The following is a 115,343-nucleotide window of genomic DNA, read 5'->3' as shown; positions in this document are numbered from 1 at the left end:
ATCAACACAGCCGGTAACGAGAGCTTCGTGTCCGTAGGGCCGGACGGCACAGTGTACATTGCCTCTGATGGCTTGCCCGGCCTGGGCAACCTCGACCTGTTCCGCATTGAGAACGGTAAGCCAGTGAACCTGGGCCGGCCGGTAAACTCTCCGGGCGATGATTTCGGGATGTACTTCGTGAATGAGCAGTTCGGGTTTTTCTCGTCGAACCGTGAGGGCGGCAAAGGCGGTGACGACCTGTATAGCTTTGTAAGGACCGACCGAAAACTGGTGAAGTTCTTTGTAGATGGTACTTTATACCAGCTGCGCGAAGGAGCCCGTCAGCGCACGCCGGTGCCCAACAATACCGTGGCCCTGCGGGATGAGGCTGGCAAACAGGTAGCTATGGCCAGTACCGATGCCGATGGCAAGTTCTCCTTCCCCCTCGACTCAGCCTCTACTTACTCCTTGATTGCGGAGAAGCCGGGCTTCTTTACGGCTCGCATGCGCATCAGCACAAAAGGTAAAATGCCGCCACAGAGCGAACTGAAAGACCCGGTAAACGAGGTGCGCCTAACGGCAAACCTGGTGCTGAACGAGATCGTGAAAGAGAAGGCGATTGTGCTGGAGAACATTTTCTACGACTTTGACAAAGCCGATATTCGTCCGGATGCAGCCGTGGAGCTGGACAAACTGGTGCAGATACTGCAGGACAACCCTGGCATCTCCATTGAGCTCAGCTCCCACACCGATGCCCGCGGCTCGGATGTCTATAACGAGGACCTGTCGCAGCGCCGTGCCGAGTCTGCCGTGGAGTACATCATCTCCAAAGGCATCGATCGCTCGCGCATCACGGCCAAAGGTTACGGCGAGAGTCGGCCGGTGGTGAAAAATGCCAAAACTGAGGCAGAGCACCAGCGCAACCGCCGCACCGAATTTAAAGTGGTACGTATACAGGAGTAATCAGTGTAGCGCTACAAGGGCAAGGGCCGCATAAGTTTATACTTGTGCGGCCCTTGGTTTGTCTGGATCAGGGTTTGCAGGAGTGTGGATGTGCGGGATGTTTACCCAATCGCCCCTAAGTACAGGGGAGGGAGTTTTGCTGACGATTAACCCACCCCTGGCCCATCCGAGGAGGGGAATTTACTCCAGCCCTCACCAACCACCCCTAACCCCTCCTTGGCTAAGGAGGGGAATTGTACTTGCTGCTTTCTCTGTCATCTCGAGTACTCTTGAGGCGAGAGCCGAAAAGAGCCAGCGTAGCTGTGAGAGTTGTATCGGGAACTCTGAAGAGATCTCTCCCGAAGGTCGAGATGACAAAACGGTAGCTATCGAACCTGATCCCAATCTTTCCGTTGAGCGCCTTGTGAGATTCCGGTGCCCTGTAAGGGCATTGCGACGTCAGGAGCAAAGGAAGGGAACACAGCGCGATGCGGGAAGATGAGGCCTCCCGGCCTCGGAGGGCACCAAAGTAGGAGATGCAACTTTAGGTTCGTAAAACTGAGGATGAACGGCAGCTAGAGAAGATAGCTTGGCTCCAGTTGCAGGAAGCGGCGGCAAGGCACCCCCAAAACCTTCGGGGCGCCAGGGAGCTATAGAAAAGGAGACAGCTCTTGCATAACCTTTGCAACCCGCTAGTTTAAAGTATAATAAATGGCCGCTGCTGTCGCGAATGCCGTTCTGTTTGTTAAATTTGTAGGCAAATCATCCTGAAACTATGGAAAACAGATATTTGCGTCGCGGCGTATCCGCCTCTAAGGAGGATGTGCACAACGCCATCAAAAACATCGACAAAGGACTATTCCCGAAAGCTTTCTGCAAGATCATCCCCGATATTCTGACGGGAGACGAAGACTACTGCGCCATTATGCACGCCGACGGGGCCGGCACCAAATCCTCGTTGGCGTACATGTACTGGAAAGAGACCGGCGACCTGAGCGTGTGGAAAGGCATTGCCCAGGATGCCGTGGTGATGAACACCGACGACCTGCTATGCGTGGGCGCTACCGATAGAATCCTGCTTTCCTCTACCATTGGCCGCAACAAGAACCTGATCCCGGGCGAGGTGATTGCCGCTATCATCAACGGCACCGAGGAGGTGCTGCAGATGCTGCGCGACAACGGCGTGGGCATTTACAGCACCGGCGGCGAGACAGCCGACGTGGGCGACCTGGTGCGCACCATCATCGTGGACAGCACCGTAACCGCCCGCATGCGCCGCGACGAGGTGATTTCGAACCACACCATACAGCCCGGCGACGTGATCGTAGGTTTTGCCTCTTACGGGCAAGCCACTTACGAGACAGAGTATAACGGCGGCATGGGCAGCAACGGCCTCACCTCGGCCCGCCACGACGTGTTCCATAAATACCTGGCTGCCTCTTACCCCGAGAGCTACGATCCAGAATTGCCGATAGACCTGGTGTACTCCGGTAACCTGCGCCTGACAGATGTAGACCCTGAGACAGGTGTGGAGATAGGCAAACTGGTGCTCTCGCCAACGCGTACCTATGCGCCCATCGTGATGGCGATTCTGAAGCAGCACCGCCCGCACATCCACGGCATGGTGCACTGCAGCGGAGGCGCCCAGACCAAAGTGCTGCACTTTACCGAGAAAGTGCATATTATTAAAGACAACCTGCTGCCGGTGCCGCCGCTGTTCCGCATTATACAGGAGCAGAGCCACACCGACTGGAAAGAGATGTACAAAGTCTTTAACATGGGCCACCGCCTGGAAATTTACCTGCCGGAGGAGCATGCGCAGAGCCTGATCGACATCTCGAAGAGCTTTGGTGTGGAGGCTCAGATCATTGGCCGCGTAGAAGAGAGCAAAACTAATGAGCTCACCATCCGCAGCCCGTACGGTGAGTTCTACTACGAAGGCTAAAGCAAACTTCATTTATACTTCTGAAGCGCCACAGGTACAGCACCTGTGGCGCTTCTGTTTTTTGGGGCTGATGTTGCCAAGAGGCTGAGGCAATTGCCTTGTACTTATACTTCAATATAGATATATTTATAGAGCTAAGTATTTGCGTTCCTATAAACATACCTCAAATGAAAACACTCTTTTTATCACTTATGCTGCTTACCTCGTTTGCGGCTAAGGCCCAGCTAGTGGTCTATAAAGACACCGCAAGAGCCAAACAGCTTTACATAGGCGCTAATGCTCTTGTTATAGGATATGACTTAAAATACAGCCAGCAGCCAAAGGGTGGAAATATTCAGCCTTACGCCTCTATGTATATGGGCTATAAGCTTAATAAAAGGGTAAGGTTGCAAACTGGAATATGGTATGGTACCGACAATCAGGATTGGAGTTATACTTATGTAGAGTCTGAAGACAATCTTATCCATTATAATGAAACATCTAAAACGCGAGGCGTGGGGGTGCCGATTACAATGGAGTATATGTTATTCTACCCTCTAAAGCGGCTACAGTTCTATGGTACAGGGATGTTTACGCCGATGTATAGCACTACGCAAGCAGCAAAGACAGAACAAGAAGGTGGGATAGAAACGGTAATCTATAACGAGAAAACCTCTGGTTTGAATGCCTACTTAACAGGTGGTTTTGGGCTTGGCTACAACATAAATAGTCGTCTGGACGCTTACTTCAACTACTACATGATCAGCCGGAGCTTTAGGCGGAAGTTAGCTCCAAGAGACGAGTATCCATACCCTGGCTCTTTAGCCATCGGCCTCAACTACAACCTTAACCTGAAGCGGGAGAAGTAAAACTGCGATTAATAACCAAACTGGCACAATAATTGGCTAAGAGCAAGTATAAGCAAAAACCTATACTTGCCATGAGAAAGCTTCTACTACCGTTCCTGTTTGTGCTGCTGGCGCTGCCGGTTTGGGCACAAAGCTCCATCCTTACTTTCACTGCCGAGCGCGGCGAGCTATTTCAGGTTGAAATAGACGGACGTTTGGCGAACCGGGCAGCTACCAACTATGTGCGCCTGAACCACGTGCGTCCGGGCGAGCATTATGTGGAGTTGCGCGTGCGCAGCCGGCACGGCATGTACAAAATGGGGCAGAGGGTGTTTGTGCCGCACGGGGTAGAGGCAAACTATGGCGTGCGCACGTTGGGCAGGAGCGGCAAAGCCTATCTTAAACTCCTGAGCGAGATCCCGTTGGCACCTGTTGTAGTGCCTAGACCGCCGCTGCCCCCTTACCCGGACCACCACCGCCACGACGACCACTGCGGCCACGACCGTTATGACGATCGATACGATGACCGCTATCGCGACGATTACTACGGCAACTGCCGCAACCTGCTTTCGGGGCGTGAGTTGGACCGCGCCATAGAGGCTATTCGCCGCCGAGACTTCGAGAGTTCCAAACTAAGCATAGCCCGCGAGGCGCTGCGTGGCAACAGTATCATGGCCGACGATCTGAAGCGCCTGCTGCGGCAGTTCGACCACGAAAGCACCCGCGTAGAGTTCGCCAAATACGCCTACGACAACCTCTGCGACCGCGAGCACTTCTACTACATCTTCGACCTGTTCCGGTTCGATAGCAGCGTGCGAGAGCTGGAGGAATACGCCAGGCGGAGAAGATAAAGTGAGTTTAGAAACGAGAAAGGAAAAAGTTTAAGGTTTAGTGTGATATAAAGTGAGCGCAGCACGGAGGATACCTGTGCTGCGCTTTTTTTATCTGATAGTAGAGAGCTCGGTAGTGCAGGATCCAATGGCCCCTGCGCCTCCTGGGTTAAGGAGGGGAGTTTACCCCTCCCCAGCCCTCCCCTAAGAACAGGGGAGGGAGTTTTTGAGAACGATTGTCATCCCCCTGCCCCCTTTGAAGGGGACTTGGTTCAAGTTGCATAGCTTTGGCTAAAGCAGGAGAAGACACCCCGAAAGCCTTCGGGGCGCCATGGAAAGTATAAAGTATAGCACAAGTATAAACACAAGCGGCAGGCCAAAACTGCTCCTGAACTTACAGCTTGTGCCACAGAGGCAGCAGATAAGTATAGCTGAAAACGTCGCCTCCAGCCACAAAAAAAGGCGGGTGCCGCCGAAGCAACACCCGCCTTATCTGTTTTGTACTTTGCGGCTTACTATCGCAGCCTGTCCACCGACCTTACCAGGTCCTCGTCGCGTTTGATGAAGCGGTTGGCCAGGGAATTGAGCACCAGCGCCAGTAATGGCATGTAAAAGCCAGCCTCGTACGTGCCTTTGCCCTCCACCTGGATCAGGTCGTTGCCCACAAAATAGGCATAGTAGAGCATCGCGCCCAGCGTTGCCATAATCAGCAACGTGTTCAGCAGGCCGAGCTTCATCTGGTTTAGGCGGCTCTTGTACTGGAAAATCTCATACACGGCAAGTACGGCGGCGGCAATGGCCAGCATGCCAATGGCAATGGTGCCCTGCTGTGCAATGGTGCCAACCTTGCCCGGCTCGCCTGCCTCTGTCAGGAAATAAGATTTGAGGTTCCAGGCCGACAGCACCAGCGTTTCGCCAGTGGCAGGGTCTGTTTTAGACCAAAGCGGCAGAAACAGCATGGAGATCAGGGCAATGGCCATAAGCGCCAGAAACACAGTTTGGATTCGTTGTATCATAAGATGGTATAATTATCTGCTTAAGAACCGCAAAATTAGCCAAACCCCTGTAAAAACTAAAATTAAGATTGTGGCGAAGGGATATTTATGAGAAAGGCGGCATGCCAGCCAAGAACGCTCGTGCGGAAAAGTATGATTAGACCTGCCTTTGCCCTGTAAAGCAGGTGCGGTTGCACCTTTTGTCCTGTGTCTTTTGTTCCAAAATCATACCTTTGCCTTATGCGGTATTTTTTAGAGATAGCTTACGACGGAACCCGGTTTCATGGGTGGCAGGTGCAGCCAAACGCGCTGTCGGTGCAGGAGGTGTTGGAGGATAGCCTGAGCAAGGTGCTGCGCGAGCCGATTAGTACCACCGGCAGCGGCCGCACCGATACCGGGGTGCATGCCAGCCAGCAATTCGTGCACTTTAACGCTCAGCAGGAGCTGGACCCGCAGCACGTCGTTTATCGCCTCAACCGCATCCTCCCGGAGGATATCGCCGCCGTGAACTTATACCCCGTGCAGGCCGAGGCGCACGCCCGCTACGATGCCTTTGCCCGCACCTACCATTACCATATCACGCTCCGCAAAAACCCGTTTAAACGCTACCACGCCTGGTACCACAGCCGCCCTTTGGATATGGGTAAAATGAACGAGGCCGCCGCCATACTAATAAAGTATGAGGATTTTACTACCTTCAGCAAAGTAAAAGGCGATACCAAACATTACCGTTGCAACATGTATGAGGCCGTGTGGCAACAGGAGGGGGAGGAGCTGCAATTCACCATCCGGGCCAACCGCTTTCTGAGAGGCATGGTGCGCCTGGTGGTGGGCACACTGGTAGACGTGGGCCGCGGAAAGCTGACAGTGGCGGAGTTTGAGCAGATTATCGCCAGCCAGGACAGGAGCCGGTCCAGCGGCGCAGCACCGTCGGAAGGGCTGTATTTGGCTAAAGTAGAGTATCCACCTGAACTATTTATACCTTAAAACTAATCAACCTTAACCCAAAACTAACCTGATTATGCAACTGGAAGAGGACCATCTGGGGCCGCACTTAAACGGAAAGCACGTGCGGCCGGAGAGTTTAATGATGAGCTACGGGTACAACCCCGAGTGGTCGGAAATGGCCGTGAAAGCTCCGATTTACCAAACATCCACCTTTGTTTTTAAGAGTGCCGAAGAGGGCAAAGCATTTTTTGAGCTGGCCTACGGCCTGCGCGAGAAGAACGCCGAGGAGCAGCTGGGCCTGATCTATAGCCGCCTCAACAACCCCGACCTGGAGATACTGGAGAACCGCCTCCGCTTCTGGGACGCCGCCGAGGAAGCCGCGGTGTTTGCCAGCGGGATGGCGGCTATCAGCACCACACTGCTGGCCCTGCTAAAACCCGGCGACGTGATCCTGCACAGCGAGCCCATCTACGGCGGCTCCGACTACTACATCAAGAACATCCTGCCCAAGTTCGGCATCCAAAGTATAGGCTTTAACGCCTGCGCCACCCCGGAGCAGATCGCCCAGCAGCTGGAGGAATCCGGTGTGGCCGATAAGCTAGCGATGGTGTATGTGGAAACGCCTGCCAACCCCACAAACCACCTGGTGGACATTGAGGAGTGCGTGGCCTTGGCGAGAAAGCACTCCACCGCAGATAAAAAAGTAGTGGTAGCCGTGGACAATACCTTCCTGGGGCCGGTGTTCTCGCACCCGCTCAAGCACGGCGCTGACTTGGTTTTATACTCTGCCACCAAGTATATCGGCGGCCACTCCGACCTGATTGCCGGGGCCTGTGCCGGTTCTTCTGAGCTGATGAAGCAGGTGAAGGGCATGCGCACGTTTGCCGGCTCCATGGCCAGTCCCTGGACCGGCTGGATGCTGATGCGCAGCCTGGAAACGCTGAAAATACGCATGGAGGCGCAGGCTCGCGGTGCAGAAACCGTGGCTAACTACCTGAAGCAGCACCCGAAAGTGGAAAAGATTTACTACCTCGGCGACCTGCAGGACAATCCGCGGCAGCAGGCTATTTACCAGAAGCAATGCACCGCCGCCGGCTCCATGATCTCCTTCGACCTGAAAGGTGGCGAGAAAGAGGCTTTTAAATTCCTGAACAGCCTGCGGCTGATAAAACTGGCGGTAAGCCTGGGCGGCACCGAGTCGCTGGCAGAGCATCCCGCCTCTATGACCCACTCCGACATTTCCCCAGCCGACCGTGCCAAGATGGGCATAGGAGAGGGGATGGTGCGTATCTCAGTGGGCGTGGAGCACCCGGATGATATTATTTCCGATATTGAGCAGGCGCTGGCAAAAGTAGCGGTTGCTGTAGAGGCCTAAGCCTAAAGCATAGATTTTAAAGTATAGGAAAGGCTGGGGCTGTTGTGGCTTCGGCCTTTTCTGGTTTAAGCCTGATCAAACCACCCCTGCCCCTCCTTAGCTAAGGAGGGGAATTCTGCGGCTATAAAAGTATAGAGGCACAAGCGGACGCTACCGCCAGAGAGGCAATCAACAATCACCAACTAACAATCAACATCCCCTAAACCTGAAAATCCTGATCCAAAACCATTAACTTTACAATCGGTTAAACAGTAGCGCTCGTACAGAGGAGACAGTGCAGCAATGATAACCATACTTTAGCAGAAGCATACTTTTGGAAGATACACCTAAACAAAGCGGTAAAGTATTCGACTCAGACGTGATCAAGCGGCTTTATACGTTTGTGAAGCCCTACGTCAGGATCTTCTACTTTATCGTGTTCCTAACCTTTGCCTCGGCCGTGCTGGCCGCCGTGCGCCCCTTCCTCATTCAGTACACCGTAGACCACGAGATCCTGAACAACGATTGGGAGGGCCTGAACCGCATGTTCTTGATTTTGGGCGTGCTGCTGGTGGTGCATGCCATTGTGCAGTACCTGCACACTTATTTTGCCGGTTGGCTGGGCCAGCACGTGGTCCGCGACATCCGGATTGTACTCTACCGCCACATCCTGAACCTGCGCCTCAAGTTCTTCGACCGCACCCCGATTGGAACCCTCGTAACCCGCAACGTGTCGGACGTGGAGACGCTGTCGGATGTGTTCAGCGAGGGCTTGGCCGCCATGATCGGCGATATCCTGCAGCTGGTCTTCATCCTCGGCTTCATGTTCTACATCGATTGGGAGCTGGCGCTGGTGAGTTTGTCCACGTTCCCGCTCATGCTCATCAGTACCTATATTTTCAAGGAGAAGATAAAGAACACCTTTCAGGAGGTGCGTACAGCGGTGGCGCGGCTCAACTCCTTTGTGCAGGAGCATATCACAGGCATGAGCATCGTGCAGATCTTCACGAACGAGAAGCGCGAGATGGAGAAGTTTAAGGAGATCAACAAGGAGCATACCCGCGCCAACGTTCGCTCGGTCTTATACTATAGCATTTACTTTCCGGTGGCCGAGATCATCGGCGCGGCGGGCCTGGGCCTGCTGGTATGGTACGGCGCTTACGGGGTGATAGAAAATGACATTACGCTGGGTACGCTGATGGCGTTTATATTGTACATCCAGATGTTCTTCCGCCCGATCCGCATGATCGCCGACCGCTTTAACACGCTGCAGCTGGGCGTGGTTAGCACCGAGCGGCTCATGCGCCTGCTCGACAGCAAGGAGATGATCCCGGACAACGGCAGCTATGCCCCGGAAAAGATTAAAGGCAACGTGACGTTTGAGCATGTATGGTTTGCCTACAAAGACGAAGACTGGGTGCTGCGCGACCTTTCGTTTGAGGTAAAGGCAGGCGAAACAGTGGCTTTTGTGGGGGCCACAGGTGCCGGCAAGACCTCTGTCATCAACTTGCTCAACCGCTTCTACGAGATCAACAAAGGGCATATTGTGGTGGATGGCCACGACCTGCAGGAGTATGACCTGAGCGTGCTGCGCCACCACATCGGCGTGGTGCTGCAGGATGTGTTCCTTTTCTCCGGAAGTATAGCCGACAACATCAGTTTGGGCAACAAAAGTATAACCGAGGAGCAGATGTGGCACGCCGCCGACCTGGTGGGGGCACGCAAGTTTATTGAGCGATTGCCGGGCGGGCTGCACTACCAGGTGATGGAGCGCGGCGCTACCTTATCCGTAGGCCAGCGCCAGCTCATCTCTTTTGTTAGAGCCATGGTTTACAACCCGGAAATCATCATCCTGGACGAGGCCACCTCCAGCGTAGACTCCGAAACCGAGGAGCTGATCCAGTACGCCATTGACCAGCTGATGCACGGCCGCACTTCCATTGTCATCGCGCACCGCCTCAGCACCATCCAAAAAGCAGATAAAATTATTGTGCTGGACCGCGGCGAGCTGAAGGAGATGGGCAACCACGAAGAGCTGCTGGAGAAAAACGGCTATTACGCGCAGCTGTACCAGATGCAGTACAAGAACATGATCGACCAATAATGAACAAGAAGATTTTTTACGTGCTGGCAGGTGTTGCCACCATCCTGCTGGTGTTTTATACTTACCTGGGCGGTTTTACAGCGCCGGACGTCACCCTTACCTCTTCTGAAACCATGTATGTAGCCGGCCAGCCCTTTGAGGGCGCTGTGGAGGACAAGGCCATGGGCGAGGCCTTTCAGCGGGTGTCGCAGGTACTGCAGGAGAAAGAGCTGCAGGGCTACCCGGGCAACATCTACTACAACGACCCCGACAAGAGCGGCGACAGCATCCGCGCCTTCATCGGCATCATCATCCCGGACTCTACTGCCAAGCTGCCGGAGGGCTATGTGTTGCGCACTGTGCCGGGTGGCCGTCAGGTAGTCCGGGCCGAGGCCACGGCAAGTATAGCCCTGCTGCCCAAAAAGCTATACGCCGCCGTGTTCGACTATGCCAAGGAGGAGAAGCTGAAGCTGGAGGAGTTTTACGTGGAGTGGTTCCCGGAGGATGACAAAGGCGTGCTGGAGGTGCCGGTAAAGGAGTAGCCCTATACTTGCAAGTATAGATTTATACTTTAACTTTGGGAGGAGCGGGTTTATACTTCATCAACCCCTTATCACCACAGCATTTATACTTTGGGCAAGAAAGCAGAGGCTAAAAAGGAGCTGATCTTAGAGGCAGCCAAAAGCGTGTTTGGCAGGTTGGGCTACAGCAAGGCCACCCTCGACGACATCGCTGCGGCCATCGGCATGAAAAAGCCCTCGCTGTACTACTACTACAAAAGCAAGGAGCTGCTCTACATCGAGGCGTTCTCGCAGGAGTGGAAGGCGCGCCTCTCACACATCAAGCAGCTGGCCGAGCACGAGCCCAACCCGCACAAGCGCCTGCTGTTATACATCCAGTCCTCGCTGCGCTACTACCAGGAAATCGTGTCGGAGCATACCATCTCCATCAAAGTGCTCATCGAGACGCGGGCCATGTTCCAGGAGCTGTTCCGGGAGTCGCGGGGGAAGGAGGCCAACTATTACGCCACGGTGATAAAGGAAGGGGTCGCCAAAGGTATATTCATGTCCTGCGATGCTGAGCGCGTGGGCTATTCTATGATGACGGTGAAGGACCTGATCCAGTTCGAGGAGTTCCAGCGCGCCGATTTCCACCGGCTGCCTTCCATTGATTTCGCGAAAATTGAGCGGGATGTGCTCTATACGGTCAACCTTATCCTTAACGGGATTACCGTACGGGGCGAAGAGGTATGAGGAGTTTGCGCATTTTAACATACGCATTGTCTTTAGTCGTCCCCTTCACAGGGTGCAGGTCATACTATCCTAACGCTGCGCATCCCGGCGCTTACAGCACCAACACCGGCCTTGAGTACGGCTCAAATGGCAACTATACTCCGTACGATAATTACAAAGGCTTTCAGGATAGTAAGCTCATCAGGCGCGGAAGTATAAAGCAGGTTGATACGTTGCAGCTATCAAAGCAGGAAAAGAAAGCGCAAACTACAGCTCAGTGGGCTGCTATGGGACAAATTTTAGGCGATACAGCTCTTGCAGGCATTACCGGGAGCCCACCGGGTGCCGTCTACATTCATTCGCTGCAGCTTTACGCCGATGAGGTAGAGGTGACAAACCTGCACTGGCAGGAGTTCCTTTTTTATATCCAGCGGGATTCATCTGTTTTATACTATCATCGCCAACTGCCCGACACAACTGTAATCAGGCTTAGGCAAGCAGACTACTATTATGCTAAAGATGCAGTGGGGGACAAAATAGATGAGATTGCACCCGTCACGTCTTATCAATACCATCCGGAGTACTTGTTTTACCCTGTGGTGGGGGTGAGTTACGAGCAGGCGGTGGAGTACTGCAAGTGGCGCTCAGCTGTGGTGACAGCCTTTTACAACAGTAACCCCAAAAATGAGCAAAAGCTGAAATTTACCTTTAGGTTGCCAACAGAGCAGGAGTGGGAAACCATTGCAGCCGCCGGGCTAGATAAGTATAAGTTTCCATACGGAGGCGCAACCGGAGCGACGGCAAAGTATAAAGTTAACCCTAAAGCCGCAGCATACATAGCCAGGAAGATCAGCTCGCCTAAACCTGTAGCGCAAGTTAGACAGGACCTGGAGCAGACGGAGGTACATGATTTATACTTTAACCTGAAGCGGCCACTGCCATACTTTTTGCAATTTAGCACACCGGCCTACGTCTACAGTGGCTTCACGCAGGGTTACGGCCTGTTCCATATGATAGGGAATGTGGCCGAAATGGTGGCTGAGAAGGGAGTAGCCAAAGGGGGCAGTTGGGAAGATGGACTGGAAAGCTCCAGAATCACAGATCGCCAGCTTTATACTTTGCCATCAGAGAAAGTCGGCTTCAGGTGCGTTTGCGATATAGAGCGGCTGGAGGAGTAAGTATAAAACTCAAGTATAAAGTATAAAAAAGAAGCGGCACTTACTGTGCCGCCCGCAATTGGTCTAGTTTAGCCTTTAGGGCATCTACATCCGGTTTATGGCCCTTGGCGATCTCCGCCGCTTCCAGCTCAATCAGCATGTCCTTCATCTGCTTCAGGTAGGCAGTTTTATCTTTCTTCAGGCAGTCTTTCTTGTTGGGCTCATGGCAATGCCCGTTCTCATCCATGGGTTTAAACATACTGCCCTCGCCGTAAATCAGCCATTGCGGGTTCAGGTCTGCAAAGTTCTTTACAATAGCCACCAGCTCATCCATCACAATGTTGCGGCCATGAATAATGTTGCTAAGGGTTTCTTCGTCGCTGCCGGTCATGGATTTCAGATCGTCCATTTCCAGTTCTTTCAGGTTTGTATAAAATCTGAACCTTTTGCCGATTTGCTGTAAGTCGATAGCCATATACAGGATGTTTAGAGGGTTTTAAGGTGATAGTAAAACTGCTATACGTATGCATAACAGTTTCAGGGCTAAAAAAATCCCACTACCTGCTTTTGATGTCCCAAGGAAGTATGAGAAATGGCTAAAGGCGTCTAAAAATCAGTAAACTTTACACGTCTTCCTGCTGCAGCTGGCGCTCATATAGTTGCTTGTAGAGCCCCTCCTGGTTTATCAGCTCCTCGTGCGTGCCGTGTTGCACAATCTCCCCGTCGTCCAGCACCAGTATGCGGTCGGCCAATTTTACCGATGACACCCGGTGCGAGATGATGATGCTCGTGCGGTTCTGCATGATGCGGCGCAGGCTGTTGAGGATGGCGTTCTCGGTCTTCGTGTCCACAGCCGAAAGCGAGTCGTCGAGGATGAGGATGCTGGGTTCCCGCACCAGCGCCCGCGCAATGGACACCCGCTGCTTCTGGCCGCCGGATAAGGTAATGCCGCGCTCACCCAGCTTGGTGTTAAACCCTTCCGGGAAACGCGCGATGTTCTCATACACGTCGGCATCCTTGGCGGCCTGCACCATCTGCTCCTCGGTTATACTTGGCAGGCCAAACCCGATGTTGTTGCGGATAGAGTCGGAGAACAGGAACACATCCTGCGGCACATAGCCGATCTGGCTGCGCAGGCTGTCGAGGTTGTAGTCGCGCACGTCCATGCCGTCGATGAGGATACGCCCGCCCGTCACGTCATACATGCGCGGCAGCAGGTTGGCGATGGTGCTCTTGCCCGAGCCGGTGTTGCCGATCACGGCCAGCGTTTCGCCGTGCCTGATGTCGAACGACACGTCCTTCAGGGCATGGATGCCGGTGTCGGGGTACACGAAGTCCACGTGCTCAAAGCAGATGTCGCCCTTGAGCTCTTTGCTGATGTTTTCACGGGGAACAATGTTGTTTTTGGTGTGTAGAAACTCGTTGATGCGCTCCTGCGAGGCGGCGGCGCGCTGCACCAAGCTGGCCGTCCAGCCCAGCGAGGTCACCGGCCAGGTCAGCATGTTCACGTAGATGATAAATTCGGCGATGTTACCGGTGGTGATGCTGCCGTTGATCACCTCCTGGCCGCCGATGTACACGGTGATGATCGTGCTCAGGCCCACCAGAAACAGCACGAGCGGAAAAAACAGCGAGTTCACGAAGTTCAGCTCCAGCGACTTGTCCTTATAAGTGTTGCTGGCCGTGGTGAAGTTGTTATGCGAGTCGTCCTCCCGCACAAAGGATTTGATGACCCGGATGCCTGAGAACGCCTCCTGCACAAAGGTGGTGATGCCCGAGAGGCTGCGCTGTATCTCATCGGACTTGCGCTGGATGATGTTGTTGACGTAGTAAATGCTGATGGCCAGTATCGGCAGCGGGATCAATGTATACAGCGTCAGCTTCACGTTTACCGACAGCATGTAGGGGATCACCATCAGGAAAAGGATGACGAGGTTGATGCCATACATGATGGCCGGGCCAACGTACATGCGCACGCGGCTCACGTCCTCCGAGATGCGCGCCATCAAATCGCCGGTGTTGTTGCGGCGGTAGAAGCTGAGCGGCAGGCTCTGGTAGTGCTCGTAAATCTCGTTCTTCAGGTCGTTCTCGATCAGGCGGCTCATCACGATGATGGTCTGGCGCACGAAAAACAGGAACACGCCCCGCAGCAGCGCCATCAGAAGTATGATCACGCCATACACCAGGATGCTTCTGGAGAAGATATCGTACACCACCTCCTGCTGTGCCATGCCCCCGAAAAGGCCATGCAGGTTAATGCCCTCCTTTATCAGGTTGAAGGCATGCCGCACCACCTGCGCCGGCAAAATCTGAAAGAAGTTGGATATGATGGTGAACAGCAGCCCCAGGAGCAGCCGGTACTTATACTTTAGGAGGTATTTATTTAGATAACGTAACGATTTCACAGTCAGAACTTGATGCCTTTGCGCTTTTACGTAGAGTTAGCGAGAGCAAATTGAAATAACCAAAAAAAGATTTAATTTTGCAGCGCGAAAAGGGTGGGTGATCTCTCACCTCCCTGTTTCACAAAGATAGAACAACCCCTAATCAAAACTATCAATGGTGGAATTAAAAGAAGTTGAAGTGAAAAAAGACAAATCAGTCTTTGATCAGATATCAGAACACAATCACGAGAAAGTTGTTTTCTGCCACGACAAAGAAACTGGTTTGAAAGCCATCATCGGCATTCATAACACCGTACTGGGGCCGGCGCTGGGCGGTACCCGTATGTGGTCTTACGCTTCTGAGGCAGAAGCTCTTGATGACGTTCTCCGTCTTTCAAGGGGTATGACCTACAAGGCGGCCATCTCCGGTCTGAACCTGGGTGGCGGTAAAGCCGTGATCATCGGCGATGCTAAAAAAGACAAGAGCGAGGCGTTTATGCGCAGATACGGCCGTTTTGTGAAGAACCTGAACGGTGCTTATATTACCGCTGAAGACGTAGGCACTACTACCAAAGACATGGAGTACATCCGCATGGAGACCGAGCACGTGGCCGGCCTGCCGGAGTCTATGGGCGGTAGCGGAGACCCGTCTCCGGTTACGGCTTACGGTACGTACATGGGCATGAAGGCCGCTGCCAAAAAAGCGTTCGGCTCCGACTCGCTGGAGGGCAAGAAGATATCCGTGCAGGGGGTTGGCCACGTGGGCGGCTACCTGGTGGAGCTGTTGGCTAAAGAGAACGCCCAGATTTTCATCACCGATATTTACGAAGACCGCCTGCGCGAGGTATCCGAGAAGTATGGCGCCAAAGTAGTGGGCATGGATGAGATCTACGACCTGGACGTGGACATCTACTCTCCGTGCGCGCTGGGCGGCACTGTAAACGATGATACCCTGAACCGCCTGAAGTGCCAGGTGATCGCCGGCTCTGCCAACAACCAGCTGCGCGACGAGAAACTGCACGGCCCGGCCCTGATCGAGAAAGGCATCGTGTACGCCCCGGACTTCCTCATCAACGCCGGCGGCCTGATCAACGTGTACTCTGAGCTGATCGGCTACAACCGCGAGAGCGCCTATGCCCAGACGGAGCGCATCTACGGCTATACCCTGGATATCTTTGAGCTCGCCGAGAAAGAGGGCATCCACAACCAGGCTGCCGCCATGAAAATGGCCAAGAAACGCATCGAAAGCATCGGCAAGGTACGCTCTACCTACTAAGCTACAGCAGATGACCTGATTCTGTAAAAGACAAAAGTGCTGCATTAACTTGTGGCACTTTTGTTTTTACCGGTTACCTTTGCGGAACTATAGCCTGCTACTTCCGCTTTTACACAGTAGGCAAACAGATTACCCGGGCTACGGCCCACCTTATACATTACCAAACAACACGCTCTTTAAAATAAAAATATGCTCAACCGCAGAACACTACGAATCAAGGCAATGCAGGCCATCTACGCGTATCAGCAAGCCGTCGGTTCAGACTATCTGCTGGCCCTGGACCAGATAAGCGAAGATTTCGCGCCCAACCTTAACTCAATGGAGGTGCAGGACAAAAAACTGCTGGAAGGCAAAAAACAAATGGCCACCCTGATGTTTAAGGAGTGGCACGAGAAGCAGGAGTACGATGCAGAGGGCGCCGACAAGGAAGCCATTGATGCGGTTAACAGAGCGATTGCCTTTTACAACAACGCCACCAAGAAAGACTTTAAGTACTACGGCAACCAGATGCTGAGCGCCGTGGAGCGCATCTACGACCATTACCTGGGCACGCTGCAGATTCTGGAGGTGATTGTGAGCCTGATAGAGGAAGAGGAGGAGAAGAAAGCCAACCGCTACACCGCCGCCGAAGGCCCCGATACCACCGGTTTCCTGCGCAACAAGGTGGTGCAGCGCCTGCTGCAGAGCCCGTCTTACCAGGAGAGCATCATCCGCCGCAACATCAGCTGGGGCTCCGACATCAGCGAGATTCGCGCCGTTTACAAGAACATCCTGAAGAAGGACGACGTGTTTCTGGACTATGTGAAGCAGCCCGAGCATACCCTGGAAGAGGACGTAGAGGTGGTGAAACATATTTTCAAAAACATTATCTTTAAAGAAAAAAACTTACAATCTTTGTTTGAGGAGCAGGACTTGAACTGGGTGGAGAACAAGTCCATCGTGAGAAGCCTGGTGAACAAAACCGTGAAGATTTTCGGTGAGGAAGCCGAGGAAGACAAGCAGCTCCTGGACCTGTCGGCCAACTGGGAAGACGATAAGGCCTTCTTTGAGGATTTATACTTCCAGACGGTAGAGCAGGACGAGAAATATGAGGCCATGATAGCAGCCAGCGTGAAGAACTGGGACGTGGAGCGCGTGGCCCTGCTCGATAAAATTATCCTGAAGATGGCCCTCTGTGAGATGCACATCTTCCGCAGCATCCCGGTTAAGGTAACCATCAACGAGTACATCGAGATCTCGAAGCTGTACAGCACCCCTAAGAGCAAGCAGTTTATCAACGGTGTGCTGGATAAGATGGCACAGGAGCTTAGCGCCAAAGGCGATATCCGTAAATCGGGCCGCGGCTTGATAGACAACAAATAAGCTTGCAAAAACCAGCAACGGCCTTTGCAGCGTTTTCTCCGTAGAAGAGGAAAAGTTTGTACCCGAGATTATAAAGCATAAAAAGAGACTATGAGTAAAAAGACAAGTGCGCTACTGGCTTTCGTTTCCGGCGCCGCTGTAGGAGCTGCGGCCGGCCTGCTTTTCGCCCCGGAGAAAGGCCGCGAAACAAGAAACTGGCTGAGCTATAGACTGGAAAAATACCGCGACACCCTTTCGGACCTGCTGGAGCAGCTGATCGCCAAAGGCGAGAACATGCCCACCACAGCCAAGTCGGAGGGGCAGCGCGTGATACAGGACGCGAAAGAGAAAGCCGAGAAGCTGCTTGGCGACGTAGACTCGCTCATCAACGAAATTAATAGCAGGAAAGAACTGTAAACTTTACCATGAGACAAGTAACCCTTATCCCCGGCGACGGGATTGGACCTGAGATAACCGAAGCTGTAAAAGCCATCTTTAGCGCAGCAAACGTTCCCGTAACCTGGGAAGAAGAGAACGCAGGCCAGACTACCTTTGATGCCATCGGCGAGCTGATACCAGAAACGCTGATCGCTTCTCTTAAGAAAAACAAAGTGGCCCTGAAAGGCCCTATTACCACGCCGGTTGGCAAAGGCTTTAAAAGTATAAATGTGCAGCTGCGCCAGATGTTCGACCTCTACTCTAACGTGAGGCCGGCCAAGACGACCAAAGGCGTAGAAACCCGCTTCGACAACGTAAACTCAGTGCTGTTCCGCGAGAACACCGAAGGCCTGTATTCTGGCCTGGAGATGTTCGACGAGCGCCTGCAGATCTCCGACTCTGTGGCCCGCCTGACGCGCGTAGGCTGCCGCAAAATCGTGAGAGCCGCGTTTGCCTATGCCGACAAGCATGGCTGCAAGAAGGTAACCGCTGTGCACAAGGCGAATATCCTGAAAAGCGCCGGCGCCCTGTTCCTGGATGAGTTCAGAGCCGCTGCGAAAGACTACCCGCACATCCAGGCTGACGACAAGATCATCGACAACATGTGCATGCAGCTGGTGGCCAAGCCAGAGCAGTTTGACGTGATCGTGACGACAAACCTGTTTGGCGATATTCTGTCTGACCTGTGCGCAGGCCTGGTAGGCGGACTGGGCGTGGTGGCCGGCGCCAACATCGGCGACGAGATGGCCATCTTTGAGGCCGTGCACGGCTCAGCCCCGGACATTGCCGGCAAAGGCATTGCCAACCCAACTGCCCTGCTGCGCTCTGCCATCATGATGCTGCACCACCTGGACCTGAAGGACGAGGCAAACCGCATAGAGTCTGCGCTGGAAGCCACTTTGGCGAACAAAGAGGAGTGCACCGGCGACCTGGGCGGCAAGGCAGGCACCATGGAGTTTGCTCAAAACATCATCGCGAAACTTTAACCATAGTAGCCCTAAAGTATTATGAAAAAGAACCTGTTTTTGGTAGCGGGCCTGGCAGTAGCCATGTTCGCTACAAGCTGTGACAACAACAGCACCACCGGCAACGAAGCCGTGGCAGAGAACACCGCAACTGAGGCAACGGCCCAGCCAATCGAGAACCCGAATGTGGCGCCTGCCGCCACAGAAGACCAGGCTGCCCCTTCTGAGAACGCGCCTGTCATGTCGTTCGAGGAAACAGAGTATGACTTTGGCTCTATTAAGCAGGGTGAGTCAATAGAGCATACTTTTATGTTCACCAACACCGGCAAAACGCCGCTGATCATCGAAAGCGCCTCGGCCACCTGCGGCTGTACGGTACCTGACTGGCCTAAAGAGCCTATTGCACCAGGCGAGACTGGCAAAGTAGCCGTTAAGTTTAACAGCACCGGCAAAATGGGCCAGCAGCAGCCAACCGTTACCATCCGTGCCAACACCCAGCCTAACATTGTGCGCGTGGCCCTGAAAGGCAATGTGGAAAGCAGCAGCATTCCGGCAGCTGGCGCCAGTGGCCCGGTTCGCCGCAACTAGTTTTTGCTTAGCTAATAAGAGAATACACCAAAGATGAACAATATACTTCTTCAGACGCCGGACGGCGGCATGCTGCCTCAGCTGCTCATGTTCGGAGCCATTATACTTGTGTTTTACTTCTTCATGATCCGCCCACAGCAGAAAAAAGTGCGCGACCAGAAGAAGTTCCGCGAGGAGCTGACCAAGGGCATGACCATCATTACGATTGGCGGCATGCACGGCAAGCTGATTGCAATAGACGACGATACCATTACGTTAGAAGTGGACAAAGGCGTACGCCTGACATTCGATAAAACAGCCGTGTCCATGGAAGCTACCATGCGCGTGCAAAAACCAGCCTAACATTGGCTTTAGAGGGAGTAAAAAATATAGCCTTATGGTTTATGAGGCCATTTCAGCCACGAACAAAGCACTACTGGCGAATAGTACTGCTTTGTTTTGTGGCGGCCTCTACCTTTTGGCTCCTTAACGCCCTGAACAAAAGCTACAGTACGCAAACCTCTTATCCTATCCGGTTTGTGTATAACGATAGGCAGCTGGTGCCCATAAAGCCGCTGCCACAGGAGGTGGATATCAACGTGACCGGCAAAGGCTGGAAGCTGCTGCGCAAGAGCCTGCGGCTGGATGTGCAGCCCGCCGAAATCTATATCCGCGACCTGCCCCGCAACAACTACCTGCTTGGCTCTGCCCTGCGCCCTTCGCTGGTCAATGCCCTCGATGGCCTCCAACTTAACTTTGTGGTTACGGACACCATCTACTTCGACTTCGACCCCAAGGTGCAGAAGCGCATGGCGCTACGCCTGGACCCAAGCCAGAGGCTGACTGATAACCTGCATACCATTGTGGGACCCGTGCGCATTAACCCCGACAGCATTACTTTTACCGGCCCCGCCTCACTCATAGACAGCCTGCCGAACCCTTTCCTGCTGCGCTTGCCTGAGCAAAGCCTGGTGGAGCCCACAGAGGTGTCTGTGCCGGTAAACTATGACTATCAGTCATTGGTGGAGGCTGATGTAGAGGAGGCGCAGGTGAGCGTAAACGTAAAGGGCCTGGTGCCGGAGGAGCGGCAGCTGCTGCCTGAGTTGGTAAACGTGCCGGAGGGGGCAAAGCTCAGCCTGCGCCCGTCCATTGTGGTGGTGCGTTACCAGGTGCTGCAAGATTCTGTGCCAGCGCTAAACCGCACCGCTTTCAAGGCCGTGCTGGACTACAGCAGGTTTAACCCCATCGACTCTACCCTGGTGCCGGAGCTCGTGCAGCAGCCACGCGGCATACGCAATGTGCAGGTGTGGCCTAACCGCATAAAAGTTTCCAGGCGCAAGTAATGCTGAAGATCGGAATAACCGGGGGCATAGGCACGGGCAAAACCATCGTGAGCCGAATGTTTGCCTTGCTAGGCGTGCCGGTGTATGATGCCGATACCCGTGCCAAATGGGTGATGCACCACGACCGGGAACTGCGGCAGGAGCTGCAGGAGGCTTTCGGCGGTGCCACCTTTACCGCTGCCGGGGAGTTGGATAGAGCCTACCTGGCCAGCGTGGTGTTTAACAACCCGCCGCAACTGGAGCGGCTGAACGCCCTGGTGCACCCGCACGTGGGCAAAGACTTTGAAGCCTGGGCTGCCTTGCATGCCCACAAGCCGTACGTGCTAAAAGAGGCTGCGCTCATGTATGAGTCGGACTCGTGGCGGCAACTGGACCAGGTCATTGTGGTTTCCGCACCGCTGCACCTTCGCATGAAGCGCCTGCTAAAGCGCGACACCCACCGCACAGAGGCCGACATCAAGGCCATCATTGCCCGGCAAATGAGCGAGGAAGAGAAGCTGCGCCGCGCCCAGCACATCATCTACAACGACGACGAGCACCTCATCATCCCGCAGGTGCTGGCGTTGCACGAGCTGTTTTCTAGGGCGCAGGCCTAGCAAGTATAAACCGATAATTTCCTGAAGAAGCTTACAACTGCCGGAGCGGCAGGGGGAGAGATATACTATGCCCGGGGCAAAGCCGTTGGTAAGGTATAGGCTATGCTGCGCGTTGGCCTGCGGGGGCAGAAATAGAAAAGTATAGATATAAAAAAAGGACAACTTTGCAGTTGTCCTTTTGTGGGGCGTACTGGATTCGAACCAGTGACCCCCTGCTTGTAAGGCAGGTGCTCTGAACCAGCTGAGCTAACACCCCTTTTTTCTTTTTTAAAGACCTTTTGTCCCCGTTTGATGATGCAAATATGGAGGTTATTTTTGAGACTGCAAAACATTTGCGAAAAATTTCTGAAATATTTTTTCAACGGCAATGTGCTATTGTTCGCGTGTTATTACTGCACTACCTTTAGGTTTTGTAAGGTGCTAAAAATCTGAACTTTCGATAGGTGGAAATTGGAGCGGTAAAAAAAGTGCTATTTTATGGCGTCGCTATTTTTGTGGCAGCCCTTGCTTTGGCGTTGGCGCTGGTATACACCTATCAGGATAAAATAATCGGGCTTTTTGTGGCCGAGGCCAACAAGCACATCAAAACAAAGGTGGATGTGCGGCAGATTTCGCTCTCGCTCTTCGACAAGTTTCCGCAGGTAGCTGTTTCGCTGGACGAGGTGAACGTGCACGAGGGGCTGCCGGAGAGCGAGGAGTCGCTGGCGCGGGCCGAGAAGCTATACTTTACCTTTAGCCTTTGGGATGTGCTGCGCGGCGAGTATAGCGTGAAAGAGTTTTACATGGAACAGGGCGAAGTATACGTGAAGGTGCTGCCCGACGGGCAGGTGAACTACCAGATCATCGCCACCGACACTACTTCCTCCAGCAGCGACTTTTCCTTTGATCTGGAAAGTATAAACCTGCGCGAAGTGGCCGTGCATTACATCGACCAGCAGCTCAAGCAGACCTACGAGGTGGAGGCGCACCAGCTGGCTGCCGCCCTGGCCATTTCCCCCGAAACCATAGACATCGAGGCGGACGGGCAGGCTACGATCCATACTATAAAAGTAGGCACGGGCGAGTATTTTAAAGGAAAGAAGGTGAACCTTGCCTCGGCGCTAAGTATAAACCGGCAGGCGCAGACCATTGCGTTGCGGCCCTCAGTGGTGCAGGTAGGGGAGGCGGCCTACGAGGTGGGCGGAGCGATCGCTTATAGTGGCGTGACGGAGCTGGACCTGCAGGTGGAAGGCAAGAACACCAACGTGCAGTCGCTGCTCTCGCTGCTGCCCCAAAGTATGACCGAGGAGTTTAGCCAGTACCGCAGCGAGGGCGAAGTATACTTTAACGGCACCGTGAAGGGACAGGCCTCTGGCAAGCACATGCCAAGTATAAATATAAACTTCGGCGCGCGCGATGCTTCCTTTTTCCACCCCGATGTGCAGCAGCGTGTGGAAAAGATCTACCTGACAGGCAGTTTTACGAACGGCGAGCAACATAAGGCAGCCACATCGGTGCTGGAGCTGAGGGAGCTGAAGGGCATGCTGAACGGCAGGCCGTTTAAAGGCAACCTGAAGTATAGCAACTTCGACAACCCCTACATCGCGTTTGATGTGCAGGGCATGCTGGATGTGGGCTATGTGCTGGGGCTGGCCAAAATAGAGCAGGTGCGCAGCGGGAGCGGGCTAGCAGACGTGCGCATCGCCTTCTCCGGCAACCTGAACGAGTTTAAGGCCCGCCCAGGCAACAGCACGCTCAACACCACCGGCGACATCACGCTGCACAACGTGTCGCTGACACTGCAGGAGATGCCGCTGCCAATGCGCAGCCTGAACGGCAACTTTATGTTTAAGCGCAACGACGTGGCTGTGTCTGATTTTAAAGGCCAATTGGGCGAGTCTGACTTTACCATCAACGGGATGTTTAAGAACGTGATGGCCTGGCTTATACTGGACAAGCAGCGCCTGCTGGTGGAGGCCGATTTCAAGAGCCAGTACCTGAATTTCGATCAGCTGCTGAGCGAGGAGCAGAACACACCGGAGGCGGCCCGCACCGGCGAGGAGTATAAATTCCTTATCTCGCCAGACATCGCCTTCGACCTGAGCGCCTCCATCGACCGGATGCGGTTCCGGAGGTTCAGGGGAAAGAACATTGAGGGGCAGGTAAAGCTGCGCAACCAGGTGGTGTCGTCGCCGAACATTTCTTTTCAGGCCATAGGCGGAGACTTTGCCGTGCGCGGAAACCTGGATGCCCGCACCCGCGACCACATTAAGGTGAGCACCGCCGCAAAGCTCAACAACATGAGCGTAGACAGTCTCTTCTATGTATTCGAGAATTTCCACCAGAACTTTATAGAGGAGCGCCACCTGCGCGGCCTCCTCACGGCCAACATCATCTCAGATGTATACTTCGATAGCCAGCTCAGCCCTAAAACCGACCTGCTGCAGGCAGAGATACAGGCTACCGTGCGCAACGGGCAGCTCATCAACTTCCCGCCTATGCAGAAGATGTCGGCGTTTGTGAAGCGCTCTGAGCTGGCTAATATGCGCTTTGCCGAACTGCACAACTCCTTTTGGATACAGCAGGGCACGATCTACATTCCGGAGATGGACATCCGCTCCAACCTGTCGGCCGCGCCGGTGGTGTCGGTGTCTGGCACCCATACCTTCGACCAAAAGATGGACTATAAGATAAAGCTGCCGCTCTTTAGCAACCGCAAGCCCGATAAGGACGCCCGCTTCGGTACAGTGGCCGAAGACCCTGACGCAGGCAATAGCAACCTGTTCCTGACGCTGAAAGGCAGCGAGAGCGACTTTAAGATAGCTTATGACAATGTGCGGGTGCGGGAGAAGATAAAGACAGACCTGAAGCAGGAAGGGCAGGAGCTACGCGACCTGCTGCGCGGCAAGAAGCCCAAGCAGCAGGAGAAGGAAGTAGAGCTGCAGGAGGGCGAGTATTTTGACTTCGACTAAGCAGGAATAATAGCGTTTAATAGCTCAAGTGCGCGTTGCCGGGAAAAAGTTACATCGCTTTACTTGTAAATAGGGGCAGTTTACCCGAAAATAAAGGCCATACATCGGAAATGTTATACTTTGTGTGTAACAGAGGGGGAAGCATCCCGTTAAAGAGAGCAAATCAGCAACAAACAGGTTGCTAGGAGAAGAGGAAGGATAGGCACCGCCGCACAGGCAAGTGCCAAGGAAACACGAAATTCATAAGGAAATAAGATATAAGGGTGAAAAAAAAGCCGGAGCTTCTCCGGCTTTTTTATTTGTGGCTACTCCAGGTCAGAGCTGCCAAAGTATGGTTTCTGTGCAGGGGGCACTGGCTTGGCTTCAGGCTTTTGCAGGTACACCGTCTGGGTCGGGAAGGCAAACTCGGCGCCGTGGCTCTCCACAATCTCCACAATCTTATAGTTGATCTCTTCTTTGATGTCGATGAACTCGTTCCAGTCCATCGTGTCTACGTAATACTGCACCATCACATCCTTGGAGTGAGGCCCCAGGTTCAGGAAGCGCACGCGCCCGTCCTGGTTGGTGCGCGGGTGCTGGTCCAGGTAGGCCTGTATGTCGCGGGTGATGGCCCTGAGTTGGGCGGAAGAGGTATCGTAGGTAAGCGTCACGTCGAACTTGGCGCGGCGGAAGGTGCGCAGCGTCAGGTTGTCCAGCGGCTTGTCGATCATGAGCTTGTTAGGCACTGTTACAAAGCTTTTCTCCAGCGTGCGGATGCGCGTGCTCCGGAACCCCACTTTCTCTACAACGCCTATCAGGTCGCCCACCTGCACCAGGTCTCCGGCCATAAAAGGCTTATCCAGAAAAATGGTGAAAGAGGCTAACAGGTTCTCCAGGCTCTCTTTGGCGGCAAAGGCAACAGCCAAACCGCCTACGCCAAGGCCGGCCACCAAACCTGTCACGTTCACGCCAAACACTGAGCCCAGCATCACCAGGAAAGAGAAGATCACGACTATCACCTTCGTGAAGTCCTTGAAGAAAGGCACCAGCTGATCGTCTAGCTTAGAAGCGGTTTTTTGGGTGCGGTAGGTAAACACCAGCCCCACAAAGTCTATAAAGCGCAGCAGCACCCACGTTAGCGCCACGATGATGAACACCTGGTACGTGCGGAACAGGAACGTCTTCAGGAACGGGTCGCCCTCCTGCAGGTCGTCGGGCTTTACCGGATAATCCAGCACCTGGAAAGCCAGGTATAAAAACACCAGAAACAGCAGCACCTCCAGTGGCTGAATAAGCAGGCGCCGAAACTCTGCCAGGTCCGCCTCCTGCCAAAATCTATTACCCAGCTTGTACACCAGCCCCGAGATCAATCTAGAGAAAAGTGTTTTGAAGATGTAGCCAAAAAGCAGGATGGCCGCCGTGAGCAGGTATTCGCCCACGGTGTTACCCAAAAATTCCTGGCGGAGCCAACCGCTCTGTATAAAAGCCTCCCAGTTCATCGGTACTAATTTTAAAGCAGCTGGCTTAGGGCTATCTCGAAGCTTGTCTTGGCAATCTCGGTTTTCTGCACCCGCTTCTCATGCGATTTCTCCAAGGCAGTACGGATAATGTCGGAAGTGTCGCTGAAGATGGCCTCGTCCGTTATCTCCACATCGCTTTCCATTAGGTAGGCAAACACGCGCGCCATGCCGCAGTTGGCGATAAAGTCAGGGATGACGGATAGGTTGCGGTCGGCAAACTCACCGGTTGGTCCAAAGAAGATCTCCGGGTCCTGGAACGGCACGTTGGCGCCGCAGGAGATCACCTCCATGCCGCTCTGCACCATGCGCTCCACCTGCTCGCGCGTTACCAGCCTGGAGGCGGCGGCAGGTATAAAAATCTCAGCCGGAAGGTCCCAGATGCGGCTGTTCGCGTCCTCAAACGAAAGTATGCCTGCCGTGTTAGGGCTGAGCGCGTTGCCTTGGCGGTTCAGGAACAGGTCCGTGATCTCCTCAAAAGTATAGCCTTTGTCGTTGATAAGGCCGCCGGCCCTGTCGATGATACCTACTATTTTAACGCCTTTAGAGGCAAGGTAAAAAGCCGCCGCGGCCCCTACGTTGCCCCAGCCCTGTATAATAGCGCGCTTGCCCTCAAAGGCTCCGCCCCAGATGCTGTAGTAGTGGCGCACGGCCTCGGCCACGCCATAGCCCGTGATCATGTCGGCAATCGTGTACTTGCGGGCGGTGGAAGGGGAGAAGTGCGGGTCCTCAATCACCTTTACCACGCCCTGGCGCAGCTGCCCTATCTTGTTTATCTTCTGCGGCTCGGTGGCGTTAAAGTGCCCGTTTACCACGCCCTCCTGCGGGTGCCACAGGCCATAGTCCTCCGTAATCGGGATTACCTCGTGTATCTCATCCACGTTCAGGTCGCCGCCGGTGCCGTAGTAGCTTTTCAGGAGCGGGATAACAGCCTTGTACCAGCGCTCCAGCACGCCGCGCTTGCGCGGGTCGGCCGGGTCGAAGTTGATGCCGGACTTGGCGCCGCCAATGGCCGGGCCGGATACCGTGAATTTCACTTCCATGGTCTTGGCCAGAGACTCCACTTCACGCTTATCCAGGCCTTTGCGCATACGTGTGCCCCCGCCTGCCGCACCGCCGCGCAGCGAGTTGATCACTACCCAGCCTTCAGCCTCTGTATCAGGGTCTTTCCACTCAAATACTATCTCAGGTCTCTTGTTCTCGAATTTCTCAAGTAAGTCTTTCATTCCAGTTTATAGGTTGTGTTTTGGGTTGAGCAAAGGTACAAAACTTAAAACAGGTAAATGGCGCCGCCAATGTTGTCGCGGCTGGCCCCCGTAACGCTACTGAGGCAATTGTGTTCGCCGCGCCAGCGCAGCACCCCCAGAAAGGCAAAGATCAGCGCCTCCTTAAACGACACTACCTCCGGGGCCGGCACCTCCACGTTATACTTTGACCCCAGCTGTTGCTGTATCTGCTCCACCAGGTAGCCGTTAAACGCGCCGCCGCCGGTGAGCAGTACATGGTGCTGCCCCTCGTGCAGCTGTGGCAGTGCCTGGCGCAGCTGTTGGGCTATGTGGTGGCAAACCGTGTGCAGCTTGTCGGCCACGGAGGCTGCGCTCTCCTCTATGCTCTTCAGGCTGTGCTCCAGTATCCACTCCTTGCCCAGCGACTTGGGCGCCGGGTCCAGGAAGTATGCCGGTCTGTTCAGGGCCTCCAGCAGCTGTGGCGCCAGCATACCGGAGCGGGCCAGCTCGCCGTTGTTATCATAGGGCTTGCCCACGCTGTTGGCCAGCGTGTTCAGCAGCATATTGCAGGCGCTTGTGTCGAAAGCCAGCCGCTTGCCGTTATGGGAGTAAGAAACATTGGCTATGCCTCCCAGGTTTATGCAGTAGTCATACTTGCCGAACAGCAGCGCATCGCCGATGGGCACCAGCGGAGCGCCCTGCCCGCCCAAGGCTATGTCGAGGGTGCGGAAGTCCGAGACAACCGGCAGCTGTGCGTGGGCGGCCAGGTAGGCGCCGTGGCCCAGCTGCAGCGAGATGTGTTTGCCGGGCTGGTGGAAAATGGTGTGGCCGTGGGAGGCAACAAAATCAGGGCGGATTCCGTGTTGTTGTACAAACTCATGAACCTGTTGGCCCATGAACCTGCCGAAGGCATGGTCCAGCTCCACCAGTTCCAGACCGCTGGCAGTCTCGGCATCCCGGAGGGAGTCAATTAGTTCATTAGTATATGTTAATGTAGTAGTATTCAGTATCTCATATATCCAATTATGAGATTTGTACGTAAATCTACAGTGTGCTATATCCAAGCCGTCGAGCGACGTCCCGGACATTAGCCCGATTACATGATAAGAAGTGTCCATTGGCCAAAAATACTAAAAGCACGGCAATGATATTCAGCCAAATAGTGCAGGCTTCGTATATATCTTATTATGAATAGGATTGAATAAATGAATTGTAGAAACTGTTAGGTATATTTTTAATTATGAAAAGTTTGTTGTCAAGAGTTGAATCGAAGAAGATAGATAAGGCGGCAGCCATGCTGAAGGTACTGGCACACCCCAAAAGACTGGCGATCGTGGATTTGCTTGGGAAGGAGGATAAATTAACTGTTACAGAGATTTATAAGCAGTTAGACCTGCCCCAGGCCATTGCATCGCAACACCTGATTACGCTGAAAGACAAGGGCGTGCTCTCGTCTTTTAAAGTGGGAACAAAGATTTATTATTCGCTGGCTATCCCGAAACTGATTGATGTAATCGACTGCCTGGAAGAGTGCTGTATTGATATATAAGCACGAGCCTGCACCCAAGTGCAGTATCAGGTTGCCAGTGGAAGAAACGGCTGAGGCCCCCGTTTGTCTCTAAAAGCAGAGATTTGCGGAGGCCTCAGCCGTTTTTTCACTAAATAAATTGTACTGTTTACTCAGATTTTTGGCCAGCCTCTTCCGGCTGATTCTCCAGGTTAAACAGGTCGTTGAGTAGGTCGATGAGTGTTTCAGCCTCACCGCGCTTGCAGGCAGCCTTTAGTTGCAGCACCGGCAGCTTTATAATTTTTTGCATCATTGATTTGGTGATGCTGTCTACCAACTTCGTTTCTTTCGGTCCCAGCTTCTTCATATAGCGGGCCATTTCCTCCTGGCGTATCGTCTCCAATGCGTTCTTCAGGCGGTGGATCGTCGGTGACACCATCATCTCCTTCGACCAGTCGTTGAACTGCTCTATAGACTCGGCAATAATCTCCTTTACCTTCGGTACTGAATTGATGCGGCGCTGCAAGGCCTCGGAAGCTTTGTTCTGGATGGTGTCGATGTTATACACCAGCACGCCCGGTATACTTTCCACTTCCGGCTCCACGCTGCGCGGCACCGATAAATCGATAAAGAACTTGAACGTGAGCACATCCAGCCGCTTCACCATCTCCTTGGTAAAGAAAGGCGTTTCGCGGGCTACGGAAGAAATAATCACATCGGCCTCCTTCATCCCCTGCACGATCCTCTCAAACGGCAGCACCTCCATCTGGCACTCCTCGGCCAGTGCTTTGGCTTTTGCCTGCGTGCGGTTAGAGATCTTTACGTTCTTAAAGCCTTGATCTTTCAGGTTGCGGCACACATCGGCCCCAATCTCGCCGAGGCCAACAACAAGTATACTTGGGTCTGTGATGTCGGCGGTAAGCTCCTCGATCAGCTCGATGGCGGCATACGAGGTAGAGGCGGCGCCATCTCTAAAAGAAGTCTCCTGCACCACGCGCTTGTTGGTGAAGAAGATGGTGTGCATCAGGCGGTGCAGGAACGGGCCGGCAGTCTCGTTGTCGGCGCTCCACTGGTAAGCCGTCTTCACCTGGTTCGAGATCTGCATATCGCCCACCACCTGCGACTCCAGCCCCATCGACACATCGAACAGGTGCTGCACGGCATCGTCGTGCTCTGTCAGGATAGTGAAGAAATCGAAATACTGAGAAATGTTCTCGATGCCCTTGGTGATACCCAAAAGCTTTACGATCTCAGCGCTGTGGTCTGTATCGGAATTATAGTATACTTCGGTGCGGTTGCAGGTAGATAGAACAAGAATATCAGAAGCCTGAATAAAGTTCTTGAGCGTTTGCAGGAAAAGCCTGCAGGAAGGTTCATCTAAGGCAATCAGCTCCCTGATATCCAGCGGCGCTTTCTTATACGACAGGCTGATTGCTTTAAAGTTCTGAAGCATAATAACGTGGGTTCTACTAAGGCGCAAAGTTAAAGCTCTAATTTTTAAAATGAAACTTACTTGCCCTCTATGTTTAATTTATACTAATTTCAAATAAATTACGTGTTTACTGCATGATTCCCATCTACTCCCAAAAGAACAGAATAAAGCTTGTTGTTGTTATCATTGCCCTCATCATCGGCGCCGCCACCATTACCTATACCAATATACTTGTAAGCAAGCTGTCGGAGCGGGAGCAGGAGCTGGTGCAGCTCTACGCCAAGGGCCTCCGCTACATGATCAACGCCCCCAGCGACGACAATATCGTGTTCATCGAGGAGGAGATCCTGTCATCCAACACTACTGTTCCTGTTATACTTACGGATGAGAAGGAAAACATACTTGATTCAAAGAACATCAATATCCCGGAAAACATTTCGGATAAGCCGGATAAAATAAACGAATACCTGCAGGGCGAGATAGAGAAGATGAAAGAGCAGCACGAGCCCATTGTGGTGCCGTGGGCGGAGGGCTCGGTGAACTATGTTTTTTACAAGGACTCTGAGCTGCTCTCGCAGCTGCGCTACTACCCGTACGTGCAGCTGATCGTGATCTCGTGCTTTGCGCTGGTGGCCTACTTCGCCTTCAGCTACTCGCGCCGCGCCGAGCAGAACCGGGTATGGGTGGGACTGGCCAAGGAAACGGCGCACCAGCTCGGCACGCCGCTCTCCTCACTAATGGCCTGGTATGAGTACATCAAGGCTAACCCCAAGTTCGAGAACGAGCCGATTTTGGAGGAGCTTGGCAAGGACGTGCGGCGGCTGGAGATCATCACGGAGCGTTTCTCTAACATTGGTTCGGTACCTACGCTGCGCGACGAGAACATCCTGCAGATCACGCAAAACGCCATCAATTACCTGCAGAACCGTATCTCGCGTAAAGTGGCCTTCAGCGTGGAGTCCACGTTCTCGCCGGACATTACGGCCAAGGTGAATGTCTCGCTCTACGACTGGGTGATCGAGAACATCTGTAAAAACGCCGTGGATGCCATGGAGGGCCGTGGAAGTATAGATATACAGCTGGTGCTGCTGGGCAAGAGCAGCATCGCCGTGGATATTACCGATACCGGCAAGGGCATCCCGAAAAGCAAGGTCGACTCGGTTTTCCTGCCGGGCTTCACTACCAAGAAACGCGGTTGGGGCCTCGGTCTGGCGCTGGCCAAGCGCATCATCGACAACTACCACGACGGCCGCCTCTACGTGAAATGGTCGGAGGTAGGCAAAGGCACCACTTTCCGGATCGTGCTGAATCGTTGATCAGAGTTAGAAAGTTAAAGAGGTTGGAGTCATGCCTAATCCAAGGTGCAGACAGAAATCATACTTAATCAGAAAAATCCCCTTAATCACTGGTCTGTGGAGGTTGTAAAGTATAGCGCAAAGTATAAACAGGCTTGGGATGCGTTTGTGCGGGCGTCGAAGAACGGCACCTTTCTGCTGCTGCGCGATTACATGGAGTATCATGCCGACAGGTTTACGGACCACTCGCTGCTGTTTTACCACAAAGGCAAGCTGGTGGCGTTGCTGCCTGTAAACGAGGTGGGGCTGGAGGTGCAGAGCCATGGTGGCCTGAGCTATGGCGGCTTCATTACAGACAAGCGCATGAAGGCGACGCTGATGCTGGAGGCGGTGCAGGCCATGAAATTATACTTCCGGGAGTTGGGCTTTAGAAGTATACTTTACAAAGCTATTCCGCACATCTATCACCAACTGCCTGCCGAGGAAGACCTGTACGCGCTGTTCCGAAACGGCGCCATGCTTTACCGCCGCGATGCCAGTGCTGTGGTGGAGATGGGAGGGGCTGTAAAGTATAGCAAAGACAGGAGATGGCGTTTATCGCAGGGGAAAAGAGCCACTTTGCAAGCTGGGCAATCAGAAAAGTATGCTGATTTTTTTGAGCTGGAAAAAGAGCTGCTCCAGGAAAAGTATGGCGCGGTGCCAACGCACACGGCGGAAGAGATGCAACTGCTGGCCTCGCGCTTTCCGGAAAATATCAAGCTTTACACTGCCACGGATGCTGGTGAATTGCTGGCCGGGGTGCTGGTTTACGAAACCCCTACCGTGGCACACGCACAGTACATCGCCACTTCTGCGCGCGGGCGCCACTTGCACGCGCTGGATGTGCTGCTAGACTGGCTGCTGACGGAAGTATACCCACATAAAAAGTACTTTAGCTTTGGCATCTCCACAGAAGAGCAAGGGCATTACCTGAACGAGGGGCTTATCCGGAACAAGGAGAGCTACGGTGCCCGCACCATTGTGCATGACTTTTACGAGCTTACGTTTTAGGCAAGTATAACCTACTCCATCTCCAACTGCCGCCCCTCTGTGGCGGCTTTATTATCCAGGTGCGTGCCAATGGCAATGCCAATGCCCATACCGATCGGGATACCGATGCCGAACAAGCCCATATTGTCCAGGAGAGAAGCGTAAGCGGCCCCAAAAGGCAGGCCAAGCCCAATGCCAATCGGCATCCACTGCTTCAGGTAATGCTTCTGCGGTACCAGTTTCAGCTCCTTCTCCACCAGCTTTAGTATAGCACCGGTTGTCTGCTCCACAGTGGTTGCAAAGTTCCCTGCCGCTCCGTCAGGCTCGTTTAGCCCCTCAACCAGCCGGGTAATTCTTTTAGCTGTCTCCTCGGGGATGTCTTTCGTGTTAAGGGCGTCGATCAGCTGCTGCAGCCGGTGCAAGGCGCTGGCGGCTTTCGGGGGCTGCAGCGAGCCGCTCTGTATCTCTGGAGTAGGGATCATTTTATTAATCTAAAACAGACGCTGTTGCAGGTACTGGCGCCTCCTCGTTCTTCTTGCCTAATACCCTGATGACGCCCCAAAGTATGGCGGCACCGATGCCGTATACCAGTGCCCAATGCACGCCCAGGGCCGACAGGTTGGTGCACACCAGGTTGCATACCAGCGCCACGGTTAGGGCGTACGGCAGCTGCGTCTTCACGTGGTCTATGTGGTTGCAACCGGAGGCCAGGGAGCTCAGGATGGTGGTGTCGGAGATAGGGGAGCAGTGGTCGCCGAAAACCGCGCCGGCCAGCACCACCGATATCACATTGTACATGATCGGCATAGTTTCTTCTACGCTGAAGCCCTGTTGCTGGCAAACATACCAGGCGGCCGGCATCATGAGGGGGTACAGGATGGCCATGGTGCCCCAGCTAGAACCGGTAGAGAACGCAATGGCTGCAGCCAGGAAGAAAGTGATCTCTGGCAGAAAGTAGGGCGACACGTTGCCAGACAGCAGCGAGGTAAGGTACTCTGCGGTGTACAGCTCCTGCGTAACAGCCGCCAGCGACCAGGCCAGCACAAGTATAAGTATGGCCGGCAGCATGGTTTTAAAGCCCACTACCAAAGATTCCATCGTTTCGCTGAGGCGCATGATGCCCTGGCTAATGGTGAGGGCTATGGCAACAATAACGCCGCCCAGAGAGGCCCAGATAAGCGCTGTGTAAGAGTTGGAGTCACCGATGGTGATGGAGAGCTTGCGAAGGAAGCCAATGCTGGCGTCAGCCCATACGTCGGGGCTGTAGCCGGTATAAAGCAGGCCCACGAGTGTGCCGCCAATAACGGTAAGCACGGGCAGCAGCGCGTTAACGGCGCGGGTGCGGGTGGCATCTATCGGCTCGAACTCTGCCATTTCCTGCTCTTGTTTCTGCTGCCCGGCGCGGTCCAGGCTGGCTGCGGTCACGGCACCGGTTTCGCGGGCCCTCACCTCGGCGTGGTGCATCGCGGCATAATCCCGGTTCATCAGAATCAGCATCAGCATAAAAATTAGCGTCAGCACTGGGTAATACGCATACTCCAGCGAGTGGAAGAAGAGGGAATACGCCCCCTCCTGAATGCCGAGCTTAACGGCGGCATCTTTTATGTAGCCCAATTCTGCGCCTATCCAGGTCGTTACAAAGGCAATGGCGGCAACGGGCGCGGCAGTGCTGTCCACCAGGTAAGCCAGTTTTTCGCGCGATACCCGGTGCCCGTCTGTAACAGGGCGCATGGTGTTGCCCACGATCAGGGTGTTGGCATAGTCATCGAAAAAGATGGCCACGCCCAGCACCCACGTTACCAGCTGAGAGCTTTTGGCTGATTTAGCATAGCGCGAGAGTAGGTTTACCACCCCGGCCATGCCTCCGTTTTTGGAGATGATGGCCACCATGCCCCCGATCAGCATCGAGAAAATAATAACGGAAACGTGGTCGCTGTCGGTGAGGGCCTCCATCAGAAAGGTATCGCCGACGGCGAGCAGGCCCGTGAACAGCGACTTTGCCGAAAGCCCGTAGATGACGAAGCCGCCTACCCAGATGCCGGCGAAAAGCGCCAGCAGCACCTCCCGGAAAATAAGCGCCAGCACGATGGCGATCAGCGGCGGAAGGATGGATAGCCACATCGGGAACTCCTCCACCCCGCGCTGCTCTTCCGGGTTCAGTTGGTAGAGGCGGGCAAGGGTATGGGTGCCGAGGTTAGCGCTCACCTGCACCAGCTCGGCCCTTTCGGCCAGCGAGAAAACGGTCTCGCCCTCGGTAAAGGAGGCATCTTGGAGCTCGCCGTTTATGCGTAGGGGCATGGTGCCGCTATACTTTATCAGGTTGCCGGCTTCGGTTACAGTGCGCAGGGTAAAGGCAGTGTCGTTAATGGCCTGTAGCTGCAGTTCTTCTATCTCGTTTTTGGAAACCAGGTCTTGCGCCATGGCTTGTGCAGAAAACAGGAGGAGCAGCAGTAGGCTCAGGAGGGGCTTGTAAAGCTTCATTCAGATTGTTCGCGGGTTTTTGAAACTCCCTAAGATAGAAAAGAATCAGGAAACATAGAAATGTTTGTATGCTGCAGCGCCAGCCAAAAGCCGAAAACAGGCGTGGCAGGCGTAGGGCTTTGCGCTTGCTGCAGGGTTACCTGGCCCGGTTTACGATAAACACGCCCAACAGGATAACCACCATGCCTACGTAATGCCACAGGTGTATGGTTTCACCGTCGAGTACGCCCCACATCAGCGCCACAACGGGTATGAGGTAGGTGGTGGAGCTGGCAAAGAGGGTGGTGGAAATGTGGATGAGCTTGTTGAAAAGCACCAAGGCAATAGCGGTGCTGAACACGGCCAGTATGGCGATGTACATCAGCGCCTCCCAGGCCCCCGGCTCATGCTGCAATTTGAAGAAAAAGTCGGTGGTGAGCAGGTAGGCCAGCGCAATTGGCCCCACCGTAAGCAGCGCCAGGCTGGAGATGGCAATGGCCTTCATGCTGTGCAGGCGGTGCTTGATGATGTTGGCGCTGATGCCGTAGAAAATGGTGGCCAGCACAATGTACAGGCCATAGTACATGTTGTTGAGTTCGGCGTTGCCGTTGCCGGTGAAGATAAGTATGACTGTGCCCGCAATACCGATCACGATGCCGAGCATGCGCATCCAGGTAATGGACTGGCTGAAAAGTAAGGCGCCCATAACAAGCGTAAACAGTGCCGTAAGCGAGTTAAGCACACCCGCCAGTCCGCTGGCCAGGCGCGTTTCGGCAATGGCAAACAGGAAAGCGGGGAAGAAGTTGCCCAGCAGGCCGCTGCCCATCAGGAATTTCCAGCGGCTGGGCTCTACCTTGCGCAGGTTCCGGATGGCAAACGGCAGCAGCGCGGCGCTGGCAATCACCATCCGCAGCGCCCCCAGCTCATCCGAAGAATAAACTACCAGCCCCTTTTTGATAAGTATGAACGAGGTGCCCCAGATCAGGGCAAGTATAACCACCAGCACCCAGGCCAACGCCGGGGTAGCGGTTTCTTGTGCAGCGGGGGTAGTAGTGGTTTTGATGAGTTAGGGGATTTAGGAGTTGAAGAGTTTGAAAGTTTCTGCAAAAATAAAGAGTTGGAACGTCAGATTTGTTTATCTAATGCTCCAACTCCTGAAATTATTTTGTCGCTGCCGCAAGTATAAAAACGCAAAGTATTGCGTCTCTACAACCCCGTCTTTTCTACCTTTCTACTTCTTTACCTTTCTACCTCCTCATAGCTCATCGTCTGAGCGATCTCATCCAGCGTGTCGTAGATTTCCTGGATGTCTTCGGACTGCACCAGTTTCATGCGCAGCGGCTTGAAGTGCGGCAGGCCGCGGAAGTAGTTGGTGTAGTGGCGGCGCATCTCGAAAATACCCAGCTTATCGCCCTTCCACTCCAGCGAGTGGGTAAAGTGCTGGCGGCATACTTCCACGCGCTCCTCCAAGGTTGGCCCCGGCAACACCTCACCGGTTTTCATATAATGTTTGATCTCGTTGAAGATCCACGGGTAGCCGATGCTGGCGCGGCCGATCATGATGCCGTCCACGCCATACTTGTTGCGGTACTCCAGCGCCTTCTGCGGCGAGTCGATATCGCCGTTGCCGAAGATCGGGATGTGCATGCGCGGGTTGTTCTTCACCTCCGCGATCAGGCTCCAGTCGGCCTCGCCTTTATACATCTGCACGCGCGTGCGGCCATGTATGCTCAGAGCTTTTATGCCGATGTCCTGCAGGCGCTCGGCCGTCTCCACGATATACTTGGTGTCTTCGTCCCAACCGAGGCGGGTTTTCACGGTAACCGGCAGGTCGGTGGCCTTCACAATCTCCTCGGTCATCTTTACCATCTTCGGGATATCGCGCAGCAGGGCCGCGCCCGCTCCCTTGCAGGCCACGTTCTTCACCGGGCAGCCATAGTTGATGTCGATCAGGTCCGGGCCGGCCTGGGCCGACACGATGGCCGCCTCGCGCATCGACTCAATATCAGAGCCGAAGATCTGGATGCCGATAGGGCGCTCGTAATCGAAAATGTCGAGTTTTTGCACACTTTTGGCGGCGTCACGTATCAAACCCTCAGAGGAGATAAATTCTGTGTACATCAGGTCGGCACCGTTGGCCTTGCATACTTTGCGGAACGGCGGATCACTCACGTCCTCCATCGGTGCCAGCAGCAACGGAAACTCCCCTAACGCTATGTTAGCAATCTTTACCAAAGCAAAATTTAATTATTCGCGTAAATTTACGCCAATTAAACCTAATTCTCCCTATGAAAGGTTTCATCTCGAAAGATCTGCACCCAAGTTGGGTATTGCTACTGCTGATAGTGTACATGGCGGGCGGCTATTTTGTGGCCATGTTTGTGGTAGGCCTGCTGGCTAATTGGATCTTTGGCGTAGGGCTGATAGAGCTGGCGAATGTGGCCGCCAACCCCGCCGCCCACCCGCAAGGGCCTGGCGTGATGCTGCTGCTGCAGGGCGTGCTGCAGTTCTTCGCTTTTATTGTGGCCCCGGCCATTCTGCTGCGCTCGCTCAACTATAGGCTGGATGAGTACCTGAACTGGAAAGTGCCGTCTCCGTGGCTGCTGGTGCTGCTCAGCGGCCTGCTGGTCGTGGCGATCATGCCGGCCAACTCCGTTATCATCAGCTGGAACGCCAACATGAACTTCCCCGACTTTATGAACGGCTTTGAGCAATGGGCGCGGGCGCAGGAGGAGCAGCTGGCCGAGCTCACAAAGCTTATCACGCAGTTTGGCACGGTGCCGGAGCTGCTGGTGGGGCTGGTGGTGTTTGCGCTGATCCCGGCGGTAGGCGAGGAACTGGTGTTCCGGGGCATTGCGCAGCGGCAGATCTTCCGCTGGTTCGGCAACATACACGTAGCCATCTGGGTGACGGGTATCATCTTTGCCGCCATCCACGTGCAGTTCTTCGGGTTTTTGCCAAGGGCCATACTTGGAGCGCTGTTCGGATATTTATACTTTTGGTCTGGCCGCCTGATCGTGCCCATCGTGGCGCACTTCGTGAACAACGGCTTTACGGTGTTTATGCTGTACCTGCAGCAAACAGGCTCCATCAACGCCGACATTGAGAGCACTGAGGCCATGCCGTGGTACAGTATTTTGCTGTCGGTGGTGATAAGCGCAGCCATTTTATACTTTTTGCACCAGGCCTTTGCTCGCCAACCACTGCGGCAGCAACTTGTGGCCGATGAAGTAGAAGAGCAACTGTAAACAGACCCTTAAACCCTAACACCCGTCGCCCTATCCGGCGCAAGCCCACTGCATGAGTAACAAACTATCAACGCTGAGTAATTTAAACCAACGGATTATTGTAGGGGTGCTGGGCGCCGCCGTGTTTATTGGCGGCATCTGGTTTAGCGAGTGGACATACTTTCTGCTGTTCCTGGGGCTCACGCTGCTGGGGATCTCCGAGTTTTATACCCTGGTAGGCGTGCAGGGCATGCGCCCTAACCGGCCGCTGGGGCTTATCCTTGGCGCGGTGTTTTATACTTCTATGTTTTTGGTGCAGAAAAGGATGGCGGCCAGTGAGCTGCTGTACCTGTCGCTGCCGCTGCCGTTTGTGGTGATCATAGCGGAGATGTACCGCAAAAAGCCCCAGCCTTTCACCAACATCGCCTTTACCATCTTGGGCGCCCTGTACATTGCCGGGCCTTTTGGCATGCTGCACCTGCTGGGCTACTTTGGCGAGGAGTATAGCTGGCAACCCATACTTGGGCTGATGCTGCTGATCTGGGCTTCCGACACAGGGGCGTACATTTTCGGGAAGAACTTTGGCAAGCACAAGCTGTTCGAGCGTATCTCGCCGGGCAAGACCTGGGAGGGCTGGGCAGGCGGCGCGCTGCTAACCATACTTGTCGGCTACGGCCTGTCTTACCTGTTCCCGGACCTGGAGGCCTACCAATGGATAGGCATTGCGGTGATCGTGGGCGTGGTAGGGGTGCTGGGCGATTTGTCGGAGTCGCTGCTGAAGCGCAGCCTGGGCGTAAAAGACTCGGGTACACTGCTTCCGGGGCACGGCGGCCTGCTCGACCGTTTCGACAGCCTTTTAATGGTTATTCCGTTTGTGGTTGCCTTTCTTCAGATCTTCTAAAAAAATTGTAGCCTGCCCGTAGGAGGTTGTAACTATAATTCTCAACTTTGCCGCGAAATATATCACTGATTGATTACTCACCAATAAATTTAAGAGTAGATGATGTTATACAAAGAGCCAGCTCCGATCAAGGATAAGGAAAACCCTTTCGAGTCGATGATGTCGCGTTTCAATATTGCGGCGGAGGTGCTGGGGTTGGATGAGGAAGTATACAACGTGCTGAAGTCTCCAACGCGTCAGGTAATCGTGAACGTGCCCGTGACCATGGACGACGGTAAGGTGCGTGTGTTCGAGGGATACCGCGTAATTCACTCCACTATCCTGGGCCCGTCTAAGGGTGGTGTACGCTACGCTCCGGATGTGTTTCTGGACGAGGTGAAGGCCCTGGCCGCCTGGATGACCTGGAAGTGCGCCGTGGTGGATATACCGTACGGTGGTGCCAAGGGCGGCATCATCTGCGACCCATATTCTATGTCGGCCGGTGAGATAGAACGCTTGACGAGGGCCTATACTTCCTCACTGGTGGATATCTTCGGCCCGGACCGCGACATTCCGGCACCGGACATGGGCACCGGACCGCGCGAGATGGCCTGGCTGATGGACGAATACTCTAAGACAAAAGGCTCTACAGAGCATGCCGTGGTAACAGGCAAGCCGCTGGTGCTGGGCGGCTCGCTGGGCCGCGTAGAGGCAACAGGCCGTGGCGTAATGGTATCGGCGATGGCTGCGATGGAAAAACTGGGCATGGACCCGTCTAAGTCTACAGCCGCGGTGCAGGGCTTTGGCAACGTGGGTGCCTGGGCAGCCAAGCTAATGGCAGAGCGCGGCGTGAAGATACTGGGCGTAAGCGACGTGAGCGGCGCTTACTGGAACGACAACGGCATCGACATTGAAGAGGCCATTGAGTATAAAAACGCGCACAACGGCCGCCTGGAAGGCTTCAAAGGCGCTGAGCTGATGGACGACCCAAGCGAGCTGCTAACCTCTAAAGTGGATGTGCTGGTGCCAGCTGCCGTAGAGGACGTGATCACGATCCACAACGTGGATAAGATCCAGGCCCGCCTGATTGTGGAAGGTGCCAACGGCCCGACTTCTTACAAAGCCGATAATATCATCAACGAAAAAGGCATCATGGTGGTGCCGGACATCCTGGCCAACTCGGGAGGCGTAACGGTGTCATACTTTGAGTGGGTGCAAAACCGCATGGGCTTTAAATGGACGCTGGAGCGCGTAAACGAGCGTGCCGAGCGCATCATGAACGAAGCCTTCGAGCGTGTGTATGCCGCTTCGCAGAAGTATAACGTGCCGATGCGTATTGCCGCCTACATCGTGGCCATCGACAAAGTAGCCATGACGTATAAGTACCGCGGTGGCTTCTAAGAGATAAGTTTTTTAGAAGAATAACCGAAAGTTTACATATTTTTGAAGCAGGTTTAGCCCATCCACGTAACTGGATGGGCTTTTATGAGTTTAAAGTACCTGCGGCAAACACAAAACAGAATGAAGATTCACAAGGAAGGACGGAAGATATTATTTTTTACATTGCTAGCGCTTGTAGTGCTGAACCTGTTGCTCTACAACTTTAATGCAGAGAATAGTACCTTTAACAAAATTTTCTCAGCTGTATCAGCCGTTCTTTTTTTGTTGATCCTGCAGTTTTTCCGGAGCCCTTACCGCACGCTGCTGCTGCACGATGACCTGGTGATTGCCCCGGCCGACGGCAAGGTGGTGGTGATTGAGGAAGTGGAGGAGCCGGAGTACTTCAAGGACAAGCGCAAGCAGATCTCCATCTTCATGTCGCCGATAAACGTGCACATCACGCGCAACCCCGTGTCCGGCATTGTAAAGTATTTCAAGTATCACCCGGGCAATTATTTTGTGGCCTGGCACCCTAAGTCGAGCACGCAGAACGAGCGCACGACCGTGGTGGTGGAGTCTACGGCTGGCCCGGAGGTGCTTTTCCGCCAGATTGCCGGCGCCATGGCGCGCCGCATTGTGTGGTATGTAAACGAAGGCGATGAAGTGAGCCAGGGCGAGGAGTTTGGCTTTATCAAATTCGGCTCGCGCGTTGATATTTTTGTGCCACTGGATACAGAAATAAAGGTCGAGCTTGGGCAGAAGACAAAAGGCGGGCAAACTGTTATCGCCCAGCTAAAAACGCCACCGCCGACCTTGTTTGGGTAAGTTTTTGAAGATGCTAGATTCTAGACTTTAGATATTAGACAATAGAAACGAAAAGGCCGCTGCAATTTATACTTGCAGCGGCCTTTTTGTCTAAATCAGGATTTGTAGAGACGCAATACGTTGCGTCTCTTTTGGCCTGCTGCAAGTTTAGCGAAGCGTAAATGTGGCTAAGTATGGCAGTAGTTTTCAACTGCTTTGCTTTAAAAAGCAAGTTTAAAAGGCTCCGGCTATACTTTATCCTCTGGCAATAGTCTGCAAAGTATAAATCTGCTAACGTATACTTTTCTGCTCACGCATAAAGCAAATTACAAACTTGCCCCATGTATAGCCACATTTACGCTTCGCTAAACTTGCGGCAGGAATACTGATAACGAAATCAAAACCAGCTCTCCACCAGCTTCATCAGCTGCTCCAGGTACTTTTGGTCCACCTCGTCGAAGTCATTCAGTTTGTCGCTGTCCACGTCCAGTACCAGTTTTACCTCGCCGTCTTTCATAGCTGGCAGTACGATCTCCGACTTAGAGTCGCTGCTGCAGGCGATGTGGCCCGGGAAGGCCTCCACGTCCGGCACAAGTATGGTTTTTTGCTGGGTGTAGCAGGCGCCGCAAACGCCCTTGTGGTACGGGATGCGTGTGCAGGCAATCGGCCCCTGGAACGGACCCAGCACCAGCTGCCCCTCCTTGTTAAAGTATACGCCAACCCAAAAGAAGCCCATACCCTGACGCAACGCGGCCACCAGGTTCGAGATGTTCGCGATCAGGTCGGTTTCGCCGGCAGTCAGAGCTTCTATCTGCGGCAGCAGCGCTTTATACTTTTCTTCTTTGCTGAGGTCTGTATCTATGATTAAGGATTCGGCCATGTTTTTATTTTGAATGAGTGAATGTGCTAATTGTTTAATATGCTAACGCTGATGCATGAATGTATTCAAACGAATAACCATTAACGAACAACTAACGCCGGTAGTGCAACAGCTGGTCTGCGCATAAGGTTTGTATACTTTGCAGCTGTCCGTATGCCATACCGGGCGCTTTAATGCCGGCCGGAAGTGTTTTATGCAGATTCTTGAACACCAGAGCCTCATCCCAGAGGTTGGCCTGCAGCAGGCTCTCCAGCAGAAACGTGCCCCCCTCCACCATTACCGACAGCACGTTGCGGCGGTGCAGGTCCTCCATGATCTGCGGAAGTATGGGTTCGTCCTCCCGTAGCTGCACAAAGTATAAATTGTCCCGATCTTCCTGATGCTTGTAAGTATAAACCACCGTTGGCTGGCTTCCGTCGAAGAGGTGCAGGTGCGGGGGCAGCAGCAGTTGCTTGTCTATTACCAGGCGCAGCGGGTTTTGGCCGCTCCACAGGCGCGTGTTCAGGCGCGGGTTATCATACAAAGCGGTGCGGCTACCCACCAGTATAGCTTGCTCCTCAGAGCGCCACTTGTGCACCAGCCGCTGCGCCAGCTTTCCGCTGATCTGCTCCTGTTGGTAATTGGCCGCCGCTATAAAACCGTCTGCCGTCTCGGCCCACTTTAAAAGTATGAACGGCCGCTTTCTAGTATGAAACGTGAAGAAACGCTTGTTCAGCTCCAGCCCTTCCTCCTCCAGCACACCCACCTTTACCTGGGCTCCGGTTTCAAAAAGTTTTTTGATGCCACGGCCAGCCACGAGCGGGTTCGGATCGGTGTTGCAGATCACCACATCCTTCACACCATGGCTGATGAGCAGGTCGGCGCAGGGCGGGGTTTTGCCGTAGTGCGAGCAGGGCTCCAGCGTTACGTACACACGGCTTTGGGGCAGCAGGCGCTTGTCCTCCACGGCGGCAATGGCATTCACTTCGGCATGCGGGCCGCCATACTTCTGGTGCCAGCCCTCGCCGATAATCTGCCCCTCGTGCACCACCACACAGCCCACCATCGGGTTCGGGGAAGTATAGCCGCTGCCTAGCCGGGCCAGCTCCAGTGCGCGTCGCATGTATCGTTCGTCAGACATGGTCAGAGTTAGAGAGTTTAGGAGTTAGAGCGTTTAAGAGTTGTAGAGCTGCAATACTTTGCGGCTTACATAGTTAGAAGGTTAGAAAGTTGATGTGATGCTAAACTGGGAGGCAAACTCATCTTCACATCTCCAAATTTCCACATCTTCAAATCTTAAACCTTACTTTTGCAAAGATACCGAAATCAACAGAAAATATAGACGTGGCAACCATACAGCAAGTGCAGCAGCACATCCGGGAAAGTATAAAAGCGGCTTACCCCGAGCCCGAGGCGGGAAGTATAGCCCAACTGGTGCTGGAGCACGTGCTGCAGAAAAACCGCATGCATCTCATGCTGGCGCAGCAGGAGGAGGTAAGCCCGGCGCAGGAGGCGCAGCTAGCGCAGATGGTGCAGCGGCTACAGCGGCAGGAACCGGTGCAGTATGTGCTGGGCGTGGCGCACTTTTATGGCCTGGAGCTGCAGGTGGATGAGCGGGTGCTGATTCCGAGGCCGGAGACAGAGGAGCTGGTGGACCTGGTGCTGCGGGAGCACAAAGAGCAGCAGGGGCTGCAGGTGCTGGACATTTGCGCCGGGAGCGGCTGCATTCCGCTGGCGCTGGCGGCCAATTTGCCAAACGCTCAAGTCTACGGGCTGGAGGTGTCGGAGGGGGCGCTGGAGGTGGCGCGGGCCAACGCGGCCAAGTATAAACTGCCGGTGGAGTGGCTGCAGGCGGATATTTTTGAGCCGGTGCCAAGTATAAAACCCGCTTCACTGGACATCATCACGAGCAACCCGCCTTATGTGCTGGAGGAGGAAAAGCGGCAGATGCGGGAGAACGTGCTGCAGTATGAGCCGCACCTGGCCCTGTTCGTACCCGATCAGGACCCGCTGAAATACTACAGAAGAATAACCGAGGTGGCGCTGCAGCTACTGAAAAAAGGCGGCAAAGTATACTTCGAGATAAACGAGCGCTACGGGCAGGAGGTAAAGGAGCTGTTGCTGCAAACAGGCTTTGCCGAGGCGCAGGTCGTGGCGGATCTTTTCGGGAAAAACCGCATCGTGTGCGGCAAGAAGTAAGGTAGATGTTAAAATCAGCCTAAATTATCCGAAGTTAATGTTAAAATTGTACTTTTGTGGTAAATTTGGCTAAATGCGATTCCGCTGCTTTCCAAAAGAACAAGGAAGTGCAATGGAAAGTATAAATTGCCGTTTTGTTGTCAAAATGGCTGACTTAGCTATACTTGTAAAAACTGTAACAGATTTAAACTATACATATCGTGTACCAGGAAATACTCAACAAAGAAGCCAAACTTGCCGTGATTGGCTTAGGCTACGTAGGACTGCCTATTGCCCTTGCCTTCGCTAAAAAAGTAAAAGTGATCGGGTTCGATATCAACTCGAAGCGTGTGGAGATGATGCGCAATAACATCGACCCGAGCGGGGAGTTGGAGAGCAGCGAGTTTGAGGGTGCTGACATCGAGTTTACCGACAGTCTGGACGTGTTGCGCGAGGCAAAGTTCTTTATTGTGGCCGTGCCAACGCCAATAGATAACCACGCCCAGCCGGACCTGAAGCCGCTACTTTCTGCCTCTACCACGGTAGGTAAGGTGCTGAAGAAAGGTGATTTTGTGGTGTTTGAATCGACAGTATATCCTGGCTGCACGGAGGAGGATTGCGTGCCGGTGCTGGAGCGCGAGTCGGGCCTAAAGTTCGGCGTGGACTTTAAAGTAGGTTACTCTCCGGAGCGTATCAACCCAGGCGATAAGGAGCATACTCTGGCCAAGATCGTAAAGGTGGTTTCTGGCAGCGATGCGGAGTCGGCGGAGGAGATTGCGAAAGTATACGAGCTGGTGATTGATGCCGGCGTACACCGTGCTTCTTCCATTAAAGTGGCTGAGGCGGCAAAAGTAATCGAGAACACGCAGCGCGACCTCAACATCGCCCTGATGAACGAGCTGTCCATCATTTTCGACAGGATGAACATTAACACCTACGAAGTGCTGGAAGCTGCCGGTACCAAGTGGAACTTCCTGCGCTTCTCCCCGGGCCTGGTAGGCGGCCACTGCATCGGCGTGGACCCCTACTACCTGACCTACAAAGCAAAGGCGCTGGGCTACGATGCCAAAGTGATCCTGAGCGGCCGCACCACCAACGACACCATGGGCGCGCACATCGCCAACAAGCTGGTGAAGATGATGATCATGCGCGGCAAGAACATCTCGCAGACAAAGGTGCTGGTGATGGGCGCTACGTTTAAGGAGAACGTGGAGGACATCCGTAACTCGAAAGTAGTAGACGTGATCCGGGAGCTGCAGAGCTTTGGCGTGAACGTGGAGGTGGTAGACCCTTACGCTAACTCAGAGGAGCTGCAGCACGAGTATGGCTTTGGCCTGGTAGAGGAAGCCGGCAAAGACTACGACGCCGTGGTGGTGGCCGTGCCGCACAAAGCCTACATGGAGCTGGACGAGAGCTACTTCAAGTCGATCATGAACGGCAGCCCGATTCTGGTGGACCTGAAAGGCATCTTCCGCAGCAAAATTAAGGACATAGAATATACAAGCTTATAAACCTGTAGACAATTGGCAAAGGAAAAGATACTGGTAACCGGAGGCGCCGGCTACATCGGCTCCCACACCGTAGTGGAGCTGGTGGAGGCGGGCTATGAGCCGGTGATCATCGACAACTTCTCTAACTCCGAAGAGAGCGCACTGGAGGGTATCGCCGCCATACTTGGCCGCGAAATCCCGTGCCACCGCATCGACTGCACAGATACTGAGGCCCTGCGCCAGGTGTTTGAGCAGGAACAGAATGTTAAAGGCGTCATTCATTTTGCGGCCTATAAGGCGGTGGGCGAGTCGGTGTCGGAGCCGCTGAAATACTACCATAACAACGTGGGTTCGCTGGTGGCGCTGCTGCAGGTGATGGAGGAGTGTAAGGTGCCGAACCTGGTATTTTCCTCGTCGTGCACCGTGTATGGCATTCCGGACCAGCTGCCCGTAACCGAAGAAACACCGGTGCAGAAGGCGAACTCGCCGTACGGCAACACCAAAAAAGTATGCGAGGAGATCCTGACGGACCTAGCTAACAGCGGCAACAGCCACATCAAAGCCACAGCCCTGCGCTACTTTAACCCGATCGGGGCACACCCGACTGCCAAAATCGGAGAGCTGCCGCTGGGCGTGCCGAACAACCTGGTGCCATTCATTACTCAAACGGCCGCTGGCATACGTAAAGAGCTTACCGTGTTTGGCGATGACTATGACACGCCTGACGGCACCTGCATCCGCGATTACATCCATGTGGTGGACCTGGCCAAAGCCCATGTGGTGGCGGTAGAGCGTCTGCTGCAGGGTAAAGCTCAAAGTATAGAATTCTTTAACGTAGGCACTGGTACAGGTAATACCGTGTTAGAAGCCATTAAAGCTTTTGAAAAAGCATCCGGGCAGAAGCTGAACTATAAAGTAGGGCCGCGCCGCGCCGGTGATGTGCCAAAGATCTATGCCGACGTGACCAAATCAACCCAGGAACTGGGTTTTAAAACCACCAGTACCCTGGAGGAGGCCATGAAAAGCGCTTGGGATTGGCAAGTATCGCTTCAGAAAGAAAAAGTATAAGTATGAAAATATTGATTACGGGCGGAGCGGGCTTCATCGGCTCGCATGTGGTGCGCCTGTTCGTTACCAAATACCCGGAGTACCAGATCTACAACCTCGACAAGCTGACCTACGCGGGCAACCTGCAGAACCTGTCGGACATCGAGGACAAGGAGAACTATACTTTCCTGAAGGGCGACATCGTGGACGCGGGCTTCCTGGAGGAGATCTTCTCGGAGTATAAATTCGATGCCGTGATCCACCTGGCGGCCGAGTCGCACGTGGACCGCTCCATATCCGACCCGCTGGCTTTCGTGCAGACGAACGTCATCGGCACGGTGAACCTGCTGAATGCGGCCCGCAAGCATTGGGCGGAGGACCTGGGCAGGCACCTGTTCTACCACATCTCCACCGATGAGGTGTACGGCTCGCTGGGCGAGGACGGCCTGTTTACCGAGGAGACGGCCTACGACCCGCGTTCCCCATACTCTGCCTCCAAGGCCTCTTCGGACCATTTCGTGCGCGCCTGGTACCATACTTACGGGCTGCCGATCAAGATCTCCAACTGCTCGAACAACTACGGCCCGAACCACTTCCCTGAGAAGCTGATTCCGCTGGCGATCAACAATATCAAGAACGAGCGTCCGGTGCCCGTGTATGGCAAGGGTGAGAATGTGCGCGACTGGCTCTACGTGCTGGACCACGCCCGGGCCATCGACGTGATCTTCCATGAGGGCAGGGTGGGCGACACCTACAACATCGGCGGCGTGAACGAGTGGAAGAACCTGGACCTGATCCACTTGCTCTGCGACCAGATGGACGAGAAGCTGGGACGTGAGAAGGGGCATTCCAGAAAGCTCATCACCTTTGTGAAGGACCGCGCCGGCCACGACCTGCGCTACGCCATTGACTCCTCTAAGCTGATGGACGAACTGGGCTGGAAGCCGTCGGTGACATTTGAGCAGGGCCTGAGCAAGACTATAGACTGGTACCTGGAGAACCCGGAGTGGCTCGAGAACGTAACATCGGGCAACTACCAAAGTTATTACGAGCAACAGTACACGCATCGGTAAGTATAGATTCAGCAACAATATGTATGATTCCCCATTTCACGAACAGCCCCTCGACGGGCTGTCGTTTTTAGTAACAGGCGGTGCCGGCTTTATCGGCTCTAACCTGGTGGAGTACCTTCTGAAGTATAAGGCAGGCAAAGTGCGCGTGCTGGACAACTTCTCCAACGGCTACCGCAAGAATATTGAGGAGTTCCTGGATAACCCGGCTTTCGAGCTGGTGGAGGGCGACATCCGCAACGTGCAGACTTGCATGGACGCCTGCCAGGGTATGGACGTGGTGCTGCACCAGGCGGCGCTGGGCTCGGTGCCTAGAAGCATCAACGACCCGATCACGAGCAACGACGTGAACGTGGGCGGCTTTGTGAACATGCTCACCGCGGCCAAAGAGAATAACATCAAGCGCTTTGTATACGCGGCTTCTTCCTCTACCTACGGAGACAGCAAGGAGCTGCCGAAGGTGGAGGACCGCATCGGAAAGCCGCTCTCGCCTTACGCCGTGACCAAGTACGCCAATGAGCTGTACGCCGATGTGTTCGGCAAGACCTACGGCATGGAGATCATCGGGCTGCGCTACTTCAACATCTTCGGCCCAAAGCAGGACCCGAACGGTGCCTATGCGGCCGTGATACCTTTGTTCATCGACGCGCTGATCCACAACCGCCCGCCGAAAATCAACGGCGACGGGGGGCAGACGCGTGACTTCACCTTTGTGGAGAACTGCGTAGAGGCCAATATTAGAGCAGCGCTGGTGGAGAACCCGGAGGCGGTGAACCAGGTCTACAACATTGCCGTGGGCGACCGCACCTCGCTGCTGCAGATGTATAACATCCTGAAAGAGACCGCCGGGGCTGACGTGGAGCCGGTGCATGGTCCCGACCGCGCAGGCGACATTCGCGACAGCCTGGCCGATATCTCCAAGGCGCAGCGCCTCCTCAAGTATGATCCGCAGGTACGAATAGAGGAGGGGTTGCAGCGCACCTTCGACTGGTTCAAGAACAACCAAGAGTTTATCTACAGAGACACCAAAGCCGCCACGGCGGAGTAACAAAAGTATAAAAGGAGATGAAGGGAATCATATTGGCCGGGGGCTCGGGCACCCGGCTGCACCCGCTGACGCTGGCGGTGAGCAAGCAGCTCATGCCGGTCTACGACAAGCCGATGATCTACTACCCGCTGTCCACGCTGATGCTGGCCGGCATTAGGGAGATCCTCATCATCTCCACGCCGCACGACCTGCCCATGTTCGAGCGCCTGCTAGGCGACGGCTCCCGCATCGGCTGCAGGTTCAGCTACAAGGTGCAGGAAGAGCCCAACGGGCTGGCGCAGGCCTTCGTGATCGGGGAGGAGTTCATCGGAGAGGACAAGGTGGCCCTGGTATTGGGCGACAACATCTTCTACGGCTCGGGCATGAGCAAGCTCCTGCAGGCCAACAGTGACCCCGACGGCGGGGTGATCTACGCCTACCACGTGCACGACCCGGAGCGCTACGGGGTGGTGGAGTTCGACCGGGAGATGAAGGCCGTCTCCATCGAGGAGAAGCCCGCAGAGCCCAAGTCGAGCTACGCCGTGCCGGGGCTGTACTTCTACGACAACGACGTGGTGAGTATAGCCAAGAGCCTGCAGCCCAGCGAGAGGGGCGAGTACGAGATCACGGACGTGAACAAAGAGTACCTGCGCAGGGGCAAGCTGAAGGTGGGTGTGCTCAACCGCGGCACCGCCTGGCTCGATACGGGCACGATCCAGTCGCTGATGCAGGCGGCCACGTTTGTGCAGGTGGTGGAGGAGCGGCAGGGCCTGAAGATCGGCTGCATCGAGGAAGTGGCCTGGCGCATGGGCTTCATCAACGATGAGCAATTAAGGCAAGCCGCTGAGCCACTGAGGAAAAGCGGCTACGGCGAGTACCTGCTCCGCATGCTAAAAGAGAAACGATAGAGTATAAGAGGCTGCCGTAAGGTGGCCTTTTTTATTGGTATCCTACACCACAAACCCCAGCAGAAGCCCGGAAAGGATGAGCACAGGCGCCGGGATGCGGGTAAACATGAGCAGGCTAAAGGTGGCTATCACGATACTGAAGTTTAGCAAGGTGCTCTCGATGGGGTGAAAGAGAAGTATGGCCGCGGCCACCACCATGCCGGAACTCACAGCACTGATGCCCTCGAGCGAGGCGCGGATAACGCGGTATTTTTTCAGCTCATCCCAAAACCGGATGACAAAGAAGATAAGGAACGTGCCCGGCAAAAAGATGCCTACGGTGGCTACAAACGACCCTAAAAACTGACCGGCAATGCCGTAATCGCGCATGGCCAGGTTGCCTACAAAAGAAGTAAAAGAAAAGGTTGGCCCCGGCAGCGCCTGTGCGATGGCGTAGCCGGAAAGAAATTCCTCCCCTGTTAAATACTTTTTAAAGTCCACAAACTCGGTGTAAAGCAGCGGGATGAGCACCTGGCCCCCACCAAACACCAGGCTGCCGTTACGGTAGAAGTTCTCGAAAAGGCGCACCGGCAACGACGAAGTATAAGCACCCAGCAAGGCCGCCGTAATCAGCACAGCCACAAAAAGTATAAAGTTGGCCCACTCTATGTGCAGGTGCTTGTCCTTCTCGCGGGGGTGCTGCTTAAACCGCAGCGCGGTAACGGCGCCCCCGGCTATCAGCAGGGCCGGGAACACCCAAGGCGAGTGGAAGAAGTAAGCAAGTATGGCTGAGACCACCATCAGGGAGACAGCGGTTTTTGTGTGCACTACTTTAGAGCTGATCATATAAGCGGCATAGGCTACAAAGCCCACCGCCATGGGCTGCACAATCCGGAGGAAGCCAAGCGAGATGCCTTGCCCTTGCAAATAGGAGATAGTGACAGCGGCAATGCCCATAATGGTGGCGGCCGGCGTTATCCAGACGAGCAGGGTGAGGTAGGCCAGGTTAGGCCCCCCGATCTTAAACCCGATGGCTGTAAGCGTTTGCGTGGAGGTAGGGCCGGGAAGGATGGAGCAAAGCGCGTTCAGCTCTATCAGCTCCTGCTCGGTAAGGTAGCGCCGCTTCTCCACCAGCAGCTTAAACATCATGGCAATATGCGCCTGTGGCCCGCCAAAAGCGGTAAGGGCCAGTAGCAATACGTCTTTCAGAAAGATGTAGTAGCGCAAGCTCATGATGGCATAAAAATAAAAAAAGAGAGACAGCAAAAAAGCCATCTCTCTATCTATGTTTACTTATCCAGCATTACAGGTTCCGGTTTAAGCCTTTTTCAGGCCTAGCTCTACCAGGCGCTCGTTCAGGTACTCACCAGCGGTGGCATCTGGGTACGCCTTTGGGTTCTGCTCGTCTATGCAGCTCTCCAGACAGGTCAGGTCCATTTCGGAGCGTGGGTGCATAAAGAACGGGATAGAGAAGCGGGAAGTATGCATCAGCTCGCGCGGCGGGTTTACCACACGGTGGATGGTAGACTTTAGCTTATTGTTTGTCAGGCGGGCCAGCATGTCGCCTACATTCACCACCACCTGTTCCGGCAGGGCCGTAATCGGAATCCACTGGCCATCGCGGCGAAGCACTTGTAGGCCGTCGGCGCTGGCGCCCATCAGCAGCGTGATCAGGTTAATGTCGCCGTGCTCGGCAGCGCGAACCGCGTCGGCAGGCACGCTGTCCGGGTTCTCGATCGGGAAGTAGTGGATAGGGCGCAGAATGCTGTTGCCATACTTTACCTTCTCGTCGAAGTAATCTTCCTGCAGCCCCAGGTGGATAGCGATGGCGCGCAGCACCTGCTTGCCGGCTGCCTCCAGCTTTCGGTAAGCCTCCAGGGTAGCCTCTTTAAAGGCCGGCACTTCCTCCGGGAAAATGTTCTCCGGGTATTCTTCTTTAATCGGGTCTGAGTCCGGGATGTCGCTCAGCTCCTGCCCCACATGGAAAAACTCCTTCAGGTCGCCGGTGTTAAATCCTTTTGCTTTTTCTTTTCCCTTGCCCACATAGCCACGCTGGCCGGCAAGTTCAGGGTTTTCATACTTTTGTTTTACCTCGTCGGGCAAGGCAAAAAAATCTTTGGTGGCAGCGTAAAGCTTTTGGGTAAGCTCGTCGCTAAGGCCATGATTACGCAAGGCAATAAAGCCGATGTTCTGATAGGCCTCACCTAGCTTTTGTACAAACTGAGCCTTTCTTGCCGCATCTCCAGATGTGAAATCCGCTAAGTCTAAAGAAGGGATTTCATCAAATAAAATCTCGCTCATATATAATTTTTCGCGTATACTTTATCGTGATATTCACGTACTTCGCAATATACAAAGAATTATTACTAAATTAGCTTCATTGCTAACCTAACGAAAGATACATGAAAAAAACGTACCTATTGCTGGCTTCAACCCTTATGCTAGGCTTTACGGCCTGTGATACAGCACGCCAGACACAGGAAGCAGAAAACCAAACGCCTGCCGAATCGACTGTAGTGGGTGGGCCAACCCCTGCAGGGGCTGTGATGACGAAGAATGGCCTGAGTGTGTATGCCTTCGATAACTCACAGAAATACCCTGAGTCGCAGCTGCGCCTGAACACGCCGCCGGCCGGAGGCGTGGTGGAGCCGGGCCCGGTTCAGTTCGACTACTCGCTGTCTAACTTTGAGCTGACGCGCATGACGCCGCACTCTAACGCCGAGCACATGGCCAACTCGCAGCAAGGGCAGCACATCCATAACATTGTTGATAACCAGCCATACACGGCTCATTACGAAACGGAGTTCACCAAAGACATTCCGGAGGGCGAGCACGTGATCCTGTCGTTCATTTCTCGTTCTTACCACGAGAGCCTGAAGCACAAAGGCGCCTACGACTTGCGCAAAATTACAGTGGGCCGCCCCACCGAGTCGCTGGACTTTGACCTGAACGCGCCGCACATGTTCTACAGCCGTCCGAAAGGCGAGTATGTAGGCCCGAACGAGACTGGCAAGGTGATGCTGGACTTCTACCTGGTGAACACGGACCTGTCGCCGAGCGGCAACAAAGTACGCGCCACCATCAACGGCACCGAGTTTATGCTCGATCGCTGGATGCCATACATCATGGAAGGCTTGCCGATGGGGGAGAACAAAATTAAACTGGAGCTGATAGACAACAGCGGCAACGTAATTCCGGGGCCATACAACACCGTGGAGAGAACGTTTACGCTGAAAGCGCAATAAGCCGTTTCTTGGTAAAGTATAAAGTCCCGCCCCGGCATAGCAGAGGCGGGACTTTTAGTTTCTTGCTGAAGAAGAAAGTATAAATGCCGTTTTGTGCAATCGTTTGAAGTATGGAAAAGTAAAGGATAAGCCATGGATGTGAAATCAACAGGAATTCTTTTGCTACTGCTCTTGATAGCTGCCGGCTGCGCTACAAAGAGCCCTCTTAATACTTCTAAAGGCAAAGAAGTGCTGATGGAGCAGCGCGATGTGAGTCTCTACCGTAGAACACCTAAAGTATGGCCGGCAAAGGGAAAGGTTATCGCTACGTCAGATGAGCTGATTTTTGTTCCCTCACCATACTTTGGAGGGCTATACATTAACGGGAAAGACAGCACCCACATCAGCTTAAGCGAAATAAAAGATTTTCGGAAGGAAGGCTGGATGCTGCTGTTCCCGTTCGGCGCAAAGCTGATAACCGATGCCGATACAACGTATGATTTCATTAGCGTGAGGCGTAACGAGCTCATCCAAAGTATAAACCAGGCAAAGGTGAGCAAGTAAAGCAATTATACCATCATCAAATCAGCCGTGCGTATCCATTAGTAGTGCCCTCGTCCCGGATCCCTTCGGGATGTGATTTGTAACGAGGCTACCAGCCATGTTACGCAAGTATAAAAGTCTAATTACCGGCGGACAGAGGCCGTGGGGATGTTTACAAGCTCCATTGCTTTGATTTTTTGTAACAGGGATTAACTCAACAAGATGTAGTTGTAATTCATGTAGATAACTTAAAGGAGATAACTATGGCACAATCCGTTTTGCTAAAAAGCTTTCTGCTGTTATACATGCTGTTGTTGGCCGCAACAGGCTTTGCCGCCGACCCCAAGCCGCTGGAGATAGGGGCACCGGCGCCTGATTTCAGTCTGCCGGGCACAGACGGTAAAACCTACACGCTGAAGAGCTTTGCCGACGCCAAGGTGCTTGCCATTATATTCACCTGCAACCACTGCCCCACAGCGCAGGCGTACGAGGACCGTATCATTGCCTTAGCCAAAGATTACAAAGACAAAGGAGTTGCCGTGGTAGCGGTATCGCCCAACGACCCGGAGGCCGTGAGCCTCGACGAACTGGGCTACAGCGATATGGGCGACAGCTTTGAGGAGATGAAAGTGCGGGCAAAGGAAAAAGGGTATAACTTCCCATACCTGTATGATGGCGAAACGCAGAAAATGTCGTTGGCGTACGGGCCGGCTGCCACGCCGCACGTGTTCCTTTTCGACCAGCAGCGCAAGCTGCAGTACAACGGCAGGCTCGACGGCTCCGAGAAACCGGGCTCTGCCAATGCCGAGGATACGCGTAAAGCGCTGGATGCCCTGCTCGCGGGTAAGCCGGTGCCTGTTGCCAAAACAAAGACGTTTGGATGCTCTATAAAATGGGCTGATAAAAGAGTGCTGGCCGAGCGGGCAAGGGAGCAGTGGGCGAAAGAAGAGGTGACACTGGAGCTGATTGACGAACCGGCCCTAAAGGCCCTGCTGCAAAACGACACGGATAAAGTGCGCCTGGTAAACGTATGGGCTACCTGGTGCGGCCCCTGCGTGCAGGAGCTGCCAGACTTTGTCGCCATCAACCGGATGTACCGCAACCGCGATTTCGAGTTCATCACCATCAGCGCCGACAAGCCCGACAAAAAGGACAAGGCGCTGGAGGCCCTGAAAAAACTGGAGGCCTCCAACAAAAACTACCTCTTTAACTCCGAAGACAAGTATAAGCTAATCGAAGCCATCGACCCGGAGTGGCAGGGCGCCTTGCCCTACACGCTGCTGATAGAGCCAGGGGGCAAGGTGCTCTACCGCAAACAAGGCTCCATTGTGCCATCCGAGATGAAGAAGATTATCGTGGAGAAAATCGGGCGGTACTATTAAGCTTTTCTAAGAAATTAACCTTGAGAAAGGGCTATAAAGCTACATCATACATCAAGAACAAAACCTCACAAGCACTATTATAAAGCAACTGCGGCCGCTCCAAAGTATGAAGCGGCCGCAGCTGTTGAAGTATAGATCTAATCTTACTCTTTCGGTCGGTTAGGAGCGTTGCTGCCGCCCTGGTTGGGGTTGGCGATGTTGTTGCGCATATCAGTGTCAGACTGGATGTTCTGCATACGGTAATAGTCCATAATGCCGAGGTTGCCGCTACGGAAAGCCGCCGCGATGGCCTGTGGCACCTCTACCTCCGCCTGAATCACGTTGGCGCGGGCTTCCTGGGCCTTGGCTTTCATTTCCTGCTCCACGGCCACGGCCATGGCGCGGCGCTCTTCGGCCTTCGCCTCAGCCACTTTCAGGTCAGCGTTGGCCTGGTCTATCTGCAGCTTGGCACCGATGTTCTCGCCCACATCCACATCGGCAATGTCAATGGAAAGGATCTCGTAGGCAGTGCCGGCATCCAGGCCTTTCTGCAGCACCAGTTTCGAGATGATGTCGGGGTTCTCAAGCACCACTTTATGTGAGCCAGACGAGCCGATGGAGGTTACGATACCCTCGCCAACACGGGCAAGTATGGTTTCCTCGCCGGCACCACCCACCAACTGCATAATGTTGGCACGCACGGTAACACGGGCCTTGGCGATGAGCTGAATACCGTCCTGCGCCACGGCAGCCACGTTCGGGGTGTTGATCACTTTAGGGTTAACCGAAGTGGTTACAGCCTCGAACACGTTACGGCCGGCCAGGTCGATGGCCGTGGCCTGCTTAAACGAGAGCGGGATGTTGGCTTTGTCGGCAGAGATAAGCGCCTTGATCACGTTGGGCACGTTGCCACCGGCCAGGTAGTGCGTCTCCAGCTCGGTAGTGGTTACGTCTATGCCCGCTTTGGTAGCGTTGATCATCGAGTTAACGATAAGGCTTGGCGGCACCTTCCGGATACGCATGAACACCAGCTCCAGCAGGCCCACGCGCACGCCAGAGAACAGGGCCGTGATCCAGAGGCTGATCGGCACGAAGTATAAAAAGATGATGAGCAGGATAATACCGCCTGCTATCAGGAAAATAGGGGTAAGGTTTTCCATCTGGTTTTTAAGGTTAGGAGATTGCTTCTACGATGATTTTATTCTGTGTAAGCTTGATGATGCGCACGGGAGTGCTGGGAGCCAGGAACTCGCCCTGCGTCTGCACCTCGTGGTGCAGGTCGTTAAAGAGGGCCGTGCCTTGCGGCCGCAGCGCCGAAACAGTTCGCCCTTCCTGGCCCACTGCCAGCGTATGCTGATACTCTTCGTTCACATGGCTTTTGTTCTGCTCTTTCAGGGCAAAGCGCGCCCAGCTGTCGGAGCGAAAGCTGTAAAAGAACGCCACTCCGCCTATTAGCACCGTGGCAGCCAGTATGATGTGGCCGGTAGCGGTGCCCAGCGCCGCATAGCCTATCCAAATGCCAATGGCCGTAAGTATAAACCCTGCGACACCCACCACGGTAGTGCCCGGCACAAAAATCAGCTCCACAATAATCAGCAGCAGGCCAATACCGATGAGCGCTAAAACAGTAATCCAATCCAGAAGCATAGGGCGAGGCGTTATAGTGTACAATATAGCAAAATCTTCATGATTAGTAAGTATTGTTGCCGGAACAAAGTATAAGCCTGCCCAAAACAAGAGCGCCACCTCCGGTCAGGGAAGTGGCGCTCTTGAAAGTATAGCCGTTGCCGCAGGGTACGAATAACCGCTAACGGGCAACGAGAAGCGAGGTATTAGTACGCCTTGGCAAAGTATACGCGGCGCTTGCTTGGCTTGCCGGTCAGCATGTCCACGCCGTCTTCCTCTGGCGTGTTCAGGGCGATGCAGCGGATCGTGGCCTTGGTCTCCTCTTTTATGCGCTCCTCCGTTTCCGGGGTGCCGTCCCAGTGGGCAAGCACAAAGCCGCCTTTGGTCTCCAGCACCTCTTTAAACTCCTCGTAAGAGTCTACCTTGGTGGTGTTCTCCTCCCGGAACGTCAGGGCCTTGTTGTAGATATTCTCCTGGATCTCGTTGAGCAGGGCCGGAATGTAATCTGCCAGCGTGGCGAACTGCTGCGTGCTTTTCTCCTTGGTGTCGCGGCGGGCCACCTCGGCGGTGCCGTTCTCCAGGTCGCGGGCACCGATGGCGATGCGCACCGGCACACCCTTCAGCTCCCACTCGGCAAACTTAAAGCCAGGGCGCTCGGTGTCGCGGTTGTCAAACTTCACGCTGATGCCTTTGGCCAGCAGCTCGCGCTTCAGCTGATTCACTTTCTCCGTGATTTGTGCCAGCTGCTCCTCGCCTTTGTAGATCGGTACGATCACCACCTGGATAGGAGCCAGCTTTGGAGGCAGTACCAGGCCTTCGTCATCAGAGTGGGCCATCACCAGCGCACCCATCAAACGCGTGCTTACGCCCCAGGAGGTGCCCCATACGTGCTCCAGTCCGCCATCTTTGGTCGCATACTTCACATCAAAGGCCTTGGCAAAGTTCTGCCCTAAAAAGTGCGAAGTGCCGGCCTGCAGGGCCTTTCCGTCCTGCATCAAGCCTTCTATGCAGTAGGTCTCCAGGGCGCCGGCGAAGCGCTCGTTTGGTGTTTTAAGGCCACGGATCACCGGCAGAGCCAGGTATTGCTCGGCAAAGGTGGCGTATACTTCCAGCATCTGCTCGGTTTCGGCAACAGCCTCCTCAGCGGTGGCGTGCGCGGTATGGCCTTCCTGCCACAGGAACTCCGCTGTGCGCAGGAACAGGCGCGTACGCATCTCCCAGCGCACCACATTGGCCCACTGGTTTATCAGCAAAGGCAGGTCGCGGTAGCTCTGTATCCAGTTTTTGTAGGTGTTCCAGATCACGGCCTCCGAGGTGGGGCGTACGATCAGTTCCTCCTCCAGCCTGGCGCTCGGGTCCACGCGCAGCTTGCCGGCCTTATCCGGGTCGGTTTGCAGGCGGTAGTGGGTTACCACGGCACACTCTTTGGCAAAGCCCTCGGCGTTCTGCTCCTCGGCCTCAAACAAGCTTTTGGGCACAAACAGCGGGAAGTATGCGTTCTCGTGGCCTGTTGCCTTAAACATGTCGTCCAGCACGCGCTGCATCTTCTCCCAGATAGCGAACCCGTACGGCTTGATCACCATGCACCCGCGCACGGCTGAGTTCTCCGCCAGGCCCGCCTTCTTCACCAGCTCGTTATACCACAGCGAGTAATCGTCGCTTCTTTTTGGTAACCCTTTGCTCATTTTTAAATTGTTTATCTTTTATATCTGATTTAAATTATTTTGGAACAGATTTTGTTGCCATTATACTTGAGTACCGGACATCGTTCCGGCTCAAAATTACGTTAATATTATAAACTATAGATAAGGTTTTGCCCCAATTGTGCTTATCTTTGATATAGAAGAAGTTAATACCCACCGCACATCAGCAGAAGGCCATGAAAAAATATACTTTACTAACCGCTGTTCCCGTGCTGGCCCTGTTGGCGGCTGGCTGTAGCAGCTCTACGGCTTTGCAGTCGTCGGAGTACGATGATATGTACTACAGCGGCTCTGATCAAACCGTGTACGTAGAGCCTGCCCCGGCGCAACAGCAGCCGGCACAGCAGCAGGCTTACCAGCAATACGAGAGCAATACCGAGGAGGCCCTTGCCGAAGGCGAGGTGCTGAACCCGGAATACTCCGAAAGCAACGTGACGCAGAACTATACCGGCGACGAGTACTACGACGGCCGCTCGTATGACGAGCGCGACAACTGGTACCGCCCGAACTACTCGTATGTAGACCCTTACTGGGGATCGGCTTATGTGCCGCGCCGCACCAGCTACGCGTTCTATGACCCTTTCTACGACCCGTTCTATAATGATCCGTTTTACTACGACCCTTTCTGGAACGACGCCCGCTTCAGAACCGGCGTAACCATCAGCTTTAGCTACGGCTGGGGCAATGCCTATTACGGGCACCCATACTATGGCTACAGCAACTGGTGGCCAGGCAGCTATGGGCATGGGTATTACAACGGCTACTACAGAGGCTTCTATAACGGCTATTATGCCAGCAACCCATATGGGCACTACGGCTGGTACAACGACAGACCGGTGGTGATAGGCAAGGCCTCCAGGGTGCAGTATGGCCCACGCGACAGCCGCAGTACGCAGGTGAACGGCAGTCCTGCCGGCAGGCCATCCAGAGACGGCGTGTACCGCAGCGAGAGCACCGGCCAGCAGCAAGGCCGTAACACTGTGGGCCGCCAGTCGCGCAGCAGCCGCAGCACGGTAGCGCCATCCGGCACAACCAAGCAGGAGCTTCCGGCAAGGCCAAGCCGCCGCTCTAGCCGCAGCACCACAGTGCAGCCGCAGCAGCAAAACGCACAGCCTGCCCCTGCACCTAGCAGCACCCGCAGCCGCCGTACCCGTGAGTATACGCCAACGCCAGCGCCAGCGCCGAGTCGCTCTACAGAGCGCCGCGAAGTGCGTACCCGCACCATTGAGCGCCGCCAGCCCACACGCACCATAGAGCGTAGCCAGCCGAGCCGCACCATAGAGCGGAGCCGCCCAAGCAGATCATCTTACGATAACAACAACAGCTCGTACACACCTTCGCCAAGCTACGAACGCAGCACCCGAAGCAGCGGCAGCAGTAGCAGTAGCAGTAGCAGCAGCTCTTCCTCAAGCGGCAGAGGCGGGCGCTCTTCACGAGGAAACAACTAATACGATCGCACTAAAACGATAGACAGATGAAGAAGACACTATTGGCTAGCCTGGCGCTGATGCTGGGCTGGGGCGGTGCTGCCTTTGCCCAAACCGAAGTAGACGTACTGCGCTACTCACAGTTGGGCGTGTCGGGCACTGCGCGTATACAAGGCATAGGCGGGGCACAAACAGCACTGGGTGCCGATATCTCCAGCCTCTCCGGCAACCCGGCCGGCTTAGGTATGTTCCGCCGCTCCGAGTTCACCATCACACCGGGCGTGCAATCTGTTACCACCAACACTTCCATAAATCTCATGGATGGTACGCTTGAGAGGTCAACAGGCAGCAACAGCAATTTTGTTTTTCCGCAGCTGGGTGTGGTTGTCTCTAACCGCAAAGGCGACAGTGAGGCAGGCGACTGGCGCGGCGTCACCTTCGGGGTCGGCTTTACCAGGCTCAATAACTTTAACGAGCATTATACATCGTACCGCACCCAATCCGGCGACGTTGACCCAACTCTGGTGGAGTACCTGACGGACCTGGCGGCACAGAACAACCGCAGCCGCGAAAGCCTGGACAATGAGTATGACAGCGGCATCACTACGCTAGAGGGCTTGGGTTATGGCGCCTTTTTATATGATGTAGATGTAAATGATGACGGAGAAAATGAGTATTTTCCGGTAGATCGTTTTGGCTCCATTACGCAACGTGAGGAAATTATACGGGAGGGCTCGCAAAGCCAGATTGATATTGGTGTGGGCACCAGCTATAAAGACAGGCTATACCTGGGCGCCTCGCTGGGCATTGTTACTGTGGATTTCTCGCAGCGCAACATTTACACAGAGGCGGAGGGCGACGCTGCCACCTCGTTCACCAGCCTGGAGTATACCGATGAGTTTTCGACGGCCGGCGCCGGCGTAAACCTGAAATTGGGCCTGATCGCCCGCCCGGTAGATGCACTGCGCCTGGGCCTGAGCATCCAGACACCCACTGCCTATACCTTCGACGACGACTACCAGCGCCGCATGGTCACTACCTTCGACGATGGCGTGGAGTCGGCGGAGGAAGCGCCGGGGCAGTTCTCTTACCGTATGGTAACGCCTTTCAGGGCAACGGGAGGCGTGGCCTTTTTTGCCGGCAAGTATGGCTTTATCTCCGGCGATGTGGAGTTTGTGAACTACGGCAGCGCCAAGTACAGAGAGGATGACGACTTCTCTTCGGGCGGCTTCTTCGACGACATAAACGAGGGAATCAAGAACAACAACAACTCTGTGGTGAATTACCGCATCGGGGCCGAGGGCCGCTACGAGGTGTTCAGGCTGCGGGCGGGCTACGCCTACAACGCCGACCCTGAGAATGGCTCCAGCTACGATTCCGGTTTTATCAACTACAAGTATGGCCCTACGCAAAACTATACTTTGGGAGCAGGCATCAGGCTGCAGAACTTTTACGTGGATGCGGCTTATGTGCACACGCTGCAGGATGTAAACTATGCTCCGTTTGTAAGCGGCACGTCTTACTCGCCGTACGAACTGAAGACCACTGCCGAGCCTCAGTTCAACATCGACAAAAAGCAGAACTCGGTGCTCGTGACGCTGGGCTTCAACTTCTAAAAGTATAAGTATGAAATAGCGCTAACGGCAGCTCTGAAAGGGGCTGCCGTTTTTGTTTTATTAGGCCCCTGAAACAGGGGAGAGGGGCAATGCAGGTGTAAACCCACCCCTGCCCCTCCGAGGAGGGGAATTCACCCCACCCCGACCCTCGGTTCAAGCTTCTCTTCCTGTCATCTTGAGCTGGGCGAGAGATCTATCGGGAATTCTAAAGAGACCTCTCGCCTCAAGAGTGGTCGAGATGACAAAGTAGCAGGAGCTAATGGAATCTGATCCCAATCTTTCCGTTGAGCGCCTTGTGAGATTCCGGTGCCGCCTTGGCGGCATTGAGCAAAGGAAGGGAACACAGCGCGATGCGGAAAGACGAGGCCTCCCGGCCTGGGAGGGCAGCAAGCTAAAGGTGCAACTTTTGGTTCGTAAGACTGAGGATGAACGGCGGTTAACAAGAATAGCTTGGTTCCAACTGCAGGAAGCGGCGGCAAGGCACAAGCGGACGCTTGCGCCAGTGAAGTATAAAGTATAAAAGACACAGACATATGCCCCGGAATACTCCGGAATTTTCAACTTGCGCCAGAGATACAGCTAACAAGTATAGCCAACATGTACAAACCCCTCCTGAAACCACTCCAGGTATGGTTTTAGCTGCGGAAGTATGGCTAAACCATATTATTCTCCTAACTTAGAGGGGCTAAACTATAACTAAACCTAAAAGCATGCATATCAACCTTAAACCAACCTTTTTGGCTGCCTTGCTCCTGTGCTTTGCCCTGGTGGCGCAGGCGCAGCAGAAAAAAGACATTACCCTGGAGGACGTGTACCAGAAAGGCACTTTCCGTGCTAAATCGGTGTATGGCGTAAACTGGATGAACGACGGGCGCTACTATAGCTCGCAGGTGCCTGACGAGAAAAACAAAGTATACGACATTGTAAAGTATGACGTAACCACCGGCCAGCCGGTAAGCACGATCATAGAAGGCGAAAACCTGGTGCCAGCCGGCGGAAGCCAGCCCATCCAGTACGACGATTATTCCTTCTCTTCGGACGAGAAGAAAGTGTTGTTCTCTACAGAAACAGAGCGCATCTACCGTCGCTCTTCCAAAGCAGAGTTCTACATCTACGACATCGCCTCTAAAAAACTGACCAAACTGAGCGACGGCGGCAAGCAACTGTACGCCACTTTCTCGGCGGATGGCACAAAAGTGGCCTTTGCCCGTGATAACAACATGTTCGTGACCGACCTGTCCGGCATGAAGGAGACGCAGATTACCTCCAACGGCAAGTTCAACTCCATCATCAACGGCTACTCCGACTGGGTGTACGAGGAGGAGTTTAGCTTTGCGAAGGGCTTCCATTGGTCGCCGGACGGCAAAAAGATAGCGTTTTATACTTTCGACGAAACCAACGTGCCGGAGTATAACATGCAGATGTGGGGCGAGCTGTACCCGCAGGATTACAAGTTTAAATACCCGAAAGCTGGCGAGGCCAACTCCGTAATTACCATTTCGGTGTATGACGTGAACAGCGGCAAAACCGTGAAGATGGACACTGGCAGCGAAACAGACATCTACATCCCGCGCATCAAGTGGACCAACAACCCGAACCTGCTGTCTATCCAAAAGATGAACCGCCTGCAGAACACCCTGGAGATACTGCATGCCAACGCGACGACCGGTAAAGCTGATGTGGTGCTGAAGGAAACCGACAAAGCCTATATCGACGTGACCGATGACCTGACGTACCTGAAAGACGGCAAGCACTTCATCCACTCTTCAGAGGTAGAAGGTTTTAACCACCTGTACCTGTACAACATGAGCGGAAAGCTGGTGCGCCAGATCACCAAAGGCGACTGGGAAGTAAGCCAGTTTGTGGGCTACGACGAAAAGAACGACCGCCTGTACTACATGTCTACAGAGGTTTCGCCGCTGGAGCGCCACTTGTACAGCATCAGCAGCAAAGGCAAGAAAAAGAACCGCCTGACGCAGCAAGCAGGTACGCACCGCGTGAACATGAGCAACGACTTTAAGTACTACCTGGATTATTACTCTGCTGCCAACGAGGTGCCAACCGTAAGCCTGCACACGGCCAAAGACGGCAAGCTGATAAAGGTGCTGGAGGATAACTCGGAGCTGAAGAACACGCTGGCGCAGTACGACATAGCCAAGCAGGAATTCTTTACCATGAACACGCCGGACGGTACGAAACTGAACGGCTGGATGATCAAGCCAACGGATTTTGACCCGAACAAAAAGTACCCGGTGCTGATGTTTGTGTACGGTGGCCCAGGCTCGCAGACAGTAACCGATAGCTGGGGCGGCAGCAACTACCTGTGGTACCAGGTGCTGGCCGACAAAGGCTTGATTGTGGTGAGCGTGGATAACCGTGGTACCGGTGCCCGTGGCGCTGCGTTCAAGAAATCTACTTACGCTAACCTGGGCAAGTATGAGATTCAGGACCAGATTGACGCGGCGAAGTGGCTGGGCAATCAGTCTTATGTAGATAAGAACCGCATTGGCATCTGGGGCCATAGCTTTGGCGGCTACATGACGCTGCTGGGCCTTACCAAAGGCAATGGTGTGTTCCGTGCGGGTATTTCCGTGGCTCCGGTTACCAACTGGAGATACTACGACAGCATCTACACCGAGCGCTTCCTGAAGACGCCGCAGGAGAACGCTGCCGGCTACGACGACAACTCACCGCTTAACTTTGCCGATAAGCTGCAAGGCGATTTGCTGTTGATCCACGGCACAGGCGACGATAACGTGCACTTCCAGAATGCGGTGGCCATGCAGGATGCCCTGATCAGCGCCAATAAGCAGTTCGAGAGCTTCTACTACCCGAATCGCAACCACGGCATAGGCGGAGGCGTAACGTCCATCCACCGTTTTAAAATGATGACAGACTTTTTGCAGCGCAAGCTGATCAACCCGGCTGAGGTGAACCAGTAGGCGACGCATAAGTATAGTATAAAAGGCCTGCCGGAAACGGTGGGCCTTTTCTTTTTTAGCGGGGATGTCGTGCTTGTAAGGCGCTGGCAATGCTTCGGTAGAGCTGCTGCCGCTCCGCTTTTTTCAGGGGCAGGCCCGTGATGTATGACTGAAGCTGTTGCAGTGTGTACTGCTGGTGCCCAACGCTTGGGTCAGAAGGCAACTCCCCTAAGGCATGCGCCAAAGTATGGATAAGCGAGGCTAAGTTATCGGCTTGGCTGGTAAGCTTGTTCAGGAGCTGTAGCAGGCGGTCGAGCTGGGGGTTGTTAACGCGGAAAGGATACCGGATCGTGTGGTCGATCTCGCTCCAGCCTTCCTCAAAAACAGTGCGTAGCTGCACCTCGGCGTAATAGCGCTGCCTGGCGGGCTGGGTCTCAATTACAAAATGGATGGCTTTATAAGCCTGCGGGTGGGCGAATAGCTGGCAACCCAGGCGGGCAAGGCTGTGCAGGTGCTGTTCGTTTTCGCCTCCGCCAACGTAAGCGTAGGGCGGGCGCTTTAGCGGCCACATCCGCTGCACATAGCGGCTGGTGTGCAGCCACGACTCGCGGTACAGGTGCAGCGCCCGCACCCCCACCAGGTCGTTTATCAGGCTAAGGTATGTATGCTGGTTGAAGTTGCGCTCGGGGTACTCCCTTTTTTTTCGGATGATCTTGTGGAGCAGGTGCAGCGGGTCCTTGATGCGGTACTGCACGCTGTGCACCTCGCTCTGCCCGGCAAGCATGCCCGCTACCAGGGCGCCGATGCGTTGCAGCTCCGGCTGGCGCTCGCGGTAATCGTGGTAGATGTGCAGCAGGGCCTGCGGGTCCAGCTCCAGGTCGTGCAAGGCTCTCTCGCTGGTGCCAAGCCGGCCAAGTATAGCCGAAAGTGTATTGCCGGTTCTTCTGCGGTGCCGCTCCATCTCCTGCCTGATTTATACTACGGGTATGTAGTTTCATACGCTGGCAGCAGCCAAAAGCACAGGCCAGAGGCCAAAAAACTTATTCCTTTACGCCCAGCTGCGCATTAATGAGCGGGGTTTTAGGAGCCAGAAAAAAGCCGGTAAGGCTGGCGAAGATGATCGGCACAAACTGATGGAAGCCCGTCATGGTGGCTAGCAGGATGGCTGTGCTGATGGGAGTGCGGGTAACGCAGGCATTGATGGCGGCCATGCAGCTCACCATGATCAGCGGCAGGTTCTGGCCCGGGAACAGGTTATGCACCACCAGTCCCACGGTGGCGCCCAAAAAGAACAGCGGAATAATAAAGCCGCCGCGCCAGCCGGAAGTAACCGTAAACGCGATCGCCAGGATCTTGGCCGCCACCAACAGCAACAGAAACTGCAGCGTGAACTCCTCTTGCAGCAGCACGTTCAGCTCGTTGTGGCTAAAGTAGCGCGACAGCGGCACAAAGTAAGCGATGGTGCCTATCAGAAGTCCGCCAATGGCCATGCGCACGTAAATCGGCAGTTTTACAGCCTCGAAAAGGCTACGCGACTTGCGCACCGTAAAGATAAAGATCCAGCCTGCCGCCGTGCCAGCCAGGGCATACAGCATGGCATAAAAGAAGTCGTTAAGCGCCGGCGTAGCATACATCGGGAACACCCAGGTGGGGCCAATGCCGATATGCGTGATGAAGATGAAAATAGCGTAACCAGAGCAGCTGGCAACCAGCGCGGGTATTAGTGCCTGGTAGTACTCGCTGATGTGCTTGTGGTGCTGAATTTCGAGGGCGAAGAGGCTGCCGCCCAGCGGGGCTCCGAACAGGGCCGTAAACGCAGAGGCCATACCGGCTATACTTAGCGAGCGGAGGTCCTCGCCGCGCAGCTTCAGCTTTTTGGCTATCCAGGTGCCCGTAGAGCCCACCACCTGCACCAGCGGCGCCTCGGGCCCCGCACTGCCGCCGCTGGCAATGCACAGCCACGACGACAGAATCATGGAAGGGTTGTTTTTGGGCTCCAGCCTGCCGCCTTTAAAGCGAATGTTGTTCACGATCAGGTCCATCTCGCCGGGGTCGCCGAGGAAATGGATGACCAGGCCCGCCAGCAGGCCGGCTACAGTCATAAGCGGAATAACCGTGAGGCCTTGGAAATGAGAGAGGTAGTGCAGCAGCTCCTCCAGCACAGTCCAGTAAAAGCTGGCGATAACGCCGCCCACAATGCCTACCGCTACCCACAGCAGGAACAGCTTGCTAAATACAAACGGGTTGAACTGCAGCGGATAGTTTATTTGGTTCCGCAACGCTACCGCTAGTCTTTTTCTCTTAAAGTCCATCGGGCAAAAGTACGGATAATTGTGCAAAGAGGTAAGACGGGAAGTATGGGGCAGGGGGGGCAGTTTTGTGTAGCAGTAAAAGTACAGTATGGGAGGGTGCGGCAGTTGCAAACTTGCGGCAGCGAAGATGTTAAAAAGTATACTTTACCGCTGGCATCCCATTCTTTTCTCCTGTCATTCTGGAAGAATTTTGGAGGCAAGGGAAGTTAGGCTGTTGCGGCTTGCTCGTGGCGGCAGGTGAAAGTTGTATCACAGAAATACCGCCAGTTTAAGCGCAGCGGTAACTGGTGGTTCAGCATGGCAGCCAGCTTGTAAAGGCGGAAGTATGATTGCAAAATGGCAGTTACAAACTGCCATCATGTGCAGCCACAAGTTGCGCTGGCGCTAAACTTGCGGCATGTGTGGGAGGAAGTTACAGCCTTTCTTCAGACTCAAACTCTTTTAACGTAATGCCGCTGGGAAGTTTCCACTCTAGTAAGCCGTTCGCATTTCTACCCATCACCATTACAGCAGCTGTTGATGGACTACTGAATATGCTGTCCTCCGAAAACTCATAAACCTCGCTATCGCTATTATGAACGAGTATGCCATCCTCGATTAGCTGCTTTCTATACTTGGCAAAAGAGGGAGAGATGGAGTTGACTGTAGATAAAGTAGCTTTGGAACCTTTAAAAACGACAAACCCCTCTGTGGTCGGTTCTCCTTGTGCCTCAGCGCCTCTTGCACCTTTTAAGAAGAAAGTTGGCTGCTGCTGTTCGCTGCTACTTTTTACTTCTCGTTTCTCTTCAAAAACTTTATGGCCTAATGTGTTTACAAGAAGCTTAATGTTAGAGATAAATTCTTCCATTTCTGCTCGATCAGGTTCAGATATGGAAGATTGAGTGGGTATTACGTTATTCTCGACTAAATAACGTCCAGCCTCATTTGCCAGGAAATGCAATCTGTTTTCAATGTATTTGATGTGTGCCTTATTCAGGTTTTCATCTTTACTGATAAAAGTAATTGCTTCGTTCCAAAAATCCTTCTGGGCTAATTGCTGCTGCAGTCGCTTTAGAACTTCCTCGGCTTCGCCAATATATACTTTGTCTTGGCCATTGTCTCCTTTGCCAAAAAGTAAATAGATGCCGGTGTTGTTGAGTTCTACTCTATCAGTACATTCCTTAATTTTTACCCTCGGAATTTTATAGGCTTTTCCTGTCCAATTAGACAATTCACATGTCATGCGTCCATTAGGGTCGCCATCAATAAGGAATATTCTGATAGTTTTGCCGAATCTCATACTTGGTAATTTTTTACAGCTTCACACAAACATTCTGCGGCTCGGTAAAGAAGCGCAGCGCCTCAAAACCGCCCTCACGCCCCACACCTGAGTTCTTCATGCCGCCAAAAGGCGTGCGGAGGTCGCGTAGGAGCCAGGTGTTGATCCAGATGATGCCGGAGTGCAGTTGGTGTGCCACGCGGTGGGCGCGGGTGAGGTGCTGTGTCCAGATGGTGGCGGAGAGGCCGTAGTCGGTGCAGTTGGCGTATCGGATCACCTCTTCTTCGGTATCAAAAGGTATGAGCGTGACCACCAGGCCGAAGATCTCCTCGGTATTGGTGCGACAGTAAGGCGAGAGTCCTTCGATGATGGTGGGAGCGATGAACCAGCCGTTTTGGCAGCGACCCTCTACCTGCACCTGGTGCCCGCCGGTGAGTATAGTTCCTCCCTCCTGCTTGGCCAGCTCGATGTAAGATAGCACCTTCTGCATGTGCTGCTCCGATACCACCGCACCTAGTTTGGAGCTTTCTTCCATCGGGTCGCCTACGGTCATGGCGTTTACCTTCTCCACAAAAGCATCCCGAAACTTCTCGTACAGCGGCCGCTCGATAAAAATGCGGGAGCCGCAGAGGCAGATCTGGCCCTGGTTGGCAAACGAGGAGTGGATGGAAGTATGGAGCGCGTTGTTAAAGTCGCAGTCGGCGAAGATGATATTGGGGTTTTTGCCGCCCAACTCCAGCGACAGTTTTTTGAACATCGGGGCCGCTGTGGCCGCAATAGAACGTCCGGTTTTAGTGCCGCCGGTAAAGGAAATCACCGGCACCTTTGGGTGCGCTACAATGGCAGCGCCCACTTTATGGCCGTAGCCGTGCACGATGTTCAGGACACCGGCTGGTAGTCCGGCCTCTATGCATAGTTCCGAAAACAGGTAGGCCGTCATGGGTGTTACTTCGGAGGGTTTGGCCACCACGCAGTTTCCGGCCGCCAGGGCAGGGGCTATTTTCCAGGTGAACAAGTATAAAGGCAGGTTCCAGGGGGAGATGCAGCCGGCCACGCCATGTGGGTGGCGCACGGTGTAGTTGATGGCCTCTGTGCCCTCCATGTAATGCGCCTCCGAGGCAAAGTGCTGTATGGCTGTGCCGTAAAAACGCATGTTGCTGCTGGCCCGTGGTATGTCCACCGCCTTCGCCAGCTTCAGCGGCTTGCCGTTGTCTACAGATTCCGCCTCCGCCAACCGGTCCAGGTTTTGGTCGATCAGATCTGCAATGCGCATCAGGATTTGCCCCCGCTTCTCGGCCGGCGTTTTAGACCAGGCCGGGAAAGCCGCCTGCGCCGCCTGCACCGCCTGCTCCACGTCCTGCTCATCCGAGTCAGGAATCAAAGAGTATACCTCACCCAGCGCCGGGTTATAGTTATCGATGTACTGCCCTGCTGCTGGTGCTACTAACTGGCCGTTGATGTAGTTCTGGATGTGCTGCATTTGGTTGCACTAAGTATGCATGAGAAACAAAATCTGACTAGGTTAAGATTTTTTGCTCCTGAACCTATTTACAAATATGGTGAGACCCTTTAACAGTTTTTTTCTGAAAGGTTCAGCCAAGATATGTACTGCCACGAGAGCTACAAAAAACTTCGTAGGCATTGGGTAATCTGGCGCTATTTCAAAATGCTTGCTCATATACAGCACCAACACCACAAGGTTCAGGCACAGTAAATGAAACAAATAATCCTCTACCTTTAGCTTATACCAGTTTGATAAGCGCGACAAAGCCGCAGCAAACCCGAGGTTCAATAGCAACACAACCAGAAACACGTTCATCAGCGCTCACTTACAAACACCCCGTCCTGCCGCCATCCACGGGCACGTTTATGCCATTGATGTAAGCCGCGGCGGGCGTAGCCAGAAAGGCAGCGGCGGCAGCCACTTCTTCGGGCTCTGCAAAGCGGCGGGCTGGTATCTCGGCCATCATACTTTCTTCTATCGCATCTACAGCTTTATCTGTTTTCTTTGCCTTGTTCTCGATGATGGACTCCAGGCGGCCGGTGCGGGTGGCGCCGGGAAGCACGTTGTTTACCGTAATGCCGAACTGCCCCAGCTCGTTGGCCATGGTCTTGGCCCAACTGGCCACGGCCCCGCGTATGGTGTTCGACACGCCCAAGCCCTGCAGCGGCTGCTTTACCGACGTGCTGATCACGTTGATGATGCGGCCATACTTTGCGTCCTTCATGTACGGAATCACGGCCTTGGCCAGCAGGTGGTTGGCAATCAGGTGCTGGTTAAAGGCGCTGACGAACTCATCGCTGATGGCTTCTGTGATAGGGCCGCCCGCCGGGCCGCCGGTATTGTTTACCAGGATATGCACCTCGCGCTGCTCCTTCAGGTAGGCCTGTACCTGTATGTTCAGGTCGTAGGGGTCCGAAAAGTCGGCGATGATGTAATCGTGCTGCTGCCCCTGCTGCGTGTCCAGTTCCCCGGCCACCTGCTGCAGCTTCTCTTCGTTGCGGGATATCAGCGTTATACTAGCGCCTAACTGTGCAAGTTCTACGGCTATGGCTCTGCCAATGCCCTGCGTGCTGCCACACACCAAGGCGCGTTTGTTCCTGAGATTTAAATCCATAGGCTCAATGTACAAAAATATACAGAAAGAAGCATAGCCATACGCACGCGCGGGCTACCATGTTTGCCGGAAATTGCGTACTTTCAAAATATCAACTACAAAACTAAAACTATGGCCATAGCAAGACCCTTCAACTTTAAGCAATGGATTGACGAGCACCGCCACCTGCTCAAGCCGCCTGTGGGCAACCAGCAGGTGTTTAAGGGCAACGACGACTTTATTGTGATGGTGGTGGGCGGCCCCAACGCACGCAAAGATTACCACTACGACGAAGGCGAGGAGTTCTTCTACCAGTTGGAGGGCGACATTGTGCTGAAGATCATTGAGGACGGAAAGCCGGTGGACATTCCGATAAAAGAAGGAGAGATTTTCCTGCTGCCGCCGCGTGTGCCGCACTCGCCGCAGCGCCCGGCCAACACGGTGGGTTTGGTGATGGAGCGCTACCGCAAGCCCGGCGAGAAAGACGGTTTCCTGTGGTTTTGTGAGAATTGCGGCAACAAGCTGTACGAGGAGTACGCCGACGTGACCGACATTGTAGGGCAGCTGCCGGTGATCATGAGCCACTTCTGGGACAGCCTGGAACACCGAACCTGCAACAACTGCGGCACCGTAATGGAGCCACCGGCCAAGCCAGCTTAAAACGTCGGTTTAAACACGAGTATAAAGGCAATAGGCGCTATCTGATTTTTGAAGTACAAGTTCGCTTCTGCTGCCCTGGGGCGGGAGCAGGTTATATACTTTGGCAAATCATCCCATACTAGCTTCTACCACATCAACAGAAAAAGTCTCCGGTTTTTATACTTGCTGCCTGTGTCCAAATAAATGTGTATCTTGATGGATTGCCCTATACAGCCAACGTGCGTATAGACTTATACTTCGCCCTTTAAGCCATGCAAGAGAAGAAGCCTATACTTACTGCCGATAACCTGCTCAAGGTCGACATCCATACGCACATTCTGCCCGCCACATGGCCCAACCTGCGCGAGCGCTACGGCTATGGCGGCTTTATCCGGCTGGAGCACCACAAGCCCTGCTGTGCCCGCATGATGATGGACGACAAGTTCTTCCGCGAGATACAGGACAACTGCTGGGACCCTAAGGTGCGCATGCACGAGTGCAGCCAGCATAGGGTAGGGGTGCAGGTGCTGAGTACGGTGCCGGTGATGTTCAGCTATTGGGCAAAGCCGGCGCACACGCACGACCTGTCGCAGCTGCTGAACGACCACATAGCCGGTATTGTGGCCGACTACCCTGACCGCTTTGTAGGGCTAGGCACTTTGCCCATGCAGGCCCCCGACCTGGCCATAAAAGAGCTGGAACGCTGCATGAAGGAGTTAGGCATGGCCGGCATTCAGATTGGCACGCACATAAACGACTGGAACCTGGAGGCACCTGAACTGTTCCCAATTTTTGAGGCGGCAGAGGAACTGGGCGCGGCGGTTTTTGTGCACCCCTGGGATATGTACGGCAAAAAGAAAATGAGCAAGTATTGGCTGCCCTGGCTGGTAGGCATGCCCGCCGAAACAAGTATGGCCATCTGCTCCATGATCTTCGGAGGCGTGCTGGAGCGGCTCCCCCGGCTGCGAGTGGCTTTTGCTCATGGCGGAGGCTCTTTTCCGGCTACCATTGGCCGCATTGCCCACGGTTTTGAGGTGCGCCCCGACCTTTGCGCCGTAGACAACAACGTGAATCCGCGTGAGTACCTGGATAAGTTTTATGTAGACTCGTTGGTGCACGACCCGCTGGCCCTGGAGTACCTGGTAAACCTGATGGGCGCAGACCGCATCGCCCTAGGCTCCGATTACCCTTTCCCCTTAGGTGAGCTAGAGCCGGGCAAACTCATCGAGTCGATGCCATACGACATGACTACAAAAGAACGCATGCTGAGCGGCACCGCCCTGGAGTGGCTAAACCTGACCCGCGAGCAGTTTGTAAAAGGCAGCTCTGCCGTAAATTTTTCAAAGGATCAGAAAGTATAGCTTGACAGTATCAGGGTTTGCTGCATGTTAAGAGAGGTATAAGTTTTAGGGAAGTATAAGTTTCAAGTTGCAGTTGCCGGAGAGGTTATGGTCTGTTCCTGTGGAAGTATAAACCCACCCCTAGAGAGCTGCGCTCGCTAGCTCAAAACTCGCGTTTTGGCTAGTCCAGAGGAGGGGAATTTACCTCACCCCAGCCCTCCCCTGTTATCGAGGGCCCCTACCACCAAAACAGGGGAGGGAGCACGGTTCAAATTGCATAGCCGTGGCTATCTTTCCGGCCTCACGCTGCTGTTCCGGACTTCCTAGTCCGGAACTTTAACTGCTGCGGACATCCTTGTCCGCGCTCCTGCAGTACCGGGTCCAACCACCCCTGCCCCTCCTTAGCTAAGGAGGGGAATTCTGTTCAAGCTCCGTCAGAGGTGGCTATCGAAATGATTTCCAGCCTTTGGGTGGGGGTTGGGGCCCTCGACAAGAGCGCCTTGCGAGATCCGGTGCCGCCTTGGCGGCAGCCGTAGCGCAGCGGAAAAGAGGGCCCCTACCCCCGGCAGGAGGGAACACAGCGCGATGCCCGAAGGCGAGGCCACCCGGCCTAGGAGGGCAGAAAGTATGAGATGCAACAATAAAAGTTGTAGAGCCAGAGGGGTGAACCGTAGCTAGAGAGTATAACTTGGTTCTAGTTGCAGAAAGCAGCTGCTAAAGGCACAAGCGGACGCTTGCGCCAGAGAAAGCTGAGAAGTATAAAAGGTATAAGACGCCCCGGAATGCGCAGGGCCTTTCAGCTTGCGCCGGGCAGGCTAAAGAAGAAGTATGGCTAAAGAACATCAATCGCTATTCCGGCAAAACCATACTATACTTGCATCATCAGAAGAAACTATAAATACTATGGCTTTGCCTGTTTTATTTTATACTTTGGCTAAATATTTGCTCGTTCTAAGTGTATAAAATTCAACCTTTTATTATGCGTAAATTACTCTTTAGCATACTTTTAATGGGGGCTTTTGCCACAGCCGCTCATGCCCAGAAAGAGTTTGCCAATATAGAGCTGCCCATGAACCGCGCCGAGGACCTTGTGTCTGTGGCAGATGACGAGGGTTATGTGGTGGTTTATTACTATCAGAGCGGGAAACTAAACTTTGCCATGCTCTCCCCGAATGGCGAAAAGCTGGCGCAGCACGAGATTCCGTACCGCTATGCGCAGGACCCGCAGGTCATGGGCACCCGTGTTACCGACGACGAGTTTATCTTCTATAGCCGTTACACGACCGGCCGCCGCGAGTTTGTGCGTCCTTTTGCCATTAACCGCCATACCGGGGCTTTCCAGAGCTTGCAGGATGTGCAGCTGAAACTGCCGCGCAACGTTACGTTTGTGGGCGGCTTTGGGGATGAGGATCACTTTTACATGCTCTACACCGACCGCGACCATAACCTGCACCTGTTCCGCGACTCCGATGTGCGTGTGTCTACCATGGATTACAAGCTGTTTAAGTCTGAGCAAATGCCCCGCACCCGCGACCGCTATGCCCGCGAGTCGGGTATGATCTATGTGCACCCTGACCTGGAGCGGAACGTGTTTACCGGCCACCATCGCAGCAAAATCTACTCGCGCGGCGATAAACTGTACATGATCTTTGACGGCTACCAACTGCGCGGCAAGAGCTCCAAGGAAACCACTACCGAGATCCTGTCGCTGGACTGGGACACGGGACAGACAACGTACCGCACCCTGCCGGCCATTGCGCAGCGCAATGCGCCCAGCTTTAACTCTTTCCTGTATCAGGACAAGCTTTTCCGGGTTAATATAGAGAAAGACAAATTTAAGATGGCCGTATACGACTTTAACACGCTGCAGCCCCTGAAGGAATATGCCTACGCCGATGACGAGGACATTGCGCTGCGCTCTACGCCGGTGCGCCAGCGAGGCGCGGGCGGCTTGTTTTCGTCGGAGTATGAAGTGATTGAGAAGCAGGACAAGGTGATGAAGAACCTGGCCAACGGCATACCGGCCATCACGGTGGATACCTACAGCGATAGCACCCTGCAGCTTACAATTGGCTCTTACAAGGCGCCCTCCGACCGGGACAACCGCAACGACCGCAGTCGCATGGTGCGCACCCCCGACCGCTATGTGCGCACGTCGCGGGGCCTGATGGTGATCCCCGGCCGCTGGACGCCCGCCTACAACATCCCGAGCTATTACCTGAACTCGCCCTACTATAGCCGCTACTTTTACGACCCGTTTGGCCAGGGCAGCGACGCTCCGACAGGGCCAGGCGTTAGTACCTACTTCCATACGGTGTTAGATGCCGGCAGCCTTGCCAAAGTAGAGCAGCAGGGAGATGTGGAGGTGCTGCAGGAGCGTGTGGAAGAGTATGAGCGTAACCTGAAGCCAGAGCCGGAGTTCCAGACGGTGTACCGCTACGGCGACAAGCTGCACTACGGTTACTACGACCGCAAGGCACGCGCCTTCCGGATTGTGGAGTTTGCCCACGGCCAGGAGCAGCCTGCCAGCCCGGAGCAGAAATAACAAACGGCTTATACTTAAAAGCCCCGCCAGCAAAGCAGCTGGCGGGGCTTTTTTATACTTGTTAAGGTAGTTTTAATCTTGCTTGGTCTGCATCAGTTGGTTAACGCGCTGTTGCAAAGCCTGGTCCTGGCGGTAGGCCAGCATAATCTGCTCATACTTCTCCAGCGACATGCCGTCTTTCTGTATGGCAGCCTTAATGTCGGCCTCAAACGTAGGCTGTATGGCCATAATACGCTCTGCGGCTTTGTTGAAGGCTGCTTTTTCCTCTGTGGTGGCTTCTACTTCGTCCAGTTTCTGCTGCTGGTGGGCCTGCGCCATCGCGTTAAATTTATCCACGCTCAGCTTTTCTTCCTCCAGTATGCTCATCATAGTTGCCTCGCCTTCCTGCTGCACGGCCATCAGGCGTGTGCTGGCGTCGGCAAACTGCTGTAGGTCTGCATCGGAGAAGTTCTGCGGCTGGGCCTGCTGGGTTGGTGGGGTTGCTTGTTGTGCCGTAGCGGCAGGTGCTACCAGGGCAGCACCAAGTATAAATGCGGCAAAAGCTGCACCTTTAAGTTTCTGCTTAATTTTCATAATTGGGGAGGGGAAATAAGGAGGTGAATAATGATTTAGGGCCAGCGGAAGCGCTGGTATTATCTGCTTTATACCCTCAGAAAGCAGAATTTGTTTTAGGGCCGCAGGCCTGGGCCTTTCAAAAAGTGCGTCAGCATCAGCCTGTTTTAAGTAAAGTATACTTTAAAAGCGGGTGGATGGACGGCTTATTGTGCAGGCGCGAAGCTTACTGCTCACCAGGTAGCATTGCAACAGCCTTAGGGCTGCGCCACAATAAGGCAATTGATAGAAGGGACTGCTACAGACTCTCCTCTGTTTTATACTTTTTCAGCTTCTCCTTCTTCACAAGCTGTTTCTCCAGCAGCCGCTGCACTTCCGGCTTATGGTAATCTTCTATACTTTGGATGTGCTTCATCACCTTCCGCATAATCTTGTCCTGTTTGCGGCCGGTTTCCAGGGCATAGGAGTAAGGCAGGTCCGAGAAGGTGACCATAGAGTAGAGCGTGCTCCAGCGATCGGGGTACTGCTCCGTGATTTTGGCCTCTATCTTCTTGCGCAGCAGGAAGCGCGGATCGGCCACCTTGTCGCGCATCTCAATAAAGTTAAGCACGGCCAGCTCGGCGATGGCGTCGGCATCTGGTTTGCGGCGGCGCTCAAAAGCCTCGAACAGCGCCTCCCAATCGTCACCCTCAAAGCTATCCAGCATCTGGTTCAGCACGGAAATGTCTTCGAAGCCAGCGTTCATGCCCTGGCCATAAAACGGCACCACCGCGTGGCAGGCATCACCAATCAGCAGCGATTTGCCCCCATAGCTCCACGGAAAGCACTTAATGGTTACCAAAGACCCCACCGGGTTCTCGAAGTATTCTTTTGCGAGCTCAGGCATCAGCGGCACCGCATCCGGAAACACCTCCCCGAAAAAGCGCAGCAGGTCGTTTTCGGTTTTGATGGCGGCAAAAGAGCGCTCGCCCTCGTAGGGGAAGAACAGCGTGCAGGTAAAGCTGCCATCTATGTTGGGCAGGGCGATCATCATGTAGTTGCCGCGCGGCCAAATGTGCAGCGCGTTTTTCTCGATGGCCCAGCCGCCTCCGGGCGCAGCCGGTATACTTAGTTCTTTGTAGCCATACTCCAGGTAACTCTGCTCATAGTTAAAGCGCTCGGTTTTCTGCATGGCCCCGCGCACCACCGAAAAAGCTCCGTCGGCCCCGAAGAGCAGGTCCGGCTGTATGGTTTCGGTGCCCTGGGTATCCAGGTTTAGCAGCTGCACCTGGTTGGTGCGCAGGTTTACGTCGGTGGCCTGCCGGTTAAAGTGGTAGGTGATGTTGGGGTCAGGTTCCGAAACATCCATCAGCGCCGCATTTAAGCCACCCCTGGACACTGAGAAAATAGACTGCCCCTCCTTGCCGTAAGGCTGAAAAGTAAGTTTGCCCTGCTCATCGTGCATCATGCGGCCATGCATGGGAATGGCCACCTGCCGCACCTGTTCTTCTATGCCGATGCCTTTTAGGGCGCGCCAACCCCGGTCGCTGAGGGCCAGGTTGATGGAGCGGCCGCCGTCTACGGTATTTCTGCGCAAGTCCGGGCGGCGCTCATACAGGTCTACCTTGTGGCCGCGCTTGGCCAGGTACAACGACAGCAGCGAGCCGACCAGGCCGGCACCCATAATGGCAATGTTCTTTTTTTCGGTCATATTCTGTCAGGGGCAGCGCCACTTGTTTATGTAAATTAACATTTTCCGAACCGCTTTGGCAAACTTATACCCACATCAATTGAAAGATGCGCCTGTATCATTCCTGCAGTTTACCTACAGCTTAAAGACCCACCCCTAACCCCTCCGGGGAGGGGAATCTGCCTATAGATGTATAAGAAGCAGAGCGCATGAACCAATCGATATCGGAAACTTATCTGCCGTTTACATACCGGAAGGTAAGGTTGATGCGGGGCGGCACCGCTTTGGCTGTTTTGGGGAGGTGGTGCAGCCAGTGGTGCTGCGTAGGGCCCTGCATCAGCAGCAGGCTGCCGTGGGTAAGCGTAAGCGTTACGGGTTTCAGGTCTTTGCGGGTGCGGTGCTTCAGGCTGAACCGGCGTTCGCCGCCGAAGCTCAGGCTGGCTATTCTTGGCTGCTGCCCTAGTTCCGGCTCATCGTCGGTGTGCCAGCCCATACTATCCTGACCGGTGCGGTAGAGGTTCAGTAGCACGCTGTTATACTTCTGGCCGCTGGCCTGCTCTACCTTCTCTTTTAGCTCCAGCAGCATCGGTAACCAGGGTTGCGGCTCGTTGTGTAGCCCCGAGTAGGTATAGCCTTTATCGCCGTACCAGGCCGTGAGGCGGGGCATCGGCAGGCTGCGGCCAAACATCGTTATACTTTGCTGCTGCCAGTTTACCTCGTTCATCAGTTTTTGGAAGTATGCGTTGGCTGCGGGGGCAAGTATAAAATCCGGGGCAAAGTATACTTCGGCATCCGGGAGGGGCAGCAGGGGCAGGTTGTTGTGCATCTGTTTAAGGCAATGTTAGAAGATCTCCTCCGGCGTCTGGTCGGGGGCAGGGATGGGGCGGCCCCGCTTTTTGCGCTCGCGGTCCAGCATCTGGATGGCTTTGGTAGCGGTAAGGCCGTGCAGCACGATCGACACCATCACAATAAACGCCACCATAGACCACAGCTCGTTTGCCTCGGCAAAGTCCACCTCATCCAGCGCAAAGGAAAGGTAAAAAAACGAGCCGATGCCGCGGATGCCAAAAAAGCAGACAGCCAGCCGCTCTTTATAGGTGGAGAAGGTGCCCAGCATGCTTGGCAGCGCCGTGAGCGGGCGAATGATGAACAAAAACACAAGTCCTATCAGGGCGCTTGTCCAGGTAAGGCTATCCAGGATGCCGGTAACGAGGCTGCCCCCGAACAAGGTGAGCAGCACCACCATGATAATGCGCTCCACCTGGTTCACGAAGTCGTGCATCTCGATGTTGTACTCGCTTTCCTCCTCCACACTGCTCATGGTTAGCCCGGCCACAAACACCGCAATAAAGCCGTAGCCATGCAGCAGCTCCGTAATGCCATACGTCACCAGCGTAGCCGACAATGCCAGAAACCCGTGCTGGGCCTCCGGAAAGCTCGATTTTTTGGGCAGTTTATAGACCAGGTAGGCCAGGCCCTGGCCGATGAGGTAGCCTGCGCCTATGCCCACGGCAATGCGGTACAGCAGGTCGCGCAGCAGCCAGTCTTGCAGCCACTCGCCCCCGGAAGAGGCGGAGACAGCCAGCAGCACTGCCAGCCAGGTAAACGGAAAGGCGGAGCCGTCGTTCAGGCCGGCCTCAGCCGTCAGCGAGAAGCGCACCACGTCCTCCTCCTTGTCGTCGGGAGGGCCAACCTGCACCTGCTCTGCCAGCACCGGGTCGGTGGGGGCCAGCACTGCGCCGAGCAGTACCGCCCCCGCCACCGTAAAGCCAAGGATCGTCCAGCCCAGCAGGGCCAGGGCCGCAATGCTCAGCAGCATGGTAATACTTATCAGGCGCAGCGGTATGCGCCAGCGCTTCAGGCCGAACTTGCGCCGTATCTTCAGCCCTGTGCCCATCAGCGACACGATAACGCTAAGTTCCGTGAGCCGCACCACATAGTCCTCGCGCCAGAGCGGGTCGGGGGTGGGCAGGCCCAGGGGCAGCAGGTAAATTACCACCCCCAACAGCAGGTACACGATGGGATACGAGACAAACGTGCGCGCCATCAGCTTCGGAACCCAGGTCATAGAGAGTGCTGCCAGCCCTATAACTGTTATGGTCACTATATAATTATCCATCAGAAATGTTAACTTTAAGGTTACAGCCGGGCGTGCCGTGTAGCGCATACTGCAAGAGGGCGTCAGCTGTAGGCATACTTACGTTGTTTCTGAAGTGTTGCCTGTTATTATACTTCGAACTTACTTTACACTGGTTTTTTGAAAGCATTAGAAGAATTTCTGGTAGCGTTTAGTAATGCTGCCTGGGGCCTGCCGCTGTTGCTGCTGCTTATGGGCGGGGGCTTTTACTTTATGTTCTACTCCGGGTTTCTGCCTTTCCGGTACCTGGGCCATGCCATTAATGTGCTGCGCGGCAAGTATGATGATCCCGACGACCCGGGCGACATCAACCACTTTGAGGCGCTTTCGAGCGCGCTGGCGGCCACTGTGGGCATGGGCAATATCAGCGGTGTGGCGGTGGCCATTGCCACAGGCGGGCCGGGGGTGCTGTTCTGGATGTGGGTAAGCGCATTTGTGGGGATGGCTACGAAATTCTTTACCTGCACGCTGGCCATCATGTACCGGGGCCGCGACTCTAAAGGCCACATTGAAGGCGGGCCCATGTATGTGATAAGGGAGGGATTGGGCAAAAAGTGGAAGCCGCTGGCTGTGTTCTTCTCGCTGGCAGGTTTGTTCGGCACACTGCCCATTTTTCAGGCAAACCAGCTGACGCAGGTAATCCGGGAGGTGGTGCTGATGCCGAACGGCATTGCCACTGAAAACCCGTTTTACTGGAACCTGGGTATCGGGCTTACGCTGGTAGCGGTTACCTCGCTGGTAATTTTTGGGGGGATTAAACGCATCGGGCATGTGGCCGGCAAAATGGTGCCAAGCATGGTGCTACTATACATGGCAGCCGTCTTTTACATTATGTTTGCTCATATCGACATGGTGCCCGATGCCTTTGCCATGATATTTGAGGATGCTTTTTCGGCCAGAGCCGTGCTGGGCGGGGCTGTAGGAGCCATCATTATAGCAGGTGCGCGCAGAGCCGCTTTCTCTAACGAGGCAGGCATAGGAACGGCGGCCATGATGCACGGCGCCGCTAAAACCGACGAGCCTATCCGGGAGGGGCTGGTGGCCATGCTGGGCCCGTTTATCGACACGCTGGTGGTATGTACCCTCACAGGCCTGGCCATTATCGTGACCGGCACCTGGCAAACCTCCGACGGCAACGGCGTTACCATGACGGCCTCAGCCTTTGGCTCCTCGCTGCCCGGCGGCATCGGCAGCTATGTACTGGTGCTGTGCGTGCTGATCTTTGCCTTTACGTCGCTTTTCTCCTACTCCTATTACGGCACCAAGTGCTTCAGCTTCCTGTTCGGGGCCAAGTATAAGCACCTGTATAACTACTTTTATGTAACTACCATCGTGTTCGGCGCCACGGCTACCATCACCGCTGTCATCGCCCTGATAGACGGCATGTACGCCATGATGGCCATCCCGACCATGGTCTCGGCGCTTATACTTTCGCCCAGGGTGATGGCCGCTGCCCGGGAGTATTTTAAAAGGATGCGGGAGTTTAAAGCAGAGCTACAGGAGCGGGAGGTGAAAGAAGTGAAGCGGTAAGGGCAGGTTACTTCGCCCTGGCTACCGGATCATCCACGCCGATTACAGTATAGACAGGTATACAGTAAGCGGCGTGGATGATCGTGGCTTTCGGCTTTATACATTAAGCATTTTTATTCTTGTTTTGTGCTTGTTTCAGCGTCTTTTCAATCCTTGGGTCCGGTACTATCCAAACAAGGGCTACGCCTAAATATACCGCCAGACTGATCATCGGCTGAAAAAAAGTGAAGGCTATACCTGCTAAATAGAGCAACAGCGACACATTCATTCTGGTATCCCTACTATACACTTTGCCTAGGCTGGAATCTTTTCCTTCGTTTTTTATTACACAGTAGATAAGAACTTTAAATGCTAGGGCGGCCATAAATAGTATCACGCCATACAGTGCAACCGGGTTTGTCTTAAAGTGGTTTTCTCCCATCCAGCCTGTAACGAACGGAAAGAGCGAAAGCCAAAATAACAGATTTAGATTAGCCCATAATATTTTCCCGTTTACGTCATTTATCGCCTGAAACAAGTGGTGGTGATTATTCCAGTAAATCCCTAAATAAACAAAGCTGAGCACATAGGTCAGAAAGACCGGGAGGATTGGTTTTAGCGCGTCAAAACTAATTCCTTCCGGCACTTTCATCTCCAATACCATGATAGTGATGATAATGGCCAGCACCCCGTCACTAAAGGCTTCCAATCTACCTGTTTTCATACTTTAATCCTCCAAGTACCCGAATTTACCATTGTTAAAATCCTTAAAAGCCTCCAGCAGCTCCTCTTTGGTGTTCATGACAAATGGCCCATGTGCCGCGATAGGCTCATTAATGGGCTCGCCACTCATTAACAAGGCAACCGCATCCTCAGTTGCTTCGATTTCAAAAGTGTCGCCATCATTTGCCATCAATGCCAAATGGTCTGTGGGGATTTCTACCTTGCCGTTTATCACAATATTGCCTTCCAGAACAAGCAGGGCAGTGTTGTAGTGGGCAGGAAGCTCTAACACTGCTTTGCCCCCTTTATTTAATCTGGCATTGAACAAGTGGATAGGCGTAAAAGTTGAAGCGGCGCCTTTTATTCCTTTGTGTTCGCCTGCAATTACTTCTACAAACCCTGCTTTGCCTTCCAGTTCATAGCGCTTGATGTCCTGGTTCTTGATGGCTTGGTATTTAGGAGTGCTCATTTTGTCCTTTTTTGGCAAATTGACCCAAAGCTGCACCATCTGGAAATCGCCGCCTTTTTTGCTCCATTCTTCTTCGTGGTATTCTTTGTGCAGCACACCCCGGGCAGCTGTCATCCACTGGACGTCGCCTTCGCCAATTACGCCCCCGCCGCCACTGCTGTCGTGGTGCTGCACTTTTCCTTTGTAAGCAATAGTTACAGTTTCGAAGCCACGGTGTGGATGTACCCCTACGCCTTTTGGCTTGTGAGTCGGTGGGAAGTTATAGGTGGAATTATAGTCCAGCATAAGGAACGGGTTCATTCGCTGCATGTCCATCCTATAGCCACCAGGAATAAAGTTGTGAACCCGGAAACCATCGCCAACAAAGTGGGGTGCCCCCGGACTTGCTACTAATTCTACAGTTCTTGTTTTCATGACTATCAAATTTTATAGCACAAAATTAGTCTCCGGGGGGCTTACGCGCATTGATGTATGGTAAGAAACCAACCTCAAAAATTTTTTCGTGCCAGTTCCTTTCTAACCCGGCTTAGGCTTTCCGGTGTAATGCCCAAATAGGAAGCAACCATGGTTTGAGGTACCCGCAGCAATATGTCGGGATACATTTTTACAAACTGTAAATACCGGTCTTCAGCAGATGTGCTTAACAGTAGGTTAATTCTGTTCTGTAAATGCCTGATGTGATTGTGAAGCAAATGATTGTTGAATTCTGTGAAAGCGGGAAACTTTCGGGAAAGCAAATGCATGAAGTCCTCATCCATTAGCACCACCTCACTGTCCTCCAATGCCTGAATGTAATAAGCTGATGGCTGATTGAAATATGCACTTTCCCTATCGGTAACGAACCAATTTTCAGGGGCAAAGGAAAGGATATGCTCCTTCCCTTTTTCATCGATCGAAAACAGGCGCAGAAGTCCGCTTTCAACGAAGAAAATACGGTTACAATGTTCGTCTTTGCGAAGCAGAAATTGCCCTTTTCTAAATGTCTCTTTGGTGCAGTTTTCAACTATGGATGAGATCCCGTTTTCATCGATTTCAAGGTTTGAAATCAGATATGTTTTCAGGTTAAAGCCTTTCATATTTATTCAGAATGTCAATCTCCATTACCACATCACCTCTGTCTTCAAGATCTTTATGTTGTCTATCATCTATAGTTTGTATTTAGATTGCCCCTACGCGTTATTCGTGCAGCTGGTGGGTGAAGCGTAGCTGAGCATTAAAGCTGCACCTTGTTACCTGCTTTTGTTTTCTACTTCTTCGTAGAGTCAAGTAAGTCTGCCATCTGCTGATACCACTCAAGGTATGCTCCGTCAGGCTGGAACTTGTTTTTAAATTCCTTAAAGTATACCTCTGCTTTTTCGCTTCCTGAAGCTGCTGCAAGCATCAGGCTATTCGCCAGTTTCATTTTTCCCTCCGTGTACTCTATGGTCGCTTCATTCTGTTTTTGCCATTGTGTAGATTCATACTCTTGTAGCGACTGGTCAATTTGGCTTTGCCTATACTTTACTTTCGGGTTCAGCTTCTTCTCTCTCAGAAGGCTCCCATTTTCATAGTAGAAGCTCTCTGTCAGCCACTTCACTTTCACTAAATCCCGATGGTCGCCCATAGCGAGAAGTTCTAATTTTTGTAGCTGTAGTGTGTCCTGCACAAACACCAATTCATACTCTTCTACTGCGCTCCAAAAGCCGATGATGCTGTCATTTCCGCACACTGATAGCACGAATTCAGAATAGATATTTTTCCCATCCTTTTTTTCGGAGTAGCCACAGATAAGGAGCTTACTGCCGTTGGAAAAAATGAAAGCTGTGTCGGGCTTTGGTCCTGCAAACTCAGAAGCCGCACATTTATCACAGCCAGCCTCAGGCGCACCTATTTCACCTACTTCTTCTGATCCCGCAATTAGCTCTACTTCCTGCTGCTGCTTAGGAGCACAACCAGCTATAAGTAGATAAAGAAGTAAGTATGGATTCCTCATAATATAAATCACGCTAAACCTGCTTTGCCCTGTTGTGAAGTATGCCTCCAGCCGGGCATAGTCGCTGTGGTTAGTGGAGTAACTGTAATCCATTGTTCCCAGCGTGCCGCCGCCCGGCATGGTGTAAGCACCGTGTTATATCAACGAGTCTTTAGCTGCCGGCGTTAGCTCAGGAGCATGCTCCAGCGTAAGTGTTTTGAATACCTCCTCTGTCGTTTGCCCCAGCGACAGCTGTGCAACTAAGAAAAGGAGGGTAATGATCAGAAGGGCTTGTTTCATTGGGAGGTGATGGGTGGGTGTGTACTACTTGCAAGGCTTTAGCAAAAGAGTATATCTAGGGTTAGCCAAGGTAGTTCTTCATTATGTTTGCAATTCTGTTCCTTGCCTGATTATACCAAACAAGGTAAACTAAGACCATTATTAATATTACTCCGAAGCTGCTGCTGACTAACCCTAGCATCATTGCTATACTACCAAGGTTAACTGTAAATATGAACGTTACCAAAGATATCACCATTAAAGCTACAGGTGTTATTTTTAGAACCGGAATTTTGTTAGTTATAAAATAAGATATTCCACCTAAAATAAAGAGCGATATTGAATCGTAAATGATTATCAAATAATGAAGTCCTGCCTCAGTAGTATAAATAAAGAGCGAAAGAGATGTTATTAATGCTGCTATTAGTAAAATAACCGTTATCAAGATCATTCTACTTTCTCCCATTTTATACTTATCTACATTGACCAAAGTGCTTGGCAGCTGCAACTTCTATCAATGTACTTTTACGTTTGTTAAAATTCTTATTTCAGATTCGCCAGTCTTAACGTATACTTTCGATGTTGAGCTGTCTAACCAGCCAGTCTTGTGGTCAAACAAATAGGTTGTTAAGTTTACCATATCCTGGTAGTTGGTCTTGTCTTTACCCGCCTCTTGTATACTATCACCCAATATTTCGTTTAGGGATTCATGTATTTTAATATTTAACTCAATCTCTTGAACATCTCCAGTTGTAGATTTTGAGTGGTAAGTCAGAGTGGCTGGGAGTTCTTCCCCCGTTTTAGGGTTAGGCATAGTAATCGCCTCAACTATGTCCCCATTGATAGGATTCTGAATATTGTATACAGACAGAAGCTCTGAGGATTCTTTCGCTATGAGAGCTTGAAGCTGAACACTAATTGCTTCTTGGTTTTGAGTTAGCATTTGAAGAGAGGCCATTTCTTCATCATTTACCTGCCTTGTGCCTTTGGCAAGCTTAACTTTTTCCAGAAACGCCTTTAGATAAATGTCAAAGTCGACGATGTCAATTACTTCTCCGTTTTCAGAAACCTTTACTTTGTAAGGAATTCTAAGTTTGCTGAGATCTTTTAAAACATCTTTTGCATTATCCAACCCGGTCAAGATGTCTTCCAACGAGTCAACTGATGTCGACATAGATAAATCGCCTGTCGGTTGATGTGCTATTTTAACTATATAATCTTGTCCGACTTTTTCGGTTATTGTCACCTTTACATTTTTCTCATATGCTGCATTCATAATCGTATCAGAGCCAGTCTTCACGAACAACGATCCTTTTTCATTGAAAACTTTTGAGTCGCCAGTCCTCCATTTAGGTTTTATTATTTCCTCTTTCATGTACTCTTTACTACAACCAATTGCCGAAATCAAAAGCACTATGAGTAAGATTCGTATCATTTTTGAGTTGTCTGTAATGCTGTGGCTGCCAACGTTAGTCGTGCAGCCGATGGGGGAGGGGTAGCTGGGCATAAAGGCTGAACTATGTTTTCGTGGTACAACCCCTTGTGCTTACTATTCCCATGTGTCGTTATTATATTCTCTGTTAATGCTAATGGTGTGACTATAGCAAGTGTGAGGTTTCAATGTAGATTACATTAATGTAATAGATTTATTTCTGGCACTCAGAGCACATTAAATTTAAAATTGATGTTGCACGCATATTCCTACTTAAACTCTTCTGCGAAGGAATCGTCCCACTTGAATGCATTTACAATCCAACCGTTATTGTTTTTGTAATAAGTAAATATTAGTCGTATGGCTGTATTTTCATACCTTATTAAAAAGGTTTCTCTTATAGCAATATCGGAAATAGTTTCGTTCTTAACTTTTAATGTTCCAATTGGTTTGCCAAAACGCTCTTCAATTAGATTTAAATATTTTATTGTTTTTTCTTCGATTGGATCAAGTTCATTTTGAGGCATTGGCCAATAGGGAGTCAGTTGGGCAAAAGATTCAGCTATTTTATTTGACTTAAATAAATCAACGACCTTTTCAGATAATTCATGAGTCTCATTTACATTTTTTAAAAACTTGTCTTGTGCAGATAGGCTCAGGCTGATCAGTGATAGTGTTAATGCAGTAAATAGCTTTTTCATATTCATATTTTTGACTTTGTACAAATTTGGTATAAACATAAATTCCACCATTTATCTTCCCAAATCAGGCTGCTAAACGGAGTTGGACTATCGGTTATACTATATAGCAAAGTATAAATAAATCAGCTGTTAAAAAAAAAGCGGCTGACCTTAGTAGAGCCAGCCGCTAAAAAATACGATTTAAATAATGCTTAATGCGCCTGCAGACACTCGTGCAGGATCTCAGAGAAGCGGTATACTTCCTCGAAGCTGTTGTAGAGCGGGGTAGGGGCCACGCGGATCACGTTCGGTTCACGGTAATCCACGATAATGCCTGCGTCCATCAGCATGTTAAACAGCTTGCGGGCATCTTTCTTCACCAGCAAGGAGATCTGGCAACCACGGGCCTGCGGGTCGCTGGGGGTGATCATCTCCATCACGTCCTGGCCGGCGTGCACATCATCGATCAGGTATTCCAGGTAGCCGGTTAGTTTTTCGCTTTTCGCGCGCAGGTTGTCCATGCCGGCTTCATCAAACAGCTCCAGCGAGGCGCGGTGTATGGCAAAGGGTATGATCTGGCCGTTGCTCAGTTGCCAGCCTTCGGCGCCTTGCATCGGTATAAAGCCTTTCTTCATCTGGAAGCGCGCCTCGGCATCGTGCCCCCACCAGCCGGCGAAGCGCGGCAGGTCCGGGTTGTTGCCGTGGCGCTCGTGCACAAACACGCCAGACGTACCGCCCGGCCCGGAGTTCAGGTATTTGTAAGTACACCACACGGCAAAGTCTACATTCCAGTCGTGCAGCTTAACAGGCACGTTGCCGGCAGCATGCGCCAGGTCGAAACCAACCACAGCTCCCACTTCGTGGCCCGCTTTGGTGATGGCCTCCATGTCGAATATTTGGCCGGTGTAGTAGTTAATGCCACCCATCATTACCAGCGCCAGCTCCTCGCCGTGCTCCCTTATACTTACCAGAATATCCTCGGTGCGCAGCGTGTGCTCGCCCTCCCGCGGAAACAGCTCCACCACGGCCTCATCCGGGTTGTACCCATGAAAACGAGTCTGCGACTCCAACGCATACTGGTCCGACGGAAATGCCCCGCCCTCGGTAATGATCTTGAAGCGCTTGCCCTCTGGGCGGTAAAACGATACCAGCATCAGGTGCAGGTTCACGGTCAGCTGGTTCATGATCACGACCTCGCTCTCTTTGGCGCCTACCACGCGGGCAGCACCAGGGGCTAATAGCTCATGGTAGTTAAACCAAGGCTCCTGTCCTTTAAAGTGGCCTTCTACCGCCAGGTTAGCCCATTTATACATCTCGTTGTCGATGTACATCTGCGCCGATTTTGGCTGTATGCCCAGCGAGTTGCCACAGAAATAGATGGCGTCGCGGCCGTTTACCTGCGGAAAATGAAAGCGCTCTCTGAAATGAAAAAGCGGGTCTTGCCGGTCCTGCTCCTGCGCAAAGGCAAGCGTGTTCTGATAGTTCATACTGTTGTGCGGATGTCTTTATACTTTCAGCTGCCGGGGCAGCTATTGTTTCTTCTTGTCGCTAAGTTAAGCATTTGGGGAGGATTATGCGTGGCTAGGGAATTGGAATGAACTTACAAGCATTAATCTCTCCTGCTGAGGCAAACCCCTAATGAAACCTGGAAAACCTGGTTCTTAATTTTGCCCCCTTCCTCGCTTAGGTTAAACAGGCCAACCTGATGTCGGGCACTGATAGTCAATTTGCCTTCATTGCCAACAGAAAGGCCATAGGCAAAGCCGAAATCTTGCCCGTTGCCGTTGTACTGGGCTGGGTAACTATCAGTTTCTACTTTGTCGGCAAGCAAGAAAGCGGCATAAGGGCCTGCCTGTATACTAAAGCTTGGTGCGGGGAAAACCTTCAGCATGACAGGTACTACTACATAGTGCATGCGCAGGTGCCCGTTCCGGAGCGCCGCACCTTGTGCTGAGTATTGAATCTCTGGCTGTACGCCAAAGCTCTGCGACTCCATGTACAAAGCGTACAAGCCACCATGGAAGCCTGTTTGCATCGAAGTGCCTTCTGCGTCACCGGTGAAGCGGGTAAAATTAGCTCCAGCCTTCACTCCGATATACCTGTTTGGCGGTTCATCTGCATTGGAGCTCTGAGAGAATCCTTTCCCCGATAAAAGTAGAAGGGGGAGTAAAATTGTGTAAAGTTTGTTCATTGGCGTTTTTTAAAGTGTAGGTACGTAAATAGCAGATGTTGTTTCTCGCACAAAAAAGCCCGACCAATGATGGCCGGGCTCTCTTGCAAGTATAAATCTCGCTTAAAACTCTGCGTTCTGCGGGGTTCTCGGGAAAGGGATTACGTCGCGGATGTTGCCCATGCCGGTTACGAACTGCACCATGCGCTCGAAGCCAAGGCCGAAGCCTGCGTGCGGACAGCCCCCGAAACGGCGGGTGTCCAGGTACCACCACAGGGCCTCCTCCTCAATGCCCACGCCTTTCATGCGCTCCACAAGTATGTCCATACGCTCCTCACGCTGCGAGCCGCCCACAATCTCGCCAATGCCCGGGGCAAGTATGTCCATGGCGGCTACGGTTTTGCCGTCGTCGTTCAGGCGCATGTAGAAGGCCTTGATATCTTTTGGATAATCCGTCACGATCACCGGCTTCTTGAAGTGCTTCTCCACTAGGTAGCGCTCGTGCTCGCTCTGCAGGTCAATGCCCCACTTCACGTCGTACTGGAACTTCTTTTTCTTGTAGTGGTTCGAGTTCAGCAGGATGTCGATGGCATCGGTATAGGTTACGCGCTCAAAGTCGTTGTTCACCACAAATTCCAGCTTCTCCAGTAGCGTCATCTCCTGGCGCTCGTTTTGCGGCTTGCTCTTGTCTTCCTCTGCCAAACGCTGGCCCAGGAACTCGATGTCCTCGCGGTTGTTTTCCAGCGCGTAGCGGATGATGTACTTGATAAACTCCTCGGCCAGGTCGGCGTTCATCTTCAGGTCGTAGAAAGCCATCTCCGGCTCGATCATCCAGAACTCAGCCAGGTGGCGCGTGGTGTTGGAGTTCTCGGCACGGAAAGTAGGTCCGAAAGTATAAATGTCACTGAAAGCCATGGCCGCCAGCTCGCCCTCCAACTGTCCCGATACCGTCAGGTTGGTGGCTCTTCCGAAAAAATCCTCCTCGTAGTTTACCTGCCCGTTCTCTGTCAGCGGCGGGTTGATCGGATCCAGTGTGGTGACGCGGAACATCTCGCCGGCACCCTCTGCGTCTGATGCCGTGATGATCGGCGTGTGCATGTACACAAAGCCCTTCTCGTTGAAGAACCTGTGCACGGCAAAAGCCAGCGAGTTACGCACGCGGAACACAGCCCCGAAGGTGTTGGTGCGGAAGCGCAGGTGCGCGATTTCGCGCAAAAACTCCAGCGAGTGCGCCTTCTTCTGCAGCGGGTAAGTCTCCGGGTCGGCTTTGCCCAGCACTTCTATACTTGTCGCCTGAATCTCGTAGACCTGTCCTTTGCCCTGCGAGGCCACCAGTTCACCGGTAACAGCTATGGCAGCGCCGGTGGTTACGTCCTTCAGCGATTCTTCGCTAAATTTCTCGGCATCAGCTACTACCTGTACATTGTTTATCGTGGAGCCGTCGTTAACGGCAATAAAGCTCACATACTTGTTTCCGCGCTTCGTGCGCACCCAGCCTTTCAGCAATACCTCTTTGCCTACCTCGGCCCCCTGTAGCAGATCTTTAACTTTTGTGCGTTGCATGTGTATGGTTGTTGTTACCCTGAAGGTACGGTTTATCCTCTAGAATATAAATTTAAAATGATGCAGTTTGCGCCTTCCCGGTTCCTGCGTCTCCGGAGCAGCCAGGCTATACTTTAATGCAAAGCTTTGCCGTTATCCGGATGTATGGCCGCCCCGGCAGCAAACTTTGAGCCAGACAGGAGCGCAGCCATACTTGTAAAAGCATTGGCCTTAGGCCCTGTAACTTGCGTTTTTCTAAAAATCCCTCAAAGTAACGATATTTTAACCTTTTTTGTAAATGCGAGTAAAATTATCCTAAATTTGAGATAGCGCAGATGGGCGCAGATTTTTTCTTTATAAACTATGCAGCGACTCGATTTAAGACAACTCTTATCACAGAAGTTATCGCCGCAGCAGATACAATTTATCAAGCTGCTGCAGATACCTACTGCTGAGTTGGAGATGCGCATAAAAGAGGAGCTGGAGATAAACCCTGCGCTGGAGGAAGGCCGTGAGGAGCCAGCCGAAGAGTATAGCGAAACATCGGAGGAGTATGAGGAGGAGTACAGCAAGGATGATGACATCGACCTGAACGATTACCTGAACGACGACGAGATAAGCGGCTACAAAATGCAGGGCGACCGCGGAGGCGACGAAGAAGACAAGGAAATGCCGATTGCCATGGCCTCCACGCTAACTGACTCGCTGCTGGACCAACTGGGCTTTCTGGACCTCGACGACAGGCAGTATAACATCGGCATGCAGCTCATCGGCAGCATCGACCACGATGGCTACATCCGCCGCGATTTGAGCTCCATTGCCAACGACCTGGCCTTTTCGCAGAACATCGAGACGACTGAGGAGGAGATAGAGCAGGTGCTGCACCTGGTCCAAACCTTCGACCCGGCCGGCATCGCTGCCCGCGACTTGCCCGAGTGCCTTTTGCTGCAGCTGGAGCGCCGCGAGCAGGATGAAATCACGCTGCTGGCCGAGCGCATCATCCGTCAGGCGTTCGATGAGTTCACCAAAAAGCATTACCAGAAGATCATCTCCAGGTTTAATGTAACGGAGGAGGAGCTGAAGAAGGCCATCGATGTGATCACCAGGCTAAACCCGAAACCAGGCGGTGCCGGTGCCAGCATGACGCGCGTGCAGTACATCATCCCCGATTTTATACTTACGAACAACAACGGGCAGCTGGAGCTGTCGCTTAACTCGCGCAACGCCCCGGACCTGCGCATCAGTCGCTCCTACGCCGATATGTTCGACGCCTATGACAAATCGGACAAAAAGGACAAGAAGCTGAAGGAAACCGTGGCCTTTGTGAAGCAGAAGCTGGATGCGGCCAAGTGGTTTATCGATGCCATCCGCCAGCGGCAGAACACGCTGCTGCGCACCATGGAGGCCATCATCAAATACCAGCACGACTTTTTCCTGGAAGGCGATGAGAGCGAGCTGCGCCCGATGATCCTGAAGGACATTGCCGAGGAGATCGGGATGGACATCAGCACCGTGAGCCGCGTGGCCAACAGCAAGGCCGTGCAGACGGAGTTCGGCATTTACCCGCTCAAGTATTTCTTCTCCGAGGGCATTGCCACCGACTCCGGCGAGGACGCCAGCAGCCGCGAGGTGAAGCATATCCTTAAGGAGATCATCGACAATGAGAACAAGCGCAAGCCGCTTTCTGACGAGAAGATAGAGAAGCTCCTGAACGAGAAAGGCTACAACATTGCCCGCCGCACCGTGGCCAAGTATAGAGAGCAGCTGAACATTCCGGTGGCCCGCCTGCGTAAAGAGCTTTAAATTGATTGTTGAATTGTTGGATGGTTAAATTGTTGATTTAGGTGCAGGATTCATACGGCTTGCAGTTTGTCGCTATTTTACTGTCTAACTTCCCAACTTTCTAACTCTTAAACTTTCTAACTCTCTAACTCTCAAACTGCTCTGTGAACCGTTCGCTCGCGAAAGTCCTGTCTGTAGTGTTTCACCCGCTGCTGCTGCCCACGTACCTTTTCGCTGTTATACTTTATTATATGCCTGTCGCCACGCTTACGCTGCCCCTGCATGTGCGCTGGGTAGTGCTGGCCATGATCTTCTTTTCCACGTTTGTGATACCGGCTGTGGCAGCCCTGGCCATGGTGCGCCTCGGCTACCTGGACTCGCTGGAGATGGACAGGCGGGAGCAGCGTGGTTTTCCGTTGCTGTTCACGGCCGTATGCTATGCCGCCACGGCATACCTGTTTCACCGCGAGCCCGCTTACGATGCTATTTTCTACTTTGTGATGGGCATTGTCGCGGCAGCGGTCTTCCTGGCATTTTTCATCTCGCAGTTCTGGAAGATCAGTGCCCACAGTATAGGGATGGGCGGTGCGCTGGGGCTGTTGCTGGTGCTGCATGCGCTTGCCCCCGAAGCCAGGCTCCTGTACCCGATCGCAATGGCAGCCGTACTGGCCGGTGCCGTGATGTCGGCGCGGCTGGCCTTGCAGGCGCATACCCCGGCCGAAGTATACGCCGGTTTTGGCAGCGGCCTGCTCCTGGCCCTGGCCGCTTCGGTGGCGCTGCAGTAATAAACAATCGCCCACGCTCCCGAAACTAAAATCAGCGAAAGTATACTTTAGAGCACAGTTTGCAGGCATTGCTTTTTTATGGCAGGAGTGGCAGCAAATAGCCGGCTATACTTTACGCCAATTCATTACCCCAATTGTAAATCGTAACGTATAAAATATTTTATAAATAACTTGTTTTAATTTATTTTATATGCTTATGCCGCGCAAGATATTACTCCTGCTTTTGTGTTGCCTGCTGCTTGTGGCAACGCCTATGTATGCTCAGACCAACTGCGCTGATTACCAGTTGCTGCGCGAAAACGCTGCCTACGAGCTGCTAACCTATAACCAGAAAGACAAGCAGACGGGCCGGGTGACCTACCAGGTGAAAGACATTAACCGCAACGACGGAAAAGTGGAAGCCACCATTCAAAGCCAGGTGTATGACGAGAAAGGCGAAATGGCAACCGAAGGTGAGTTCAGGATAGGCTGCGATAACGGCAGCATCTGGATGGACATGCAGCCGATGATGAACCAAACCCCAATGGGCGACCAGCAGAGTATGGACATGACCATGGAAGGCGATAAGATGTTGTACCCCAGCAACCTGCAGGCTGGGCAAAAGCTAGAGGATGGCACCATGACGATGGAGATGAAAGGCCAGGGCAGTGCGCAAAGTATGATGACCATGGTGATGAAAATCACGAACCGCACTGTAGAGGCAAAGGAAAAGGTACAAGTGCCCGCCGGCTCCTTCGATAGCTACAAGATCCGGTATAACACAGAAATGGAAAACCGCGCCATGGGCATGAAGATGCCGGGGATGCGCATGGAAACAGTAGAGTATTATGTGCCTGAGATAGGAGTGGTGCGCTCCGAGAACTACCGAAATGGCAAGCTGATGTCTTACTCCGTGCTCAGCAAGATCAAGTAAACGGCCCAGTCCGTCGTTCGCGTGACAGCACCGTTGCCATTTGCCTGGGTAGCGGTGCTGTTTTGCGTTATCAGAAAGAGTAGCCCAGCGACACGTTGAGCTGTGGCGACGGAACCACAAAAATGGCAGAGTTGTCTTCGGCTATCAGCGTATGGCCAATAATGTGGTCAGGCAACAGCTCGTCGGCGCCTTTGGCCAGGGCATACTTCAGGCGGGCCCCCAGCGCCCCAGACACTTCCAGGGTTATCTTTCTGCCTAACAGAAACTGCCCGCCCAACTGGTAGTTCAGTTCCAGCGTGTTCTGGTACAGGCGGCCCACAAAGCGGTAATCCGGGTCGGCGGGGTCCTGAAAAGGACGGTCGAACGCGTTCTTCTCGAATACCATGAAGCGGTACCCGAACAGCGGACCGTGAAAGAAGCCGAAAGGCACGGCATCGTGTTTCTTAGAAGTATAATAACGCTGCGCCATACGCACATGAACGCCGCCTACGCTCACGGCCTCGGGCAGAAAATCATCGCTCTTAAAGTATGCCTGGTACACGTAGCTCAGGCCAAACTCGTTCGAAACCCTGTCGGTGCGCATTTTTTCATAAGAGAAATATACCTCGCCGATCTGCAGCGGGTGCAGCTTCAGCACGCGGTCATGGGCCGGGTCAGCGGTGGCTTCTTCGGTATCCTGGGCCATAACTCGGCTATACGGCAGCAGCATCAGCAGGCAAAGGAGGGCAAAGGCAGAACAGGCATTTTTCATAGTTTTTTTCTTTGAGGCGGATGCGGAGAGGTAAAAAGGTTGTCTCCAGTACTTTACACTAACGATGGGATTTTGTTGCAGCCTACGTCGGCTTTTGAATGCCGCAACAGGCTATTAGATAACTCCAGCGAGTGGTAGGCGTATAAATATGCTGCAGAAATATTTACACTAATTTTAACAAAATAAAGCTATGAAAAAAGTTATTTCAACAGGTATGATGGCAGCCGCTGTGTTGTTTGCTGTGGCTTGTAACCAGGAGAAGGGAGCAGTAGAAGAAGCCCAGGAAACAAATGAGCAGATGGTTGAAGAAACCTCCATGGAAGACCAAATGACCGAGATGTCTGACTTTATGACGAAAGCAGCCAGCGGCGGCATGATGGAGGTGGAACTGGGTAAGATGGCGCAGGAGAAGGGCCAGCATGCCGACGTAAAAAGCTTTGGGCAGATGATGGTAACAGACCACACGAAAGCAAACGATGAACTGAAGCAACTAGCCAGCCAGAAGAATGTTACCCTGCCCGACAGCATGGGTGAAAAGCACATGGACCATGTGAAGGAGCTGCAGGAGAAAACCGGCGCTGAGTTCGACAAAGCTTACATGAGCCTGATGGTAGACGACCACGAAGAGGACGTGAAAATGTTTGAGGATGCCGCCGAGAACATGCAAGACGCGGATGTGAAAGCATTTGCCAGCAAAACAGTTACCACGCTGCGCCAGCACCTGGACCGGGCGCAACAGATAGATAGTACCCTGCAGGCGCAGAAGTAGCAGCTGTGCCGGCAGATGGTTTTTATAAAGCATCTGTAAGTCTTATCTTGCAGGTGCTTTATACATTATAAGCCAAATTCAACATGAGAAAAAGTATACCAAGTGTATTTGCCCTGATAGCCCTGCTATTTGCCACTGCCTGCAGCTCCGACGACAGTATAGAGCAGGCTGCAGAGCAAAGTGTGCAGCAGTTTAAAGAGGCTGGGGTGCAGGAAGATATGCGCAACGACGCTATTTTTGTAGCAGAGGCGGCAAGTGCCAGCATGCTGCAGGTGCAGCTAGGCGAGGCAGCCGCCGGCATGGCCGTAAGCCCCGAAGTAAAAGGCCTGGCGCAGGAGATGGTGCAGGCGCACCAAAATATGCTGAACGACCTACGCAACGTGGCCGACGAGAATAACTTTGTGCTGCCCACTACTTTAGGCGAGGCGCATCACGAAGTATACCAGACGGTAACCGAAAAGTCAGGCATCTCTTTCGACCTGAGCTACCTGAAGCACATTGTGGAGCAGAACGAAAAGCTGGTAGACCGCTACGACGACATGGCCAGCCACGCGCAGGTAATGGCCCTGAAGCAGTACGCCAGCAAGCAGCTGCCCCTCCTCAGAGAGCATCAGCAGATACTGGAGAGACTGGAAAACTCGCTGGATAACCTATAAAAGTATAAATCCCGCTGCCAGGTTACGGTAGCGGGATTTATACTTATAGACGGTAGCAGCTTTATTCGGCGGCCTCCTGTTCGTTATTTTCGCGGTAATGGCTGGTGGCCAGCTCCTCCTTCAGGAAACGCGAGGTATAGCCTTTCTTAACCTTGGCCACCTCTTCCGGCGTGCCCTGCGCCACAATCGTGCCGCCACCTTCGCCACCTTCCGGGCCAATATCAATTATCCAGTCGGCTATTTTTATCAGGTCCAGGTTGTGCTCGATGATGAGGACCGTGTTGCCCTTGTCTGTTAATTTATGCAGCACATCGGATAGGTGCTTGATGTCCTGAAAGTGCAGGCCTGTGGTTGGTTCATCCAGAATGTACAGCGTTTTGCCCGTGTCTTTCTTTGATAGCTCCGTGGCCAGTTTCACGCGCTGCGCCTCACCGCCGGATAAAGTCGTGGCCTGCTGGCCCAGGGTAATGTAGCCAAGGCCCACATCGTTCAGCGTCTTTATCTTGCGCAGGATGCGCGGCTGGCTCTCAAAGAACTCCACAGCCTGCTCCACGGTCATGTCCAGCACGTCGGTAATGCTTTTGCCTTTAAAGCGCACCTCCAGCGTTTCGCGGTTATAGCGCTTGCCTTTGCACACCTCACACGGCACGTATACGTCCGGCAAAAAGTTCATCTCGATGGTGCGCATACCCGCGCCTTCACACGCTTCGCAGCGGCCGCCCTTCACGTTAAATGAGAAACGGCCCGGCGAATAGCCCCTGATCTTAGCCTCCGGCAGCTGCGCAAACAAGGTGCGGATATCCGTAAACACGCCGGTATACGTGGCTGGGTTAGAGCGCGGCGTGCGGCCAATCGGCGACTGGTCCACCTCAATCACTTTGTCCAGGTGCTCCAGACCATTTATACTTTTATAGGCCAGCGGCTCGCGCTTGGCCCTGAAAAAGTGCGTGTTCAGGATCGGGTACAGCGTATCGTGGATCAAGGATGATTTACCTGAGCCCGAAACACCCGTTACGCAGATCATCTTGCCCAGCGGCAGTTCCAGCGTCACGTTTTTCAGGTTGTGGCCGGTGGCGCCTTTCAGTATAAGTTTCTCACCGTTGCCGGGGCGTTTTACGCGCGGCACCTCAATGCCACGGCGGTTGCTCAGGAACTCGGCGGTAGTGGTGCCGGCCTGCATCATTTGCTCCGGCGTGCCGGCCGTTACTACCTGGCCGCCGTGTATACCGGCGCCCGGGCCAATATCCACCACGTAGTCCGACTGCAGGATCATGTCCTTGTCGTGCTCCACCACAATGATGGAGTTGCCCAGGTCGCGCAGGTCTTTCAGGGCATTGATGAGGCGCTCGTTGTCGCGCTGGTGCAGGCCTATACTTGGCTCATCCATGATGTACAGAACACCCACCAGCTGCGTGCCGATCTGCGTGGCCAGACGGATGCGTTGGCTCTCGCCACCCGAAAGTGTTTTTACCGGGCGGTGCAGGCTCAGGTAATCCAGACCCACATCCAGCAAAAAGCCGATACGCTTGCGTATTTCTTTCAGCAGCTCACGGGCAATCACGTTCTGGCGCTCGCTCATCCGGTCCTCCAGCCCCTCGAACCAGGCAGCCAGCTTGTTAATATCCAGCACCGAAAGCTCCCCGATGTTCTTGTTGTCGATCTTGAAGTGCAGCGATTCTTTTTTGAGCCTGTAGCCGTTGCACTCGGGGCAGGTGGTGGTTTGGGCAAAATCCTCTACCCAGCTGCGGATATTATCCGAGTCGGACTCCATCTGGTTTTTAAGGAAATTGATGATGCCCTCAAACTCCACAATGTAATTGCCCTTCTTCGTTTTAACCTCCAGGTCCTCCTCCAGGCCATAGAGCAGCACCTTCAGCACCTCCTCCGGCAAATCCTTTATCGGGGTGGCCACCGATACCTTAAAGTGCTTGAACAGCGCCTCGATCTGCTTAAAGATCCAGATGTCGCGGTACTCGCCCAGCGGGGCAATGCCGCCGCGGCGTATACTTAGGTCCCTGTCGGGTATAACAGACTCCTCCGTAATCTCCTGTATCTCTCCCAAACCGTTACACACCGGGCAGGCGCCGTAAGGCGAGTTAAACGAGAAGGAGTTCGGGGCCGGGTCGTCGTAGGCGATGCCGGTGGCGGGGTCCATGAGGTGGCGCGAGAAGAAGTGCGTCTTGTCGGCGTCCACGTCCAGTATAAGTGCGGTGCCTTTGCCGTGCGTCAGCGCGTTCTGGATAGAGCTGGACAAACGGTAGCGGTCCTCCTCCTTCACCACGATCTTGTCGATCACGATCTCGATGTCGTGGATCTTATACCTGTCCACCTGCATTTTCGGGGTAATTTCTACCAACTCCCCATCCACGCGGGCGCGAATAAAGCCCATTTTGCGGATCTGCTGGAACAGCTCGCGATAATGGCCCTTACGGCCTTTTACCACCGGTGCCAGCACGATAATGCGCTTGCCGTCGAAGTTCTCCAGTATATGGTTTACGATCTGGTCATCGCTCTGGCGCACCATTTTCTCACCGGTCACGTAGCTGTAGGCCTCGGCCGTACGCGCCCAAAGCAAACGCATAAAGTCGTAGATCTCGGTGATGGTGCCTACTGTGGAACGTGGGTTGCGGCTGGTGGTTTTTTGCTCAATGGAGATTACCGGCGACAGGCCCTCTATCTTATCCACGTCCGGTCGCTCCAGGCCGCCCATAAACGAGCGGGCGTAGGCCGAGAAGGTCTCCATATAGCGGCGCTGCCCCTCGGCATAAATGGTATCGAAGGCCAGCGACGACTTTCCAGAGCCACTAATGCCGGTAAACACGACCAGCTTGTAGCGCGGCAACTTGATGGAAATATTCTTGAGGTTATGTTCGCGGGCACCGTATACTTCGATCTGCTGCGTTTCGCCGTTGTCGGAGAAGGCAGGGGTGGTGCCGGTTGTAGTTTCTTGCGCTTGGTTAAAAGCCATTCAGGAATGCTTGATTTTAAATAGCAAAGGTATAAAATTATCAGCGCTTTGCCGTAGCTGTGCGCCAACCTATCTTAACAGAAATCAGCGGGAATAGGTTTAGCCGGGGCATCATGAAATAAAGGTTCAGTCTTCGTTTCCGTATTCTGAAGCTTGCTTCTCGTTAAGCTCCGCATGTTTGTGGCTGGTGTGGGTATACTCCTCGCGCCGGCGCTTAATAAGTTTCTGCTTCTGAAAGTAGCGGTACAGGCTATAGGCAATCAAGCATAGCCCAATTATCATCAGCACAATGCCCAAAAGCTCCATATAAGCGTGTTGCGACAGTTTAAGGGCAGCAAAACCGCCACCTGTAATGGTAAGTGCGGTGCGCAGGTAAGCCATCAGGGTACGCTCGTTCGCAAAAATGGTGCGCTCCATGGCCATCTGGTCCCGAATCTCTGAGTTCTTGCGCTCCTGCTGCTTTAGCTTTTTCCGAAGCTTCTTTAGCTCCTTTTTTTCATCGTTCTCCGTGCCCGCTGTCATAGCTGCTATGCATAGGTGTATCTGAGATATCCTGCTTTTGATTGGCCACGGCAGCGTGTACGTGGCTGGTTGGCGTGTAAGCCTCGGTATGGCGGGCTACCTCCCGTTTTTTACGGGAAAAGCGGTAATATCCAAAGCCGGCCACGGCCAAACCAGCCGGAATAAACGCAATGCCGATGGCAATGTACAGAGGGGCGTTTTCGAACACTTTGATAAAGGTGAGGCCGGCCAGTACCATGGCCATAGACGTGCGCCCATAGGCCATAAACGTACGCTCGTTGGCCAGTTTGGTGCGTTCCATGGCCAGGCTGTCGCGTATCTCCAGGTTCTGCTTCTCAGTAGCCTTTAGCTCCTGCTTTAGTTTTTGGGAGGAGCTTCCGTTCAGGGGTCTTTTCACTTCCATGCTCGTTTATACGGAAGGGAGGTACAGAGGTGCAGAAGACATGACTTTACCGCCGGAAGTATAAATTCTTCTGGATTCCGCAGCAGGTGGCGGGGCGATTTTGGCGCAGGGTAGTTTACTCCTCTCGGGGTATACTTGTGCTAGTGGATGGAGCCAGGATACAAAAAAGCGGGCACTGCACCAGCGCCCGCTTCCATGTAAGTATAAATACGGTTTCTCCTAGAAGTTCGGAGACAGCAGGTACTTGCTGTAGAAGTCGTCGATGATCTTGACGGCCTCAGAGGCATCGTCCACGATGTGCACCAGGTCCAGGTCCTCGGCGCTGATGTTGGTTTCCATGTTCAGCATCACGTCCTCGATCCACTTAAACAGGCCCTCCCAGTAGGCGCGGCCCACCAGCACAATCGGAAACGCCCCGATCTTCTTCGTCTGGATCAGCGTGATCGCCTCAAACAACTCATCCAGCGTGCCGAAGCCGCCCGGCATCACCACAAACCCTTGGGCATACTTCACGAACATCACCTTGCGCACAAAAAAGTAGTCGAAGTTGATGAGCTTGTCAGAGTCGATGTAGATGTTGTTGAACTGTTCGAAGGGCAGCTGTATGTTCAGGCCCACCGACTTGCCGCCCTCGGAGTGCGCGCCTTTGTTGCCGGCCTCCATAATACCCGGGCCACCGCCCGTGATCACGCCGTAGCCGTGGCGCACCAGCTTGGCGGCAATCTCCTCGGCCATGATGTAGTACTTGTTATCAGGCTTGGTGCGGGCCGAGCCGAACACAGATACGCAGGGGCCGATTTTGGCCAGCTTCTCAAAGCCATCCACAAATTCGGCCATCACTTTAAAGATCTGCCACGAGTCGGCGATCTTGATCTCGTTCCAGTCCTTGTCTACAAAGGCCTGGCGTATTTTCTTGTCCTCTTCGGAGGCAGGCGGGGCCGTAGACTGGCCGCTCTCGCGCAGGTCGGTTACCGATCTGGCTTTATTGTCGTTTACATCCGGTTTCAGAATGGTTTGGCCGCTGCCGGTGTTCACCGACTCGTCGTGCAGCTTGGTTTTGCTTGTCTTTCTAAGCTTTGTCATAATTTCTCGTCATCTTCAGCGGGGCAGTAGCCCGTGGTGCCTGTTTGGGTAAGGCACGCGTCATCACATATTAAAAATAAAAATTTGGCCCGGCAGCGCTTGTGAGGGAAAAACCGCCGGGGCAAACATGTAAATATAGCTTTATTTTGAGCGGATAGCAATCACCGGGTCTAAGTTAGAGGCCAGTACGGCAGGTATAATACCCGACAGCATGCCGATAACGGCCGATACGCCGAGCCCAAGTATAATGTTGCCCACCGAGAGCGTGATCTTCATCATGTCCTGGGGGATGAGCGTGAGCAGGAACACCAGCATGATGCCAATGCCGCCGCCTAACAGGCTGAGAAACACCGCCTCGAACAGGAACTGGAAAAGTATGAAGTAGTTTTTAGCGCCCAAGGATTTTTGTATGCCGATGATGTTGGTGCGCTCCTTCACCGACACAAACATGATGTTGGCAATACCGAAGCCGCCCACAAGTATGGCAAAGCCGCCGATTACCCACCCTGCCAGGCCCACCACGTTAAAAAAGCTGCCAATGGCCTCTGTGGCCATTTCGGGGCGGTTCATGGCAAAACTATCCTCGTCGCGGGGGCGCAGGCCGCGTATGTTGCGCATCAGGCCTCGGGTTTCATACTCCAGCTCCATCAGGCCCGGGTCCTCGTCCCGGCCTTTCAGAGCGATGGTGGAGCCCAGGCCGTTCGGGCCCACGTCATACATCTTAGAGAAGGTGCTGTACGGGATCATGCCTATCTGGTCCATATTCGGCATCCCGAAGATGTTCTCGCCCTGCTTCTCTATTACCCCGATCACGGCAAATTTCTGCCCGGCCACCTTCAGCGTTTGCCCAATAGGGTTGCCGTAAGGGAAGAGCGTGCTGGCTATCTCGTCGCCGATAACAATTACGTTGCGCGCTGCGTCGGCTTCTTGCGGCGTAAAATAGCGCCCGGTAACAATAGGCACCTCGCTCACCTTTGGGTAGTCATAGGAAATGCCCATCAGCTCGCCGTCGGAGTAGCTGTTGTTGGCATACTTATACGTGTTGCCGCCCTTGCTCGAAAAAATGGCCACGCCATTGCTGGTGGTAATGTAGCGCTGCAGTTGCCGGAACTCACGCTCCGTCGGCTCTGGGCGCTGAAAATACTTCCACCACGGGTAGCTGCCGCCAAAGGCCCAGGGCCATTTCTGCACGTAAATCACTTTCTCGCCGATAAAGCTCATGCTGTCGCGCACGTTCCGCTCCAGCGAGTCTACCAGCGTAAAAACCGAGATAATGGCGAAGATGCCGATCGTTACCCCCAGCAGCGACAGAATAGTGCGCAGCAGGTTGGCACGCAGCGCTTGCCACGCAAAACGAAAGCTTTCTGCTATCAGGCGGAGGTAAATCATAGTCTTCTTTTGGTTACGGGTAGAACAGTGGCAAGTAATTTTGTTAAAAGTAAGAATAATTCGGGCAAACCGAGTAAATTTGCGGTTCGATTTTTTGTTTTTTAGTACACGGTTGATTATGAACCTCAGCGGGAGGTTCTGCTGTTGTGTACCCGGAGATACTCCACAAGTATAAGAACCAAATACCGTAATATTTGATATATGAAATTATCCGAATTTAAGTTTGAGCTTCCTGAAAGCTACCTTGCCACACACCCTTCTGAAAACCGCGACGAATCTCGCATGATGGTGGTGCACCGCGACACCGGCAAAATCGAGCACCGCATCTTTAAAGACATCCTGGAGTATTTTGACGAAGGCGACGTGATGGTGGTAAACGACACCAAAGTGTTTCCGGCGCGCCTGTATGGCAACAAGGAGAAAACAGGGGCCAAGATTGAAGTATTCCTGCTGCGTGAGCTGAACAAAGAGATCCACCTGTGGGATGTGCTGGTAGACCCGGCCCGCAAGATCCGCGTGGGCAACAAACTATACTTTGGCGACAGCGACCTGGTAGCCGAAGTAATCGACAATACCACCTCCCGTGGCCGTACCATCAAGTTCCTGTTCGACGGCACTGATGAGGAGTTCTACAAGACTATCAACGACCTGGGCGAGACGCCGCTGCCGAAGTATATCAAGCGCGAGGCAGAGCCGGAGGACCGTGAGCGCTACCAGACGGTGTATGCGAAAAACGTGGGTGCCGTGGCTGCCCCAACCGCCGGCCTGCACTTTACAAAAGAGGTAATGAAGCGCCTGGAGATTAAAGGCGTGGATGTAGAGCCAATCACGCTGCACGTTGGCCTGGGCACTTTCCGTCCGGTGGATGTGGAAGACCTGACCAAGCACAAGATGGACTCAGAAAACTTTATGGTACCGGCCGGCACTGCCGACCGTGTAAACCAGGCCCTGGACAGCAAGAGACGCGTGTGCGCCATCGGTACCACTACCATGCGTGCCCTGGAGTCGTCGGTTTCGGCCAGCAGCCGCCTGAAAGCCAACGAAGGCTGGACAGACCGCTTCATCTTTCCTCCGTACGAGTTCAAGATCGCCAATAGCCTGCTTACCAACTTCCACATGCCGGAGAGCACGCTGCTGATGATGGCCGCCGCTTTTGGAGGCTACGAGCTGATCATGAAAGCTTACGAGGAGGCCGTGAAAGAGAACTACCGCTTCTTCAGCTACGGAGACGTAATGCTGATCCTGTAAGTATAAAGCACTACCAAAGTATAAAGCCCCGGCCCACAAGCCGGGGTTTTTTTATTAACCGTGAGTCTTTCTGAAGCTAAGTATGGCGTCGCTATTCTGTATTTCCACAACTCCTAAACTTTCTAACTCTTTAACTCTCTAACTTTCTAACTTTGCCCCATGGCACAAACTCCGGAATACGCGATAATCGTGGCTGGCGGCAGCGGCAGCCGCATGCAGCACGACCTGCCCAAACAGTTTATTGAGGTGGCGGGCAAACCGATCCTGATGCACACTATAGCGCGGTTTTACAAGTATAACCCTGCCGTGAGGCTGGTGGTGGTGCTGCCGCAGGAGCAGCTAAACACTTGGCGTGAGCTGTGCCGCAAACATGCTTTCAAGCTGTTCCACATGACGGTGGCGGGCGGCGCCACGCGGTTTAAGTCGGTGAAGAACGGCTTGGGTGCAGTGATGGGAGAAGGCTTGGTGGCCGTGCATGATGGTGTGCGCCCCTTTGTGGAGGTGGAGACCATACGCGCCGCTTACGAGGCTACAGCCAAGTATGGCAGTGCCGTGGTGGCTGTGTCGCCCAAAGACTCTATCCGGGAGCTGACCGAGGAGGGGAGCCGAGCAGTACCACGCGCAAAGTATAAACTGGTGCAAACGCCGCAGGTTTTCCAGGCAAGTATACTGCAGAAGGCTTACGAGCAGCCGGAGCAGGAGCACTTTACAGACGATGCCTCGGTGGTGGAAAGTATAGGCGAAACGATTACGCTCGTAGAGGGCAGCTACCGCAACATCAAAATCACCACACCCGAAGACCTTATACTTGCCGAGGCGTTTGCGAAAGAGGGGAGCCTGTAGCTGCTTTGGCTAAAGTATAAGTGGTATTGCAACCGGTATGGCGCGGACAGGGCGCGACTTGGGCCTACAAGTATAAACCTACCCCTAGCCCCTCCTTAGCTAAGGAGGGGAATTGACCTCACCCCAACCCTCTCCTAAGAACAGGAGAGGGAGAGCTCTGCAGACGATTGTCACCCCCCTGACCAACCACCCCTACCCCTCCTTGGCTAAGGAGGGGAATTCTGTTCAAGCTCCGTCAGCTGAGGCGATCAAACCAGTTCCCAGTTTTCTGTGAGGCGCCGGGGGTAGGGGCCCTCCTATGCGAGTTTTTCCGGTAGCGAGCGATAGCGAGGCAGCCCGAGGCACGAGAAGAGGGCCCCTACCCCCGGCAGGAAAAGCTCCCAGCGCCGAGCGGGAAAACGAGCCCTCGCGGGCTTGGAGCGCACCAAAGTATGAAATGCAACTGTAGCCTTTGTAAGACTGAGGATGAACAGCAGCTAGTAAGGATAGCTTGTATCAAACTGAAGGAAGCATCGGCTAGAGGCTAAAAAGGCACAAGCGGACGCTTGCGCCAGGAAAGGCCAGTGAGGCTATGAAAGTATGGCCGAAGTATAAACTATAACCACGCTGCAATGTCTCAACCCTCTACAGCACCGGCTGCCGCCCCGCCTCCAGAAAGGCCTGGTTCTCCTGCACGGTTTGCGGGGAAATAGGCTCCAGCTGGGGGTGTGGCTTGGAGAGGTTGAGGAGGTAGCCCTGCATGGGCAGCAAATTATGCAGGTCGTGGGTAATGCAAAGTACGGTCTTGCCGCGCTGCTGCACCCAACGCTGCAGCAGCTCAAACACTTTGTTCTTATAGTATACGTCCAGCTGCTGCGTGGGCTCGTCCAGCAGGTTTATGCTGGCGTCCTGCAGCATGAGCTGCGCCAGCCATACCAGCTGCTGCTCGCCCCCCGAGAGTGTGGTGAACTCATGGTCCAACAGGTGGGAGAGCTGCAGCTGTTCCAGCGTTTGTGCGGCCAAAGTATAATCCTCTGAGGTATAGTTCTCGAAAAAGCGCTTCTTCCGGAACAGGCCCATCACCACCAAGTCGTGCACTTTAATAGGAAAGTTGACAACTGCCTTCTGCGGGAGGTAGGCCAAAAGCCCTTTGCCGGACGGGTTGGAAAGGTGGCGCAGGTCGTGGTTGTGCACCAGCAGCTGGCCCTCGTACTCTACGTTGCCCTGAAAGGCCCGAAAGAGCGTAGTTTTGCCGGCACCGTTATGGCCAATAATAGCCAAAAAGGCAGGGGAGGGGATAGAAAAAGAAAGGTTGCGGATCAGGACCCGTTGGCCATAACCCGCAACCAAATTTTTTACTGTGACGATCAAAGTCAGATTAATTAAAAATCAGAAATTCAAAAATAGAAATGCAAGTGCCTTTCGGGCGCAATTTCTAATTTCTAAACTATAATTTCCAATTAGCCTTAGTACTCGTCTTCGTTAAACATGAAATCCTCTTTGGTAGGATAGTCAGGCCAGATCTCCTCAATGTTCTCGTAAGGCTGTCCGTCGTCCTCCAGGGCCTGCAGGTTTTCTACTACCTCCATAGGGGCGCCAGAGCGGATTGAGAAGTCGATCAGCTCATCTTTCGTGGCTGGCCAGGGTGCATCCTCCAGGTATGAAGCTAATTCAAGTGTCCAGTACATAGTATTTTCTCCTTTAACTTATTGGCTTGTGTAAAATAGTTCGCAAAAGTATAAATAAAAACAAGAACAAAAATTTAAACTAAAAAATTATTGCTTTTTTGTCTGTTTTTAACAACACAACGCAAATAAAACACAAATGTTCAAAAAGCAGGGAATAAATTTTACCGCGTTTACGCCTCTTCTAACATAAGTTGTACGCGAGTGCCCGGAAAGCAAAAAAAGCGCTACTGCAGGTGCAGCAAGCGCTTTTTTTTGAATATACTGGAGCCGTGGCCTAGCGCGAAATGGCGCTCAGCTGGCTTTGGAACATCTCTATCAGGGCTGTCTTGGTGCCTATCTTGCGGTTAAAGTTGCGGATCTTGCCTTTCAGCATGTTGCGGAAAGCATCGTTGCTCGGCGAGTCGTTTAGCTTGCCCAGGTTTGTCTCCAGCACCTCCAGCTCGCTCCTGTCTGACTTGATAAAGTCCCGGAGGGCGTTGATGCGGGCCAGCAGGCCATCGGTCTCTGAGAAGGTCTCGTTGCTGGCCTGCTGGCGCTTTCGGATGTAGTGCTCCAGGCTGCTCATCTCAAACACGCGGTCGCAGGCTTTAATAAAGCGCTCCCAAATGGCGTCCGACACGTCCGGGCGCACCGGGCCCACCTTCTTCCACTCAGCCTGCAGCTCTTTGGCACGCTTTACGGCCTCGCCTAAGCTATAATCCTGCAGCAGCTGCTCTGCCTGTATGGCCAACTCCTGCTTGCGCTCATAGTTCTGCTCGTAGAACTGCTCTCTGGAGGCGTTCTTCTCTTTCTGTATCTTGCGCTTGAGGCGCTCGAAAAAGTGGTTGTGTGCCTTCCGGAAGTTGTTCCAGAGGTTGGTCATGGTTTTGCGCGGCAGGTTGCCGCCCACTTCCTTCCATTCGTTCTGCAGCTGCTTGAGCTTGGCGGTCGTTTCCTCCCACTCCTCTGAGTTGGCCAGGTGGTACGACTGGTTGATCAGGTCTCTGTAGCGCTCGTAAGCGCGGTTCTGCATGCGCTTTTTATCCTCAAAGAAGTTCTTCTTGCGTTCAAAGAAAGCCTCTACCGCGTTGCGAAAGCGTTCCTCTATCTCATCGGTCAGCTCTTTCTCCACCGGGCCGGTCTTAATCCAGGCGGTGCGCAGGTCCTTCAGCTTTTCAGTGGCCTCTTTCCAGTCGATGCTCTGGCTGTGCGCCTCTGCCTCCTGTACCAGAGCCATTTTGATGCTAAGGTTCTTCTCGCGGTTCTGCTTAATGGTCTCGTTTATCTCCTCTTCAGCCTTGCTTAGGGTATGGTAGAGCTGCTCAAAGTCGCCCAAGGCATCGTAGCTGCCCACCTGTTCCTTCATGTGCAGCACTTTCATCAGGAAAGAGCCTTTGTTGTCAGAGGCCTCGATGCGCTCCAGCAGGTTGTTCACCTTCTCGCGGAACATCTCGAAACGCTTGGCGAAATACACCAGCGAGTCGTCTTCCGATTCTTTCACCTCGCCAACCTGCCTTGCAGGGTAGTTCATAAAGGGTTTTAGCCATACTTGCTGGTCTTGGGTATAACCATACTCTTTGGCTACTTCCAATAGGTTGTTGTTTTCCATTTTACTGGATTAGGTTTTGCGTCGTACGTAATTCAGGGTAAGGTATCCGGGATAAACTAAATTTAGCATACGCAGGCATGGCGGCAGCGTTGGCAAAACCAGCTGCCGGCCGGTTGCTAAAAACAGTAAGTACGTACCTTACCCATACAGTTTTTACAAGTTTAGTGATTTCAGCGCACTTTTGTGAAGTGCAAAGACATGATTTTTTGCGATATTTGTGATTCCTTACGTTAATAACAATCAGGCGGATAGCTAAATACAGCCCGTGGCCGCTTGCCGTGGGTATAAACATATCAGTACTTAAACCATACTATACAGCATGAGCAACGAAACTATTATTTTTTCGATGGCCGGGGTCAGCAAGATCTACCCTCCAAAGAAACAAGTACTTAAGAATATCTACCTCTCCTTCTTCTACGGTGCCAAAATTGGCGTGCTGGGCCTGAACGGCTCGGGTAAATCCAGCTTGCTGAAGATCATTGCCGGCGTAGACAAAGAATACCAGGGCGAGGTGGTGTGGTCGCCGGGCTACACCGTGGGCTACCTGGAGCAGGAACCGCAGCTAGACCCGACCAAAACCGTGCGCGAGGTGGTAGAGGAAGGCGTGAGCGAGGTGGTGGGCCTGCTGAAGGAGTTCGACGAGATCAACATGAAGTTTGCCGAGGAGATGACCGACGATGAGATGAACAAGCTCATTGAGCGCCAGGGTGAGGTGCAGGAGAAACTGGACCAGCTGAACGCCTGGGAACTGGACAACCGCCTGGAGCGCGCCATGGATGCGCTGCGCACGCCGCCGGAGGACGCCATCATCGGTAACCTGTCGGGTGGTGAGAAGCGCCGCGTGGCCCTTTGCCGCCTGCTGTTGCAGGAGCCGGACGTGCTGTTGCTCGACGAGCCTACCAACCACCTCGACGCTGAGTCGGTGGACTGGCTGGAGCAGCACCTGCAGCAGTACAAAGGCACCGTGATCGCCGTTACCCACGACCGTTACTTCCTGGACAACGTGGCCGGCTGGATCCTGGAGCTGGACCGTGGCGAAGGCATTCCGTGGAAAGGCAACTACAGCAGCTGGCTGGAGCAGAAGTCTACCCGCTTGGCGGCAGAGGAGAAAACTGAGAGCAAGCGCCAGAAAACCCTGCAGCGCGAGCTGGAGTGGGTGAAGATGGCCCCGAAAGCCCGCCACGCCAAATCAAAAGCGCGTATCAGCCAGTATGATAAACTGGCCGGCGAGGATGTGAAGCAGAAAGAGGAGAAACTGGAGCTATTCATTCCGGACGGTCCGCGTTTGGGCGCGCAGGTGATCGAGGCGCACAACATCAGCAAGGCCTATGGCGATAAACTGCTGTTCGAGAACCTGAGCTTTGCGTTGCCGCAGGGTGGCATTGTGGGGGTTATCGGGCCGAACGGTGCGGGTAAAACCACCCTTTTTAAACTGATAACAGGCCAGGAGAAGCCAGACAGCGGCGACTTTACCGTGGGGTCAACAGTACAGATTTCGTATGTAGACCAGGAGCACGTTAACCTGGACCCGAACAAGTCGGTGTTTGAGGTGATCTCAGGCGGAACGGAGCACATGATGATGGCCGGACGACAGGTGGTGTCGCGCGCCTACGTGAGCAAGTTCAACTTCTCGGGCGCCGACCAGGAGAAGAAAGTGGAGAAGCTGTCGGGTGGGGAGCGCAACCGCGTGCACCTGGCCATGACGCTGAAAGAAGGCGGTAACCTGCTGCTGCTCGACGAACCTACAAACGACCTGGACGTGAACGCGATCCGTGCGCTGGAAGACGCGCTGGAGAACTTTGCCGGCTGCGCCGTGATCATCTCCCACGACCGCTGGTTCCTGGACCGTATTTGTACCCATATCCTTGCCTTTGAAGGAGACTCGCAGGTATATTGGTTTGAGGGCAACTATACCGAGTACGAGGAGAACAAGAAGAAGCGCATGGGCGACGTGGAGCCGAAGCGCATCCGCTATAAGAAGCTGGTTTAGAACCGCAGATAATACCAACACCAAGCCTCCGTTGCCGCCAAGGCAGCGGAGGCTTTTTTATTCGATGTTATGCGTGTAATGTGTTGATATACTGCTTTTTACGACTAAAAAGAAATTTTTTCAATTTATTTTTATTGCACTTTCTATAGTTAGTGTAGGCTTATAGGATATGTTACGCCTGAAGCATTGGAATATTTAGAGGCTCTCGATTGTGGGTAAAGTATAAGAGATACTGTATAACATTCAAAAATTTGGTTATTATAATTTATCTATATTACTTTGCATCAGATAATTAAAACGGTTGTACTATTATTTTATGCAATTGTTCTTTGCGCTGCATCTCACTTTAAATAAATAATAAACCTAAAAACTAATCAAAAAAGTCATGAAAAAAGTTGTACTGAGAAATTCACTGGTAAACGTACTTATCGCTACTTACTTTATTGTTGGTGGTGCCATTAGTCACTTGGTAGTGATGGCCTAAGTTTACTGACAGTACTACATACAGCGGGGCTGCTCTCTACTTGAGGGCAGCCCCGCTGCTTTTATAGAAGTTTGCCTAAGCCAGGAAGACCTAAATTTTGATTAAATTTGTCCTAGCGCTGCCGTGCTAACGTGGCAGGCGAGCCAAAACCAGGAGCAACGGATTATGATAAAGTACCTCCGCCACGAGGAGATAGACAAGCACACATGGGATGCCTGCATAGCGGCCTCTGAAAATAATATGGTGTGCGCGCTCTCGTGGTTCCTGGATGTGGTATCGCCGGGGTGGCAGGCTTATGTTGAGGAACAGGGGGGGGCATACGCTACTGTAATGCCGCTGCCAGGCACCCTGAAGATGGGCTTCCCCTACCTTAGCCAGCCATTGCATGCCCAAATGCTGGGTATATTTACCACGGTCCGCAGCAGCCCCGCGGTGCGGGAGCAAATGCTGGAGCTAACTATCAAACGCTTTAAGTTCATCAACGGGTACCGCTTTAATGCCGGCGACACGCCTTGCCTGGAGAAGCTGCAGAACACCTATGACCTGGTGCCCCGCTATACCCGCCTGCTGGCGTTAAGCAAGCCATACCCGGAGCTGTACAAAGGCTATACGCGCGACCGCACAATGAACCTGAAACGGGCGCAGCGGGCTAACCTACGTATGTTTGAGAGCGACGACATTGAGCCGCTGATCGAGCATTTTAAGAAGCACATTGCCCATAAAGTGGTGGGTGGGGTGTCGGAGGTGGCGTACAAGATGCTGCGCGAGCTGTTTGCGGCGGCTAAGAAACATGGCATGGCGCAGCTGATGTATACCACCGCTGGCGGAGAGGTAAACGCGGGCTGCCTGTTCATCAAGTATAACAACACCATCAGCTATACCTTTAACTCTGCCGACAGCGAGGGCCGCGCCGCCAACGGGCGCACCCTGGTGCTCGACGAGATCATCAGGCAGCATGCCGGCTCGGATTATGTGCTGGACTTCGAGAGCCCTATGATACAGCAGATAGAGCACTTCTACGCCAGCTTTGGCTCGCAGCGGGTAAAGTACTTCGCGCTACGGCAGAACGCGCTGCCACTGTACGTCAAAGTAATCCGAAACGTCCGCATGAAGCTGTACCGTGCCTTCTTTGCAACGGGGGTGGCTGAGGAAGTATAGCCGACGCGTGCCGCAGCTACTCCAACATAGCGAGATCAACAAAACTGCCTGGGATGCCTGCGTAGAGGCCTCCGCGCAGCGGCAGGTGTATGCGCTGTCGTGGTACCTGGATGTGGTGTCGCCGGGGTGGCAGGCGGTGGTGGAGCAGGAAAGCGGTATTTATACTTGCGTGATGCCGCTGCCCGTGCGCCGTAAGTTTGGCGTTTTATACTTGCAGCAGCCGCTCTTCTGCCAGCAGTTGGGCATCTACGCCAGGCAGGCGCTGCGGCCGGAGCAGGCGGCGGCCTTTCTGAGCATTGTGCGGCGGCATTTCAAGTATACTTCCGGCTACGCTTTCTGCACCGGCAACGCCGCCACGCTGCAAGGTATAGCGCAGGAACAGCTGCAGCCGCAGCACACCCTTTACCTCCAGCTAAACCAGTCTTACCAACAGCTCTGGAAAGGCTACAACCGCGACCGCAAGTATAACCTGAACAAGGCTCGCCGGGAGCGCCTGCGCATTGCCCACAGCCAGGACATAGAGCCGCTCATCCGCCTGTTCCGGCAAAACATAGCGCACAAAGTATACGGCGGGGTGGATGAGGCAGCTTACCAAATGCTGCGCCGGTTATACACAGCCTGTGTGGAAAAGGGGATAACGGAGCTGGTTTATACCTTGGCGGAAGACGGAAGCATTACGGCGGGCGGGCTGTTCCTGTACTATGGCGGCTACATCATCTACATTTTTAACGCTGCCGACAGCAGCGGGCGCAAAAGCAACGGCCGCACCCTCCTCCTCGACGACATCATCCGCCGCAACGCCGGCACCCCGCAGGTACTGGACTTCGAGAGCCCAATGATAGAAAGTATAGCCGGGTTTTACCAGAGCTTCGGTTCTGTGCCTGCGCCTTTCTATGAGTGGAAGTATAACTGCCTGCCCCTGCCACTGCAAGTGCTTAAGAAGGTGCGCCAGCAGGTGCTGCTGAGCCTGCTGCCTGTGAAGTAAAAAGAGCCTTTCGCAAACAAGAGCCGTGTAGCCTTTAAGCTAAAGCAAATCAGCTGGTTGTGGCTTAACTTTTGTCTATGCAGGACGTATACATTAATAGGTCGATATAAACTATCGGATTTATAATGTTATATTTTTACTTCTTATTGCCATGAAAAATATCTACAAAGACGATGATTCTTTAGCTTACCTGATCATTACTGCATACTTTGCAGTGGCTACCACACTGGCAGTGCTGGTAAGCTACTAACGACGCACCACTCAAAAGTATAAAAGGCCGTACGCAAGTACGGCCTTTTATACTTTATGGCAGGCTGAAGCCCCTATTTAACCTTCTCAAACTCCAGCTCGCTAAAGTGGAAGTCGGGGTTGTCGGAGTCGAGACGCATTTGGCTGATGCTGCCGTCCTGGCCGGCCCAGAAGCGCACGTTGGTGGGGTGCAACAGGGCGAAGTCGTTTTTCCAGTCCAGGTTAAAGATGTCGTGCTGCCAGAAAGTAAGCGTGCCGCTAAGCGCCGGCGCCGGCTCCAGCTGCAGGTAAAGCTTGCCGTCTTTCAGCGATACGGTGGCGTTGCCATAGAGCTGGCTATGGTAAGTGCCGGTGTATTCTTCCAGGCTGCGGGTCGGCTTGCTCTTTTTCTTCTTCTTTTTTTCCTGGGGCTCTTTAGCAGATGCCTCCGCTTCAGCCTTGCGGGCCGCTGCCGCTCTGTCGAGGTAAAACTGGCTCCAGTCGCGGCCTTCTTTTACCTGCAGAAACTGGTCTACGGTGTAGTTGGCGAGCGGTGCCATAATGCTGCTCATGCTGTTGGTTAGGATCACGATGCCCAGGCCCTCTTCCGGTAGCAGCACAGTGCGGCTGTTCATGCCTTCATGGCCGCCGCTGTGATACACCATTTTGCGCCCTTCGTAGTCGCTCAGGAACCAGCCCAGGCCGGCGCCCGAAAAGTGTGTGGAAGGTGTGATCTCCTCCGCCTCTTTCGAAACGGCAAACGGGTTGTGCACGGTCCACATGTTGCGGCTGGCTTCCTCACTGAAAATCTTTTTGCCATTGTACGTGCCGTGGTTCAGCTGCAGGCGCATCCACTGAGCCTGCTGGTTTACGCTGGTAAAAATGCCGGCAGCAGGGTTCCAACTGTCCCAGGCGGTGAAGGTGGTGGCGTAAGGCTTCTTGTTTTCGTCAAAGCCATGCGGCGAGGCCACGTTCTGCACGCCTTTCAGGTCGTTTACCGAAGTATAGGAGCGGTTCATGCCGAGCGGGCGGAAGAACGTTTGCTGGATATAGTCTTCCCATTTCTGGCCGCTCACTTTCTCGATCACCTCCCCGGCCGTGATAAACATGAGGTTAGAGTAGCCGTAGCCGTCTCGGAAGCCATACACGGGCTCCAGGTAGCGCATGCGCTCGATAATCTCGGGGCGGCTGTAGGTGGTGTTGTACCAGAGCAGGTCGCCGCTGAAGGTCTTAAAGCCGACGCGGTGGCAGAGCAGGTCCTCTATCGTCAGGTTCTCCGTCACGAACGGATCGTAGAGCTGCAGGTAGGGCACGTACGTTTTTACCTTGTCTTCCCATTTTATCTTGCCTTGGTCTACCAGCGTGGCCAGGGCGGCGGCAGTGTAGGCTTTGGAGTTGGAGGCAATGCCGAAAAGCGTGTTGGCGTCTACCTGCCCGCCTTTCTTATTGTCGAGCACGCCGTAGCCTTTGGCAAAGATTACGGAGTCGTTTTTCACGATGGCGATGGCCATGCCGGGCACGTCCCAATCCTTTAAAGCTTTTTGGTAATAGGCGTCCAGTTTCTGGAGAGTGGCGGCGTTTTGCTGCGCCTGTGCCTGCGGCAGCACCAGCAGGGCCACCAGCAGCAGCGCCAGGCGCAGGAGGCCAGCGGGCGAAGTATAGGTTCTGTTCATCAATATAGTAGCATGTTAACTCGGGAATATAGGCATTTTTGCAGAAGCCACGAAATGGCGGGGCAGGGCTTACCCGTCGCCTTCCTCGCGGGGGATGTGGTTGCCTTGCTCATACTCCTTTTTCTCCATCTCCAGTTGCTGCAGCTCGGCTTCGGAGAGGTCGGCGAGCTGGCGCAGGTCAGGCTGACCGGCATCTACCCAGGCAGTGTACCAGTAGCTGGCAACCGTTTGGATGGCCAGGCGCATTTGCCGCTCCACCTGCCCATTCAGGCGCTTGCTGTAGGCTTCCGAAAAGGCGCGGGAGTACACGCGGGTGGTCAGGTTGTTGCGCAGTTCAAAGCCATACTTTTTCTCCTCGTCAAACTCCTGTGTCAGTTCCCGCTCCAGGTATAAAACCGAGTCGAGGGCAGTATGGGCGCTGGCCACCAGGCTCCAGGCTTTGAGTTGGGGCTGCTCTATGTAGCTGGATTGGCCCACAAAAAAGTCATAGTTGTCAGAAAACAGCTCGGGCAACCGTGACTCCCAAAAGCCATGGATGCCGCGTTGCCCGGTTAGCTGTCCGTTGTAGTTTTGGGTGGTGTGCAGCGGCACACAGGCATCGGCCACATAATGCCCTATTTCGGTGCTCAGGCGCAGGATGCGGTCTACGTTCCGGTCTTTAAAGGCCTGCGTGAGCTGGTATTTCATGCGGTTGATGTGCCAGGGCACTATGCCGTAGGCCATCAGCGTGTCTTCGGTATACTTGTCCACGGCCTCCTGCCAGAAGCGGGGCATGTTGTACAGGGCGCTGTCGCCGTACACGTCCAGGTCTATGTAGTGGCGGGGTGCCTCGCCTTCCACGGCATAGCGGCGCTTGTCGGGGTTCACAGCGTTCTCGGTGATGTAGCGGATATGCTTTTTGTAAAAGCCGATCATCTCGGGCGGCAGCGCGAACACCGCCAGCCGATTGATGCGCTGGTGCGCAAAGAAGCCCCAGGTATAGCCGTTGAGCGGCAACAACAGGGTGAGCAACAGAAGTATAGCCTTGTACTTGTTAGCCATATTGGCGGTGTACGAAGGTGTGTAGGTAAGGGGTTGTTTCCTTTAAGAAGACATAGCGAGAAATATTTTATATTGGTTATTTTATATAGTATATTCGGTAGTCCAATACCGTATAGCCGCTGGATTTGGGCGTATAAACGGAATAACTCCCTTATGCATTATAATTGGGCAAAAGCTGAACTACAGAAGAATAAAATTATAAATCTGAGATTTGCTTTAAGGATGAACACTTTTATATGAACTCAAGAGCTATAGAACAAATGAAAAGATTAATATTAACAGCAGCACCCCTTATCTTATGTATGGCTGGTGCTTATGCTCAGACTGCCGAACAGCAAACAAAGCCGTTCCCACCAATCGAGAAGAAGAAGCTTGATTTGAAATATCTTAGGAGTGATTCTTCCTCTGTCTTGGAACGTATCAGAAAGAAAGGTGTGACGAGCAGATACCTGCAGAAGCATAAAGAAGCAAATGTGTACCAAGAGAAGGCGGAGAAGCTGAAACCTGAAATGCCCATAATGCAGCCAGACTCCTCAACCCAGCTTCATATTCTTGCTGTCATACCAGATTCTACCATCCTTTTCCACATGCGGGTTAAGAAGCCAGAGTAACTTATAAAACCAGAGCTGAGAAAGAAAAAGAAATCCTTTGCCCAACATGAACTCTGTTAAAAGTCAAGCGAATTGAGGAGAAGTTTTAGAGAACTCAGCCTGATACGGAATACCGGATTTAACAATGGCAAAAG

102 protein-coding genes and 1 tRNA gene (1 of these 103 running past the window's edge) are annotated in these 115,343 nt (G+C 53.4%); 53 read left to right on the top strand and 50 right to left on the bottom strand.

Annotated elements, in window-relative coordinates; all coding sequences use genetic code 11:
* The 4 genes from FJM65_RS16985 to FJM65_RS16970 all read left to right on the top strand — a co-directional run.
* A protein-coding gene (locus FJM65_RS16985) for an OmpA family protein (RefSeq protein ID WP_239022997.1) crosses the window boundary here: on the top strand, positions 1–942 show its 3' end. The gene continues 999 nt to the left of window position 1, outside the view; 942 of the gene's 1,941 nt are visible here — the last part of the coding sequence; its start codon lies beyond the left edge, outside the window; the stop codon is at positions 940–942.
* Between the two features lie 754 nt (positions 943–1,696).
* Positions 1,697–2,866: an AIR synthase related protein gene (locus FJM65_RS16980; RefSeq protein WP_140622852.1), complete on the top strand. Its 1,170-nt coding sequence runs from the start codon at positions 1,697–1,699 to the stop codon at positions 2,864–2,866.
* Between the two features lie 167 nt (positions 2,867–3,033).
* Positions 3,034–3,714: a hypothetical protein gene (locus FJM65_RS16975; protein WP_140622850.1), complete on the top strand. Its 681-nt coding sequence runs from the start codon at positions 3,034–3,036 to the stop codon at positions 3,712–3,714.
* Positions 3,715–3,785: 71 nt separating this feature from the next.
* Positions 3,786–4,544 (top strand): DUF4476 domain-containing protein, encoded by a 759-nt coding sequence (locus tag FJM65_RS16970; RefSeq protein ID WP_140622848.1) that lies wholly within the window; start codon positions 3,786–3,788, stop codon positions 4,542–4,544.
* A gap of 494 nt (positions 4,545–5,038) precedes the next feature.
* Here the strand turns inward: FJM65_RS16970 and FJM65_RS16965 are convergent, their stop codons facing one another.
* A complete protein-coding gene (locus tag FJM65_RS16965; protein WP_140622846.1) occupies positions 5,039–5,539 on the bottom strand; it encodes a DUF4293 domain-containing protein in 501 nt (166 codons plus the stop codon).
* A 219-nt stretch (positions 5,540–5,758) separates the two neighbouring features.
* Here FJM65_RS16965 and truA point away from each other — a divergent pair, with 219 nt between their 5' ends.
* The 6 genes from truA (at position 5,759) to FJM65_RS16935 (ending at position 12,313) form a co-directional block, all read left to right on the top strand.
* The gene (gene truA / locus FJM65_RS16960) at positions 5,759–6,505 is read left to right on the top strand and encodes a tRNA pseudouridine(38-40) synthase TruA (RefSeq protein ID WP_140622844.1); all 747 of its coding nucleotides are present in this window, start codon (positions 5,759–5,761) and stop codon (positions 6,503–6,505) included.
* A gap of 34 nt (positions 6,506–6,539) precedes the next feature.
* Positions 6,540–7,841: a cystathionine gamma-synthase family protein gene (locus FJM65_RS16955; RefSeq protein ID WP_140622842.1), complete on the top strand. Its 1,302-nt coding sequence runs from the start codon at positions 6,540–6,542 to the stop codon at positions 7,839–7,841.
* 313 nt (positions 7,842–8,154) lie between these two features.
* Positions 8,155–9,924 carry an ABC transporter ATP-binding protein gene (locus FJM65_RS16950; RefSeq protein WP_140622840.1) on the top strand — a complete coding sequence of 590 codons (1,770 nt, stop codon included), beginning with the start codon at positions 8,155–8,157 and terminating at the stop codon, positions 9,922–9,924.
* On the top strand, positions 9,924–10,445 hold the full coding sequence (locus FJM65_RS16945; RefSeq protein ID WP_140622838.1) for a GyrI-like domain-containing protein: 522 nt from the start codon (positions 9,924–9,926) through the stop codon (positions 10,443–10,445). Before FJM65_RS16950 ends, FJM65_RS16945 begins: the two co-directional genes overlap by 1 nt.
* Before the next feature lie 90 nt (positions 10,446–10,535).
* Positions 10,536–11,156, top strand: coding sequence for a TetR/AcrR family transcriptional regulator (locus tag FJM65_RS16940; RefSeq protein WP_140622836.1), 621 nt, complete (start codon positions 10,536–10,538; stop codon positions 11,154–11,156).
* Positions 11,157–11,422: 266 nt separating this feature from the next.
* Positions 11,423–12,313 (top strand): formylglycine-generating enzyme family protein, encoded by an 891-nt coding sequence (locus FJM65_RS16935; protein ID WP_181163757.1) that lies wholly within the window; start codon positions 11,423–11,425, stop codon positions 12,311–12,313.
* Positions 12,314–12,353: 40 nt separating this feature from the next.
* On the opposite strand, the gene FJM65_RS16930 is transcribed toward FJM65_RS16935, so the two are convergent.
* Positions 12,354–12,767, bottom strand: a complete 414-nt coding sequence (locus FJM65_RS16930) for a hypothetical protein (RefSeq protein ID WP_140622831.1) — start codon at positions 12,765–12,767, stop codon at positions 12,354–12,356.
* 148 nt (positions 12,768–12,915) lie between these two features.
* Positions 12,916–14,697, bottom strand: coding sequence for an ABC transporter ATP-binding protein (locus FJM65_RS16925; RefSeq protein ID WP_140622829.1), 1,782 nt, complete (start codon positions 14,695–14,697; stop codon positions 12,916–12,918).
* Positions 14,698–14,851: 154 nt separating this feature from the next.
* On the opposite strand from FJM65_RS16925, the gene FJM65_RS16920 reads away from it, so the two are divergent.
* The 8 genes from FJM65_RS16920 (at position 14,852) to coaE (ending at position 21,202) form a co-directional block, all read left to right on the top strand.
* Entirely contained in the window at positions 14,852–15,952 is a 1,101-nt protein-coding gene (locus FJM65_RS16920) for a Glu/Leu/Phe/Val family dehydrogenase (RefSeq protein ID WP_140622827.1), read from the top strand.
* A gap of 189 nt (positions 15,953–16,141) precedes the next feature.
* A complete protein-coding gene (nusB, locus tag FJM65_RS16915; RefSeq protein WP_140622825.1) occupies positions 16,142–17,314 on the top strand; it encodes a transcription antitermination factor NusB in 1,173 nt (390 codons plus the stop codon).
* Between the two features lie 90 nt (positions 17,315–17,404).
* Positions 17,405–17,710, top strand: coding sequence for a YtxH domain-containing protein (locus tag FJM65_RS16910; protein WP_140622823.1), 306 nt, complete (start codon positions 17,405–17,407; stop codon positions 17,708–17,710).
* An 8-nt stretch (positions 17,711–17,718) separates the two neighbouring features.
* Entirely contained in the window at positions 17,719–18,717 is a 999-nt protein-coding gene (locus tag FJM65_RS16905; protein WP_140622821.1) for an isocitrate/isopropylmalate dehydrogenase family protein, read from the top strand.
* A 21-nt stretch (positions 18,718–18,738) separates the two neighbouring features.
* The gene (locus tag FJM65_RS16900) at positions 18,739–19,284 is read left to right on the top strand and encodes a DUF1573 domain-containing protein (RefSeq protein ID WP_140622819.1); all 546 of its coding nucleotides are present in this window, start codon (positions 18,739–18,741) and stop codon (positions 19,282–19,284) included.
* 33 nt (positions 19,285–19,317) lie between these two features.
* Positions 19,318–19,626 carry a preprotein translocase subunit YajC gene (gene yajC / locus FJM65_RS16895; protein WP_140622817.1) on the top strand — a complete coding sequence of 103 codons (309 nt, stop codon included), beginning with the start codon at positions 19,318–19,320 and terminating at the stop codon, positions 19,624–19,626.
* A 41-nt stretch (positions 19,627–19,667) separates the two neighbouring features.
* A complete protein-coding gene (locus FJM65_RS16890; protein ID WP_239022996.1) occupies positions 19,668–20,606 on the top strand; it encodes a hypothetical protein in 939 nt (312 codons plus the stop codon).
* Positions 20,606–21,202 carry a dephospho-CoA kinase gene (gene coaE / locus FJM65_RS16885; RefSeq protein WP_140622813.1) on the top strand — a complete coding sequence of 199 codons (597 nt, stop codon included), beginning with the start codon at positions 20,606–20,608 and terminating at the stop codon, positions 21,200–21,202. The genes FJM65_RS16890 and coaE overlap by 1 nt, the downstream gene beginning before the upstream one ends.
* 181 nt (positions 21,203–21,383) lie before the next feature.
* Here the strand turns inward: coaE and FJM65_RS16880 are convergent.
* Positions 21,384–21,458 (bottom strand) — tRNA-Val (locus FJM65_RS16880).
* A gap of 187 nt (positions 21,459–21,645) precedes the next feature.
* On the opposite strand from FJM65_RS16880, the gene FJM65_RS16875 reads away from it, so the two are divergent.
* Entirely contained in the window at positions 21,646–24,153 is a 2,508-nt protein-coding gene (locus FJM65_RS16875) for an AsmA-like C-terminal region-containing protein (RefSeq protein WP_140622811.1), read from the top strand.
* A gap of 305 nt (positions 24,154–24,458) precedes the next feature.
* Here the strand turns inward: FJM65_RS16875 and FJM65_RS16870 are convergent, their stop codons facing one another.
* Genes FJM65_RS16870 through FJM65_RS16860 form a run of 3 tightly spaced genes read right to left on the bottom strand, consistent with a single transcriptional unit; the run spans position 24,459 to position 27,993 of the window.
* Positions 24,459–25,631, bottom strand: a complete 1,173-nt coding sequence (locus FJM65_RS16870; RefSeq protein ID WP_140622809.1) for a mechanosensitive ion channel family protein — start codon at positions 25,629–25,631, stop codon at positions 24,459–24,461.
* A gap of 11 nt (positions 25,632–25,642) precedes the next feature.
* Positions 25,643–26,875 carry a Glu/Leu/Phe/Val dehydrogenase dimerization domain-containing protein gene (locus FJM65_RS16865; protein ID WP_140622806.1) on the bottom strand — a complete coding sequence of 411 codons (1,233 nt, stop codon included), beginning with the start codon at positions 26,873–26,875 and terminating at the stop codon, positions 25,643–25,645.
* Between the two features lie 44 nt (positions 26,876–26,919).
* The gene (locus FJM65_RS16860; RefSeq protein ID WP_140622804.1) at positions 26,920–27,993 is read right to left on the bottom strand and encodes an anhydro-N-acetylmuramic acid kinase; all 1,074 of its coding nucleotides are present in this window, start codon (positions 27,991–27,993) and stop codon (positions 26,920–26,922) included.
* 122 nt (positions 27,994–28,115) lie between these two features.
* On the opposite strand from FJM65_RS16860, the gene FJM65_RS16855 reads away from it, so the two are divergent.
* Entirely contained in the window at positions 28,116–28,424 is a 309-nt protein-coding gene (locus tag FJM65_RS16855; RefSeq protein ID WP_140622803.1) for an ArsR/SmtB family transcription factor, read from the top strand.
* 127 nt (positions 28,425–28,551) lie between these two features.
* On the opposite strand, the gene hemA is transcribed toward FJM65_RS16855, so the two are convergent.
* Positions 28,552–29,835, bottom strand: coding sequence for a glutamyl-tRNA reductase (gene hemA / locus FJM65_RS16850; protein WP_140622801.1), 1,284 nt, complete (start codon positions 29,833–29,835; stop codon positions 28,552–28,554).
* Positions 29,836–29,948: 113 nt separating this feature from the next.
* Here hemA and FJM65_RS16845 point away from each other — a divergent pair, with 113 nt between their 5' ends.
* On the top strand, positions 29,949–31,130 hold the full coding sequence (locus FJM65_RS16845) for a sensor histidine kinase (RefSeq protein ID WP_140622799.1): 1,182 nt from the start codon (positions 29,949–29,951) through the stop codon (positions 31,128–31,130).
* Between the two features lie 45 nt (positions 31,131–31,175).
* A complete protein-coding gene (locus FJM65_RS16840; RefSeq protein ID WP_239022995.1) occupies positions 31,176–32,159 on the top strand; it encodes a GNAT family N-acetyltransferase in 984 nt (327 codons plus the stop codon).
* A gap of 11 nt (positions 32,160–32,170) precedes the next feature.
* On the opposite strand, the gene FJM65_RS16835 is transcribed toward FJM65_RS16840, so the two are convergent.
* From FJM65_RS16835 to dusB, 4 genes are all read right to left on the bottom strand, one after another.
* Positions 32,171–32,620 carry a hypothetical protein gene (locus FJM65_RS16835; protein WP_140622797.1) on the bottom strand — a complete coding sequence of 150 codons (450 nt, stop codon included), beginning with the start codon at positions 32,618–32,620 and terminating at the stop codon, positions 32,171–32,173.
* A 4-nt stretch (positions 32,621–32,624) separates the two neighbouring features.
* Positions 32,625–34,619: a Na+/H+ antiporter NhaC family protein gene (locus tag FJM65_RS16830; RefSeq protein WP_181163756.1), complete on the bottom strand. Its 1,995-nt coding sequence runs from the start codon at positions 34,617–34,619 to the stop codon at positions 32,625–32,627.
* Between the two features lie 136 nt (positions 34,620–34,755).
* Positions 34,756–35,604, bottom strand: a complete 849-nt coding sequence (locus FJM65_RS16825) for a DMT family transporter (protein ID WP_239022999.1) — start codon at positions 35,602–35,604, stop codon at positions 34,756–34,758.
* 233 nt (positions 35,605–35,837) lie between these two features.
* Positions 35,838–36,833: a tRNA dihydrouridine synthase DusB gene (gene dusB, locus FJM65_RS16820; RefSeq protein WP_140622793.1), complete on the bottom strand. Its 996-nt coding sequence runs from the start codon at positions 36,831–36,833 to the stop codon at positions 35,838–35,840.
* 53 nt (positions 36,834–36,886) lie between these two features.
* On the opposite strand from dusB, the gene FJM65_RS16815 reads away from it, so the two are divergent.
* From FJM65_RS16815 to FJM65_RS16800, 4 genes are all read left to right on the top strand, one after another.
* Entirely contained in the window at positions 36,887–37,846 is a 960-nt protein-coding gene (locus FJM65_RS16815; RefSeq protein WP_140622791.1) for a CPBP family intramembrane glutamic endopeptidase, read from the top strand.
* Positions 37,847–37,898: 52 nt separating this feature from the next.
* Positions 37,899–38,726 (top strand): phosphatidate cytidylyltransferase, encoded by an 828-nt coding sequence (locus tag FJM65_RS16810; RefSeq protein ID WP_239022994.1) that lies wholly within the window; start codon positions 37,899–37,901, stop codon positions 38,724–38,726.
* Between the two features lie 102 nt (positions 38,727–38,828).
* Entirely contained in the window at positions 38,829–40,106 is a 1,278-nt protein-coding gene (locus FJM65_RS16805; protein ID WP_140622920.1) for a Glu/Leu/Phe/Val family dehydrogenase, read from the top strand.
* Between the two features lie 120 nt (positions 40,107–40,226).
* Complete coding sequence (locus FJM65_RS16800) at positions 40,227–40,910, top strand: phosphatidylserine decarboxylase family protein (RefSeq protein ID WP_140622789.1); 684 nt, start codon at positions 40,227–40,229, stop codon at positions 40,908–40,910.
* A 376-nt stretch (positions 40,911–41,286) separates the two neighbouring features.
* Here FJM65_RS16800 and FJM65_RS16795 read toward each other — a convergent pair whose 3' ends face one another.
* Together FJM65_RS16795 and ribD are read right to left on the bottom strand one after the other, a co-directional pair.
* A complete protein-coding gene (locus tag FJM65_RS16795) occupies positions 41,287–41,769 on the bottom strand; it encodes a GAF domain-containing protein (protein WP_140622787.1) in 483 nt (160 codons plus the stop codon).
* 91 nt (positions 41,770–41,860) lie between these two features.
* Positions 41,861–42,889, bottom strand: a complete 1,029-nt coding sequence (ribD, locus tag FJM65_RS16790) for a bifunctional diaminohydroxyphosphoribosylaminopyrimidine deaminase/5-amino-6-(5-phosphoribosylamino)uracil reductase RibD (RefSeq protein WP_140622785.1) — start codon at positions 42,887–42,889, stop codon at positions 41,861–41,863.
* 203 nt (positions 42,890–43,092) lie between these two features.
* Between ribD and prmC the strand changes: the two genes are divergently transcribed.
* The 6 genes from prmC to rfbA all read left to right on the top strand — a co-directional run bounded on the left by prmC (position 43,093) and on the right by rfbA (position 49,468).
* Positions 43,093–43,947, top strand: coding sequence for a peptide chain release factor N(5)-glutamine methyltransferase (gene prmC, locus FJM65_RS16785; RefSeq protein ID WP_140622783.1), 855 nt, complete (start codon positions 43,093–43,095; stop codon positions 43,945–43,947).
* A gap of 200 nt (positions 43,948–44,147) precedes the next feature.
* Positions 44,148–45,437, top strand: a complete 1,290-nt coding sequence (locus FJM65_RS16780; protein ID WP_140622781.1) for a nucleotide sugar dehydrogenase — start codon at positions 44,148–44,150, stop codon at positions 45,435–45,437.
* 12 nt (positions 45,438–45,449) lie between these two features.
* A complete protein-coding gene (gene galE, locus FJM65_RS16775) occupies positions 45,450–46,484 on the top strand; it encodes a UDP-glucose 4-epimerase GalE (protein ID WP_140622780.1) in 1,035 nt (344 codons plus the stop codon).
* Between the two features lie 2 nt (positions 46,485–46,486).
* Positions 46,487–47,536: a dTDP-glucose 4,6-dehydratase gene (gene rfbB / locus FJM65_RS16770; protein WP_140622778.1), complete on the top strand. Its 1,050-nt coding sequence runs from the start codon at positions 46,487–46,489 to the stop codon at positions 47,534–47,536.
* A 19-nt stretch (positions 47,537–47,555) separates the two neighbouring features.
* Positions 47,556–48,581, top strand: coding sequence for an SDR family oxidoreductase (locus FJM65_RS16765; protein ID WP_140622776.1), 1,026 nt, complete (start codon positions 47,556–47,558; stop codon positions 48,579–48,581).
* A gap of 17 nt (positions 48,582–48,598) precedes the next feature.
* Entirely contained in the window at positions 48,599–49,468 is an 870-nt protein-coding gene (gene rfbA, locus FJM65_RS16760) for a glucose-1-phosphate thymidylyltransferase RfbA (protein WP_140622774.1), read from the top strand.
* Between the two features lie 42 nt (positions 49,469–49,510).
* Here rfbA and chrA read toward each other — a convergent pair whose 3' ends face one another.
* Together chrA and FJM65_RS16750 are read right to left on the bottom strand one after the other, a co-directional pair.
* Positions 49,511–50,680 carry a chromate efflux transporter gene (chrA, locus tag FJM65_RS16755; protein WP_140622918.1) on the bottom strand — a complete coding sequence of 390 codons (1,170 nt, stop codon included), beginning with the start codon at positions 50,678–50,680 and terminating at the stop codon, positions 49,511–49,513.
* Between the two features lie 84 nt (positions 50,681–50,764).
* On the bottom strand, positions 50,765–51,748 hold the full coding sequence (locus FJM65_RS16750; RefSeq protein WP_140622772.1) for an isopenicillin N synthase family dioxygenase: 984 nt from the start codon (positions 51,746–51,748) through the stop codon (positions 50,765–50,767).
* A gap of 101 nt (positions 51,749–51,849) precedes the next feature.
* Between FJM65_RS16750 and FJM65_RS16745 the strand changes: the two genes are divergently transcribed.
* From FJM65_RS16745 to FJM65_RS16735, 3 genes are all read left to right on the top strand, one after another.
* Positions 51,850–52,692, top strand: coding sequence for a hypothetical protein (locus tag FJM65_RS16745; RefSeq protein ID WP_140622770.1), 843 nt, complete (start codon positions 51,850–51,852; stop codon positions 52,690–52,692).
* 132 nt (positions 52,693–52,824) lie between these two features.
* Positions 52,825–53,235, top strand: coding sequence for a hypothetical protein (locus FJM65_RS16740; RefSeq protein ID WP_140622768.1), 411 nt, complete (start codon positions 52,825–52,827; stop codon positions 53,233–53,235).
* A 242-nt stretch (positions 53,236–53,477) separates the two neighbouring features.
* Positions 53,478–54,596, top strand: coding sequence for a redoxin family protein (locus tag FJM65_RS16735; RefSeq protein ID WP_140622766.1), 1,119 nt, complete (start codon positions 53,478–53,480; stop codon positions 54,594–54,596).
* Positions 54,597–54,739: 143 nt separating this feature from the next.
* Here FJM65_RS16735 and floA read toward each other — a convergent pair whose 3' ends face one another.
* The 3 genes from floA to proS all read right to left on the bottom strand — a co-directional run bounded on the left by floA (position 54,740) and on the right by proS (position 57,886).
* Positions 54,740–55,735: a flotillin-like protein FloA gene (gene floA, locus FJM65_RS16730; RefSeq protein ID WP_140622764.1), complete on the bottom strand. Its 996-nt coding sequence runs from the start codon at positions 55,733–55,735 to the stop codon at positions 54,740–54,742.
* A 13-nt stretch (positions 55,736–55,748) separates the two neighbouring features.
* A complete protein-coding gene (locus FJM65_RS16725) occupies positions 55,749–56,222 on the bottom strand; it encodes an NfeD family protein (protein ID WP_140622762.1) in 474 nt (157 codons plus the stop codon).
* A gap of 185 nt (positions 56,223–56,407) precedes the next feature.
* Entirely contained in the window at positions 56,408–57,886 is a 1,479-nt protein-coding gene (gene proS, locus FJM65_RS16720; protein WP_140622760.1) for a proline--tRNA ligase, read from the bottom strand.
* Positions 57,887–58,080: 194 nt separating this feature from the next.
* Here proS and FJM65_RS16715 point away from each other — a divergent pair, with 194 nt between their 5' ends.
* The 3 genes from FJM65_RS16715 (at position 58,081) to FJM65_RS16705 (ending at position 63,889) form a co-directional block, all read left to right on the top strand.
* Entirely contained in the window at positions 58,081–59,352 is a 1,272-nt protein-coding gene (locus FJM65_RS16715) for a hypothetical protein (RefSeq protein WP_140622758.1), read from the top strand.
* Between the two features lie 26 nt (positions 59,353–59,378).
* Positions 59,379–60,947 carry an OmpP1/FadL family transporter gene (locus tag FJM65_RS16710; protein WP_140622756.1) on the top strand — a complete coding sequence of 523 codons (1,569 nt, stop codon included), beginning with the start codon at positions 59,379–59,381 and terminating at the stop codon, positions 60,945–60,947.
* 710 nt (positions 60,948–61,657) lie between these two features.
* Positions 61,658–63,889: a S9 family peptidase gene (locus FJM65_RS16705; protein WP_140622754.1), complete on the top strand. Its 2,232-nt coding sequence runs from the start codon at positions 61,658–61,660 to the stop codon at positions 63,887–63,889.
* A 55-nt stretch (positions 63,890–63,944) separates the two neighbouring features.
* Here the strand turns inward: FJM65_RS16705 and FJM65_RS16700 are convergent, their stop codons facing one another.
* The 5 genes from FJM65_RS16700 to FJM65_RS16680 form a co-directional block, all read right to left on the bottom strand.
* Complete coding sequence (locus tag FJM65_RS16700; RefSeq protein WP_140622752.1) at positions 63,945–64,829, bottom strand: RelA/SpoT domain-containing protein; 885 nt, start codon at positions 64,827–64,829, stop codon at positions 63,945–63,947.
* 79 nt (positions 64,830–64,908) lie between these two features.
* Positions 64,909–66,180, bottom strand: a complete 1,272-nt coding sequence (locus FJM65_RS16695) for a chloride channel protein (RefSeq protein WP_140622749.1) — start codon at positions 66,178–66,180, stop codon at positions 64,909–64,911.
* 412 nt (positions 66,181–66,592) lie between these two features.
* Positions 66,593–67,459 (bottom strand): GIY-YIG nuclease family protein, encoded by an 867-nt coding sequence (locus FJM65_RS16690; protein WP_140622747.1) that lies wholly within the window; start codon positions 67,457–67,459, stop codon positions 66,593–66,595.
* A gap of 13 nt (positions 67,460–67,472) precedes the next feature.
* Positions 67,473–68,918: an aldehyde dehydrogenase gene (locus FJM65_RS16685; RefSeq protein ID WP_140622745.1), complete on the bottom strand. Its 1,446-nt coding sequence runs from the start codon at positions 68,916–68,918 to the stop codon at positions 67,473–67,475.
* A gap of 349 nt (positions 68,919–69,267) precedes the next feature.
* Entirely contained in the window at positions 69,268–70,056 is a 789-nt protein-coding gene (locus FJM65_RS16680; RefSeq protein WP_140622743.1) for an SDR family oxidoreductase, read from the bottom strand.
* A 111-nt stretch (positions 70,057–70,167) separates the two neighbouring features.
* Between FJM65_RS16680 and FJM65_RS16675 the strand changes: the two genes are divergently transcribed.
* The 3 genes from FJM65_RS16675 to FJM65_RS16665 all read left to right on the top strand — a co-directional run bounded on the left by FJM65_RS16675 (position 70,168) and on the right by FJM65_RS16665 (position 74,559).
* Complete coding sequence (locus FJM65_RS16675; protein ID WP_140622741.1) at positions 70,168–70,695, top strand: 3-hydroxyanthranilate 3,4-dioxygenase; 528 nt, start codon at positions 70,168–70,170, stop codon at positions 70,693–70,695.
* Between the two features lie 251 nt (positions 70,696–70,946).
* On the top strand, positions 70,947–72,035 hold the full coding sequence (locus FJM65_RS16670) for an amidohydrolase family protein (RefSeq protein WP_140622739.1): 1,089 nt from the start codon (positions 70,947–70,949) through the stop codon (positions 72,033–72,035).
* Positions 72,036–72,993: 958 nt separating this feature from the next.
* Complete coding sequence (locus FJM65_RS16665; protein WP_239022993.1) at positions 72,994–74,559, top strand: hypothetical protein; 1,566 nt, start codon at positions 72,994–72,996, stop codon at positions 74,557–74,559.
* 72 nt (positions 74,560–74,631) lie between these two features.
* Here FJM65_RS16665 and FJM65_RS16660 read toward each other — a convergent pair whose 3' ends face one another.
* From FJM65_RS16660 to FJM65_RS16645, 4 genes are all read right to left on the bottom strand, one after another.
* A complete protein-coding gene (locus FJM65_RS16660) occupies positions 74,632–75,132 on the bottom strand; it encodes a DUF4168 domain-containing protein (RefSeq protein ID WP_140622737.1) in 501 nt (166 codons plus the stop codon).
* A 277-nt stretch (positions 75,133–75,409) separates the two neighbouring features.
* On the bottom strand, positions 75,410–76,801 hold the full coding sequence (locus FJM65_RS16655) for an FAD-dependent oxidoreductase (protein WP_140622735.1): 1,392 nt from the start codon (positions 76,799–76,801) through the stop codon (positions 75,410–75,412).
* A 211-nt stretch (positions 76,802–77,012) separates the two neighbouring features.
* On the bottom strand, positions 77,013–77,606 hold the full coding sequence (locus tag FJM65_RS16650) for an alpha-ketoglutarate-dependent dioxygenase AlkB family protein (protein ID WP_140622733.1): 594 nt from the start codon (positions 77,604–77,606) through the stop codon (positions 77,013–77,015).
* Positions 77,607–77,621: 15 nt separating this feature from the next.
* The gene (locus tag FJM65_RS16645) at positions 77,622–78,899 is read right to left on the bottom strand and encodes a cation:proton antiporter (RefSeq protein ID WP_140622731.1); all 1,278 of its coding nucleotides are present in this window, start codon (positions 78,897–78,899) and stop codon (positions 77,622–77,624) included.
* A gap of 138 nt (positions 78,900–79,037) precedes the next feature.
* Between FJM65_RS16645 and FJM65_RS16640 the strand changes: the two genes are divergently transcribed.
* The gene (locus tag FJM65_RS16640; RefSeq protein ID WP_140622728.1) at positions 79,038–80,447 is read left to right on the top strand and encodes an alanine/glycine:cation symporter family protein; all 1,410 of its coding nucleotides are present in this window, start codon (positions 79,038–79,040) and stop codon (positions 80,445–80,447) included.
* 103 nt (positions 80,448–80,550) lie between these two features.
* Here FJM65_RS16640 and FJM65_RS16635 read toward each other — a convergent pair whose 3' ends face one another.
* The 11 genes from FJM65_RS16635 to asnS all read right to left on the bottom strand — a co-directional run bounded on the left by FJM65_RS16635 (position 80,551) and on the right by asnS (position 89,693).
* A complete protein-coding gene (locus FJM65_RS16635) occupies positions 80,551–81,150 on the bottom strand; it encodes a TMEM175 family protein (protein WP_140622726.1) in 600 nt (199 codons plus the stop codon).
* A 3-nt stretch (positions 81,151–81,153) separates the two neighbouring features.
* The gene (locus tag FJM65_RS16630; RefSeq protein ID WP_140622724.1) at positions 81,154–82,032 is read right to left on the bottom strand and encodes a pirin family protein; all 879 of its coding nucleotides are present in this window, start codon (positions 82,030–82,032) and stop codon (positions 81,154–81,156) included.
* Positions 82,033–82,106: 74 nt separating this feature from the next.
* Positions 82,107–82,694 carry a Crp/Fnr family transcriptional regulator gene (locus FJM65_RS16625; protein ID WP_140622722.1) on the bottom strand — a complete coding sequence of 196 codons (588 nt, stop codon included), beginning with the start codon at positions 82,692–82,694 and terminating at the stop codon, positions 82,107–82,109.
* 170 nt (positions 82,695–82,864) lie between these two features.
* A complete protein-coding gene (locus FJM65_RS16620) occupies positions 82,865–83,710 on the bottom strand; it encodes a hypothetical protein (protein ID WP_181163755.1) in 846 nt (281 codons plus the stop codon).
* Between the two features lie 15 nt (positions 83,711–83,725).
* Positions 83,726–83,869, bottom strand: a complete 144-nt coding sequence (locus FJM65_RS21330) for a hypothetical protein (RefSeq protein WP_181163754.1) — start codon at positions 83,867–83,869, stop codon at positions 83,726–83,728.
* Between the two features lie 61 nt (positions 83,870–83,930).
* Entirely contained in the window at positions 83,931–84,314 is a 384-nt protein-coding gene (locus FJM65_RS16615) for a hypothetical protein (protein WP_140622718.1), read from the bottom strand.
* 48 nt (positions 84,315–84,362) lie between these two features.
* A complete protein-coding gene (locus tag FJM65_RS16610; RefSeq protein WP_181163753.1) occupies positions 84,363–85,223 on the bottom strand; it encodes a hypothetical protein in 861 nt (286 codons plus the stop codon).
* 326 nt (positions 85,224–85,549) lie between these two features.
* Entirely contained in the window at positions 85,550–85,987 is a 438-nt protein-coding gene (locus tag FJM65_RS16605; RefSeq protein ID WP_219856001.1) for a hypothetical protein, read from the bottom strand.
* A gap of 185 nt (positions 85,988–86,172) precedes the next feature.
* Positions 86,173–87,447: a kynureninase gene (gene kynU / locus FJM65_RS16600; protein ID WP_140622713.1), complete on the bottom strand. Its 1,275-nt coding sequence runs from the start codon at positions 87,445–87,447 to the stop codon at positions 86,173–86,175.
* 122 nt (positions 87,448–87,569) lie between these two features.
* Positions 87,570–88,151, bottom strand: coding sequence for a porin family protein (locus tag FJM65_RS16595; protein ID WP_140622711.1), 582 nt, complete (start codon positions 88,149–88,151; stop codon positions 87,570–87,572).
* Positions 88,152–88,253: 102 nt separating this feature from the next.
* A complete protein-coding gene (gene asnS / locus FJM65_RS16590; protein WP_140622709.1) occupies positions 88,254–89,693 on the bottom strand; it encodes an asparagine--tRNA ligase in 1,440 nt (479 codons plus the stop codon).
* Between the two features lie 342 nt (positions 89,694–90,035).
* Between asnS and rpoN the strand changes: the two genes are divergently transcribed.
* The 3 genes from rpoN (at position 90,036) to FJM65_RS16575 (ending at position 93,152) form a co-directional block, all read left to right on the top strand.
* Positions 90,036–91,475 carry an RNA polymerase factor sigma-54 gene (gene rpoN / locus FJM65_RS16585; RefSeq protein ID WP_140622707.1) on the top strand — a complete coding sequence of 480 codons (1,440 nt, stop codon included), beginning with the start codon at positions 90,036–90,038 and terminating at the stop codon, positions 91,473–91,475.
* A 143-nt stretch (positions 91,476–91,618) separates the two neighbouring features.
* On the top strand, positions 91,619–92,239 hold the full coding sequence (locus FJM65_RS16580) for a hypothetical protein (protein WP_239022992.1): 621 nt from the start codon (positions 91,619–91,621) through the stop codon (positions 92,237–92,239).
* Between the two features lie 196 nt (positions 92,240–92,435).
* The gene (locus FJM65_RS16575; protein WP_140622705.1) at positions 92,436–93,152 is read left to right on the top strand and encodes a TapB family protein; all 717 of its coding nucleotides are present in this window, start codon (positions 92,436–92,438) and stop codon (positions 93,150–93,152) included.
* A 70-nt stretch (positions 93,153–93,222) separates the two neighbouring features.
* Here the strand turns inward: FJM65_RS16575 and FJM65_RS16570 are convergent, their stop codons facing one another.
* A complete protein-coding gene (locus FJM65_RS16570; RefSeq protein WP_140622703.1) occupies positions 93,223–93,903 on the bottom strand; it encodes an ABC transporter ATP-binding protein in 681 nt (226 codons plus the stop codon).
* Between the two features lie 190 nt (positions 93,904–94,093).
* Between FJM65_RS16570 and FJM65_RS16565 the strand changes: the two genes are divergently transcribed.
* Positions 94,094–94,672 carry a DUF4142 domain-containing protein gene (locus tag FJM65_RS16565; protein ID WP_140622701.1) on the top strand — a complete coding sequence of 193 codons (579 nt, stop codon included), beginning with the start codon at positions 94,094–94,096 and terminating at the stop codon, positions 94,670–94,672.
* 83 nt (positions 94,673–94,755) lie between these two features.
* On the top strand, positions 94,756–95,328 hold the full coding sequence (locus FJM65_RS16560; RefSeq protein ID WP_140622698.1) for a DUF4142 domain-containing protein: 573 nt from the start codon (positions 94,756–94,758) through the stop codon (positions 95,326–95,328).
* Between the two features lie 61 nt (positions 95,329–95,389).
* Here the strand turns inward: FJM65_RS16560 and uvrA are convergent, their stop codons facing one another.
* The 5 genes from uvrA to FJM65_RS16535 all read right to left on the bottom strand — a co-directional run bounded on the left by uvrA (position 95,390) and on the right by FJM65_RS16535 (position 101,693).
* Positions 95,390–98,296, bottom strand: a complete 2,907-nt coding sequence (gene uvrA / locus FJM65_RS16555; protein ID WP_140622696.1) for an excinuclease ABC subunit UvrA — start codon at positions 98,294–98,296, stop codon at positions 95,390–95,392.
* 126 nt (positions 98,297–98,422) lie between these two features.
* Positions 98,423–98,818, bottom strand: a complete 396-nt coding sequence (locus FJM65_RS16550; protein WP_140622694.1) for a YidH family protein — start codon at positions 98,816–98,818, stop codon at positions 98,423–98,425.
* On the bottom strand, positions 98,793–99,221 hold the full coding sequence (locus FJM65_RS16545) for a DUF202 domain-containing protein (protein ID WP_140622692.1): 429 nt from the start codon (positions 99,219–99,221) through the stop codon (positions 98,793–98,795). Before FJM65_RS16545 ends, FJM65_RS16550 begins: the two co-directional genes overlap by 26 nt.
* Positions 99,222–99,440: 219 nt before the next feature.
* Positions 99,441–100,304, bottom strand: coding sequence for an LOG family protein (locus FJM65_RS16540; RefSeq protein WP_140622690.1), 864 nt, complete (start codon positions 100,302–100,304; stop codon positions 99,441–99,443).
* A 141-nt stretch (positions 100,305–100,445) separates the two neighbouring features.
* Positions 100,446–101,693, bottom strand: coding sequence for an ABC transporter permease (locus FJM65_RS16535; protein ID WP_140622688.1), 1,248 nt, complete (start codon positions 101,691–101,693; stop codon positions 100,446–100,448).
* Positions 101,694–101,894: 201 nt separating this feature from the next.
* On the opposite strand from FJM65_RS16535, the gene queA reads away from it, so the two are divergent.
* Complete coding sequence (queA, locus tag FJM65_RS16530) at positions 101,895–102,941, top strand: tRNA preQ1(34) S-adenosylmethionine ribosyltransferase-isomerase QueA (RefSeq protein WP_140622686.1); 1,047 nt, start codon at positions 101,895–101,897, stop codon at positions 102,939–102,941.
* A gap of 159 nt (positions 102,942–103,100) precedes the next feature.
* A complete protein-coding gene (locus FJM65_RS16525; protein ID WP_140622684.1) occupies positions 103,101–103,784 on the top strand; it encodes a 2-C-methyl-D-erythritol 4-phosphate cytidylyltransferase in 684 nt (227 codons plus the stop codon).
* A gap of 624 nt (positions 103,785–104,408) precedes the next feature.
* Here FJM65_RS16525 and FJM65_RS16520 read toward each other — a convergent pair.
* From FJM65_RS16520 to FJM65_RS16510, 3 genes are all read right to left on the bottom strand, one after another.
* On the bottom strand, positions 104,409–105,134 hold the full coding sequence (locus FJM65_RS16520) for an ABC transporter ATP-binding protein (RefSeq protein WP_140622682.1): 726 nt from the start codon (positions 105,132–105,134) through the stop codon (positions 104,409–104,411).
* Positions 105,135–105,229: 95 nt separating this feature from the next.
* Positions 105,230–105,451 carry a DUF2795 domain-containing protein gene (locus FJM65_RS16515; protein WP_025608825.1) on the bottom strand — a complete coding sequence of 74 codons (222 nt, stop codon included), beginning with the start codon at positions 105,449–105,451 and terminating at the stop codon, positions 105,230–105,232.
* Between the two features lie 274 nt (positions 105,452–105,725).
* Entirely contained in the window at positions 105,726–107,039 is a 1,314-nt protein-coding gene (locus tag FJM65_RS16510) for a DUF349 domain-containing protein (protein ID WP_140622680.1), read from the bottom strand.
* Between the two features lie 319 nt (positions 107,040–107,358).
* Between FJM65_RS16510 and ettA the strand changes: the two genes are divergently transcribed.
* From ettA to FJM65_RS16495, 3 genes are all read left to right on the top strand, one after another.
* Complete coding sequence (gene ettA / locus FJM65_RS16505) at positions 107,359–109,029, top strand: energy-dependent translational throttle protein EttA (protein ID WP_140622678.1); 1,671 nt, start codon at positions 107,359–107,361, stop codon at positions 109,027–109,029.
* Positions 109,030–109,678: 649 nt separating this feature from the next.
* Entirely contained in the window at positions 109,679–110,671 is a 993-nt protein-coding gene (locus FJM65_RS16500) for a GNAT family N-acetyltransferase (RefSeq protein WP_140622676.1), read from the top strand.
* A 7-nt stretch (positions 110,672–110,678) separates the two neighbouring features.
* Positions 110,679–111,656 (top strand): GNAT family N-acetyltransferase, encoded by a 978-nt coding sequence (locus FJM65_RS16495; RefSeq protein ID WP_140622674.1) that lies wholly within the window; start codon positions 110,679–110,681, stop codon positions 111,654–111,656.
* A gap of 323 nt (positions 111,657–111,979) precedes the next feature.
* Here the strand turns inward: FJM65_RS16495 and FJM65_RS16490 are convergent, their stop codons facing one another.
* Together FJM65_RS16490 and FJM65_RS16485 are read right to left on the bottom strand one after the other, a co-directional pair.
* On the bottom strand, positions 111,980–113,557 hold the full coding sequence (locus FJM65_RS16490) for a serine hydrolase (protein ID WP_140622672.1): 1,578 nt from the start codon (positions 113,555–113,557) through the stop codon (positions 111,980–111,982).
* Positions 113,558–113,626: 69 nt separating this feature from the next.
* A complete protein-coding gene (locus tag FJM65_RS16485) occupies positions 113,627–114,598 on the bottom strand; it encodes a zinc dependent phospholipase C family protein (protein WP_140622670.1) in 972 nt (323 codons plus the stop codon).
* Between the two features lie 236 nt (positions 114,599–114,834).
* Here FJM65_RS16485 and FJM65_RS16480 point away from each other — a divergent pair, with 236 nt between their 5' ends.
* Positions 114,835–115,209, top strand: a complete 375-nt coding sequence (locus FJM65_RS16480; protein WP_181163752.1) for a hypothetical protein — start codon at positions 114,835–114,837, stop codon at positions 115,207–115,209.
* The last annotated feature ends 134 nt before the right edge of the window (positions 115,210–115,343 follow it).

Source organism: Pontibacter mangrovi (assembly GCF_006385705.1).
Classification (GTDB): Bacteria; Bacteroidota; Bacteroidia; order Cytophagales; family Hymenobacteraceae; genus Pontibacter; species Pontibacter mangrovi.
The sequence above is the reverse complement of the archived record's forward strand: the minus strand, read 5'-3'. Positions and strand labels throughout refer to the sequence as shown.

Excerpts from the sequence above, each read along its gene's own strand:
- FJM65_RS16510 (WP_140622680.1), bottom strand. The coding sequence starts at position 107,039 with ATGGAAAACAACAACCTATTGGAAGTAGCCAAAGAGTATGGTTATACC.
- FJM65_RS16930 (WP_140622831.1), bottom strand. The coding sequence starts at position 12,767 with ATGGCTATCGACTTACAGCAAATCGGCAAAAGGTTCAGATTTTATACA.
- FJM65_RS16870 (WP_140622809.1), bottom strand. The coding sequence starts at position 25,631 with ATGAACTGGGAGGCTTTTATACAGAGCGGTTGGCTCCGCCAGGAATTT.
- FJM65_RS16610 (WP_181163753.1), bottom strand. The coding sequence starts at position 85,223 with ATGAAAGAGGAAATAATAAAACCTAAATGGAGGACTGGCGACTCAAAA.
- FJM65_RS16705 (WP_140622754.1), top strand. The coding sequence starts at position 61,658 with ATGCATATCAACCTTAAACCAACCTTTTTGGCTGCCTTGCTCCTGTGC.
- FJM65_RS16910 (WP_140622823.1), top strand. The coding sequence starts at position 17,405 with ATGAGTAAAAAGACAAGTGCGCTACTGGCTTTCGTTTCCGGCGCCGCT.
- FJM65_RS16845 (WP_140622799.1), top strand. The coding sequence starts at position 29,949 with ATGATTCCCATCTACTCCCAAAAGAACAGAATAAAGCTTGTTGTTGTT.
- FJM65_RS16685 (WP_140622745.1), bottom strand. The coding sequence starts at position 68,918 with ATGCAGCACATCCAGAACTACATCAACGGCCAGTTAGTAGCACCAGCA.
- floA (WP_140622764.1), bottom strand. The coding sequence starts at position 55,735 with ATGGAAAACCTTACCCCTATTTTCCTGATAGCAGGCGGTATTATCCTG.
- FJM65_RS16605 (WP_219856001.1), bottom strand. The coding sequence starts at position 85,987 with ATGAATATGAAAAAGCTATTTACTGCATTAACACTATCACTGATCAGC.
- FJM65_RS16935 (WP_181163757.1), top strand. The coding sequence starts at position 11,423 with ATGGGACAAATTTTAGGCGATACAGCTCTTGCAGGCATTACCGGGAGC.
- proS (WP_140622760.1), bottom strand. The coding sequence starts at position 57,886 with ATGAGCAAAGGGTTACCAAAAAGAAGCGACGATTACTCGCTGTGGTAT.
- FJM65_RS16955 (WP_140622842.1), top strand. The coding sequence starts at position 6,540 with ATGCAACTGGAAGAGGACCATCTGGGGCCGCACTTAAACGGAAAGCAC.
- FJM65_RS16710 (WP_140622756.1), top strand. The coding sequence starts at position 59,379 with ATGAAGAAGACACTATTGGCTAGCCTGGCGCTGATGCTGGGCTGGGGC.
- FJM65_RS16805 (WP_140622920.1), top strand. The coding sequence starts at position 38,829 with ATGTTATACAAAGAGCCAGCTCCGATCAAGGATAAGGAAAACCCTTTC.
- FJM65_RS16695 (WP_140622749.1), bottom strand. The coding sequence starts at position 66,180 with ATGGACTTTAAGAGAAAAAGACTAGCGGTAGCGTTGCGGAACCAAATA.
- FJM65_RS16680 (WP_140622743.1), bottom strand. The coding sequence starts at position 70,056 with ATGGATTTAAATCTCAGGAACAAACGCGCCTTGGTGTGTGGCAGCACG.
- yajC (WP_140622817.1), top strand. The coding sequence starts at position 19,318 with ATGAACAATATACTTCTTCAGACGCCGGACGGCGGCATGCTGCCTCAG.
- FJM65_RS16745 (WP_140622770.1), top strand. The coding sequence starts at position 51,850 with ATGAAAAAAACGTACCTATTGCTGGCTTCAACCCTTATGCTAGGCTTT.
- FJM65_RS16545 (WP_140622692.1), bottom strand. The coding sequence starts at position 99,221 with ATGGAAGTGAAAAGACCCCTGAACGGAAGCTCCTCCCAAAAACTAAAG.
- FJM65_RS16735 (WP_140622766.1), top strand. The coding sequence starts at position 53,478 with ATGGCACAATCCGTTTTGCTAAAAAGCTTTCTGCTGTTATACATGCTG.
- ettA (WP_140622678.1), top strand. The coding sequence starts at position 107,359 with ATGAGCAACGAAACTATTATTTTTTCGATGGCCGGGGTCAGCAAGATC.
- FJM65_RS16835 (WP_140622797.1), bottom strand. The coding sequence starts at position 32,620 with ATGATCCCTACTCCAGAGATACAGAGCGGCTCGCTGCAGCCCCCGAAA.
- FJM65_RS16865 (WP_140622806.1), bottom strand. The coding sequence starts at position 26,875 with ATGAAAGACTTACTTGAGAAATTCGAGAACAAGAGACCTGAGATAGTA.
- FJM65_RS16650 (WP_140622733.1), bottom strand. The coding sequence starts at position 77,606 with ATGCACAACAACCTGCCCCTGCTGCCCCTCCCGGATGCCGAAGTATAC.
- FJM65_RS16630 (WP_140622724.1), bottom strand. The coding sequence starts at position 82,032 with ATGAAAACAAGAACTGTAGAATTAGTAGCAAGTCCGGGGGCACCCCAC.
- ribD (WP_140622785.1), bottom strand. The coding sequence starts at position 42,889 with ATGTCTGACGAACGATACATGCGACGCGCACTGGAGCTGGCCCGGCTA.
- FJM65_RS16625 (WP_140622722.1), bottom strand. The coding sequence starts at position 82,694 with ATGAAAGGCTTTAACCTGAAAACATATCTGATTTCAAACCTTGAAATC.
- FJM65_RS16550 (WP_140622694.1), bottom strand. The coding sequence starts at position 98,818 with ATGACAGCGGGCACGGAGAACGATGAAAAAAAGGAGCTAAAGAAGCTT.
- FJM65_RS16675 (WP_140622741.1), top strand. The coding sequence starts at position 70,168 with ATGGCCATAGCAAGACCCTTCAACTTTAAGCAATGGATTGACGAGCAC.
- FJM65_RS16615 (WP_140622718.1), bottom strand. The coding sequence starts at position 84,314 with ATGGGAGAAAGTAGAATGATCTTGATAACGGTTATTTTACTAATAGCA.
- FJM65_RS16855 (WP_140622803.1), top strand. The coding sequence starts at position 28,116 with ATGAAAAGTTTGTTGTCAAGAGTTGAATCGAAGAAGATAGATAAGGCG.
- FJM65_RS16980 (WP_140622852.1), top strand. The coding sequence starts at position 1,697 with ATGGAAAACAGATATTTGCGTCGCGGCGTATCCGCCTCTAAGGAGGAT.
- FJM65_RS16660 (WP_140622737.1), bottom strand. The coding sequence starts at position 75,132 with ATGAAAATTAAGCAGAAACTTAAAGGTGCAGCTTTTGCCGCATTTATA.
- FJM65_RS16620 (WP_181163755.1), bottom strand. The coding sequence starts at position 83,710 with ATGCCGGGCGGCGGCACGCTGGGAACAATGGATTACAGTTACTCCACT.
- hemA (WP_140622801.1), bottom strand. The coding sequence starts at position 29,835 with ATGCTTCAGAACTTTAAAGCAATCAGCCTGTCGTATAAGAAAGCGCCG.
- FJM65_RS16800 (WP_140622789.1), top strand. The coding sequence starts at position 40,227 with ATGAAGATTCACAAGGAAGGACGGAAGATATTATTTTTTACATTGCTA.
- FJM65_RS16540 (WP_140622690.1), bottom strand. The coding sequence starts at position 100,304 with ATGACAAAGCTTAGAAAGACAAGCAAAACCAAGCTGCACGACGAGTCG.
- FJM65_RS16810 (WP_239022994.1), top strand. The coding sequence starts at position 37,899 with ATGAGTAACAAACTATCAACGCTGAGTAATTTAAACCAACGGATTATT.
- FJM65_RS16830 (WP_181163756.1), bottom strand. The coding sequence starts at position 34,619 with ATGAAGCTTTACAAGCCCCTCCTGAGCCTACTGCTGCTCCTCCTGTTT.
- FJM65_RS16945 (WP_140622838.1), top strand. The coding sequence starts at position 9,924 with ATGAACAAGAAGATTTTTTACGTGCTGGCAGGTGTTGCCACCATCCTG.
- FJM65_RS16565 (WP_140622701.1), top strand. The coding sequence starts at position 94,094 with ATGAAAAAAGTTATTTCAACAGGTATGATGGCAGCCGCTGTGTTGTTT.
- FJM65_RS16765 (WP_140622776.1), top strand. The coding sequence starts at position 47,556 with ATGTATGATTCCCCATTTCACGAACAGCCCCTCGACGGGCTGTCGTTT.
- FJM65_RS16700 (WP_140622752.1), bottom strand. The coding sequence starts at position 64,829 with ATGGAGCGGCACCGCAGAAGAACCGGCAATACACTTTCGGCTATACTT.
- rfbA (WP_140622774.1), top strand. The coding sequence starts at position 48,599 with ATGAAGGGAATCATATTGGCCGGGGGCTCGGGCACCCGGCTGCACCCG.
- FJM65_RS21330 (WP_181163754.1), bottom strand. The coding sequence starts at position 83,869 with ATGAAACAAGCCCTTCTGATCATTACCCTCCTTTTCTTAGTTGCACAG.
- FJM65_RS16595 (WP_140622711.1), bottom strand. The coding sequence starts at position 88,151 with ATGAACAAACTTTACACAATTTTACTCCCCCTTCTACTTTTATCGGGG.
- FJM65_RS16490 (WP_140622672.1), bottom strand. The coding sequence starts at position 113,557 with ATGAACAGAACCTATACTTCGCCCGCTGGCCTCCTGCGCCTGGCGCTG.
- rfbB (WP_140622778.1), top strand. The coding sequence starts at position 46,487 with ATGAAAATATTGATTACGGGCGGAGCGGGCTTCATCGGCTCGCATGTG.
- nusB (WP_140622825.1), top strand. The coding sequence starts at position 16,142 with ATGCTCAACCGCAGAACACTACGAATCAAGGCAATGCAGGCCATCTAC.
- uvrA (WP_140622696.1), bottom strand. The coding sequence starts at position 98,296 with ATGGCTTTTAACCAAGCGCAAGAAACTACAACCGGCACCACCCCTGCC.
- FJM65_RS16965 (WP_140622846.1), bottom strand. The coding sequence starts at position 5,539 with ATGATACAACGAATCCAAACTGTGTTTCTGGCGCTTATGGCCATTGCC.
- FJM65_RS16525 (WP_140622684.1), top strand. The coding sequence starts at position 103,101 with ATGGCACAAACTCCGGAATACGCGATAATCGTGGCTGGCGGCAGCGGC.
- FJM65_RS16975 (WP_140622850.1), top strand. The coding sequence starts at position 3,034 with ATGAAAACACTCTTTTTATCACTTATGCTGCTTACCTCGTTTGCGGCT.
- asnS (WP_140622709.1), bottom strand. The coding sequence starts at position 89,693 with ATGCAACGCACAAAAGTTAAAGATCTGCTACAGGGGGCCGAGGTAGGC.
- FJM65_RS16795 (WP_140622787.1), bottom strand. The coding sequence starts at position 41,769 with ATGGCCGAATCCTTAATCATAGATACAGACCTCAGCAAAGAAGAAAAG.
- FJM65_RS16815 (WP_140622791.1), top strand. The coding sequence starts at position 36,887 with ATGAAAGGTTTCATCTCGAAAGATCTGCACCCAAGTTGGGTATTGCTA.
- FJM65_RS16570 (WP_140622703.1), bottom strand. The coding sequence starts at position 93,903 with ATGAAAAATGCCTGTTCTGCCTTTGCCCTCCTTTGCCTGCTGATGCTG.
- FJM65_RS16905 (WP_140622821.1), top strand. The coding sequence starts at position 17,719 with ATGAGACAAGTAACCCTTATCCCCGGCGACGGGATTGGACCTGAGATA.
- FJM65_RS16560 (WP_140622698.1), top strand. The coding sequence starts at position 94,756 with ATGAGAAAAAGTATACCAAGTGTATTTGCCCTGATAGCCCTGCTATTT.
- FJM65_RS16725 (WP_140622762.1), bottom strand. The coding sequence starts at position 56,222 with ATGCTTCTGGATTGGATTACTGTTTTAGCGCTCATCGGTATTGGCCTG.
- FJM65_RS16635 (WP_140622726.1), bottom strand. The coding sequence starts at position 81,150 with ATGAAAACAGGTAGATTGGAAGCCTTTAGTGACGGGGTGCTGGCCATT.
- FJM65_RS16500 (WP_140622676.1), top strand. The coding sequence starts at position 109,679 with ATGATAAAGTACCTCCGCCACGAGGAGATAGACAAGCACACATGGGAT.
- FJM65_RS16920 (WP_140622827.1), top strand. The coding sequence starts at position 14,852 with ATGGTGGAATTAAAAGAAGTTGAAGTGAAAAAAGACAAATCAGTCTTT.
- chrA (WP_140622918.1), bottom strand. The coding sequence starts at position 50,680 with ATGAGCTTGCGCTACTACATCTTTCTGAAAGACGTATTGCTACTGGCC.
- FJM65_RS16485 (WP_140622670.1), bottom strand. The coding sequence starts at position 114,598 with ATGGCTAACAAGTACAAGGCTATACTTCTGTTGCTCACCCTGTTGTTG.
- FJM65_RS16535 (WP_140622688.1), bottom strand. The coding sequence starts at position 101,693 with ATGATTTACCTCCGCCTGATAGCAGAAAGCTTTCGTTTTGCGTGGCAA.
- FJM65_RS16890 (WP_239022996.1), top strand. The coding sequence starts at position 19,668 with ATGAGGCCATTTCAGCCACGAACAAAGCACTACTGGCGAATAGTACTG.
- FJM65_RS16860 (WP_140622804.1), bottom strand. The coding sequence starts at position 27,993 with ATGGACACTTCTTATCATGTAATCGGGCTAATGTCCGGGACGTCGCTC.
- FJM65_RS16750 (WP_140622772.1), bottom strand. The coding sequence starts at position 51,748 with ATGAGCGAGATTTTATTTGATGAAATCCCTTCTTTAGACTTAGCGGAT.
- FJM65_RS16645 (WP_140622731.1), bottom strand. The coding sequence starts at position 78,899 with ATGGATAATTATATAGTGACCATAACAGTTATAGGGCTGGCAGCACTC.
- coaE (WP_140622813.1), top strand. The coding sequence starts at position 20,606 with ATGCTGAAGATCGGAATAACCGGGGGCATAGGCACGGGCAAAACCATC.
- rpoN (WP_140622707.1), top strand. The coding sequence starts at position 90,036 with ATGCAGCGACTCGATTTAAGACAACTCTTATCACAGAAGTTATCGCCG.
- FJM65_RS16715 (WP_140622758.1), top strand. The coding sequence starts at position 58,081 with ATGAAAAAATATACTTTACTAACCGCTGTTCCCGTGCTGGCCCTGTTG.
- truA (WP_140622844.1), top strand. The coding sequence starts at position 5,759 with ATGCGGTATTTTTTAGAGATAGCTTACGACGGAACCCGGTTTCATGGG.
- FJM65_RS16970 (WP_140622848.1), top strand. The coding sequence starts at position 3,786 with ATGAGAAAGCTTCTACTACCGTTCCTGTTTGTGCTGCTGGCGCTGCCG.
- FJM65_RS16900 (WP_140622819.1), top strand. The coding sequence starts at position 18,739 with ATGAAAAAGAACCTGTTTTTGGTAGCGGGCCTGGCAGTAGCCATGTTC.
- FJM65_RS16655 (WP_140622735.1), bottom strand. The coding sequence starts at position 76,801 with ATGACCGAAAAAAAGAACATTGCCATTATGGGTGCCGGCCTGGTCGGC.
- FJM65_RS16515 (WP_025608825.1), bottom strand. The coding sequence starts at position 105,451 with ATGTACTGGACACTTGAATTAGCTTCATACCTGGAGGATGCACCCTGG.
- FJM65_RS16665 (WP_239022993.1), top strand. The coding sequence starts at position 72,994 with ATGCGTAAATTACTCTTTAGCATACTTTTAATGGGGGCTTTTGCCACA.
- FJM65_RS16480 (WP_181163752.1), top strand. The coding sequence starts at position 114,835 with ATGAACTCAAGAGCTATAGAACAAATGAAAAGATTAATATTAACAGCA.
- FJM65_RS16740 (WP_140622768.1), top strand. The coding sequence starts at position 52,825 with ATGGATGTGAAATCAACAGGAATTCTTTTGCTACTGCTCTTGATAGCT.
- FJM65_RS16575 (WP_140622705.1), top strand. The coding sequence starts at position 92,436 with ATGCCGCGCAAGATATTACTCCTGCTTTTGTGTTGCCTGCTGCTTGTG.
- FJM65_RS16690 (WP_140622747.1), bottom strand. The coding sequence starts at position 67,459 with ATGAGATTCGGCAAAACTATCAGAATATTCCTTATTGATGGCGACCCT.
- FJM65_RS16670 (WP_140622739.1), top strand. The coding sequence starts at position 70,947 with ATGCAAGAGAAGAAGCCTATACTTACTGCCGATAACCTGCTCAAGGTC.
- kynU (WP_140622713.1), bottom strand. The coding sequence starts at position 87,447 with ATGAACTATCAGAACACGCTTGCCTTTGCGCAGGAGCAGGACCGGCAA.
- queA (WP_140622686.1), top strand. The coding sequence starts at position 101,895 with ATGAAATTATCCGAATTTAAGTTTGAGCTTCCTGAAAGCTACCTTGCC.